Origin of the sequence: Streptomyces sp. NPDC002825 (genome assembly GCF_040295385.1) — a bacterium.
Lineage (GTDB): Bacteria > Actinomycetota > Actinomycetes > Streptomycetales > Streptomycetaceae > Streptomyces.
The window spans coordinates 1-110,958 of the sequence record NZ_JBEOVH010000014.1; the positions used below are offsets into that span (position 1 = coordinate 1).

Annotated in this window: 106 protein-coding genes, 1 other RNA gene, 1 pseudogene and 1 riboswitch (1 of these 109 only partly in view); of the genes and pseudogenes, 52 read left to right on the forward strand and 56 right to left on the reverse strand. The window is 73.3% G+C overall.

The window, feature by feature from the left end:
* Positions 1-90: 90 nt before the first annotated feature.
* The 3 genes from ABT041_RS19250 to ABT041_RS19260 all read right to left on the reverse strand — a co-directional run bounded on the left by ABT041_RS19250 (position 91) and on the right by ABT041_RS19260 (position 3,331).
* Positions 91-759: an O-methyltransferase gene (locus ABT041_RS19250; protein WP_351185889.1), complete on the reverse strand. Its 669-nt coding sequence runs from the start codon at positions 757-759 to the stop codon at positions 91-93.
* Positions 756-1,847 (reverse strand): DUF2330 domain-containing protein, encoded by a 1,092-nt coding sequence (locus ABT041_RS19255; RefSeq protein ID WP_351185892.1) that lies wholly within the window; start codon positions 1,845-1,847, stop codon positions 756-758. The genes ABT041_RS19250 and ABT041_RS19255 overlap by 4 nt, the downstream gene beginning before the upstream one ends.
* A gap of 200 nt (positions 1,848-2,047) precedes the next feature.
* Complete coding sequence (locus ABT041_RS19260; RefSeq protein ID WP_351185895.1) at positions 2,048-3,331, reverse strand: cytochrome P450; 1,284 nt, start codon at positions 3,329-3,331, stop codon at positions 2,048-2,050.
* 229 nt (positions 3,332-3,560) lie between these two features.
* On the opposite strand from ABT041_RS19260, the gene ABT041_RS19265 reads away from it, so the two are divergent.
* Complete coding sequence (locus ABT041_RS19265; RefSeq protein ID WP_351185898.1) at positions 3,561-4,730, forward strand: steroid 3-ketoacyl-CoA thiolase; 1,170 nt, start codon at positions 3,561-3,563, stop codon at positions 4,728-4,730.
* 79 nt (positions 4,731-4,809) lie between these two features.
* On the opposite strand, the gene ABT041_RS19270 is transcribed toward ABT041_RS19265, so the two are convergent.
* From ABT041_RS19270 to ABT041_RS19300, 7 genes are all read right to left on the reverse strand, one after another.
* Entirely contained in the window at positions 4,810-5,904 is a 1,095-nt protein-coding gene (locus tag ABT041_RS19270; RefSeq protein ID WP_351185901.1) for an NAD(P)H-dependent flavin oxidoreductase, read from the reverse strand.
* Positions 5,905-6,084: 180 nt separating this feature from the next.
* The gene (locus tag ABT041_RS19275; protein WP_351185904.1) at positions 6,085-6,486 is read right to left on the reverse strand and encodes an aggregation-promoting factor C-terminal-like domain-containing protein; all 402 of its coding nucleotides are present in this window, start codon (positions 6,484-6,486) and stop codon (positions 6,085-6,087) included.
* Positions 6,487-6,772: 286 nt separating this feature from the next.
* On the reverse strand, positions 6,773-7,672 hold the full coding sequence (locus ABT041_RS19280; protein ID WP_351185907.1) for an ECF transporter S component: 900 nt from the start codon (positions 7,670-7,672) through the stop codon (positions 6,773-6,775).
* Positions 7,636-9,366, reverse strand: a complete 1,731-nt coding sequence (locus ABT041_RS19285; RefSeq protein ID WP_351185909.1) for an ABC transporter ATP-binding protein — start codon at positions 9,364-9,366, stop codon at positions 7,636-7,638. Before ABT041_RS19285 ends, ABT041_RS19280 begins: the two co-directional genes overlap by 37 nt.
* The gene (locus ABT041_RS19290) at positions 9,363-10,496 is read right to left on the reverse strand and encodes an energy-coupling factor transporter transmembrane component T (RefSeq protein WP_351185912.1); all 1,134 of its coding nucleotides are present in this window, start codon (positions 10,494-10,496) and stop codon (positions 9,363-9,365) included. The genes ABT041_RS19285 and ABT041_RS19290 overlap by 4 nt, the downstream gene beginning before the upstream one ends.
* On the reverse strand, positions 10,493-11,209 hold the full coding sequence (locus ABT041_RS19295; RefSeq protein ID WP_351185915.1) for an SCO2322 family protein: 717 nt from the start codon (positions 11,207-11,209) through the stop codon (positions 10,493-10,495). The genes ABT041_RS19290 and ABT041_RS19295 overlap by 4 nt, the downstream gene beginning before the upstream one ends.
* A 5-nt stretch (positions 11,210-11,214) precedes the next feature.
* Positions 11,215-12,462, reverse strand: coding sequence for an SCO2321 family membrane protein (locus ABT041_RS19300; protein ID WP_351185918.1), 1,248 nt, complete (start codon positions 12,460-12,462; stop codon positions 11,215-11,217).
* A gap of 95 nt (positions 12,463-12,557) precedes the next feature.
* Positions 12,558-12,631, reverse strand: a riboswitch (cobalamin riboswitch).
* 171 nt (positions 12,632-12,802) lie between these two features.
* On the opposite strand from ABT041_RS19300, the pseudogene ABT041_RS19305 reads away from it, so the two are divergent.
* Positions 12,803-13,570: pseudogene (locus tag ABT041_RS19305) on the forward strand (serine/threonine-protein kinase); the annotation flags it as partial.
* Between the two features lie 530 nt (positions 13,571-14,100).
* Here the strand turns inward: ABT041_RS19305 and ABT041_RS19310 are convergent.
* On the reverse strand, positions 14,101-15,153 hold the full coding sequence (locus ABT041_RS19310) for a Strvi_7410 family MBL fold metallo-hydrolase (protein ID WP_351185921.1): 1,053 nt from the start codon (positions 15,151-15,153) through the stop codon (positions 14,101-14,103).
* 134 nt (positions 15,154-15,287) lie between these two features.
* Between ABT041_RS19310 and ABT041_RS19315 the strand changes: the two genes are divergently transcribed.
* The 4 genes from ABT041_RS19315 (at position 15,288) to ABT041_RS19330 (ending at position 18,311) form a co-directional block, all read left to right on the forward strand.
* Complete coding sequence (locus tag ABT041_RS19315; RefSeq protein WP_351185923.1) at positions 15,288-16,751, forward strand: aldehyde dehydrogenase; 1,464 nt, start codon at positions 15,288-15,290, stop codon at positions 16,749-16,751.
* Positions 16,751-16,984 carry a ferredoxin gene (locus tag ABT041_RS19320; RefSeq protein ID WP_351185925.1) on the forward strand — a complete coding sequence of 78 codons (234 nt, stop codon included), beginning with the start codon at positions 16,751-16,753 and terminating at the stop codon, positions 16,982-16,984. The genes ABT041_RS19315 and ABT041_RS19320 overlap by 1 nt, the downstream gene beginning before the upstream one ends.
* A gap of 114 nt (positions 16,985-17,098) precedes the next feature.
* On the forward strand, positions 17,099-17,674 hold the full coding sequence (locus ABT041_RS19325; RefSeq protein WP_351185927.1) for a hypothetical protein: 576 nt from the start codon (positions 17,099-17,101) through the stop codon (positions 17,672-17,674).
* Positions 17,675-17,774: 100 nt separating this feature from the next.
* Positions 17,775-18,311, forward strand: coding sequence for a hypothetical protein (locus ABT041_RS19330; RefSeq protein WP_351185929.1), 537 nt, complete (start codon positions 17,775-17,777; stop codon positions 18,309-18,311).
* A gap of 56 nt (positions 18,312-18,367) precedes the next feature.
* Here ABT041_RS19330 and ABT041_RS19335 read toward each other — a convergent pair whose 3' ends face one another.
* Positions 18,368-18,991 carry a TetR family transcriptional regulator gene (locus ABT041_RS19335; protein WP_351185931.1) on the reverse strand — a complete coding sequence of 208 codons (624 nt, stop codon included), beginning with the start codon at positions 18,989-18,991 and terminating at the stop codon, positions 18,368-18,370.
* Positions 18,992-19,208: 217 nt separating this feature from the next.
* Between ABT041_RS19335 and ABT041_RS19340 the strand changes: the two genes are divergently transcribed.
* The 4 genes from ABT041_RS19340 (at position 19,209) to ABT041_RS19355 (ending at position 23,411) form a co-directional block, all read left to right on the forward strand.
* Positions 19,209-20,543, forward strand: a complete 1,335-nt coding sequence (locus tag ABT041_RS19340; protein WP_351185933.1) for a glycosyltransferase family 4 protein — start codon at positions 19,209-19,211, stop codon at positions 20,541-20,543.
* A gap of 148 nt (positions 20,544-20,691) precedes the next feature.
* Positions 20,692-21,426 carry a class I SAM-dependent methyltransferase gene (locus ABT041_RS19345; protein WP_351185935.1) on the forward strand — a complete coding sequence of 245 codons (735 nt, stop codon included), beginning with the start codon at positions 20,692-20,694 and terminating at the stop codon, positions 21,424-21,426.
* Entirely contained in the window at positions 21,423-22,508 is a 1,086-nt protein-coding gene (locus ABT041_RS19350; protein WP_351185937.1) for a prenyltransferase/squalene oxidase repeat-containing protein, read from the forward strand. Before ABT041_RS19345 ends, ABT041_RS19350 begins: the two co-directional genes overlap by 4 nt.
* Before the next feature lie 78 nt (positions 22,509-22,586).
* The gene (locus tag ABT041_RS19355; protein ID WP_351185939.1) at positions 22,587-23,411 is read left to right on the forward strand and encodes a DUF2690 domain-containing protein; all 825 of its coding nucleotides are present in this window, start codon (positions 22,587-22,589) and stop codon (positions 23,409-23,411) included.
* Here the strand turns inward: ABT041_RS19355 and ABT041_RS19360 are convergent.
* The 3 genes from ABT041_RS19360 to ABT041_RS19370 all read right to left on the reverse strand — a co-directional run bounded on the left by ABT041_RS19360 (position 23,389) and on the right by ABT041_RS19370 (position 25,842).
* Positions 23,389-24,297, reverse strand: coding sequence for a hypothetical protein (locus ABT041_RS19360; protein ID WP_351185941.1), 909 nt, complete (start codon positions 24,295-24,297; stop codon positions 23,389-23,391). The genes ABT041_RS19355 and ABT041_RS19360 overlap by 23 nt on opposite strands.
* 118 nt (positions 24,298-24,415) lie before the next feature.
* Positions 24,416-24,877, reverse strand: a complete 462-nt coding sequence (locus ABT041_RS19365) for a hypothetical protein (RefSeq protein ID WP_351185943.1) — start codon at positions 24,875-24,877, stop codon at positions 24,416-24,418.
* Positions 24,878-24,990: 113 nt separating this feature from the next.
* Positions 24,991-25,842, reverse strand: a complete 852-nt coding sequence (locus ABT041_RS19370; protein WP_351185945.1) for a helix-turn-helix domain-containing protein — start codon at positions 25,840-25,842, stop codon at positions 24,991-24,993.
* A 250-nt stretch (positions 25,843-26,092) separates the two neighbouring features.
* Here ABT041_RS19370 and ABT041_RS19375 point away from each other — a divergent pair, with 250 nt between their 5' ends.
* Positions 26,093-26,635, forward strand: a complete 543-nt coding sequence (locus ABT041_RS19375) for a hypothetical protein (protein WP_351185947.1) — start codon at positions 26,093-26,095, stop codon at positions 26,633-26,635.
* A gap of 3 nt (positions 26,636-26,638) precedes the next feature.
* Here the strand turns inward: ABT041_RS19375 and ABT041_RS19380 are convergent, their stop codons facing one another.
* From ABT041_RS19380 to ABT041_RS19390, 3 genes are all read right to left on the reverse strand, one after another.
* Entirely contained in the window at positions 26,639-27,649 is a 1,011-nt protein-coding gene (locus ABT041_RS19380; RefSeq protein ID WP_351185949.1) for an LLM class F420-dependent oxidoreductase, read from the reverse strand.
* A gap of 113 nt (positions 27,650-27,762) precedes the next feature.
* The gene (locus ABT041_RS19385) at positions 27,763-28,620 is read right to left on the reverse strand and encodes a DUF5336 domain-containing protein (RefSeq protein ID WP_351185951.1); all 858 of its coding nucleotides are present in this window, start codon (positions 28,618-28,620) and stop codon (positions 27,763-27,765) included.
* Between the two features lie 147 nt (positions 28,621-28,767).
* Positions 28,768-29,673 carry an N-acetylmuramoyl-L-alanine amidase gene (locus tag ABT041_RS19390; RefSeq protein WP_351185953.1) on the reverse strand — a complete coding sequence of 302 codons (906 nt, stop codon included), beginning with the start codon at positions 29,671-29,673 and terminating at the stop codon, positions 28,768-28,770.
* Positions 29,674-30,158: 485 nt separating this feature from the next.
* Between ABT041_RS19390 and ABT041_RS19395 the strand changes: the two genes are divergently transcribed.
* The gene (locus tag ABT041_RS19395) at positions 30,159-31,814 is read left to right on the forward strand and encodes a hypothetical protein (protein WP_351185955.1); all 1,656 of its coding nucleotides are present in this window, start codon (positions 30,159-30,161) and stop codon (positions 31,812-31,814) included.
* Positions 31,815-31,816: 2 nt separating this feature from the next.
* Here the strand turns inward: ABT041_RS19395 and ABT041_RS19400 are convergent, their stop codons facing one another.
* On the reverse strand, positions 31,817-32,446 hold the full coding sequence (locus ABT041_RS19400) for a class I SAM-dependent methyltransferase (RefSeq protein ID WP_351185957.1): 630 nt from the start codon (positions 32,444-32,446) through the stop codon (positions 31,817-31,819).
* A gap of 195 nt (positions 32,447-32,641) precedes the next feature.
* On the opposite strand from ABT041_RS19400, the gene ABT041_RS19405 reads away from it, so the two are divergent.
* The gene (locus tag ABT041_RS19405) at positions 32,642-33,088 is read left to right on the forward strand and encodes a hypothetical protein (RefSeq protein ID WP_351185959.1); all 447 of its coding nucleotides are present in this window, start codon (positions 32,642-32,644) and stop codon (positions 33,086-33,088) included.
* A gap of 48 nt (positions 33,089-33,136) precedes the next feature.
* On the opposite strand, the gene ABT041_RS19410 is transcribed toward ABT041_RS19405, so the two are convergent.
* From ABT041_RS19410 to ABT041_RS19425, 4 genes are all read right to left on the reverse strand, one after another.
* Positions 33,137-33,541, reverse strand: a complete 405-nt coding sequence (locus ABT041_RS19410; protein ID WP_351185961.1) for a DUF4259 domain-containing protein — start codon at positions 33,539-33,541, stop codon at positions 33,137-33,139.
* Between the two features lie 61 nt (positions 33,542-33,602).
* Complete coding sequence (locus ABT041_RS19415; protein WP_351185963.1) at positions 33,603-34,187, reverse strand: hypothetical protein; 585 nt, start codon at positions 34,185-34,187, stop codon at positions 33,603-33,605.
* A 55-nt stretch (positions 34,188-34,242) separates the two neighbouring features.
* On the reverse strand, positions 34,243-34,665 hold the full coding sequence (locus ABT041_RS19420) for a MarR family winged helix-turn-helix transcriptional regulator (RefSeq protein WP_351185965.1): 423 nt from the start codon (positions 34,663-34,665) through the stop codon (positions 34,243-34,245).
* Between the two features lie 30 nt (positions 34,666-34,695).
* Positions 34,696-35,580, reverse strand: coding sequence for an NmrA/HSCARG family protein (locus tag ABT041_RS19425; protein WP_351185967.1), 885 nt, complete (start codon positions 35,578-35,580; stop codon positions 34,696-34,698).
* A 144-nt stretch (positions 35,581-35,724) separates the two neighbouring features.
* Between ABT041_RS19425 and ABT041_RS19430 the strand changes: the two genes are divergently transcribed.
* From ABT041_RS19430 to ABT041_RS19440, 3 genes are all read left to right on the forward strand, one after another.
* Positions 35,725-37,896 (forward strand): acyl-CoA dehydrogenase family protein, encoded by a 2,172-nt coding sequence (locus ABT041_RS19430; protein WP_351185969.1) that lies wholly within the window; start codon positions 35,725-35,727, stop codon positions 37,894-37,896.
* A 20-nt stretch (positions 37,897-37,916) separates the two neighbouring features.
* A complete protein-coding gene (locus ABT041_RS19435) occupies positions 37,917-39,113 on the forward strand; it encodes a lipid-transfer protein (RefSeq protein ID WP_351185971.1) in 1,197 nt (398 codons plus the stop codon).
* Positions 39,114-39,196: 83 nt separating this feature from the next.
* Positions 39,197-40,639 carry an MFS transporter gene (locus ABT041_RS19440; protein WP_351185973.1) on the forward strand — a complete coding sequence of 481 codons (1,443 nt, stop codon included), beginning with the start codon at positions 39,197-39,199 and terminating at the stop codon, positions 40,637-40,639.
* 85 nt (positions 40,640-40,724) lie between these two features.
* Here the strand turns inward: ABT041_RS19440 and ABT041_RS19445 are convergent, their stop codons facing one another.
* Genes ABT041_RS19445 through ABT041_RS19460 form a run of 4 tightly spaced genes read right to left on the reverse strand, consistent with a single transcriptional unit; the run spans position 40,725 to position 44,185 of the window.
* Positions 40,725-41,330, reverse strand: coding sequence for a response regulator (locus ABT041_RS19445; protein WP_351185975.1), 606 nt, complete (start codon positions 41,328-41,330; stop codon positions 40,725-40,727).
* On the reverse strand, positions 41,327-42,523 hold the full coding sequence (locus tag ABT041_RS19450) for a sensor histidine kinase (protein WP_351185977.1): 1,197 nt from the start codon (positions 42,521-42,523) through the stop codon (positions 41,327-41,329). The genes ABT041_RS19445 and ABT041_RS19450 overlap by 4 nt, the downstream gene beginning before the upstream one ends.
* Positions 42,524-42,542: 19 nt before the next feature.
* Positions 42,543-43,265, reverse strand: coding sequence for an ABC transporter permease (locus tag ABT041_RS19455; protein ID WP_502976531.1), 723 nt, complete (start codon positions 43,263-43,265; stop codon positions 42,543-42,545).
* A complete protein-coding gene (locus tag ABT041_RS19460; protein WP_351185979.1) occupies positions 43,262-44,185 on the reverse strand; it encodes an ABC transporter ATP-binding protein in 924 nt (307 codons plus the stop codon). Before ABT041_RS19460 ends, ABT041_RS19455 begins: the two co-directional genes overlap by 4 nt.
* A gap of 271 nt (positions 44,186-44,456) precedes the next feature.
* On the opposite strand from ABT041_RS19460, the gene chsH3 reads away from it, so the two are divergent.
* The 3 genes from chsH3 to ABT041_RS19475 are packed head-to-tail and all read left to right on the forward strand — an operon-like array spanning position 44,457 to position 47,368.
* On the forward strand, positions 44,457-45,311 hold the full coding sequence (gene chsH3, locus ABT041_RS19465; protein WP_351185981.1) for an enoyl-CoA hydratase ChsH3: 855 nt from the start codon (positions 44,457-44,459) through the stop codon (positions 45,309-45,311).
* Between the two features lie 24 nt (positions 45,312-45,335).
* Positions 45,336-46,412, forward strand: a complete 1,077-nt coding sequence (locus tag ABT041_RS19470) for a Zn-dependent alcohol dehydrogenase (RefSeq protein ID WP_351185983.1) — start codon at positions 45,336-45,338, stop codon at positions 46,410-46,412.
* Between the two features lie 14 nt (positions 46,413-46,426).
* Complete coding sequence (locus ABT041_RS19475) at positions 46,427-47,368, forward strand: 3-oxoacyl-ACP reductase (protein ID WP_351185985.1); 942 nt, start codon at positions 46,427-46,429, stop codon at positions 47,366-47,368.
* Positions 47,369-47,453: 85 nt separating this feature from the next.
* Here the strand turns inward: ABT041_RS19475 and ABT041_RS19480 are convergent, their stop codons facing one another.
* Positions 47,454-47,588 carry a hypothetical protein gene (locus ABT041_RS19480; protein WP_351185987.1) on the reverse strand — a complete coding sequence of 45 codons (135 nt, stop codon included), beginning with the start codon at positions 47,586-47,588 and terminating at the stop codon, positions 47,454-47,456.
* Between the two features lie 47 nt (positions 47,589-47,635).
* The gene (locus tag ABT041_RS19485) at positions 47,636-48,772 is read right to left on the reverse strand and encodes a hypothetical protein (RefSeq protein ID WP_351185989.1); all 1,137 of its coding nucleotides are present in this window, start codon (positions 48,770-48,772) and stop codon (positions 47,636-47,638) included.
* A gap of 230 nt (positions 48,773-49,002) precedes the next feature.
* Here ABT041_RS19485 and ABT041_RS19490 point away from each other — a divergent pair, with 230 nt between their 5' ends.
* The 5 genes from ABT041_RS19490 to ABT041_RS19510 all read left to right on the forward strand — a co-directional run bounded on the left by ABT041_RS19490 (position 49,003) and on the right by ABT041_RS19510 (position 54,273).
* A complete protein-coding gene (locus tag ABT041_RS19490; RefSeq protein WP_351185991.1) occupies positions 49,003-50,040 on the forward strand; it encodes an ABC transporter substrate-binding protein in 1,038 nt (345 codons plus the stop codon).
* Between the two features lie 148 nt (positions 50,041-50,188).
* Positions 50,189-51,007, forward strand: coding sequence for a Nif3-like dinuclear metal center hexameric protein (locus tag ABT041_RS19495; protein WP_351185993.1), 819 nt, complete (start codon positions 50,189-50,191; stop codon positions 51,005-51,007).
* The gene (locus ABT041_RS19500) at positions 51,004-51,747 is read left to right on the forward strand and encodes a zinc ribbon domain-containing protein (RefSeq protein ID WP_351186235.1); all 744 of its coding nucleotides are present in this window, start codon (positions 51,004-51,006) and stop codon (positions 51,745-51,747) included. The genes ABT041_RS19495 and ABT041_RS19500 overlap by 4 nt, the downstream gene beginning before the upstream one ends.
* Complete coding sequence (locus ABT041_RS19505) at positions 51,747-53,306, forward strand: bifunctional RNase H/acid phosphatase (protein WP_351185995.1); 1,560 nt, start codon at positions 51,747-51,749, stop codon at positions 53,304-53,306. The genes ABT041_RS19500 and ABT041_RS19505 overlap by 1 nt, the downstream gene beginning before the upstream one ends.
* A gap of 49 nt (positions 53,307-53,355) precedes the next feature.
* A complete protein-coding gene (locus ABT041_RS19510; RefSeq protein ID WP_351185997.1) occupies positions 53,356-54,273 on the forward strand; it encodes a GNAT family N-acetyltransferase in 918 nt (305 codons plus the stop codon).
* Here ABT041_RS19510 and eda read toward each other — a convergent pair.
* Together eda and yaaA are read right to left on the reverse strand one after the other, a co-directional pair.
* Positions 54,263-54,907, reverse strand: a complete 645-nt coding sequence (gene eda, locus ABT041_RS19515) for a bifunctional 4-hydroxy-2-oxoglutarate aldolase/2-dehydro-3-deoxy-phosphogluconate aldolase (protein ID WP_351185999.1) — start codon at positions 54,905-54,907, stop codon at positions 54,263-54,265. The two genes, ABT041_RS19510 and eda, sit on opposite strands and share 11 nt — an antisense overlap.
* A 63-nt stretch (positions 54,908-54,970) precedes the next feature.
* Positions 54,971-55,738 (reverse strand): peroxide stress protein YaaA, encoded by a 768-nt coding sequence (yaaA, locus tag ABT041_RS19520; RefSeq protein WP_351186001.1) that lies wholly within the window; start codon positions 55,736-55,738, stop codon positions 54,971-54,973.
* 96 nt (positions 55,739-55,834) lie between these two features.
* On the opposite strand from yaaA, the gene ABT041_RS19525 reads away from it, so the two are divergent.
* Positions 55,835-57,277 (forward strand): RNB domain-containing ribonuclease, encoded by a 1,443-nt coding sequence (locus tag ABT041_RS19525; protein WP_351186003.1) that lies wholly within the window; start codon positions 55,835-55,837, stop codon positions 57,275-57,277.
* A 171-nt stretch (positions 57,278-57,448) separates the two neighbouring features.
* Positions 57,449-57,847: RNase P RNA component class A (gene rnpB, locus ABT041_RS19530), an RNA gene on the forward strand.
* Positions 57,848-57,889: 42 nt separating this feature from the next.
* Here rnpB and ABT041_RS19535 read toward each other — a convergent pair.
* Entirely contained in the window at positions 57,890-58,567 is a 678-nt protein-coding gene (locus ABT041_RS19535) for a response regulator (protein ID WP_351186005.1), read from the reverse strand.
* On the reverse strand, positions 58,558-59,715 hold the full coding sequence (locus ABT041_RS19540; RefSeq protein WP_351186007.1) for a sensor histidine kinase: 1,158 nt from the start codon (positions 59,713-59,715) through the stop codon (positions 58,558-58,560). The genes ABT041_RS19535 and ABT041_RS19540 overlap by 10 nt, the downstream gene beginning before the upstream one ends.
* A 158-nt stretch (positions 59,716-59,873) precedes the next feature.
* Between ABT041_RS19540 and ABT041_RS19545 the strand changes: the two genes are divergently transcribed.
* Positions 59,874-61,094 carry a serine hydrolase domain-containing protein gene (locus ABT041_RS19545; protein ID WP_351186009.1) on the forward strand — a complete coding sequence of 407 codons (1,221 nt, stop codon included), beginning with the start codon at positions 59,874-59,876 and terminating at the stop codon, positions 61,092-61,094.
* A 3-nt stretch (positions 61,095-61,097) separates the two neighbouring features.
* Here the strand turns inward: ABT041_RS19545 and ABT041_RS19550 are convergent, their stop codons facing one another.
* Positions 61,098-61,595 (reverse strand): DUF1203 domain-containing protein, encoded by a 498-nt coding sequence (locus tag ABT041_RS19550; RefSeq protein ID WP_351186011.1) that lies wholly within the window; start codon positions 61,593-61,595, stop codon positions 61,098-61,100.
* Positions 61,596-61,735: 140 nt separating this feature from the next.
* Here ABT041_RS19550 and ABT041_RS19555 point away from each other — a divergent pair, with 140 nt between their 5' ends.
* The 3 genes from ABT041_RS19555 (at position 61,736) to ABT041_RS19565 (ending at position 63,716) form a co-directional block, all read left to right on the forward strand.
* Entirely contained in the window at positions 61,736-62,197 is a 462-nt protein-coding gene (locus ABT041_RS19555) for a VOC family protein (protein WP_351186013.1), read from the forward strand.
* An 85-nt stretch (positions 62,198-62,282) separates the two neighbouring features.
* On the forward strand, positions 62,283-63,314 hold the full coding sequence (locus ABT041_RS19560) for an excalibur calcium-binding domain-containing protein (RefSeq protein ID WP_351186015.1): 1,032 nt from the start codon (positions 62,283-62,285) through the stop codon (positions 63,312-63,314).
* Between the two features lie 78 nt (positions 63,315-63,392).
* A complete protein-coding gene (locus tag ABT041_RS19565; RefSeq protein ID WP_351186017.1) occupies positions 63,393-63,716 on the forward strand; it encodes a nuclear transport factor 2-like protein in 324 nt (107 codons plus the stop codon).
* Positions 63,717-63,743: 27 nt separating this feature from the next.
* Here the strand turns inward: ABT041_RS19565 and ABT041_RS19570 are convergent, their stop codons facing one another.
* Positions 63,744-64,520: an SDR family oxidoreductase gene (locus tag ABT041_RS19570; protein WP_351186019.1), complete on the reverse strand. Its 777-nt coding sequence runs from the start codon at positions 64,518-64,520 to the stop codon at positions 63,744-63,746.
* 102 nt (positions 64,521-64,622) lie between these two features.
* Here ABT041_RS19570 and ABT041_RS19575 point away from each other — a divergent pair, with 102 nt between their 5' ends.
* Positions 64,623-66,254, forward strand: coding sequence for an alkaline phosphatase D family protein (locus ABT041_RS19575; protein WP_351186021.1), 1,632 nt, complete (start codon positions 64,623-64,625; stop codon positions 66,252-66,254).
* Here ABT041_RS19575 and ABT041_RS19580 read toward each other — a convergent pair.
* Positions 66,241-67,248, reverse strand: a complete 1,008-nt coding sequence (locus ABT041_RS19580) for a Gfo/Idh/MocA family protein (protein ID WP_351186023.1) — start codon at positions 67,246-67,248, stop codon at positions 66,241-66,243. The genes ABT041_RS19575 and ABT041_RS19580 overlap by 14 nt on opposite strands.
* 74 nt (positions 67,249-67,322) lie before the next feature.
* Here ABT041_RS19580 and ABT041_RS19585 point away from each other — a divergent pair, with 74 nt between their 5' ends.
* Positions 67,323-68,609 carry a Bcr/CflA family multidrug efflux MFS transporter gene (locus tag ABT041_RS19585; RefSeq protein WP_351186237.1) on the forward strand — a complete coding sequence of 429 codons (1,287 nt, stop codon included), beginning with the start codon at positions 67,323-67,325 and terminating at the stop codon, positions 68,607-68,609.
* A gap of 63 nt (positions 68,610-68,672) precedes the next feature.
* A complete protein-coding gene (locus ABT041_RS19590) occupies positions 68,673-69,656 on the forward strand; it encodes a small ribosomal subunit Rsm22 family protein (RefSeq protein WP_351186025.1) in 984 nt (327 codons plus the stop codon).
* Here ABT041_RS19590 and ddaH read toward each other — a convergent pair.
* Positions 69,653-70,483 (reverse strand): dimethylargininase, encoded by an 831-nt coding sequence (gene ddaH, locus ABT041_RS19595; RefSeq protein ID WP_351186026.1) that lies wholly within the window; start codon positions 70,481-70,483, stop codon positions 69,653-69,655. The genes ABT041_RS19590 and ddaH overlap by 4 nt on opposite strands.
* A gap of 262 nt (positions 70,484-70,745) precedes the next feature.
* Between ddaH and ABT041_RS19600 the strand changes: the two genes are divergently transcribed.
* Both ABT041_RS19600 and ABT041_RS19605 read left to right on the forward strand, forming a co-directional pair.
* Positions 70,746-71,390, forward strand: a complete 645-nt coding sequence (locus ABT041_RS19600) for a TetR/AcrR family transcriptional regulator (protein ID WP_351186027.1) — start codon at positions 70,746-70,748, stop codon at positions 71,388-71,390.
* Positions 71,391-71,517: 127 nt separating this feature from the next.
* Positions 71,518-72,297 (forward strand): bifunctional DNA primase/polymerase, encoded by a 780-nt coding sequence (locus tag ABT041_RS19605; protein ID WP_351186028.1) that lies wholly within the window; start codon positions 71,518-71,520, stop codon positions 72,295-72,297.
* A gap of 65 nt (positions 72,298-72,362) precedes the next feature.
* Here ABT041_RS19605 and ABT041_RS19610 read toward each other — a convergent pair whose 3' ends face one another.
* The 4 genes from ABT041_RS19610 to efeO are packed head-to-tail and all read right to left on the reverse strand — an operon-like array spanning position 72,363 to position 76,682.
* Entirely contained in the window at positions 72,363-73,388 is a 1,026-nt protein-coding gene (locus tag ABT041_RS19610; protein WP_351186029.1) for an SCO2278 family lipoprotein, read from the reverse strand.
* On the reverse strand, positions 73,357-74,226 hold the full coding sequence (gene efeU / locus ABT041_RS19615) for an iron uptake transporter permease EfeU (RefSeq protein WP_351186030.1): 870 nt from the start codon (positions 74,224-74,226) through the stop codon (positions 73,357-73,359). The genes ABT041_RS19610 and efeU overlap by 32 nt, the downstream gene beginning before the upstream one ends.
* Before the next feature lie 18 nt (positions 74,227-74,244).
* A complete protein-coding gene (gene efeB / locus ABT041_RS19620) occupies positions 74,245-75,504 on the reverse strand; it encodes an iron uptake transporter deferrochelatase/peroxidase subunit (protein ID WP_351186031.1) in 1,260 nt (419 codons plus the stop codon).
* 20 nt (positions 75,505-75,524) lie between these two features.
* Positions 75,525-76,682 (reverse strand): iron uptake system protein EfeO, encoded by a 1,158-nt coding sequence (efeO, locus tag ABT041_RS19625; RefSeq protein WP_351186032.1) that lies wholly within the window; start codon positions 76,680-76,682, stop codon positions 75,525-75,527.
* Between the two features lie 267 nt (positions 76,683-76,949).
* Between efeO and ABT041_RS19630 the strand changes: the two genes are divergently transcribed.
* Positions 76,950-77,618 carry a PhzF family phenazine biosynthesis protein gene (locus ABT041_RS19630; protein WP_351186033.1) on the forward strand — a complete coding sequence of 223 codons (669 nt, stop codon included), beginning with the start codon at positions 76,950-76,952 and terminating at the stop codon, positions 77,616-77,618.
* 11 nt (positions 77,619-77,629) lie between these two features.
* On the opposite strand, the gene ABT041_RS19635 is transcribed toward ABT041_RS19630, so the two are convergent.
* A complete protein-coding gene (locus ABT041_RS19635) occupies positions 77,630-78,280 on the reverse strand; it encodes a biliverdin-producing heme oxygenase (protein WP_351186035.1) in 651 nt (216 codons plus the stop codon).
* A gap of 114 nt (positions 78,281-78,394) precedes the next feature.
* On the reverse strand, positions 78,395-79,252 hold the full coding sequence (gene map / locus ABT041_RS19640; protein ID WP_033209659.1) for a type I methionyl aminopeptidase: 858 nt from the start codon (positions 79,250-79,252) through the stop codon (positions 78,395-78,397).
* Between the two features lie 61 nt (positions 79,253-79,313).
* Between map and ABT041_RS19645 the strand changes: the two genes are divergently transcribed.
* A complete protein-coding gene (locus ABT041_RS19645) occupies positions 79,314-79,550 on the forward strand; it encodes a hypothetical protein (RefSeq protein ID WP_351186037.1) in 237 nt (78 codons plus the stop codon).
* A 280-nt stretch (positions 79,551-79,830) separates the two neighbouring features.
* On the opposite strand, the gene ABT041_RS19650 is transcribed toward ABT041_RS19645, so the two are convergent.
* A complete protein-coding gene (locus ABT041_RS19650; RefSeq protein ID WP_351186039.1) occupies positions 79,831-81,126 on the reverse strand; it encodes an MFS transporter in 1,296 nt (431 codons plus the stop codon).
* 127 nt (positions 81,127-81,253) lie between these two features.
* Between ABT041_RS19650 and ABT041_RS19655 the strand changes: the two genes are divergently transcribed.
* The 3 genes from ABT041_RS19655 to ABT041_RS19665 all read left to right on the forward strand — a co-directional run bounded on the left by ABT041_RS19655 (position 81,254) and on the right by ABT041_RS19665 (position 82,856).
* Positions 81,254-81,856: a hypothetical protein gene (locus ABT041_RS19655; protein ID WP_351186041.1), complete on the forward strand. Its 603-nt coding sequence runs from the start codon at positions 81,254-81,256 to the stop codon at positions 81,854-81,856.
* A gap of 39 nt (positions 81,857-81,895) precedes the next feature.
* Complete coding sequence (gene npdG / locus ABT041_RS19660) at positions 81,896-82,594, forward strand: NADPH-dependent F420 reductase (RefSeq protein WP_351186043.1); 699 nt, start codon at positions 81,896-81,898, stop codon at positions 82,592-82,594.
* Positions 82,595-82,676: 82 nt separating this feature from the next.
* Positions 82,677-82,856, forward strand: coding sequence for a hypothetical protein (locus tag ABT041_RS19665; protein WP_351186045.1), 180 nt, complete (start codon positions 82,677-82,679; stop codon positions 82,854-82,856).
* On the opposite strand, the gene ABT041_RS19670 is transcribed toward ABT041_RS19665, so the two are convergent.
* Entirely contained in the window at positions 82,853-83,647 is a 795-nt protein-coding gene (locus ABT041_RS19670; protein WP_351186047.1) for a site-2 protease family protein, read from the reverse strand. The two genes, ABT041_RS19665 and ABT041_RS19670, sit on opposite strands and share 4 nt — an antisense overlap.
* A gap of 391 nt (positions 83,648-84,038) precedes the next feature.
* On the opposite strand from ABT041_RS19670, the gene ABT041_RS19675 reads away from it, so the two are divergent.
* Positions 84,039-87,302, forward strand: a complete 3,264-nt coding sequence (locus ABT041_RS19675) for an AfsR/SARP family transcriptional regulator (protein WP_351186049.1) — start codon at positions 84,039-84,041, stop codon at positions 87,300-87,302.
* Positions 87,303-87,317: 15 nt separating this feature from the next.
* Here the strand turns inward: ABT041_RS19675 and ABT041_RS19680 are convergent, their stop codons facing one another.
* From ABT041_RS19680 to panB, 3 genes are all read right to left on the reverse strand, one after another.
* On the reverse strand, positions 87,318-88,178 hold the full coding sequence (locus ABT041_RS19680) for an ABC transporter permease (RefSeq protein WP_351186051.1): 861 nt from the start codon (positions 88,176-88,178) through the stop codon (positions 87,318-87,320).
* Positions 88,175-89,185, reverse strand: a complete 1,011-nt coding sequence (locus tag ABT041_RS19685; RefSeq protein WP_351186053.1) for an ATP-binding cassette domain-containing protein — start codon at positions 89,183-89,185, stop codon at positions 88,175-88,177. Before ABT041_RS19685 ends, ABT041_RS19680 begins: the two co-directional genes overlap by 4 nt.
* A 109-nt stretch (positions 89,186-89,294) precedes the next feature.
* Entirely contained in the window at positions 89,295-90,158 is an 864-nt protein-coding gene (gene panB / locus ABT041_RS19690; RefSeq protein ID WP_351186055.1) for a 3-methyl-2-oxobutanoate hydroxymethyltransferase, read from the reverse strand.
* 190 nt (positions 90,159-90,348) lie between these two features.
* Between panB and ABT041_RS19695 the strand changes: the two genes are divergently transcribed.
* From ABT041_RS19695 to ABT041_RS19710, 4 genes are all read left to right on the forward strand, one after another.
* Positions 90,349-91,980: an MFS transporter gene (locus ABT041_RS19695; RefSeq protein ID WP_351186057.1), complete on the forward strand. Its 1,632-nt coding sequence runs from the start codon at positions 90,349-90,351 to the stop codon at positions 91,978-91,980.
* A 542-nt stretch (positions 91,981-92,522) separates the two neighbouring features.
* Entirely contained in the window at positions 92,523-93,167 is a 645-nt protein-coding gene (locus ABT041_RS19700; RefSeq protein WP_351186059.1) for a TetR/AcrR family transcriptional regulator, read from the forward strand.
* 178 nt (positions 93,168-93,345) lie between these two features.
* Entirely contained in the window at positions 93,346-94,368 is a 1,023-nt protein-coding gene (locus ABT041_RS19705; RefSeq protein WP_351186061.1) for an endonuclease/exonuclease/phosphatase family protein, read from the forward strand.
* Between the two features lie 106 nt (positions 94,369-94,474).
* Positions 94,475-95,707, forward strand: coding sequence for an MFS transporter (locus ABT041_RS19710; protein ID WP_351186063.1), 1,233 nt, complete (start codon positions 94,475-94,477; stop codon positions 95,705-95,707).
* Here ABT041_RS19710 and ABT041_RS19715 read toward each other — a convergent pair.
* Together ABT041_RS19715 and ABT041_RS19720 are read right to left on the reverse strand one after the other, a co-directional pair.
* Complete coding sequence (locus ABT041_RS19715) at positions 95,673-97,433, reverse strand: NAD+ synthase (RefSeq protein WP_351186065.1); 1,761 nt, start codon at positions 97,431-97,433, stop codon at positions 95,673-95,675. The genes ABT041_RS19710 and ABT041_RS19715 overlap by 35 nt on opposite strands.
* Before the next feature lie 59 nt (positions 97,434-97,492).
* Positions 97,493-98,029, reverse strand: a complete 537-nt coding sequence (locus ABT041_RS19720) for a DUF4190 domain-containing protein (protein ID WP_351186067.1) — start codon at positions 98,027-98,029, stop codon at positions 97,493-97,495.
* Positions 98,030-98,189: 160 nt separating this feature from the next.
* Here ABT041_RS19720 and gadC point away from each other — a divergent pair, with 160 nt between their 5' ends.
* From gadC to ABT041_RS19735, 3 genes are read left to right on the forward strand one after another with little or no spacing between them, the layout of a single operon-like run.
* The gene (gadC, locus tag ABT041_RS19725) at positions 98,190-99,698 is read left to right on the forward strand and encodes a glutamate/gamma-aminobutyrate antiporter GadC (RefSeq protein WP_351186069.1); all 1,509 of its coding nucleotides are present in this window, start codon (positions 98,190-98,192) and stop codon (positions 99,696-99,698) included.
* Positions 99,699-99,711: 13 nt separating this feature from the next.
* The gene (locus tag ABT041_RS19730; protein WP_351186071.1) at positions 99,712-100,437 is read left to right on the forward strand and encodes a DUF998 domain-containing protein; all 726 of its coding nucleotides are present in this window, start codon (positions 99,712-99,714) and stop codon (positions 100,435-100,437) included.
* Positions 100,434-101,228, forward strand: coding sequence for an alpha/beta fold hydrolase (locus tag ABT041_RS19735; RefSeq protein ID WP_351186073.1), 795 nt, complete (start codon positions 100,434-100,436; stop codon positions 101,226-101,228). The genes ABT041_RS19730 and ABT041_RS19735 overlap by 4 nt, the downstream gene beginning before the upstream one ends.
* Before the next feature lie 23 nt (positions 101,229-101,251).
* Here ABT041_RS19735 and ABT041_RS19740 read toward each other — a convergent pair whose 3' ends face one another.
* The 4 genes from ABT041_RS19740 to ABT041_RS19755 form a co-directional block, all read right to left on the reverse strand.
* Positions 101,252-101,671, reverse strand: coding sequence for a CBS domain-containing protein (locus ABT041_RS19740; protein WP_351186075.1), 420 nt, complete (start codon positions 101,669-101,671; stop codon positions 101,252-101,254).
* Between the two features lie 123 nt (positions 101,672-101,794).
* A complete protein-coding gene (locus ABT041_RS19745) occupies positions 101,795-102,418 on the reverse strand; it encodes a DUF305 domain-containing protein (RefSeq protein ID WP_502976538.1) in 624 nt (207 codons plus the stop codon).
* 2 nt (positions 102,419-102,420) lie between these two features.
* A complete protein-coding gene (locus tag ABT041_RS19750) occupies positions 102,421-103,104 on the reverse strand; it encodes a thioredoxin-like domain-containing protein (RefSeq protein ID WP_351186079.1) in 684 nt (227 codons plus the stop codon).
* Positions 103,105-103,194: 90 nt separating this feature from the next.
* Positions 103,195-103,530: a hypothetical protein gene (locus tag ABT041_RS19755; RefSeq protein ID WP_351186081.1), complete on the reverse strand. Its 336-nt coding sequence runs from the start codon at positions 103,528-103,530 to the stop codon at positions 103,195-103,197.
* Positions 103,531-103,823: 293 nt separating this feature from the next.
* Here ABT041_RS19755 and glnA2 point away from each other — a divergent pair, with 293 nt between their 5' ends.
* From glnA2 to ABT041_RS19770, 3 genes are read left to right on the forward strand one after another with little or no spacing between them, the layout of a single operon-like run.
* A complete protein-coding gene (glnA2, locus tag ABT041_RS19760; protein WP_041128921.1) occupies positions 103,824-105,185 on the forward strand; it encodes a gamma-glutamylpolyamine synthetase GlnA2 in 1,362 nt (453 codons plus the stop codon).
* 38 nt (positions 105,186-105,223) lie between these two features.
* On the forward strand, positions 105,224-105,637 hold the full coding sequence (locus ABT041_RS19765; protein ID WP_351186083.1) for a hypothetical protein: 414 nt from the start codon (positions 105,224-105,226) through the stop codon (positions 105,635-105,637).
* A gap of 50 nt (positions 105,638-105,687) precedes the next feature.
* Entirely contained in the window at positions 105,688-106,182 is a 495-nt protein-coding gene (locus ABT041_RS19770; RefSeq protein ID WP_351186085.1) for a GNAT family N-acetyltransferase, read from the forward strand.
* A 351-nt stretch (positions 106,183-106,533) separates the two neighbouring features.
* Here ABT041_RS19770 and ABT041_RS19775 read toward each other — a convergent pair whose 3' ends face one another.
* Together ABT041_RS19775 and ABT041_RS19780 are read right to left on the reverse strand one after the other, a co-directional pair.
* Entirely contained in the window at positions 106,534-106,965 is a 432-nt protein-coding gene (locus ABT041_RS19775) for a VOC family protein (protein WP_351186087.1), read from the reverse strand.
* Between the two features lie 48 nt (positions 106,966-107,013).
* Positions 107,014-109,083: a PIG-L family deacetylase gene (locus tag ABT041_RS19780; protein ID WP_351186089.1), complete on the reverse strand. Its 2,070-nt coding sequence runs from the start codon at positions 109,081-109,083 to the stop codon at positions 107,014-107,016.
* A 274-nt stretch (positions 109,084-109,357) separates the two neighbouring features.
* Here ABT041_RS19780 and ABT041_RS19785 point away from each other — a divergent pair, with 274 nt between their 5' ends.
* On the forward strand, positions 109,358-110,958 hold the 5' portion of the coding sequence (locus ABT041_RS19785) for a bifunctional [glutamine synthetase] adenylyltransferase/[glutamine synthetase]-adenylyl-L-tyrosine phosphorylase (protein ID WP_351186091.1). It continues 1,387 nt past the right edge of the window; 1,601 of the gene's 2,988 nt are visible here — the first part of the coding sequence; it begins with the start codon at positions 109,358-109,360; the stop codon falls past the right edge of the window.

Sequence of the window (110,958 nt, forward strand, 5' to 3'; positions counted from 1 at the left end):
CATGCTCGCAGACACACGATGCGGCTGCATCCGACTTCTCCGCAACGCTCGAACCAGAACGGAACCCGGTGAACCTATGCGGTCAGAGCACTAGCCGGTGACGCGGGCGAGCAGCAGGCCGTCGTAGCCCTTCGTGCCGACGGTCTGGATCGCCGTCGCGTCCAGCCGGGGTTCGGCCGCGACCAGGTCGAACATCTCGCGCGTGCCCGTGATCGCCTCGTCGTCCGGGTGCGGCGTCGCGACCCTGCCGTTGCGCACCACGTTGTCGACGACGATCACCGTGCCCGGACGCGAGAGCTTCAGCGCCCACTCCACATAGCGCGGGTTGTTGACCTTGTCGGCGTCGATGAAGACCAGGTCGAAGGGGCCCGCGCCCTCCGTCTCCAGCTGCGGCAGGGTGTCCAGCGCCGCGCCCGTGCGGACCTCGACGAGCTTGTCGAGGCCGGCGCGGGCGATGTTGGCGCGGGCGACGTCCGCGTGGGCCGGCTCGTACTCCAGGGTGATCAGCCGGCCGTCGGCGGGCAGCGCGCGGGCCAGCCAGATCGTGCTGTAGCCGCCGAGGGTGCCGATCTCCAGGATGTTCCGCGCGCCCTGCACCTGCGCGAGCAGATGGAGCAGCTTGCCCTGGTTGGGGGCGACGGCGATCTCCGGCAGGCCGGCCGCCCTGGAGTCGGCGAGCGCGGCCGTGAGCGCCTCGTCCGCCGGGGCGATCGTCTCGGCGAAGTAGGTGTCGACCGCGGTCCACTGAGGGTTCGTCATGCGGTCGAACGTACACCTGTGACGCTGCTCGGGCGGCGCCTCGCCACCCGTACGACCACCAGTGCCGCGACCAGCAGTCCGCCGCCCACCGTCAGCAGCCACGCCGGGATGCCGCCGACCGTCAGCAGCCGGTCCGTGTACTGGACCTCGCGGTACGGGGTGTCGGCGACGGTCCGCAGATGGTGGTCGTCGTCGATGCGCTCGGGGTGGGGGAAGTGCTGTTCCAGGACGGTCAGATGGACGGGCGCGTCGCCGGTCAGGCCGGCCACCGCGTGCTCGGGGCGCTCGATCCGGCCCGCGAACGTCACCTCGGGGCGGTCGCCGCCGATCGGGGAGCGCGGCTCCATCCGGTGGTCGGCGAGGACGTACAGGCCGAGCGTCTGCGGGGTCCGCGCCAGGCGGGAGAGGCGCATGGGGTAGACGAGTTCGGGGGAGGCGAAGCGGATCCGCAGCGGGGTCAGCTCCCCGTAGAGCGTCGCGCCCTGCTCCTGCGGCGCGAGGCGCACCGCGACGTACTCCCACTTCCGCTCGACGTACGGCTGGAGCGCGTCCGTGAGCCGTTCGGGCAGCTCGAAGCCGTTGGTGCGCAGCCAGTCGCCGAGGGCCTCGGGGTCGGTGGCGGTCAGCCGGGCCACGTCGAAGGGGCCGAGCCGCTCGCGGCCGACGACGCCCACGCCGGAGCCCGCGCCGGGCGGGGCGGCGGCGGCTCCGTCGCCGTTGGTGGCGTCGAAGGGCCAGTCGCCCCCGCGCGGCCAGAAGTAGGAGCGGTCGCGCTGCTCGGGCTCGGTGAGCCGGTCGAGCTCGTCGAAGAGCGCCGGGTCGCCGAGGGTGACGTCGGCGCGGCCCGGGACCGGCATGATCCAGGCCGCCCGCCGGGCGTTCCCGTGGACGTTGAAGCGCATGACGACGGTCTCGGTGCGGCCGTCCCAGCGGACGGCCGACTCCTCGCGGTCGACGCCGATGCGCTCGGACTTGTCCGGGATCATCGCGCCGCAGCCGCAGGCGTAGGCCGGTGCGACGAGCGAGCCGAGCTGGAGCGCCAGCAGCGCGATGACGATGGTCAGGATGTTTCTCTGTGTCCCCCGCATGTCGGGTCGGACGCGGCAGACCGCATTCCGGTTCCGCGCGTACGGCGCAGGCCGAGCCCCGGAGCCGGAGCCGGAGCCGGAGCCGGAGCCGGGTGCGGGCCGTGCCGTACGGGCCGAGGCCCGGAGCCGGAGCCGGGTGCGGGCCGTGCCGTACGGGCCGGGGGCTCAGACCGAGGTCGGGAGCCCGGGCCCGGTGCGGGCTACGCCGTCCGGACCCGGAGTTCCTTCACCCCGTTCAGCCAGGCCGCCCGCAGCCGGCGTGGTTCGCCGGCGAGGGTGAGGTCGGGCAGGGTGTCGGCGATCGCGTTGAAGATCAGCTCGATCTCCTTGATCGCGAGGGACTTGCCGAGGCAGAAGTGCGGTCCGCCGCCGCCGAAGCCGAGGTGCGGGTTGGGGTCGCGGCTGATGTCGAAGCGTTCGGGGTCGGTGAAGACCTCGGGGTCGTTGTTGGCGGAGGAGTAGAAGAGGCCGACCCGGTCGCCCTTGCGGATCTTCTGTCCGCCGAGCTCGGTGTCCTGGGTCGCGGTCCGCTGGAAGGAGACCACCGGGGTCGCCCAGCGCACGATCTCCTCGGCGGCGGTCGCGGGCCGCTCGCGCTTGAAGAGCTCCCACTGGTCGGGGTGGGTGAGGAAGGCGTGCATGCCGTGGCTGATGGCGTTGCGGGTGGTCTCGTTCCCGGCGACGGCGAGCAGCAGCACGAAGAAGCCGAACTCGTCGGAGGAGAGGTTGCCCTGGCCCTCGGCCGCGACGAGCTGCGACACGATGTCCTTGGCGGGGCACTCCTTGCGCGCGGCGGCCATGTTCATCGAGTAGCCGATGAGTTCCATGGCGGCCTCGGCGCCGATCTCCTCGGTGATGGCGTACTCGGGGTCGTCGTACGCGACCATCTTGTTCGACCAGTCGAAGATCCGGGAGCGGTCCTCCTGGGGGACGCCGATGAGCTCGGCGATGGCCTGCAGGGGGAGTTCGACGGCGACCCGGGTGACGAAGTCGAAGGTGCCGTCGGCGTCGGTGCCGCGCCTCGCCTCCTCGACGATGGCCTGCGCGCGCTCGCGCAGGGCGGTCTCCAGGTTCCGGATCGCCCGCGGGGTGAAGCCGCGCTGGACGATCTGGCGGACCCGGGTGTGCTCGGGCGGGTCCATGTTGAGCATGATCAGCTTCTGGACCTCGATCTGGTCCCGGGTGATGTGCTCGTTGAAGCGGATGACGGCGGTGTTCTCGTTCGAGGAGAACAGCTCGGGGTGGGTGGAGACGTACTTGACGTCCGCGTGGCGCGTGACCGCCCAGTACCCGCCGTCCGCGAAGCCGGTGACGCCGGCCGGCTGGGGGCACCACCACACGGGCGCGGTCTGCCGCAGCCGGGCGAACTCCGGGAAGGGGACGCGGTCGCGGAGCAGATCGGGGTCGGTGGCGTCGAACCCTTCGGGGAGCCCTTCCGGGAGCCCTTCGGGGAGCTGTCCTCCGGGGAGATGCGGGCAGGCCATCGGCAACACTCTCCATATCTGATGGACCATCAGAAGTTGCCGGGAAAGTTAGTAACGAGTTCTACAAGTAGCAAGGGGCGGAGCGGGAACTGTTGCCTCCCGGACCCTTGCGTACCCGCGGTAGCAGTCATAAGACTGCACTCAGAACTAGAACGCGTACTAGTTCCCCCGTGACGCCGACCGACCGGGGTGCCGGGACACCCCGTCCGGTCGAGGAGAGGACGAGCTCATGGCCGCGGAACCCGTCATCGTCGAAGCCGTACGCACCCCCATCGGCAAGCGCGGAGGCGCGCTCGCCAACCTCCACCCCGCCTACCTCCTGGGCGAGACCTACCGCGAACTCCTCGGTCGCACCGGCATCCACGCCGACTGCGTGGAGCAGATCGTCGGCGGTACGGTCACCCACGCCGGCGAGCAGTCCATGAACCCGGCGCGCACCGCCTGGCTCACCATGGGTCTGCCCTACGAGACGGCCGCCACCACCGTCGACTGTCAGTGCGGTTCCTCGCAGCAGGCCAGCCACATGGTCGCCAACATGGTCGCGGCCGGCGTCATCGACATCGGGATCTCCTGCGGCGTCGAGGCCATGTCCCGCGTCCCGCTCGGCTCCGGCTCCAAACACGGCCCGGGCAAGCCCTTCCCCGACGAGTGGAACGTCGACCTGCCCAACCAGTTCGAGGCCGCCGAGCGCATCGCCCGCCGCCGCGGCCTCACCCGCGAGCGCGTCGACTCCCTCGGCCTGCTCTCCCAGGAACGGGCCGCGATCGCCTGGTCGGAGGAGCGCTTCAAGCGCGAGACCTTCGCCGTCCAGGTCCCCACCACCGAGGCCGAACAGGCCGCCGGGCAGGGCATGTGGCGGCTCGTCGACCGCGACGAGGGCCTGCGCGACACCACCATGGAGGGCCTGGCCGGCCTCAAGCCCGTCATGCCCACCGCGATCCACACGGCCGGGAACTCCTCGCAGATCTCCGACGGCGCCTCCGCCATTATGTGGGCGTCCAAGCGCATGGCCCGCGCGCTGAAGCTGAAACCGCGCGCCCGGATCGTCGCCCAGGCCCTCGTCGGTGCCGACCCCCACTTCCACCTCGACGGTCCGATCGACGCGACGCGGGCGGTGCTCGGGAAGGCCGGGATGTCCCTCAAGGACATCGACCTCGTCGAGATCAACGAGGCCTTCGCGTCGGTGGTGCTGAGCTGGGCGCAGGTCTTCGACCAGGATCTGGAGAAGGTCAACGTCAACGGGGGCGCCATCGCCCTCGGCCACCCCGTCGGCGCCACCGGCGCCCGGCTCATCGCCACCGCCCTGCACGAACTGGAACGCACCGACAAGGAGTTCGCGCTCATCACGATGTGCGCGGGCGGGGCACTCGCGACCGGGACGATCATCCAGCGGCTCTGACGGCTCCAGCGGTTACGGCGATCATCCGGCGGCTCCGACCGCTCTGGCGATCACTCGGCGGCTTTGACGGTTCCGGCGATCACCCGGCGGCTCCGGCCGCCTGCTCCACGAGGGCGGAGAGGTACGCGGCGGCCGACGGCTCCTGCGCCAGGGCCGCCGCCTGGCCGGCCCAGAGGTTCACGTACTCGGGCCGGCCCTGCTCCGCCGCCGCCCGCCGCACCGGCTGCATCAGCGCGTTCTGTACGGGATACGGCGGTACGTGCTCCTCGTGGGCCGCCATGTCCCGGACGAAGCCGTTCGGGATGCCCCGCGCCGTGCGCCCCGAGAACAGGCGGGTGAGGACGGTCGTCCGGGCCTCCGGCGTGCCCAGGATCCGCCGGTGCGCCTCGCTCGCCCCCGACTCGCGCGCGGCCAGGAACCCGGTCCCGACCTGCACGGCGTCCGCGCCGAGCGCGAGCGCGGCGGCGACCCCGCGCCCGTCGGCGATCCCGCCCGCCGCGACCACCGGGACCGACACCGCGTCCGCCACCTGCGGGATCAGCGAGAAGGTGCCGACCAGGGACTCCCGTACGGGACGGAGGAAGGCGCCGCGGTGGCCGCCCGCGTCGCTGCCGGAGGCCACGACCGCGTCCACCCCGGCCGCCTCCAGGGCCACCGCCTCCTCGACCGTCGTCGCCGTGCCGACCACGACGATCCCGCGCCGCCGGGCCTCCGTGACCAGGCGGCGCGGCGGCAGGCCCATGACCAGGCTGATCACCGGCGGCGCGGCCGCGATCAGGGCGTCCAGCTGCGCGTCGAAGTCGGGCCAGGACCGGACGTCCTCGGCGCTCGGAGCGCGTACCCCCAGCTCCTCGTAGTACGGGCGGAGGCGCTCGACGTGCCCGGCCAGGACGGACTCCGGGGCGCGCCGGGCCTCGGCCTCGCCCTCCTGCGGCACCCAGAGGTTCACGGCGAAGGGGCGGCCGGTCGCGGCGCGGAGCCCGGCCACGAGCGCGGTGATCTCCTCCGGGGTGTGGACGTGCGCTCCGTACGAGCCGAGGCCGCCGCCCTCGGAGACGGCCGCGGCCAGCTCGACGGAGGAGAGACCGCCGCCGAAGGGGCCCTGGACGACGGGGAGCGGGATCCCGACGAGGTCGCCGAAGCGGCCGGGCGGGAGGGTGGGGTGCGCGGACACGGGCAGCCTCCGGGGTCGGTCGCGGCGGGACCGTTCGGTGGGGTCCGCCGCCGGTACCGGGAACCCTAGACGAAGCTAGACGACCGGTCTACTAAAACGCGCGACGCGGAAAACGCCGCAGGCCCCGCCCCTCCGTGAGGAGGGCGGGGCCTTGCGGATGCGCGGTGCGGCAGGTGCTTCTTAGTACCAGCCGTTGGCCTGCCAGAACGCCCACGCGGCGTTCGGGGAGCCGTAGCGCTCGTTCATGTAGTTGAGGCCCCACTTGATCTGGGTGGCGGCGTTGGTCTTCCAGTCGGCACCGGCCGAGGACATCTTCGAACCCGGCAGGGCCTGGACCAGGCCGTAGGCGCCGCTGGACGAGTTGGTGGCGCTCGGGTTCCAGCCGGACTCGTGCTCGACGATCTTGCTGAACGAGGCGTACTGCGAGGCGGGGACGATCTGACGAGCGAGCTCCTGCGGGCTGGCGGCCGAAGCCGAGCCCGTCGTGCCCAGCACCGCACCGGACGCGCCCAGCAGCACGGCTGCGGAAACGGCGATCTTCTTGTTGCGGGCAGAGACACGAGTGGTGAGCGAGCGGATCAAGGTATCGACCTAACGTCGGGAACATGGGCTGCGCCAGGCGTTTCAGGCAAGCCGGAACCAGAGCCCGGGAGACCCGGGAACTGGGGGGAACCGGCCGTCCGTGGCGCTGCGATGAGCACCGGCTGCCTGGCGACGTCCACCAGAGAAGCAGGGCCGGAACGCCGATGCAATGACCCCCTGTACGAGGGAGGTTCGGACCCGACGGGCTTCCGGGGGTGGGTGGCTGTGCGGTGTTTCCGCAGGTCATGCGGGGGTGTGGGGGGATTTGGGGTGGTGTGCCGGTCTACTATTTCGTTTCGTACGTGACGTAGGTCCTATGGGGCGCCTCACTCGGAGAGGGCCCTTCCGGGCCCTCGAATGTGACCTGGGCCTCGAAGTTCGCCCGCCTCGTGGCCCGCCGCAGCGCCCGCAGAAGCGTGCCGCCGACGGTGAGGGTGAGGACGACGGTGAGGACGGCGCGCCCGAGGTCCCAGCCGAGGGAGGTGGCGAGGACGTAGGCGAGGAAACGGACCAGGTTCTCGGGAAGCGGGGCGCCCGGCACGAAGGAGACTCCGCTGCTCAGGCCCTGGAGCAGGACCCAGCCCTGGAGGTTCATGACCGTTCCGTACGCGAACGCCGCCAGGAATCCGTACACGGACAGCATCAGCAGCTCGGCCCGGCCCCTGAGCCGGTCCGGGGCAGGCAGCAGCCCGGCGCCCATCGTGAACCAGCCCATCGACAGCATCTGGAACGGCATCCAGGGACCCACCCCGCCCGTGAGCAGGGCCGAGGCGAACATCGTCACCGACCCCAGGACGAAGCCGAAGCCCGGGCCGAGGACCCGGCCGCTCAGCACCATCAGGAAGAACATCGGCTCCAGACCGGCCGTCCCCGCCCCCAGCGGGCGCAGCGCCGCGCCCACCGCGGCGAGCACGCCCAGCATCGCCACCGCCTTCGCGTCCATGCCGCAGTCCGCGATCGTCGCCACCACCACCGCGACGAGGAGCGGGAGCAGCGCCGCGAACAGCCACGGCGCGTCTCCGGCGTGCGAGGTCACGGCGGAGCCGGCGTCCGCGAAGAGGGGCCAGCAGAAGGCGAGGATCCCCACGAGGGAGACCAGGACGAGTGCGGCGACCGAGCGGGGCCCGAGGCGTACGGGACGGGCGGCCTTCACAGCGCGGCCTCCACCTGTTCGACCGTGAGCCATGGCTGCGGGGCCAGGATCTTCGCCACCTGCGGCGAGAACGCGGGCGAGGACACGACGACCTCGGCCGTCGGGCCGTCCGCGACGATCTCGCCGTCCGCGATGATCACCACCCGGTGCGCCAGCTCGGCCGCGAGCTCCACGTCGTGCGTGGCCAGCACGATCGCGTGGCCGTCCGCCGCGAGGGTCCGCAGATGGGCGACCAGACGGGCCTTCGCCGCGTAGTCCAGGCCGCGGGTCGGCTCGTCCAGCAGGAGCAGCGGGGGGCGGCCGGTCAGGACCACGGCCAGCGCGAGGGCGAGCCGCTGGCCCTCGGACAGGTCGCGGGGGTGGGTGTCGTCCGCGACGCCCGGCAGCAGGGCCTCCACCAGAGCCCGGCAGGTCCCTTCCGTCGCGCCCGCGTCCGCGTCGGCCGCCGTGCACTCGGCGGCGACGGTGTCCGCGTACAGGAGGTCCCTCGGCTCCTGCGGGACCAGGCCGACCTGGCGGATCAGCTCGCGGGGCGCGGTGCTGTGCGGGGCGCGGCCGGCGACGCTGACGGTGCCGGTCGTCGGCTCGATCAGGCCCACGAGCGTGGAGAGCAGGGTGGACTTCCCGGCACCGTTGCGGCCCATGAGCGCGACGGTCTCGCCGGGGGCGACGTGGAGGTCGATGTGGCGGAGGGCTTCTACGCGGGCGCGTCGTACTCCGAGGGCGGTGACGGTGAGGAGGGCGTGGGTGGGGGCGGTGGGGTGGGTGCGGCGCCGTAGGAACGGGAGGATGCCCCCACTCCTCCCCTTCCCGACACCCGGGGCTCCGCCCCCGGACCCCCGCGCCTCCAACGCCGGCGGGGCCGGATCTGCCCCCCGGTCCTCGGACGCCGCGGGGTGGGGAACGAGCCCCGCCGGGACCCGGCCCTCCAGCCGGGTCTTCAACTCCGCCGACCTCCGCCGCGCGTCCCGCACCGTCAGCGCCAGCGGGTCCCAGCCCGCGAGCCGTCCCAGTGCCACCACCGGCGGGTGCACCGGCGAGACGGACATGATCTCCGCAGGCGGGCCCATCACCGCGTCCGGCAGGAGCAGGACCTGGTCCGCGTACTGGACCACTCGTTCCAGGCGGTGTTCCGCCAGGAGGACCGTCGTGCCCAGGTCGTGGACCAGGCGCTGCAGGACCGCCAGGACCTCCTCCGCCGCCGACGGGTCCAGCGCGGACGTCGGTTCGTCGAGGACGAGGACCTTGGGGTGCGGGGTCAGGACCGAGCCGATCGCGACCCGCTGGCGCTGTCCGCCGGAAAGCGTCGCGATCGGGCGGTCGCGGAGTTCCGCCAGGCCCAGGAGGTCCAGCGTCTCCTCCACCCGCCGGCGCATGACGCCCGGCGCCAGGCCCAGGGACTCCATGCCGTACGCGAGCTCGTCCTCCACCGTGTCCGTGACGAAGTGCGCCGACGGATCCTGCCCCACCGTCCCCACCAGGTCCGCCAGCTCCCGCGGCGGATGCGTGCGGGTGTCGCGGCCGTCGACCGTCACCCGCCCGGTCAGGGTGCCGCCCGTGAAGTGGGGGACGAGGCCCGACACCGCGCCCAGGAGGGTCGATTTGCCCACGCCCGACGGGCCCACGAGCAGCACGAGCTCGCCCTCGGGGACCGTGAGGTTCACGTTCCGCAGGGTCGGCTCCGCGTCCTCCTCGTAGCGCACCGAGACGTCGTCGAAGCGGATCACACGAACTCCTTGGGTTTCGGCGCCACGAACGCCGGGATCAGACCCACCAGGACCGACACCGCCGGCCACACCGGCAGCTCCGGCGCCTCCAGGGGGACCACCCCCGGGTGCAGCGCCTCCGGGGCGTACGCGTTCGCCCGGATCATCAGGACCGCGACCGCCACCCCGGAGCCCGCGACCAGCCAGGCCCGCGCTCCCCAGCGGTCGGGGCGGTAGCGCGTGCGGACCGTCCTGCGGCCGCCGAGCCGGAGCCCGGCCGTCGCGGCGAGCAGCCCCGCGGCGAGGAGCGGAAGCCCGTAGCCCGCGCCCTCCGCCGCAAGCAGTCCGTAGGAGCCCGCGCAGATGCCCAGGAGGCCGCCCAGGGTCAGGACGTTCGTGGTGCGCCGTACCGCCGCCGGGACCTGGGCCGTCCGGCCGTAGCCCCGCGCGTCCATCGACGCCGCCACCGCGATCGAACGCTCCAGCGCCCCCTCCAGGACCGGCAGGCCGATCTGGAGCACCGCCCGCACCCCGCCCGTGGGCCGGCCCCGCAGCCGGCGGGCGGTCCGCAGCCGGACCACGTCCGCGACCATGTTCGGCGCGAAGGTCATCGCCACGACGACGGCGACCCCGGCCTCGTACAGCGCCCCCGGCAGCGACTTCAGCAGCCGCGCCGGGTTCGCCAGCGCGTTCGCCGCGCCGACGCAGATCAGCAGGGTCGCCAGCTTCGCGCCGTCGTACAGCGCGAACACCAGCTGCTCGGCCGTCACCCGGCCCCCGATCCGTACCCCCTGCGCCCAGTCCGGCAGCGGCACCTCGGGGAGGGTGAACAGCTCGTGCTCACCCGGGATCGGGGAGCCGAGGACCAGGGAGAAGACGACTCTCAGCGCCACGACGAACAGGCCCAGCTTCACGAACGCGCCGTACGAGCGGGCCCAGGGCGCGTCCGTGCGCCGCGCCGCCACCACGTATCCCGCCACCGCGACCAGGAGTCCGAGCAGCAGCGGGTTCGTCGTCCGGGACGCGGCGACGGCCAGGCCGAGCGCCCACAGCCACCACGCCCCCGCGTGCAGGGCGTTGGCCCGGCTCGCCTCGGGGGCCGTGATGACGCTGCGGGCCGACGCCGTGAACACGCTCCGGGCCGTACTCATCCGCGCCGGCGGGCCTTCCAGATCGCCGCCCCGCCCAGGGCCAGGACCGCCGCCCCGCCCGCGAGCACGCCGAAGGACGGACCGCCGCCGTCGGAATCCCGAGCGGTCGGCGCCGGAGCGGCCGAGGCCGTCGGCTTCTCCTCGACCTGCTCGCCGCAGCCCTTCGCCGGGTACCCCGCGATCCCGCACAGCATCGCCGCGCTGTCGTACCGCAGCGGCTTCGCCACCGCGGCCAGCGCCTCCGCGCCCGTCGCGTCCTCGCGGACCTCCGCGCAGCCGACCTCGACGGGCTTCCGCGGCGGGGTCTCCCCGGGGGGTGCGTCCGCCGGGCCGCCGAAGTCCACGACGACCGCGATCCGCTTCGTACCGTCCTTCTTCTCCACGCCCTCGCAGATCCCCGCGAAGTCGGGGGCGACGGAGGGCCGGGAGGTGTCGTCGGTGCCGTTGCTGACCGCGAAGCGGAAGCCGAGCGCGTCGCCGTCGGCGGGCCGGGCGGTCGCCGGGCCCTGCGTGGCGTACGCCCACGGCTTGCCGTCGGCGCTCTCCCAGAACGACCAGTAGCGGTAGCCGGCCGCCTGCGCCGGAGCCGCCGCGACGGCGGTCAGGGTGAGCAGCGCCCCGGCCGTCGCGGCCACGGCCTTCGCCCGCGCACGCGCCCCGGCCGTCGCGGCCACGGCCTTCGCCCGCGCACGCGCCCCGGCCGTCGTCCGCATGCGCCTCACTTCTTGCGGCCGCTCACGAGGAAGCCGATGCCGACGCCGACGACCGTGCCGATGCCGATGATCCACCAGACGTCGAAGCCGGACTCGTCGTTGCTCGTGGAGGCGGCGGAGGTGTCCGGGGTCTTGGGCGCCGGGCCGGTGGCGTTGAGCTGCTCGACCAGGTCCACCGTGCCGAACTCGCGCGGGTCGGTGTCCGTCGCGCGGGCCGCCAGGATCAGCTGCGCGTACGCGGCCGGGCCGCCCTCCTTCGCCCACGCGGCCGAGTTCTTCTCCAGCCACGCCAGGGCCGGCTCGGCCTCCTTCGCGGCACCGGCGGCGGCGAGCGCGACGACCGCGTCGGCGGTGTTGCCGACGTCGGGCTGCTCGGTGGTGTCGGTGGCGCCCGGCATCGGCGGCAGGGTCAGGTGGCCGGTCTTCGCGAGGGACTTCGCCAGGTAGGAGGCGCCGTTCAGGGCGGCCCGCTCGACGGTCGGCTTCGACAGGTCGTTGCACACCGGCGGCTGCTCGGGGGAGGCCTTCGTGGCGACGATGCTCTTGCCGAGCCCGGCGAGGGTGGCCGCCGCGGTGGCGTCGGCGTTGGCGAGGAGCTTGCCGGTCTTGTCCGGCTGGTACGCGAACGCCCCGGCGCCGTCCTTGGACGAGCAGGGCAGGGCGAAGGTGAGCAGCGCGTCGTACGGGGTGTGGCCCTCGGCGGAGGTGAACGAGACGGGCTTCACGCCGGTCGCGGCGAGCGCGCCGATCACGACCGAGGTGGAGTTGGCGTCGCTCGGGCCGCCCACGCCGTAGCCCCAGCCGCCGTCCTTGTTCTGCACGGTCCGCAGCCAGTCGGTGCCGGCCTTCACGGCCTTGTCGATCGCCGCGGGGGCCGCGGACTGGCGGCGCACGGCGCGGAGCGCCTGCAGGGCGACGGCGGTGGCGTTGGTGTCCCGCATCGTCTTCGCGTCGCACGGCTCCGACACGTCCGCGCGGTACGAGGCGAAGGAACCGTCGTCGCACTGCTGGCCGAGCAGCCAGCTCACCGACTGGTCGGCGGGCTGGTAGCCGGCGCCGCGCTGGGCGAGGAAGGCGAGCGACTGACGCCACACACCGTCGTACGTCGGGTCCTTCGTGCCGTACAGGCCGGGCGGGAGGGTGCCGGTCGAGGGGGTCGGGGACGGCGCGGCGGCGGCCGGGACGGCTGCTGCGGTGCCGAGCACGACTGCGGCGGCGGCGAGCGCGGCGGCGCCGCGGCGGACGGTGTTCATGGGGCCCTCTCCTGCGGCCGGGCACCGGCACGCCTCGGGGGCACCAGGCTCCGGCTCCGTATTCCTCGACGGTGCCGGCGGTCACGTCCCGGGCGGGGCATTCCGACTCACCGCCCCGAGGGGCGGCTCACGGCTGCGCGGTCAGTGCCGGATTTTCACCGGCTTCCCCCCGTACGGGCATGATGACGACCCGCTCACTCTACCGGCCCGTACGTCCGCCGCCCCGGGGGTGCGAGGCGCCTCACACCGGCTGTGGGAGCGGCCTGCCGGGGAGCCGATCGCTGTGCCATGCCGGCGCCGCCACGAGAGCATGACGACGGCGTCTTCACGGGGGTGCGGAATGCGGGCGTTGACCGAGGGCGACCCGCGGGCGGTCGGTCCCTACCGGCTCCTCTGCCGGCTGGGGGAGGGCGGCATGGGCCGCGTCTACCTGGGCCGTTCGCGGGGCGGCCGGACGGTCGCGCTCAAGGTGGTGCACGGCGCGCTCGCCGGCGATCCGGGGTTCCGCACGCGCTTCGCCCGCGAGGTGCGGGCCGCCCAGTCGTTACGCGGCGCCGGCACCGTCCCGGTCCTCGACGCCGAACCGGACGCGGAGGTGCCCTGGCTGGCCACCGCCTACGTGCCGGGTCCCGCGCTCTCCGACGCGGTCCTCGCCCACGGGCCGCTCCCCGAACCGGCCCTCTGGCGGCTGCTCTCCGGCCTCGCGCACGCCCTCGACGGCGTGCACCGCGCGGGGCTGGTGCACCGGGACGTCAAACCGTCGAACGTGCTGCTCTCCCCGTCCGGACCCCTGCTCATCGACTTCGGCATCGCCCGCTCCGCCGACGAGACGGCCCCGACGGGGACGGGACTGGTCGTCGGTTCGCCCGGCTTCATGTCGCCGGAGCAGGCGGAGGGGCGGACGGTCGGGCCCGCGGCGGACCTCTTCTCGCTCGGCGCGGTCCTGGCGTTCGCGGCGACCGGGCGCGGGCCCTTCGGCGGCGGCTCGGTGGCGGAGCTGCTCTACCGGCTCGTCCACCACGAGCCGGACCTCGCCGGGGTCGAGGGACCGTTCGCGGAGCTCGCACGGCGCTGCCTCGCCAAGCGGCCGGAGGACCGGCCGCCGGTGGCCGAGCTCGCGGCGACGGCGGACGCCCACTGTGAGGAGTCGGGGAGCTGGCTGCCCGCGCCGGTGGTCGCGGCCATCGCGCAGAAGGCGGAGGAGCTGCTCAACGCGGAGGCGGAGTTCGAGCCCGAGCCAGCCCCGACAAGCGTCAGTACGGGTACGGGTAGGAGCACTGGCCCGACGCCCGCCACCACCGTCCTCCCTCCGCCGCGCCCCACCGCCGTTCTGCCCCCGCCCCGTGCCGCCGGTCGCGGACCGGCCGCCTCCGGAGCACGGGCACGCGCCGCCTCGACCGGCGTCCCGTCCGCGCGGGAGCGTGCCGTGCGGGTGCTGACCTCGGGCCTGGGCAGGCCGCTCTTCGGGCTGTTCTACCTGGCGCCGATGGTGGCCTTCCTCGTCGGCGGGGTCGACCTCCTGAGCCGGGCCGCGGCGTACCCCTCGCTCTCCGACCAGGCGCAGGGCCCCTACCAGTGGGCGATGAACGACTGGTGGCATCTCCCCGCTGGTCCTGATCATGTCGCTCGCCCGCCTGTTCAGGGCCTGACGTCTCGGACCGCGATGTACGTGACCGGGTCCGTGCCCGCCACGGGCTCCGCGCGGCCGAGCTTCACCAGGCGGCGGAGGTGGGCCTCGGCCTCGCTGACGGCGATGTTGCGGGAGCCGTAGGGGATCTGCTCCCAGGGGCGGTTCCACTCCATGCGCTCGGCGAGCTGCCAGGGGGTGAGGGGGTCGGCGAGGAGGGAGAGGAGGCCGGTGAGGCGTTCCTCGTGGTGGTCGAGGAGTTCGCGGACCCGGCCCGCGGCGTCGGTGAAGGCGTACTGGTGGGCGGGGAGGACCTCGGCGACGCCGAGGCGGCCGATGCGTTCGAGGGAGTCCAGGTAGTCGCCGAGGGGGTCGGTCGCCGTGGAGTCGTCCGGGTCCTCGTACAGCCCGATGTGCGGGGAGATCCCGGGCAGCAGGTGGTCACCGGAGAAGAGCCGGCCGTGGCCGGGGAGCCGGGAGGGGTGCTCCTCCTCCAGGTGGAGGCAGACGTGCCCGGGGGTGTGGCCGGGCGTCCAGATCGCGCGGAGGCGGCGGCCGGCCAGGTCGAGGAGTTCGCCGGGGACGATCTCGCGGTCGGGGAGGGCCGAGCGGAGGCCGGGGAGCGTCCGCATCCGGCCGGCGGCGCGCGCGGCGCGCAGCGGGGCGATGTGGTCCTCGGGGGCGCCGACGGTGGCGAGCTTGCGGGCGAGGTAGTCGAACCAGGTGCCGGGTTCGGACTCCCGGGTGCGGCGGACGACGGCCGTGTCGGCGGCGTGCATGGCGATCCAGGCCCCGGACTCCTCCCGGACCCGGCCGGAGAGGCCGTGGTGGTCGGGGTGGTGGTGGGTGATGACGACCCCGTGGATCTCCCGGACGGAGAGTCCCAACGCGTCGAGCCCGCCGACGAGTTCGTCCCAGGAGTCCGGGTCGTCCCAGCCGGTGTCGACGAGGACCGGCCCGCGGCCGGTGTCGAGGACGTGGACCAGGGTGTGGCCCAGCGGGTTGTCCGGGATGGGCACCCGCAGGGACCAGACGCCACCGCCGTGCTCGGTCACCTGGGTCATGAGCGTCCTCGTCTCTGCGTACCGGTACGACCATTGCCCACCATAACTAGAACTGGTATCAGTTCTGAAGCATCGTCAGAAAACATCGTCGGCGACGTCGGCAGGTAATCGCATCTCCTCGGGAGGCAGCGCTCATGACCGAGCTTGTGGAGCACGGAAAGCTGTTCATCGGCGGGGAGTTGACCGATCCCCTCGGCGACGGGGTCATCGAGGTGATCTCCCCGCACACCGAGCAGGTCATCGGCCGGGTCCCGCACGCCTCCGAGGCCGATGTCGACCGGGCAGTCGCCGCCGCCCGCGCCGCCTTCGACCACGGTCCCTGGCCCCGGATGACCGTCGAGGAGCGGATCGCCGTCGTCACCCGCATCAAGGACGCGATCGCCGTCCGGTACGAGGAGATCGGCCGCTCCATCAGCGCGCAGAACGGCTCCCCGTACTCCTGGTCCGTCCTCGCCCAGGCGCTCGGCGCGATGATGGTCTGGGACGCGGCGATCACCGTCGCCCGGGACTTCCCGTACGAGGAGCGGCGCGGCGGAGTCCTCGGGCCGCTGCTCGTACGGCGCGAGCCCGTCGGGGTCGTCGCGGCCGTCGTCCCCTGGAACGTGCCGCAGTTCACCGCCGCCGCCAAGCTCGGCCCCGCGCTGCTCGCCGGCTGCACGGCGATCCTCAAGCCCTCGCCGGAGTCGCCCCTCGACTCGTACATCCTCGGTGAGATCGCCGCCGAGGCCGGCCTCCCCGAGGGAGTCCTGTCGATCCTGCCCGCCGACCGCGAGGTCAGCGAGTACCTCGTCGGCCACCCCGGCGTCGACAAGGTCTCCTTCACCGGCTCGGTCGCCGCCGGCAAGCGGGTCATGGAGGTCGCCTCCCGCAACCTCACCCGCGTCACCCTCGAACTGGGCGGCAAGTCCGCCGCCGTGATCCTGCCGGACGCGGACCTGGAGACCGCCGTCGCCGGGATCGTCCCGGCCGCCTGGATGAACAACGGGCAGGCGTGCGTGGCCCAGACCCGCATCCTCGCGCCCCGCGCGCGGTACGAGGAGATCGCCGAGGCCTTCGCGGCCGCGGCCGGCGCGCTCGTCGTCGGCGATCCGCTCGACCCGGCCACCCAGGTCGGCCCGCTCGTCGCCCGGCGCCAGCAGCAGCGCTCCCTCGACTACATCGGGATCGGCCAGGCGGAGGGCGCGAAGCTGCTCACCGGCGGCGGCCGCCCGGACGGGCTGGAACGCGGCTGGTACGTCGAGCCGACGCTCTTCGGCGACGTCGACAACTCCATGCGGATCGCCCGCGAGGAGATCTTCGGCCCGGTCATCTGTCTCCTGCCGTACGGGGACGAGGACGAGGCGCGGCGGATCGCGAACGACTCCGACTTCGGGCTCAGCGGCAGCGTGTGGACCGGGGACGTGGAGCACGGCATCGACTTCGCCCGCCAGGTCCGCACCGGCACCTTCAACGTCAACACCTTCAGCCTCGACATGCTCGGCCCGTTCGGCGGCTACAAGAGCTCGGGCCTGGGGCGGGAGTTCGGCCCCGAGGGCTTCGGCGAGTACCTGGAGCACAAGATGATCCACCTCCCCGGCGGCTACGAGGGCGGGGCGTGATGGGCGACCGCTGGCACGTCGAGGTCGACCGGAGCGTCTGCATCGGCTCCGGGATGTGCGTCAACCACGCGCCCGGCGGCTTCCGGCTCGACACGGCCCGCCAGTCCCACCCGGTGGAGCCGGAGACGGACGCGGGTGAACGCGTCCTCGCGGCGGCGGAGGGCTGCCCGGTCGAGGCGATCCTGATCACCCTGGCGGACGGGGGAGAGCCGGTGTTCCCGCCGGAGGAGTGACCGGCCCGCCCCGGAGCCCTTGCTCGCCGTGCCCGCCCCGACCCTCTGTGACCTGCCCGTGCGCCGTGTGTGACACTCCTCCGGCACAGCGGTCACAAGGGGAGCGGGGCAGGCATGCGGGGTCGGGGAACACGGTGGGCGGCGGTCGCGGGCGCGACGGTGGTGGCGCTCCTCGGGGCGGGATGCGGGCCCGGCGGGAAGGCCGAGGCCTTCGGCCGTACGGCGGTCGACGCCGAGATCGCCACCGCCGTCGAGGGGGCGGGGCTGCCGAAGTCCGAGCTCCCCCCGTTCGGCGGGCCAACCCCCACGGGTTCCACCCCCCGGCCCACGCCGTCGACGGAACTGGAGCGGGCGATGGAACGCGCCGCCGCCTGCTCCGCGGGCTGGCAGTACGCCGGCCCGGTCGTCGACGGATCGCGCGGCCGCGTCGAGAAGGCCGTCACCGCCCTTGTCGGCGAGGAGTGGACCCAGGAGCAGCGCCAGGTCGAGAAGCTCGACGACAAGGGCGGCACCTCGCTCCTGATCACGCTCAAGAAGCATGGCTGGACGCTCTTCGCGCGCCACCACAGCGCGCGGCAGACGCTGGCCATGGACGTGATCTCCTTCCAGGCGTCGGAGGACTCGTGCATGGCGCAGCTCACCGAGGGGGAGCGGGACCTCCTGTCGGGTGAGGATGCCGAACGGCCTTGACGACACGCGCCTTTGCGCACGGCATCCGTTCCCACGTGCAAAACTAGCCCCCTTGATCACGGGGGCAAGGGGCCTTCGTGCGCGCGGATTCGGGAGTGTTGTGCGCAAGGCGAAGTGGGTGGCCGCGGCCGCCGGTGTTGTTCTGCTCGTGGCCGGCTGCGGCAGCGAGGGCGGCGGTACGGACAAGGGCGGTTCGTCCTCGGCCGGTTCGGCGGCGACGGGCGGTTCCGGCGCGGGCGGTTCGAGCGACGAGAAGCTGGACGCGGCCGCCGTCACCAAGGAGTTGACGGACGCGGCGACCGAGGCGGGCTTCACGCAGGACTCCTCGGGCGAGGCGGTCCCCGCCGAGGCCAAGGAGTGCATGGTCAGCTGGACGGCCGACGCCGAGAAGGCCGCGGACCCGGCGAAGTCGTACGCCGGCACCGTCTCGACCCTGACCGGCACCGGCTGGACCGAGGAGCGGAGCTCCGGCGCGGGCGGCTCGACGATCAAGTCGCTGAAGAAGAGCACCTGGAAGCTCCAGGCCAGCAACCACTCGGCGGGCCCGCTGAAGCTGGTCATGTTCGTGGCCGTCGACAGCAGCCCGGAGTGCGCGGCCGCCCTCGCGGCGAGCAACGCCAAGCCGCAGGGCTCCTGATCCCGTTCCGCCCGTGCCCCCGGCAGTTCGTCCGCCGGGGGCACGGGCGGGGGACCTCAGACCGCCGGCTCCGGTGCCGTCAGGTCGATCAGGCGGCAGACCGTCTCGATGTCGATCTTCACCTGTGCGATCGAGGCGCGCCCGGACAGCCAGGTGATCAGCGCCGAGTGCCAGGTGTGCTCGATCACCCGGACGGCCGAGAGCTGGCTCGGCGTCGGATGCTCCGCCCCCATCGCGTCCAGGATGATCGCGGTCGTCAGCCGGGACACCGTGTCGACCTCCGGGCTCACGCTGCGGTCCGCGAAGGTCAGCGCCCGCACCATCGCGTCGGCCAGCTGCGGCTCCCGCTGGAGCGCCCGGAAGGCGCGCATCAGCGTCTCGGCGACCCGCTCCGCCGGGTCCGCGCCCGCCGGCGGCCGCTTCCGCAGCGTCGTGTGCATGTGCTGGAGCTGGTCCTGCATGGTCGCCACGAGCAGGTGGATCTTGGACGGGAAGTACCGGTACAGGGTCCCGAGCGCGACCCCGGCCGCCTCGGCGACCTCCCGCATCTGCACGGCGTCGAAGCCGCCCCTGGCCGCGAGCTGGGCGCTGGCGTTCAGGATGCGGCGGCGCCGCGCCTCCTGGCGCTCCGTGAGGGGCGGCGACGCGGGTCTGTGGTCCGCTCTGTTCTCTGCGGTCATGAGGTCCCGTTCCGTGCGGCTTCCGTTCGGTGGGGAGCGACAGTATGGCCGTGCCGCCGCCGTGGCGCGAATCACCTGTTCCGGCTCTCACCACGGAGCTACCTGCCGGTAGATTCTGTGCTCCTTGAAGGATCAAGAACGTTCAAGTCTGTAACTTGTTCTAGATTAGCGCGAGCGGTTACGCTCCCGCGAAACGCACGCTCGAAGGGGGTCGCGCATGACCGCTGAGGCCATAGAGGCAAGCCCCCGCCAGGGCGTCACCGCGGCCGGTGACAGTCCGTTGCGGATCGCTCTCCTCACGTACAAGGGGAACCCGTTCTGCGGCGGCCAGGGCGTCTACGTCCGGCACCTCTCCCGCGAGCTCGTCCGCCTCGGCCACAGCGTCGAGGTCATCGGCTCCCAGCCGTACCCCGTCCTGGACGAGGGCGAGGACCTCGCGGGGCTCAGGCTCACCGAGATAGCCAGCCTCGACCTCTACCGCTCGCCGGACCCCTTCCGGACCCCGAAGCGCGAGGAGTACCGGGACTGGATCGACGCGCTCGAAGTCGCCACCATGTGGACCGGCGGTTTCCCCGAGCCGCTCACCTTCTCCCTGCGGGCCCGGCGCATGCTCGCCGCCCGCCGCGGCGACTTCGACGTCGTCCACGACAACCAGACCCTCGGCTACGGACTCCTCGGCGGCCCGCGCGCGATCGGCGCGCCGCTCGTCACCACGATCCACCACCCCATCACCGTCGACCGGCAGCTCGAACTCGACGCCGCCGCCGACTGGAAGCGCCGCGCGTCCGTCCGCCGCTGGTACGCCTTCACCGGCATGCAGAAGAAGGTCGCCCGCCGGCTGCCGTCCGTCCTCACCGTCTCCGGCACCTCCCGCCAGGAGATCGTCGAGCACCTCGGCGTCCGCGAGGACCGCATCCGCGTGGTCCACATCGGCGCCGACACGGACCTGTGGTCGCCGGACCCCTCCGTCGCCGAGGTCCCCGGGCGGATCGTCACCACGTCCAGCGCGGACGTCCCGCTCAAGGGCCTGGTCTTCCTCATCGAGGCGCTCGCCAAGCTCCGTACGGAGAACCCCGAGGCGCACCTCGTCGTCGTCGGCAAGCGGGCCGAGGACGGGCCGGTGGCCGCCGCGATCGAGCGGTACGGGCTCGACGGCGCCGTCTCGTTCGTGAAGGGCATCAGCGACGAGGAGCTGGTCGACCTCTACCGGTCGGCGCAGGTCGCGTGCGTGCCGTCGCTGTACGAGGGGTTCTCGCTGCCGGCCGCCGAGGGCATGGCGACGGGGACGCCGCTCGTCGCCACGACCGGTGGCGCGATTCCGGAGGTCGCCGGGGCCGACGGCGAGACGTGTCTGGCGGTGCCGACGGGGGACGCGGGGGCGTTGGCCGTGGCGCTGGGACGGGTGCTCGGGGATGCCGAGCTGCGGGCGCGTCTCGGTGCGGCGGGGCGTGCGCGTGTCCTGGCCAACTTCACCTGGGCGCGGGCCGCGCAGGGGACGGCCGAGCTGTACCGCGAGGCCGTGGCCCGGCAGCGCGCCGGAGTGCGCCGGTGACACCGAGGCCTGTTCGCCGGGTGCGGCCCGGTGGCCGGGTTGTGCCCACCCTCCCCCGAGCTCTCGGCTTCGCTCGAGCAGAGGGGACTCCCATCGCCCTGCGGAACGCCTGCCCACAACAAGTCTCCAACCCCGAAAGGCAGACCTCGTGCTGACCGTCGACTTCACTCGTTTTCCGCTTGCGCCCGGTGATCGTGTGCTCGATCTGGGGTGTGGGGCGGGGCGGCACGCCTTCGAGTGCTACCGGCGTGGTGCTCAGGTCGTGGCCCTCGACCAGAACGGCGAGGAGATCCGCGAGGTCGCCAAGTGGTTCGCGGCCATGAAGGAGGCCGGGGAGGCCCCCGCCGGGGCGACCGCCACCGCGATGGAGGGCGACGCGCTCAACCTGCCGTTCCCCGACGAGTCCTTCGACGTCGTCATCATCTCCGAGGTCATGGAGCACATCCCCGACGACAAGGGCGTGCTCGCCGAGATGGTCCGCGTCCTCAAGCCGGGCGGCCGCATCGCGATCACCGTGCCCCGGTACGGCCCCGAGAAGGTCTGCTGGGCGCTCTCCGACGCGTACCACGAGGTCGAGGGCGGCCACATCCGCATCTACAAGGCCGACGAGCTGCTCGCCAAGGTCCGGCAGGCCGGTCTCAAGCCGTACGGCACGCACCACGCGCACGCGCTGCACTCGCCGTACTGGTGGCTCAAGTGCGCCTTCGGCGTCGACAACGACAAGGCGCTGCCGGTCCGCGCGTACCACAAGCTCCTGGTCTGGGACATCATGAAGAAGCCCGCCCTGACCCGGGTCGCCGAGCAGCTGCTCAACCCGGTCGTCGGCAAGAGCTTCGTCGCCTACGCCACCAAGCCCCACCTCCCCAAGGCCGACGCGCAGTGACCTTCCCCGAGCGGATCGCCGAGCACCTCGTGCTGCCCGGCGTCCTGACCGCCGAGCAGGCCGCCGAGACCGTCGCCGGGATCCTCGGCACCCAGCGCGAGGACGGCGCCATCCCCTGGTTCCGCGGGCACCACCTGGACCCGTGGGACCACACGGAGGCCGCCATGGCCCTCGACGCGGCCGGCGAGCACGAGGCCGCGGCCCGGGCCTACGAGTGGCTGGCGCGCCACCAGAACGGCGACGGCTCCTGGTACGCGGCGTACCACGACGGCGACCCGGAGCAGGTCACCGACTCCAGCCGGGAGTCCAACTTCGTCGCGTACATCGCGGTCGGCGTCTGGCACCACTACCTGTCCACCGGCGACGAGGCCTTCCTCGACCGGATGTGGCCCGTCGTCTACGCGGCGGTCGAGTTCGTCCTCGGGCTCCAGCAGCCCGGCGGCCAGATCGGCTGGAAGCGCGAGGCCGACGGCACGCCGGTGAACGACGCCCTCCTGACGGGCAGTTCGTCGATCCACCAGGCGCTGCGCTGCGCCCTCGCGATCGCCGAGGTCCGTGAGGAGGCGCAGCCCGACTGGGAGCTGGCCGCGGGGGCCCTGGGCCATGCGATCCGCCGGCACCCCGAGCGCTTCCTCGACAAGTCCCGCTACTCGATGGACTGGTACTACCCGGTCCTCGGCGGCGCGGTCACGGGGGCCGACGCGAAGGCCCGGATCGAGGCCGACTGGGAGCGCTTCGTCGTCCCCGGCCTCGGCGTGCGCTGTGTCGTCCCCAACCCGTGGGTCACCGGCGGCGAGAGCTGCGAGCTGGCCCTCGCGCTCTGGGCGATCGGAGAGTCCGACCGGGCGCTCACGATCCTCCAGGACATCCAGCACCTGCGCGCCGGGAACGGCATGTACTGGACGGGGTACGTCTTCGAGGGCGCCACGGAGGCCGACAAGGCCGTCTGGCCCGAGGAACAGACCAGCTGGACCGCCGGCTCCCTCCTCCTCGCGGTCGCGGCCCTGGGCGGCGAGGAGGCGACCGTCGCCGTCTTCGGCGGCACCCGCCTCCCCGCGGGCCTCGAACCGGACTGCTGCTGAGCACGTTTTCCCGCGCTCTAGGATGTGCGCGTTCATGAGTGGCATGGACATGCGCATGGTGCAGGAGAGCAGAGTCAAGTGGACCGTCAAGGGTCTGTCAGGTCTGTCAGGGATGGCTCCACGGCTTCGGCCGAGGAGCTGGCGAGTGAGCTGCTCGCGCTGAAGAAGGCTTCCGGGCTGAGCTTCGCCCAGCTCGGAGAGAAGACCCACTACGCGAAGTCGTCGTGGGAACGGTGGGTCAACGGGAAGCAGTTCCCGCCGCGGGCCGCCGTGGAGAGCATCGCCCGGCTCGACGGGAAGGACCCGGCGGTCCTGCTCGCCCTCTGGGACCGCGCGGACGAGGAACGGGCGTCGGCGGACGAGGCCTCCGACGAGGCGCCCGTGCCCGAGCCCGCTCAGGACGCCGTGCCCGGGCGCCCCGGGCGCAGGCGCGCGCTGTGGATCTCGGCCGTGGCCGGACTCCTCGTCGCCGCGGCGGTCGCCGTGGCCGCCGTGATGTTCTTCGGCGACAAGCCCGACCCCCGCCCCGTGCAGGTCGCGGGCCCGGCGACGGGCTGCACCGGCACCGGGTGCGAGGGCCGGGACCCGAAGAAGATGAACTGCGGCGCCGACGCGGTCACGGTACGCACCGGCTCCATCCCCAAGGACCTGGTGATCGAGCTCCGGTACAGCAAGGCCTGCCAGGCGGCGTGGGGCCGGATCTCCTTCGCCCAGATCGGCGCCACGGTGGTCGTCAACAACTCCGACGGCGCCGCGCAGGCCGACGTCGTGCACTACGACAGGGACGTCTACACGCCCCTGATCGCGGCCCCGGACGACGGCTCGGTGTGGGTGTGCGCGGCCCTGCCCAAGGACGGGGCGCGCAGCTGCACCGGCCGCTTCATCCCGAGCGAGGAGAAGTAGCGGAAGCGGACAGGACCTCGCGCGACTCCCGCTCCTGGCGGTCCGCCAGGGTCTTCCAGTCCTTGGCGACGGCCGGATTCCGGTCCAGCCACCGCTGCTGGACGGCGGCGAGCCGGGTGTACGCGGTGTCGAGGTAGCCCGTCTCGTCCTTGCAGCGCAGATCCGCCGCCAGGGCGGTGCTGGACGCCCGGGCCTCGGGGGTGCGCAGGGAGGCGAGGAGCCGTGCGGGATCGGGCCCGGTGAACCCGGCCCGGTCCATGCACGCCCGCCACCGCGCCGTCACGGCCTTGAAGGCGGGATCCTTCTCCACGTCCGTACGCGCCTGCTCCTGTGCCTCGAAGAGCATGATCCGCACCTGGAGCCACCGCATCCGGCCGTCACCGAGGACGCGCGTCTCGGCCTCGGCGAGGCAGCCGTTGCCCGGCCGGGACACGCTCATACGGATGCCCTTGGCCGTGACCCGCTTGCTCTGGTCCCCGAAGAGCGCCTGCCCGTACGCCTCGGTGCTCTCCGGGCTGCCGGGCTTCGGGGGCGCCTCCGCCACCGGCGGGGCGGACTCCCGGGCCGGCGTGGCCGGCACGGCCGACTCCAGACCGAACGGCTGCGGCAGTTCGTCGTCGCCCTCCGCCGCCCCCTCCCCGGGGGCGGGGGCGTACCGGAACCCCCGCTTCGCCATGCAGGCGATGGCGAACTGCCGCTGCGCCTCGTGGCTGCGGTCGTTCGGGGTGAACAGGAGAACGGTGACCGGAGGCCGCCGGTGCAGCTCGACCGTGTCGATCCGGGTGGCGGAGGCGGTCCGGTGGTCCGGTTCCGGCGCCGTGCCGCACCCGGAGAGGACCGCCGCGCCGACGGTCAGACCGAGCGCGAGGACGAGCGGCTTCCGCATCAGCGAGCTGCCTTTCGGATGCTTGAGGGGGCATGAGGGGTCGTAGCGGGGCAAGACGGGGCATGACGGGGCCCGGCGCACCCCCGTGTCGCCGGGCCCCGGTCACGCCGGGCAGGGGTCAGAAGCAGGGGATGGTGGTCGTCGAGCGGACCCGCAGGGAGGTGGCCTCGCCCGCCTTGCTGTCGCTGTCGCTGTTGCCGTCGATGCCGTCGTCCGGCAGCTGCCAGGAGTCGACCGAGCTGCCGGGGTTCACGCAGAACAGCAGACCGCCGCCGTAGTTGAGGTCCCGGTAGTAGTGGCTCTCGTAGCCGCTGTTGCTGGAGTTGCTGGCGGCGTGGACGTCGTCGTTCACGACGTTGCCGTAGACGTCGAAGTAGTCGTTCCTGAAGTCGATGTCGCTGCTGAAGAACGCGTGCTTGTTGTTGTTCGCGATGGAGGCCGAGAAGACGCAGTGGTAGCCGGACGGGCAGTTGGGGCCGGCCGACGCGGGGAGGGCCGTGGCCACGCCGCCGGCGACAATCAGCGCCGTCGCGCCGAGGACGGCCGCGGTCCGCTTGCGGAACCCGGTGATGTTGCTCATTCTCTGATCCACTTCTCGTCGTGAGCGACCCGGAAGGTCGCGCGCGCAGACAGGCTGACACCCGCCGTACGACGCCGTATTGGACAAAAACGCACTGCGCGGAATGGCCGGTTTCAGCCGGCCAGCCATGCGCTGGCCCCGCTCCTGGCCGCCAGGAAGCGGCCCGGTGGCATGCCCGTCATCGCGGAGAACTCGCGGCTGAGATGGGACTGGTCGTAGAACCCGCAGTCGGCCGCGACGCCGGCGGCCCCGCCGCCCGTGGCGAGGAGCCGGATCGCCCGGTTCAGCCGCAGGACGCGGGCCAGGCGCTTCGGGGTGAGGCCGAGCTGCTCGCGGAAGCGGTTCTCCAGGTGCCGCAGGCTCCAGCCGGTCCTGGCGGCGAGCTCCCCGATCGGCAGGCGGCCCCCCGTACGGTCGAGGAGCCGCCAGGCTTCCAGGACGGCGGGGGACGGCTCGTGGGACGGCGCGGCATCGGCCGTCCAGCGCAGCAGGGCGTCGTCGAGCAGGGCGAACCGTTCCGGCCACCCCGGGGCCGCCTCCAGGGCCGCGCCGAGGTCGCGGACCCGGCCGCCCAGGACGTCCGCCGGGTCCATGACCGTGTCCGCGAGCTCCCCGAGGGCGCCGCCGAAGAGGCGGTACGCCGCCCAGGGGGCGAGGGTGAGCTCCACCCCGTGGACGTCGCCCTGGTGGCCGAGGACCCTGGCCCGGGTGTGCAGACCGGAGACCACCGAGGTGTGCGCCGGCCCCGCGGCCCCCGCCGCCCCGCGCCCCGTCCGGCCGAGCCGCAGCTCGCTGCCGAACCCGATGAGCAGCGACACCCTCCCGGTCGGCACCACGAGCCGCTCCTGCGGCAGGCCCGCCGTCGACCGGAATCCGCGGTACGCGCCGATGCCCGGCCGCAGCCGGGCATCGGGCCTCGCGTAGAACCACTGGCAGTTTCCCGCTGCGCAGACGCGGCGTCTCACCGTCACACCCTTCCGGGCCCGGAACCGTCCCGGACCGACCTTCCCGATCACTCTCCGATCGGGCCCGGCGGGGGGCCAGAGGCCTCGGCGTCCCAGGGACGTGGAGGGACGTCCCACGCCTCTGACCTGCGAGGACGTCAACAGGGAGGGATGTGTGGAGGGGCCGCGGCCACCCGTTCGGGGTCGCCCGGGTGGCCGCACGCAGGTCCCCGGGCCAGGGTGGCACCACCGTCACCAGGGAGGTCCCGTCTTGCCCAGAAGTGTTTCGCGCGGAGTCGTGGCGCTGCTCTTGTCCTGCGCGCTGCTCCTCACCGCCACCGCCTGCAGCGACGACGCCCAGAGTGCGAGCGGTGCGGCGACACCGACGGCTTCAGCGAGCTTCGAGCAGCAGAAGCTGGCCAAGACGCGGTTCGTGGCCAACGCCGGTCTGGCCGCGGGTGCCACGTACCAGTGGATCGTGAAGCCGTACCGCGCGGGCAAGTTCCAGAAGGGCGCGGACGGCAGGACCTTCGCCCTGGTGAAGGCGGGGCTCGCGGGCGCGTTCACGTACAACCGGCTCAAGGCGGCCGTGAACAACGCCAAGGGCGACCCGCTGCTCTCGAAGGCCGTCGCGCCGCTCTCCGCCGGGATCGAGTCGCTCAAGGACCTGGGGACGAAGCTCCGCAAGGGGGAGGCGGGCGACGCGGACGTCGGCGCCTTCGAGAACATCATCAACAGCGTGAAGGACGCCGGCAGCAGCGCCGGTGCCGAGGTGGTCGACAAGGTTCCCAGCACCTCGCAGCTGGGCGGGTAGCGCTCAGGCGCCCAGCTCCGCCAGGAGGCGGAGCGTGGCCGGGTCCGGTGCCGTGACCAGCAGGTCCGTCACCGGGCCCTGCCGCCATCTCTCCAGGCGCTCGGCGATCCGCTCCCGGGGGCCGACCAGCGCGATCTCGTCCGCGAAGGCGTCCGGGACGGCCAGGACCGCCTCCTCGCGCCGTCCCGCCGCGAACAGCTCCTGGATGCGGCGGGCCTCCTTCTCGTACCCCATGCGTCCCATCAGGTCGGCGTGGAAGTTGCGGGCGGTGTGCCCCATGCCGCCGATGTAGAAGCCGAGCATCGCCTTGACCGGCAGCAGCCCCGCCGCCACGTCCTCGCAGAGCTGCGCCCGGACCATCGGCGCGACGAGGAAGCCTTCGGGGAGCGTGTCCGGGAGGGCGTAGACCTCGGCCCAGCGGTCGGGCGTCCAGTAGAGGGGCAGCCAGCCGTCGGCGATGGCGAGGGTCTGCGCGATGTTCTTGGGCCCCTCGGCGCCGAGCAGGACGGGGAGGCCGGCGCGCAGCGGGTGCGTGATCGGCTTCAGGGCCTTGCCGAGGCCGGTGCCGTCCGGGCCGTTGTACGGGTGGGAGTGGTGGCGTCCGTCGAGCCGTACGGGGGCCTCGCGGCGCAGCACCTGGCGGACCACGTCCACGTACTCGCGGGTCGCGGTCAGCGGGGAGCGGGGGAAGGGGCGCCCGTACCAGCCCTCGACGACCTGCGGCCCGGAGAGGCCGAGCCCGAGCAGCACGCGCCCGCCGGAGAGGTGGTCGAGCGTGAGCGCGTGCATCGCGGTGGTGGTGGGCGCGCGGGCGGCCATCTGCGCCACGGCGGTGCCGAGCCTGATGCGGCTGGTGTGCGCGGCGATCCAGGTCAGCGCGGTGAAGGCGTCGGAGCCCCAGGCCTCGGCGGTCCACACGGAGTCGTAGCCGAGTCGTTCGGCCTCGCGGGCGAGGTCGAGGTGGGCGGGGGAGGGGCCGCGGCCCCAGTAGCCGAGGGCGAGCCCGAGTCGCATGCCCCACATCCTTCCTGACGCTCCGTCAGATACGTGCTGCGGGGACTGTACGGCAACGGCCCCCCGCCCGGAAGGGATTCCGGGCGGGGGGCCGTGTGCGAGGCGGAGGGCGATCAGCCGCGCTGGATGCCCGTCGTGTCCTGGAGGACGCCGCGGCGGCCGTCCTGCGTCTGGGCCACCAGGCCCGGGCCGCGCTGCTCGACCGCCAGGTACCAGGTGCCCGGCGCCAGCTCGGCGATCGGCGCCTGCGAGCCGTCCTCCGCGTACAGCGGACGCGCGACCGGCACGGCGAACCAGAACGGCGTGAAGTCCGAGGCCGGCTGCGGGGCCGGGGCGGCCGCCTGCGGCTCGGGCTGCTGCACGGCCTGCGGCTGCGGGGCGGCGGCCTGCGCGCCGAACGGCTGGCCCGCACCCTGCGAGGGGTCGTGCGGAGCGCCGTACGGCTGCTGCTGCGCACCCGGGTAGCCGTAGCCGCCGGGGACGCCCGGGTGACCCTGCTGGCCGGGCTGCATGCCGTACGGCTGCGGGGTCTGCGGCTTGGGCGCGCCGACGAGCGGGGCCTTCAGGGCGGGGACCAGCGGACCGGCGACGGCGGCACCGGTCACCACCAGAGCGGCGATGAGGCCGAGGACCAGGCCCGGGCCGGCGTTCTCCGCCTCGAAGATCCACATGAGCAGGTTCCAGGCGGACGCGATGGTGAACGCGGCACCCACCTGGCCGAGCTCCAGACCGGCCACCTTGCGCTGCTGCGGCAGGGCGCGGGAGGCGACGACGAGGGCGGCGCCCGCGATCCCGACGAAGAAGGAGCCCCAGCCGAGGTAGGAGAGCTCCCACGAGTTCACCGTGGGGACCTTGTCACAGATGTCGTCGGCGAGATCGCAGCCGGCGATGTCCAGGAACGAGGCGATGAACAGCACCACCGCTGCGCCGATCAGCACGCCATCGCCTCGGGTGAGGGAGCGGATATTCACGTAAGAGTCCTTCGTCGGGTCGTCGGTCGTCGCGTCGGGTGGCGCTCAGGTCATGGCGCTCAGGTCATGGCGCTCGGCCATGGCGCTCGGGTTCATGGCACGGGGGGCGGCCCCCATCGTACGGAGCGAATCTATCGCCCGCGGGTTCTACCCCTTGAGGTAGGTCGCGATGCCGTCCGCCAGTCCCTGTGCCGCCTTCTGTCGCCACGTGGGTGACGTGAGCAGCTGAGCGTCCTTCGGGTCACGCATATTGCCGCATTCGACGAAGACCTTGGGAACGGTCGAGAGGTTGAGGCCGCCGAGGTCGTCCCGTACGTCCAACCCCGTACCGGAACCGATGTAGTTGGCGGGCGAGGTACCGGTGGCGCGGGCGAACGTGTTCACGATCCGCTCGCCGAGGGTGCGGGAGGGGGCGACGATCTCCGAGGTGTCGGCGGCGCCCGCCCGGACCTTCGCGGGCAGGATCACATGGAAGCCGCGGTGGCCGACGGCCGAGCCGTCCGCGTGGACGGACACCACGGCGTCGGCGTGGGCGGCGTTGCCGATCCGGGCCCGCTCGTCGATGCAGGGGCCCCAGGGGCGCTCGCCGTCGTGGGTCAGGACCACCTTCGCGCCGCGCGCGGTGAGGAGGTCGCGCAGCCGGTGCGAGACGTCGAAGGTGAACGACGCCTCCGTGTAGCCGGCGTTGGTGGAGGTGCCGGTGGTGTCGCACTCCTTGCGGTTCGTCCCGATGTTGACCGTCTGGTTGATTTCAGAGGTGTGGCTGAAATTGCCGGAGTTGTGGCCGGGGTCGATGACGATGGTCCTCCCGGCGAGGGAGCGGCTGCCCCGGGGTGCTGGGGTGGAGGCGGGGGCCGGCGCTGAGGCCGAGCCCGAGGCGAACGGCGGCCGGGACTGCGTCCCGCTCTCGCCCTGGGTCGTCCCGGCCTTGTCCGTCGCCGGCGGTGCGGCCTCGGAGGAGGCCCCGCACCCGGCGAGCACGGCGCAGCAGCCCGTGGCGGCGAGAGCGAGGGCGAGGGTACGGCGGGCGGTGTTCCGGTGGTCGTACGGCACCCAGCGACTTTAGGCCCTGCGCGGGGCGAAATGCCGTAGGGGTGCGTCGCAGGTTGGTCACCGGCCTGACGGATCGGTGGACGCGTGTGAGCGAACCGTGAAGGGTAGGTGACAAGGGCGACGGTGGGGTGTCACCGCGCATGGACCCACGAGGGGGAACCGTGGTGGGGGAAGAACCGAACGACGCACGTCCCGAGCCGGCCGACAGACCGCCGGGCGGGGACGGCTTAGACGACCGGAACGACCAGACGGCCCCGGGGACGCGCCCCGGAACACCTCCGGGCGCGCCGGAGCCCCCGTGGGCGGCTCCGACACCGCCACCGACAGCGCCTTCGGCTCCGGCGGCGACGTCTGGCGATCCCGCTGTGTCCGGCGCGCCCGGCGCGGGAACGCCCACGCTTGCGTTCGGCCCGCCGCCCGGCGCGGGAACGCCCACGCTTGCGTTCGGCCCGCCGCCCGGCGCGGGCCCCGAGGGCACGTCACCCGTGCTCGCGTCGTCCGGCGCCGGTCCTGTGCCCGGCGCCGGCCCCGTCCCCGCCGCCGGGCCCGCCACCGCGCCCGGCTGGGCCGGGGCCGGGGTCCTGCCGCCGCCACCCGCCGCCCCGCCCGGGTTCGGGCCTCCGCCCGGGTCCGGGGCCCAGCCTCCGGGTGACGCGAACCCGGCCCAGGCCGCATCGCTCGCCCTGCTCAACCTCTCCGGCCTCGGCCTCGGCTACGTCCTGCTGCGGAACTGGGTCGGCGCCGCGCTCTGCTGGCTCGCCACCGCCGTCCTGCTCGTCGCCGCGCTCCCCGCCGACGTCGACGGCGTGCCCTTCGGCCTCCTCGTCGGCTACGGCGTCTTCCTGCTCGCCGTCGCCGCCGACGGCGCCCGGCGCGGACTGCGCGCCACCCTCCGCATCGGCGCCTCCTTCCGGCGCCTCGCGCTCCCGCTCGCCCTGGTGCTGCTCGCCGTCCCCGCCGGAGGCTCCCTGGCCTACGGCGCCGCCCGCGACGAGGCCAAGGAGCAGGCCCTCCTCGAACGACTCGCGGCGGCGGACGCGCTCGTGAAGTCCGCCGACGGCCTCGCCTTCGACAAGGCCGAGCCGATCTACCGCAAGGCGCTCGGCACCTATCAGGACCTCGGCACGAAGCACGCCGGCTCGCGGGCCGGGAAGCTCGTCCCCGACCGCCTCGACGCGTACTACAAGGCGGTCTCCGCCCCGTACGACAAGAAGGAGTACTGCGCGGCCGTCCCGCCGCTCAAGCACCTGCGGGCCCTCCCCGCCACCGTCGACAAGGAGCTGCTCGGCTCCCGGCCCGCCAAGACCGACGGGCCCCTCGCCGAGTCCCTCTACGCGTGCGGCACGGCGGCGCTCGGTGTCCAGACCGCCGACCCGCCGGCCAGCGAGAGTCTCAACGAGCTTCTCTCCACCTTCCCGAAGTCCACCCAGGCGGCCCGCGTCGAACCGGCCGTCCGGGAAGCCGTCAAGACCCGCACCACCGCCCTCCGCGGCGCCGAGCCCTGCGACGCCACCGACGAGCTCCGCGCGCTGCGCTCCTCCCTCGACAACATGCCGGACCCCTCCCTCGAAACCGCGGCCGAGGAGGCGGCCGACGCGGTCCAGAAGGGCGACTTCGCCTGTGGCACCGACCAGTTCAGGGACAAGGAGTTCGGCACCGCGGCCACGACCATGACCGACTACGCCAAGACGTACCCGAACAGCCCGCAGGCCGCGCACGCCCGCTCGATCGCCATCGCCGCCGAGATCGCCGAGGAGGAGCCCGAGGCCGGCAAGCGCCTGCCCCCGGCCGACGTCCCCGGCGGCGCCCGGATGGTCATGGTGGTCAGCAACGACGGCCCCGGCGAGGTCGAGCTGCTCTACACGGGCCCGATGACCGGCAAGGTCACCCTCAAGGCGTGCGGGACCTGCAAGAAGTACCAGACCCCGCTCCTCGTGAACTCCCCGAAGATCAAGGCCTGCTCGGGGCCGTCCTCGAAGTACCCGAAGGCGACCCTGCTCCTGCCCGCCGGCGACTACCACTTCCTCCAGAAGCGCGCGGCCACCGGCACCTCGACCGCCGGGGACACCAAGTCGAGCAAGACCAAGATCGAACCGGGCTACAGCTACACGAACTGCCTGTACGTGACGTCCCTGTTCTGACGTCAGCGGCGGCGCAGGACCCGCAGCGAGTCGGTGACCGAGACCTCCTCGAAGTCACCCGACTCCAGCGCCCGCAGATAGATGCGGTACGGGGCCTGGCCGCCGTCCTCCGGGTTCGGGAAGACGTCGTGGATGACCAGCAGGCCCCCGGGGGCGACCTTGGGGGCCCAGCCCTCGTAGTCGTTCGTGGCGTGCTCGTCCGTGTGCCCACCGTCGATGAACACGAGCCCGAGCTGCCCGCCCCAGGTCCTCGCGACCAGCGGCGAACGGCCGACCACCGCGACGACGTGCTCCTCCAGGCCCGCCTTGTGGAGCGTCCGGCGGAACGTCGGCAGCGTGTCCATCAGCCCCACCTCCGGGTCCACCACGCTCGCGTCGTGGTACTCCCAGCCCGGCTGCTGCTCCTCGCTGCCCCGGTGGTGGTCCACGGTCACCGCGACCGTCCCGGCCTGCCGGGCCGCGTCCGCGAGCAGGATCGTCGACCGCCCGCAGTACGTCCCGACCTCGAGCAGCGGAAGCCCCAGCTTCGCGGCCTCCACGGCCGCCCCGTACAGCGCGAGCCCCTCCCCGACGGGCATGAACCCCTTCGCGGCCTCGAAGGCGGCAAGGATCTCGGGCGAGGGCTCGGACATGGTCACTCCTACTGGCGGGTACGCGTCTACGGCCGCCCATGGTGCCCTACTCGCCGCACTCGAACCACACCGTCCTCCGTCCGCTTCCAGGGAGGACCCGCTCCGTTACGATCACCCGCAGGCAACTGCCCTCTCGTGATCGAGGAGCACCATGGGGAACCGCATCGAGCTCGCCGGGCGCACCGGGCGCTGACCGTGGCGACCCTCATGGGCCTGGTGATCCTCGCCCTCGTCCTGCCGACCTGGACGGGGATCACCTACGTGGGCCTGGTACGCGCCCGGCGCGAGACCGAAGGGCTCCCCCCGCCGCCCCGGCCCCGCCGCTCGCCGGCCAGGAAGGCCGCCTGGCTCGCCGGGCTCGCCTACCTCGCCGGCGGCACGCTCCACCTGTACGGCCTGTCGTACCTGCCGTTCCTCTTCCCCGAGGACGCGTGCTGGTTCAACGCGGGGGCGATGGTCTCCCCGGACTCCAGCAGCGCGCTGCCCGTCAGCCTGGTGTGTCACGGCGCGGAGGTCGTCCCCTGGTGGGTCAACCCCGGCCTCCTCGTGCTCGCGCTCACCGCCGTCACCGCGACGGTCACGAGCATCGTCCTCGCAGTCCGCGCCCGACGGCCGGCCCGGCGGGGAACGAGAAGCACATGAACAATCCGAGGGTCGGGGCGGGTCTGCGTCGTCCTCGGCCCGGGCCGGTCATGCCCCCGCGAGGACCGCCCTCAGTCTCCGTACCCCCGCCTTCCACTCCTCCCCGTCCGACTCCTCCCAGAGCTCCAGGAGTTCGGACGGCTCGGTGAGGATCCGGTCCAGGGCCTCCACGGCCGCCGGACGCAACTCCGCCGGGAGTGCGGGCAGGGGCTTCTCCGGGCCGTACGAGGTGGTGACCGGCTCCCCGCCCGGGCACTGCGCCGCGACCAGGGCCGCCGACGCGATCGCCTCCACCGCCAGGTCCGAGTCCAGGTACTCCTCGCCCGTCGTGGTCACCTCGCGGAAGGCCGCGAGCAGTACCCCGGCCCGCTTGTCCTCCGGCGCCTCGTCCACCCGGTACGAGAAGTCGGCGGCGGTGTCGTTGTCGAAGGGGCCGATGTCCCAGGTACCCATGGCGTACTCGCTCTCTGCTGTCCTCCAGGTCTCCGGGGATCGTGGCAGCCACCACTGACAATCAGTCGTCGTCGATGCCGAGGTCGATGCGCATCGCCACCTTCATCGCCGCCACGTGGCGCCAGACCTCCTCGTGGAGTTCCGGTCCCATGGCCGCCAGTTCGGCCGCGTACCGGGAGGGGTCCGCCGCGTACTTCCTGAGCTCTCCGTATGCCTCGTTCAGGTGGTCCTTCGCGTCACTGGACGCACGCGCCACCGCGTTCGGGACGATCATCTGTGCTTCCGCGTGTGAGTCCCGGTAGGCAGCTCTGCACTCCTCCAGGCGCTCCAAGGACGTGGCGGCGTCCTCGCCGCGGCGCAGCGCGTGGACGTGGTTGGTCATCGCTGTGACGTACTGCCGCGCGGCGGTGTTCAGTGCGATGTAGCAGGCCCGCCGGCGCTCCAGGCTCTCGCTCTGTCGCTGCCTTTCCAGCTCCGCCCTGCGCAGCTCCTCGGCGTGGACGCGCTCCTCGCGCCGCTCCTCGGCGGCGGCACGGAGCTCCATGCGCTTCGTGCGGTCCGCGCGGTTCTGTGTGAGGAGCGCTGCTCCCAGCGTTCCCGCCACGCCGACCACGGCGATCAGCAATGCCGTCAAACTCGCGCCCACGGCGCCCCCTCTGTGTGCGGCCGAATCTCCCCGACGATGCTCCCCGGGGCCACTGTCAGAGCCGGGGCCCTTCGAGGTTCTCGATCATGCGCTCCAGGACGCGGACGGCGGTTCCGTATTCCTCCGGCGAGATGCCCTCGACGGACCTGGTGCGGAAGGCGGCCACCCGCGTGGCGACCTCGGTCAGCCGGCCGGCGCCGTCGGGGGTCAGGGCGAGTCGTCCCGGGGCCGGGCGGGACACCCAGCCGCCGGTGACGGTGGTGTCGATGGCGGCGGTCAGGGCGGGGGCGTCGGCGTTGGCCGAGAGGATCGACAGGACCTCGGTGTCGGTCGTTCCGTCGCCGTCCTCGACCACGTTGAGCACCTGCCAGGCGAGGCGGGTGAGGCCGAACTCCCCGAGCGTGCCGTCCATGACACGCGTGAGGGCTTCGTCGGTGCGGTTGAGCAGGAAGCCGATGGGCTTGGGCTTGCGCTCCATGCGGGACTCTCCAGACGGTGATGAAGCGTGTCAGCGGTGGGACGGCGTGCGCTCAGGCGCCAGTATCGACGTCCAGTCCTGCGTCCGCGCCCAGTCGTCGAAACCGAGCCAGCCGACCTCGGGGAACTCGCGGCGCAGCCCGGCGACGTCCACGTCGAGACCGGTGGTCGTGAAGTAGGAGAACATCGCGGCCAGGTCCGTGGACCGGGTGCGCACATGGGCGAGCGGGACCTCCTCGTAGGAGACGGGGCGGCTCATGGCGGCGGCGAGCATGCCGGTCATCTCGCCGGGGGTGCGCTCGTCGGAGGCGATGTCGATGCGGCGGCCCGTGAAGTCCTCGCGGCGCCCGAGGGCGAGCGCGGCGAACGCGCCGATGTCCCGCGAGGAGATGAGCGCGAGCGGGCGGTCGGCCGGCATCGGCCAGGCGAAGGTGCCGTCGCGCAGTCCGTCGGCGGTCCAGCCGCCGGCGTAGTTGTCCATGAACGCGGCGGGGCCGATCACCGTCCAGGGCGTGCCGGAGGCGCGGAGGTGGTGCTCGACGGCCCGCTTGCTCTCGTAGTGCGGGACGCCGGTGGCGCGGTCGGCGTGGGCGACGGAGGTGAGGACGACATGTCCGAGGCGGGCGGTCGCCGCCGCGTCGACGAGGGCCCTGCCCTGTCGGACCTCGACCTCGGCACCGGCCTCGAAGGCGGTGACGGCGAAGAGGGAGTCGGCGCCGGCGAGGGCGGCGTCGAGCGAGGCGCGGTCGTCGAAGTCCGCGCGCCGCACGTCGGCGCCGAGGGCGCGCAGGGCGTCGGCGGCCGGTGAGTCGGGGCGGCGGGTGAGGGCGCGGACGTGGTGGCCCGCGGCGAGCAGGCTGCGGGCGGTGGCTCCGCCCTGGGCTCCGGTGGCTCCGGTGACGGCGACGGTGAGCATGGGTCCCCCTGTGGGTAATTGCTGTGCAGTGCATTCTCTGTGTTACGCAGATGACTCTACCCCACGTTCTCTGCGTCATGCAGGTTTTCCTGAATCGAGTTTCTGACCTTCCGTCAGAATGGAACGTGTTCTAGTCTGCGGCCCATGGGCATCGCCATCACGCACGAACAGCGGGAGCTCGCCCGATCCGTCCGGGGCTGGCTCGCCCGCGCCGTACCCCCCGAGGAAGTCCGCAAGCACCTGGACGTCCCCGACACCGCCACCGGCCGCCCCGCCTACTGGGACGCCGCCGCCGAACAGGGACTCCTCGGGCTCCACCTCCCCGAGGAGTACGGCGGCGGGGGCGGCGACCTCGAAGACCTCGCCCTCGTCGTGGAGGAAGCGGCCCGGGCCCTGCTCCCCGGGCCCTACCTGCCCTCCGTCCTCGCCGCCGAGCTCCTCCAGCGGTGCGGGCGGCACGAGACGGCCGGCACGCTCGCGCGTGGGGAGCGGACCGGGGCCGTCGCCCTCGGCGGCACCGGCACCCTCACCGCCGTCCGCACCGCGAGCGGCTACCTCCTCGACGGCGCCGCGCCCCCCGTCCTCGGCGGCGCCCAGGCCGACCTCGTGCTCCTCCGGGCCGCCACCGCCGACGGCTCCGTCTGGCTCGCCGCCGACACCGAGGGCCTCGCCGTCCGGCCCCACGAGAGCGCCGACCCCACCCGGCCCACCGCCGAGATCACCGCCCGCGGCGCCCACGTGCCCGCCGCGGGCGCCCTCGGCCTCGACACCGCCCTCGTCCACGACCTCGCCGCCGTCCTCTTCGCCGCCGACGCCTGCGGCACCGCCGCCCGCGCCGTCGAGACCGCCGCCGAACACGCCCGCACCCGGGAACAGTTCGGCCGGCCCATCGGACGGTTCCAGGGCGTCAAACACCTCTGCGCCGACATGCTCGTCCGGCTCGAACAGGCCCGCGCCCTCACCTGGGACGCCGCCCGCGCCGGCCAGGACAGCCAGGAGGGAGCCCGCTCCCTCACCGCCGCGCTCGCCGCCGCCACCGCCCTCGACACCGCCTACACCTGCGCCAAGGACTGCATCCAGATCCTCGGCGGCACCGGCTTCACCTGGGAGCACGACGCCCATCTCCTGCTCCGCCGCGCCCTCGTCGCCCGCCAGCTCCTCGGGACCGGCGACCACCACCGGCTCGCCGCCGTCCGGCACGCCGCCGCGGGCGTCCGGCGCGGCCTCCGCCTCGACCTGCCGCCCGAGGCCGACACGTACCGCCGCGCGGCCCGCGAAGCCGTCGCCCCCGCCGTCGGGCTCGACCCGGCCGCCGCCCGGCGCGTCCTCGCCCCCACCGGCTACGCGGCACCGCACCTGCCGGAGCCGTACGGACTCGGCGCGGGCCCCCTCCAGCAGCTCGCCGTCCAGCGGGAGCTCGACGAGGCCGGGATCACCGTCGCCGGACTCGGCATCGCCACCTGGGTCGTCCCCTCGCTCCTCGCCCACGGCACCCCCGAGCAGCAGGCCGAGCACCTCGGCCCCATCCTGCGCGGCGAGCGGCTCTGGTGCCAGCTGTTCTCCGAGCCCGGCGCCGGCTCCGACCTCGCCTCCCTCCGCACCCGCGCCGAACGCACCGAGGACGGGCGCTGGCGGATCAACGGGCAGAAGGTGTGGACGAGCGCCGCCCAGTGGGCCCACCACGGCATCCTGCTCGCCCGCACCGACCCCACCGCCCCCAAGCACCAGGGGCTCACGTACTTCCTCGTCGACATGCGGAACACCCCCGGGATCGACATCCGGCCGCTCAAGGAGATCACCGGGGAGTCCCTCTTCAACGAGGTCTGGTTCGACGACGCCCTCCTCCCCGCCGACGCCGTGGTCGGCGAGGTGAACGACGGCTGGCGCGTCGCCCGCAACACCCTGGGCAACGAGCGCGTCCACATGGCCGACCAGGTCGCCTTCGACTCCGGCCTCGAAGCCGTCATCGCCCGGGCGGACCGGGTCGACAGCTCCGTGCGCGTACGGATCGGGGCGCTGCTCGCGGAGGCCCACGCGCTCGCGTGCATCGGGTTGCGCACCACCCTGCTCCAGGTGTCCGGTCTCGAACCCGGCGCGGGCGCCAGCGTCCGCAAGCTCGTCCAGACCCTCCACCAGCAGAAGCTCGCCGAACTCACCCTCGAACTCCACGGCCCCGAGGGCGCCGTGCGCGAGGGCCCCGGCGAACGGGCCGTCCACGGCCTGCTCATGTCCCGCTGCCTCACCATCGCGGGCGGCACCACGCAAGTACAGCTCAATGTGGTCGCCGAGCGCCTGCTCGGCCTTCCCAAGGACTAAGGACTGAGGGGGAATCCCAGATGGGCAAGGCGTACGTCGTCGGCGTCGGCATGACGAAGTTCGAGAAGCCGGAGACCCGGGACTGGCAGTACTGGAACATGGCCGAGGAGGCCGGCACGGCCGCCCTCGCCGACGCCGGCGTCCCCTACGCGCGCGTGGAGCAGGCCGCCGTCGGCTACTGCTTCCAGGCCTCCACCGCCGGCCAGCGCGCCGTGTACGAGCTCGGACTCACCGGCGTCCCCGTCTACAACCTCAACAACAACTGCGCGACCGGCTCCACCGCCCTCATGACCGCCCGGCAGTTCGTCGAGGGCGGCATCGCCGACTGCGTCCTCGCCCTCGGCTTCGAGAAGATGGCACGCGGCTCGCTCGGCGGCGGGGCGGGTGGTGCCGGGGACTTCAAGACCTCGCCCGTCGCCCGGCACTACGGCATCATGGCCGCCGCCCACGGCTTCGAGATGTCCCCGCCCACCGCCCAGATCTTCGGCAACGCGGCCCGGGAGCACATGGAGCGGTACGGGACGACCGAGGTGCAGCTCGCGGCCGTCGGTGCCAAGAACCACCAGCACTCGGTGAACAACCCGAACGCCCAGTTCCAGGACGTCTACACCGTCGACGAGATCCTCGCCGCCAAGACCGTCCACCGGCCGCTCACCAAGCTCCAGTGCTCGCCCACCTCCGACGGCGCGGCCGCCGCCGTCGTCGTCTCCGAACGATTCGTCGACGAACACGGGCTGCGGGACCGGGCCGTGGAGATCGCCGGCCAGGCGATGACCACCGACACCGAGGAGTCCTTTGCCTCCGGCTCCTGCATCGACGCCGTCGGCCGCCCGATGTCCCGGGCCGCCGCCCGCCTCGCGTACGAGCGCTCCGGCCTCGGCATCGAGGACGTCGACGTCGTCGAACTCCACGACTGCTTCTCCATCAACGAGCTGCTGACGTACGAGGCGCTCGGCATGTGCGAGGAGGGCGCCTCCGGCAAACTCGTCGAGTCCGGCGCCACCACCTACGGCGGGCGCTGGGTCGTGAACCCCTCCGGCGGCCTCATCTCCAAGGGCCACCCGCTCGGCGCGACCGGCCTCGCCCAGGCCGCCGAACTCGTCTGGCAGCTCCGGGGCGAGGCGGGCCCCCGGCAGGTCGCCGGCGCCCGGGTCGGCCTGGCGCACAACATCGGCCTGGGCGGCGCGGCCGTGGTGACACTGCTCCGCAAGGCGTAGGACCCGAACCCGAACCGCCGGGCGCGGGGCGTGGGGCTTTATCCCCATGTACGGGGCGGACCCGGTCTGCGACCATCACACTCATGCCGCAGACCGACTCCGCCACCACGACCACGCCCTCCGTCCCCCGACCCTCGCCCCGCGCCTGGACGGTCGTCCTGACCGCCTGCGCGGGGCAGTTCCTCGTCGTCCTCGACGTCTCCGTCGTGAACGTGGCGCTGCCGTCGATGCGGGCCGACCTCGGGCTCTCGGCGGCCGGCCTGCAGTGGGTGATCAGCGCGTACGCGATCGCCTTCGCCGGGTTCATGCTGCTCGGCGGGCGGGCCGCCGACCTCTACGGGCGCAAGGCGATGTTCCTGCTCGGCCTCGGGCTCTTCACCGCCGCCTCGGTCGCGGGCGGCCTCGCCCAGGAGGGCTGGCAGCTCGTCGCGGGCCGCGCGGTCCAGGGCCTCGGCGCGGCCGTCCTCTCGCCTGCCACCCTGACCCTGGTCACCGGCGCCGTCGCGGCCGGACCCGCCAGGACCCGGGCCATCGCCACCTGGACGGCGGTCGGCGCGGCCGGCGGCGCGGCGGGCGGCTTCGTCGGCGGGCTCCTCGTCGACCTGCTGTCCTGGCGCTGGGTCCTCCTCGTGAACGTCCCCATCGGCGCCCTCGTCCTGGCGGGCGGCGTGCTCTGGCTGCGCGAGGGCCGCACCGGCACCGCCCGCCGCCTCGACCTGCCGGGCGCCGTCCTCGTCACCGCGGGCCTCGCCACCCTCGCGTACGGCATCGTCCAGACGGAGGAGGCGGGCTGGACCGCCCCGGCGACCCTCCTGACGCTCCTCGGCGGCCTGGTGCTGCTCGCCGTCTTCGTGACCGTGGAGGCCCGCACGGCGGCCCCGCTGATGCCGCTGAAACTGTTCCGTACGCGCGCGGTGTCGGCGGCCAACGTGGCGATCCTGCTGAGCGGTTCGAGCTCCTTCGGCATGTGGTTCTTCATGACCACGTACGCGCAGAGCGTCCTCGGCTACAGCCCGCTGCAGGCCGGTCTCGCGCTCGTCCCCAGCTCCCTCAGCGTCATCCTGGGCTCGAAGCTGGCCCCGCGCCTCATGCCCTCCGTCGGCGCCCGCAACCTCGCCGCGACCGGCGCGCTCATCGGGGCCACCGGCTTCGCCTGGCAGTCCACGATGACCGCCGACGGCAGCTTCCTGGCGACGATCCTCGGCCCGGGCATCATGATGATGGCCGGCATCGGCCTGGCCACCACCCCGCTGGCCACCCTCGCCACCTCCAGCGCCGCGCCCGGCGACGCGGGTCTCGTCTCCGGCCTCGTCAACACCTCCCGCACCATGGGCGGCGCCCTCGGCCTCGCGGCCCTGACCACGGTCGCGACGGCCGTCAGCGGGGCCTCCCCGAGCCCCGCCGCCCTCACCTCGGGCTACGCGGCGTCCTTCCGCGTCTCGGCGGCCATCCTCGTCGGCGCGGCCCTGCTGATGCTGGTGTGGCTCCCGAAGGGCCCACCGGCAAGGACCGCGGAGAGGGCCTAGAACTCCCCGAGCCGGACCGCCGAGACCGAGGGGCCCCGAGCCTGACCGCCGAGGCCCAGGCCTCCCCGAGCCGGACCGCCGGAACCTAGAGCCATCCCTGCCGGCGCGCCGCACGCACCGCCTCCATGCGGTTGCGGGTGCCCGTCTTGCCGATCGCGGACGAGAGGTAGTTCCGTACGGTCGACTCCGACAGGTGCAGGGAAGCGGCGATGTCCGCGATCGTCGCGCCGTCCACCGAGGCCGCCAGGGCGTCCCGCTCACGCCCCGTCAGGGGGTTCGGGCCCGCGCTCAGCGCCGCCGCCGCGAGCGCCGGGTCGATGACCGTCTCGCCCCGCAGCACCTGCCGGACCGCCTCGGCCAGATCCTCCACGGGACCGTCCTTCACGAGGAATCCCGCCGCCCCCGCCTCCATCGCCCGCCGCAGATACCCCGGCCGGCCGAAGGTCGTCAGGATCAGCACCCGGCACTCCGGCACCTCGTCCCGCAGGTCCGCCGCCGCGTCGAGGCCCGAACGCCCCGGCAGTTCGATGTCGAGGAGGGCCACGTCCGGGCGCGCGACGAGCGCCGCGTCGACGATCTCGTCACCCCGCCCGACCTGCGCCACCACCTCGATGTCGTGCTCCATCCCGAGCAGCAGGGCCAGCGCCCCGCGCATCATGCCCTGGTCCTCGGCGAGCAGCAGTCTGATCATCCCGTGGGCTCCCCCTGGTGCTGTACGGAGGTCTCCACGGGGAGTTCCGCGGTGACCCGGAACCCGCCCCGCGGAGCCGGCCCCGAGTCAAGAGTGCCGCCTGCCGCGGCGAGCCGCTCGCGCAGACCCCGCAGGCCGCTTCCCGCACCGCCCGGCTCCGCGGGCCCGCGGCCGTCGTCGGTGACGGTGAGCCGGACCCGTTCGGCGGTGCCGGAGAGGGTGATCTCGCAGTGCGCGGCGCCGCTGTGGCGGATCGCGTTGGTCGCGGACTCGCGGACCACCCAGCTCAGCAGGGCCTCCGTGGCGGGTTCGAGGAGGGGGCCCGAGCGGCGTACGACGGGTTCGATGCCGGCGGTGGAGAGCGCGTCGCGCGCCCGGTCGAGCTCGGTGGCGAGGCTGCCCTCGCGGTAGCCGGTGACCGCCTCGCGGATCTCGGTCAGCGCCTGGCGGCCCACGGACTCGATGTCCGCGACCTGCGCGAGGGCCGCGTCCAGGTCGCGCGGGGCGAGCCGCCGTACGACCTCGGACTTCACCACGATCACCGACAGCGTGTGGCCGAGCAGATCGTGCAGGTCCCGGGAGAACCGCAGCCGTTCCTTCTCCACCGCTGCACGGGCCAGTTCCTCGCGGGTCGCGCGCAGCTCCCGGACCGTCTCGTCCAGGGCGAGGATCGCCGCCGTCACCATGACCGAGATGAACGTGCCGTACACGACGCCGAAGGAGTCCCAGCCGTCGCGCCAGAACGTCACCACGCCGACCGCGGCGACCAGCGGGAAGACGATGAACCGCAGCCGCTCCTTGCCCCGCACCACCGCCCCGACCGCGAGGCCCAGGAGCGGGAAGAGGAGGAGCCATTCGCGGCCGTAGCCGATGGCGAGGGCGAAGGTCAGCGCCCCGAGCGTGACGAGGAGGGCCCAGGTGACCCACGACTCGCGGGCGCACCGGTCGAAGGCGCGGAAGACGATCGCGATGTAGAGGGAGTTGAAGGCGAGCAGGCCGAGGCCGCCGAGCCAGGGGTTGGGGGCCTCGCCCCCGATGAGGTGGGAGAGCGCGCCCAGGCCCATGAGCAGCCAGGGGAGGAGGCTCAGTCCGCTCGGCCCGCGTTCCTTGCGGGCGCCGGCCCGGGCGCGCCTCCGCTCCTTCGCGGCTCCGGTCCACACTTCCCAGACGTCCTTCATCCCCGTGTCCCTCATGTCACCTGATCCTGCTCGCTCATGCGGTCCGTGCCGACCGACGGTACGAGGCCGCCGCGTAGCCGCCGAACAGGGCCGCCCAGACCACGATGACCGCGAGGGCCGCCGCGCCGGGCGCGTGGCCCTCGGTGACCGAGACGCCGAGTTCGGCGAAGCGGTTGGTCGGGGTGTAGGCGGAGAGGGAGCGCAGCCAGTCGGGGAAGAGGCTCACCGGGAACCACAGCCCGCCGAGGACCGCGAGGCCCAGGTTGCAGGCGATGTTCGCGACGCCCGTCGTCTGCGCGGTGAGGCGGTAGCCGTTGCCGATGCCGAGGAAGGTGAAGGGGAGCGAGCCGAGCCAGAGGGTGAGCGTGACCACGGCCCACTGCCAGGCCGCCAGGTGGACGCCGTTGAACAGTCCGCCGGCGAGGAGGACGCCGAGGATCGCCGGGAGCACCACCACGGAGCCGGTCAGCGCGCGGCCGGTGACGACCTGGCGCGGGGACATGGGGGTGATCCGCAGCTGCCGCAGCCAGCCGGACCCCTTGTCCTCGGCGACGCCGGTGCCGATCGACAGGGCGGCGCCCAGCGCGCCGTAGGCCGCCATGCCGACCATGGAGGCGGCCTTCCACTCCGGTTCGTTCTGGCCGCCGAGGTTGGTGAAGAGCAGGTACATCATCACCGGGACGGCGATGGTGCCGATGGCGAAGCCGGTGTCGCGCAGGGTGCGGCGGACTTCGAGGCGTACGTACTCGGTGATCATCGGGTCGTCTCCAGTGCGGGGGCCTGCGCGGCCGGGGCGTGCGCGGTGAGGGTGAGGAAGGCGTCGTTGAGGGACACGGGGGCGACTTCGAGGCCGCGGATCGCGTTCCGGTCGGCGAGCGCGCGGACGGTCGCGTCGGAGTCGTCGCTGTGGAGCCGGGCGCGGTCGCCGCGGATCTCGACGGCGGTCACGCCGGGGAGCAGGGTCAGGCCCTCGCTGGGGGCGCCGGCCAGGTCGAAGGAGACGAGGCTGCCGCCGGCCGCGCGCTTGAGCTGCTCGCTCGTGCCGTCGGCGAGGACGCGGCCGGAGTCGATGACGACGATCCGGTCGGCGCTGGCGTCGGCCTCCTCCAGGTAGTGGGTGGAGAAGAGGACGGTGTTGCCGCGCCGGGCGTAGCCCCGCATCGACTCCCAGAAGACCTCGCGGGCCTCGACGTCGAGGGCGGCGGTGGGCTCGTCGAGGACGATCAGCTCGGGGTTGCCGGCGAGGGCGACGGCGAAGCGGACGCGCTGCACCTGGCCGCCGGAGAGGCGGTCGACGCGGCGGTCGGCGAGCTCGGTGAGGCCGGCGAGCGCGAGGGCCTCGGCGACCGGCATGGGCGCGGGGTAGGTGCGGGCGACGAAGGCGACGAGCTCGCGGACGGTGACCCGGGGGACCGGGCGGCCGTCCTGGAGCATCGCGCCGACCCGGCCGGCGGCGACGGCCCGGGCGGGGGTGCCGTCGAAGAGCCGCACCTCGCCGCCGTCGGGCTCGTCGAGGCCGAGGAGCAGGCCGATGGTGGTGGACTTGCCGGCGCCGTTGCGGCCGAGCAGGGCGACGGTCTCGCCGCGCCGGATGGTGAGGTCGATGCCGTCCACGGCGCGGACCGGTCCGAAGGACCGGGTGACTCCGGTGAAGGCGACCGCTGTCTCGTTCTTCATGTCCCCGACGCTACGGAGCGGGGCCGGGGGTCCGGCAGGCGTGAATGTACGGACCCGGCCGTGACAAATGTCCTGGGCCACGCATCTGACGTACCGTCAGGAGGGGTTCCCAACCCCCCTCCCCTCCGCTATACATGGGTCACCGAACTGGAACGCGTTCTAGATCTCGACGGATCCGGCGCGTACGGGACGGTCCCGCACGGCCTCGGTGCGGTCGACGGTGCGGACGGCCGCGCCGAGGTCTCCACCCGCCACAAGGAGCAGCAGCCCGATGCCCATCGACCCCGCAAAGGCCGTCGCCGCGGAACCCCGCAGCGCCGAGATCTCCTGGGACCACAAGGACGTCCAGCTCTACCACCTGGGCCTCGGGGCGGGCGTCCCCGCGACCGACCCCGACGAGCTCCGCTACACCCTGGAGTCCAGACTCCACGTCCTGCCCAGCTTCGCCACCGTCGCGGGCGCCGGCATGGGGGTCGTCGGCGGGCTCTCCGCCCCCGGCATCGACATCGACCTCGCCGCCGTCCTGCACGGCGGCCAGTCGATCACCCTCCACCGCCCGCTGCCCACCGGCGGCCGCGCCGTCTCCACCTCACGCGTCGCCGCCGTCTACGACAAGGGCAAGGCCGCGGTCCTCGTGCTGCGCTCCGAGGCCGCCGACGAGGACGGCCCGCTGTGGACGAGCGACGCCTCGATCTTCGTACGCGGCGAGGGCGGCTGGGGCGGCGACCGCGGGCCCTCCGAGCGCCTCGCGCTGCCGGACCGCGAGCCCGACGCCACCGTCGAGCGGCCCATCCGCGAGGAGCAGGCCCTGCTCTACCGGCTCTCCGGCGACTGGAACCCGCTGCACGCCGACCCCGAGTTCGCCAAGCTCGCGGGCTTCGACCGGCCGATCCTGCACGGCCTCTGCTCGTACGGCATGACCCTCAAGGCGGTCGTGGACACGGTGCTCGGCGGGGACGTGACCCGCGTCCGCTCGTACCGCACCCGCTTCGCCGGGGTCGTCTTCCCGGGCGAGACCCTGCGCATCCGGATGTGGGCCGGGGACGGCCGCGTCCAGGTGGCGGTGACGGCCGTGGAGCGCGACGACGCCCCGGTCCTCGCCGACACCCTCGTCGAACACTCGTAGATCCATTCCGGAGGGAGCCGCACCATGCGCGCAGCCGTACTGCACGAGATCGGCCAGGACAAACTCGAAGTCCTCGACGACGTCGAGGCGGTGGGCTTCGGCCCGGGCAAGGTGCGGATCCGGGTGAGGGCCACCGGCCTGTGCCACTCCGACGTCTCCGCGATGAGCGGCGTCCTCCCGCAGCCCGCCCCCTTCATCCCCGGCCACGAGGGCGCCGGCGAGATCCTCGACGTCGGCGACGGCGTCACCGGGCTCAGCCAGGGCCAGCGGGTCCTGCTCTGCTGGCTGCCCGCCTGCGGCAGCTGTCCCGCCTGCAGGCGCGGCCAGACCCAGCTGTGCCTGGCCGGCTTCATGAACGCCGGCATCCCCAACTTCAAGCGCCCCGGCGGTGACGTCTTCGGCTTCGCCGGCACCGGCACCTTCACCGAGGAGGTCGTCGTCGACGCGGGCTGCGCCGTCCCCATCCCGGACGACGTGCCCTTCGACATCGCCGCCCTCATCGGCTGCGGCGTCACCACCGGACTCGGCGCCGCCATCAACACGGCGAAGGTGGAAGCCGGTTCGTCGGTCGCCGTCATCGGCTGCGGCGGCGTCGGCATCTCCGCCATCCAGGGCGCCAAGCTCCAGGGCGCCGCCCAGATCGTCGCGGTCGACCCCGTCGAGTCCCGCCGCGAGGCCGCCCTCAGGTTCGGCGCCACGGAGGCCGTCGCCCCGGACGCGCTCGCCGACGCCAAGCAGCGGATCACCGGCGGCGAGGGCTTCGACTACGTCTTCGAGGTCGTCGGCAAGTCCGCCACCGCGCGCACCGCGTACGAGACGACCCGCCGCGGCGGCACCCTCTGCGTCGTCGGCGCGGGCGCCCTCGACGACTTCCTCCAGCTCAACATGTTCGAGCTGTTCTTCGACGAGAAGCGCATCCTGCCCTCGATGTACGGCGGCGGGGACGTGCTCCGTTCGTACGAGCGGGCCATCGCGCTCTGGCGGGCCGGCCGCATCGACCTGGAGTCGCTCATCACCCACCGGGTCCCGCTGGCGGGCATCAACGAGGCCCTGGAGCAGATGCGGACCGGCGCCGCCCTCCGTACCTGCATCGAGATCTGAGAGGAACCCGACCGATGTCACTCCCTCTTGAGGGGCTGAGCGCGATCGTCACCGGCGCCGGACGCGGTCTCGGCCGCGCCGAGGCCCTGGAACTGGCCCGGCTCGGCGCCGCCGTCGTCGTCAACGACTACGGGCAGCCCGGCCGCGACGGCTCGGGCGAGGCCTCCGCCGCCCCCGCCGAGGAGGTCGCGGCGGAGATCCGCGCGGCGGGCGGCCGGGCGGTCGCGCACCTCGGCGACGTCTCCGACTTCGAGACGGCGCGGGGCCTGGTCGACCTGGCGGTGACCGAGTTCGGGAAGCTGGACGTCCTGGTCAACAACGCGGGGATCCTGCGCGACCGGATGGTCTTCTCGATGAGCGAGGACGAGTGGGACTCGGTGATACGGGTCCACCTCAAGGGCCACTTCAACACCACCCACTTCGCGGCGGTGCACTGGCGGGGCCGCGCCAAGGCGGGCGAGACCGGGGTCTACGGCCGCATCGTCAACACCTCGTCCGAGGCCTTCCTCGCGGGTTCGGCCGGACAGCCCAACTACGCGGCCGCCAAGGGCGGCATCGTGGGCCTGACGACCTCGTCGGCGCTCGCGCTCGCCCGGTACGGCGTGACGGTCAACGCGATCTGCCCGCGCGCCAGGACCCGGATGACGGAGGACGTCTTCGCCGGCTTCGGCGAACCGGGGGAGGGGGAGCTCGACCCGCTGTCCCCGGACCACGTGGCGCCGCTCGTCGGCTACCTGGCGTCCCCGGCGGCGGCCGGGGTCAACGGGCAGCTGCTCGTCGTGCACGGCGGGATGGTGGCGGTCGTGGACCGGCCGAAGGTGTCGGCCACGTTCGACACGGCCAAGGAGGCGTTCACGTACGAGGAGCTGGACTCCCTCCTGACCCCGCACTACGCGTCCCGCCCGGCGGGCGAGACCTTCGCGGCGACGGAGGTGCTGGGTCTGAAGAAGGGCTGAGCCACGGGGGTGGTGGGGAAGGAGCAGGGCCCCGGGGGAGACCCCGGGGCCCTGCTCGTGTTGCTTCCACGGCTCGTGCCGCTGTCTACCGCGCGTGGGCGTCGGCCTCGCGGCGGTGCCGGCCGTGCGGCGAGGACGTGGAGTCCTCCGCCGGCGAGGCCTGACCGCGGTGCTTCCCGGAGCCGGCCGGCTCCGTACCCTGCGTGCTTGCTTCGGACATGCTGGAACTCACCCCGTGTGTCTTGCTCTTGATGTGCGGCCGTGAGTCTAGCCAGCGGGTTTGCGGTCCGTCAGGGGAGCCTGCTGCAGAGGCACCGGACGGCACACCCGGGGCTCCTCGACGACCACCACGGGCTCGGGATCCGGCTCCGGCGGCAGCTCCAGGGCGGCGAGACCGCACGGCACCTCGGCCGTCGCGTACGGCAGCCGCAGCACGCCCCCGGCCGTCCACAGGCCCGCCCCGGCCAGCCAGCCCTGGGGTACGGCCAGTTGGGCCATTCGGCGGGACGAGGGCTGCCAGGTGCCCACCCAGCTGCCGCCGGCCGCGTCGATCCGAAGCGCCACCGCGCAGCTCTCCGGCACCAGGACCTGCCCCGGCTGCACCGCGAACGGCGTCACCGCCGCGTCGTCGAGCCGCAGGCACTCGGGGAACCGCACCGGCAGCAGGGACCCGAGCACGCCCCAGCCGAGCCGGTCGTGCCCCGGGGACGGCGCGTCGGAGCGGATCAGGAGCAGCCCGCTGTCCGGGTCCGCGAGCAGCAGCCGGTCGTCGCTCTCCTCGGTGATCTGGAGCAGCGGCGTCACCTCCCCGCCCCGCTCCAGGTCGACGGCGACCGCCTTCACCGGACCGCCGTCGAGCCGCCGGTCGAGGGCGAGCATCCGGCCCGTGCGGTCGAGCCACACCCCGCCCGTGCAGCGGCCCTTGACCTCCGCCACCTGCTCCGGGCCGAAGGCCCCGCCCGCCACCAGCCACAGCGTGGTCGTGTCGGGGCCGACGCACATGGCGTACGCGCAGATGCCGTCCGGCGAGGGCGGCAGCAGCACGAGGTGCTCGGAGCCGGGCGCCTCCACCGCGCCGAGCCGTAGCTCGCCGGTGGCCGGGCCGGTCGGGTAGAGCAGCGAGAAGGTGTTCCGCCGCCCGTCCACGCGACGGGCGACGAGGACCCGGCCGTCGGCGAGCGGCAGCAGCTGGGTGCCCGCCTCCTCCGGCTGGTCGAGGGGGAGCGGGACGGCGTACGGCTCGGGGCCGTCGAGCGTCCACCTCTCCACGTACAGGGCGTCACCGGCGCCCGCGAGCCTGGCCGCGTACGCGCCGTTGGCCGTGATCGTGAACCCCGCCGGCCAGGCCGCGCCGCGGTCGCGGTCGTCGTCCTCGGCCGGGGTCTCGATGGCACACGCTGTCATCGACTCGTCACCTCCGGCCACGAAGCTAGTTTTCGCACTTCCAGCCGAACAACACGAGCAGGGTCACTTCACACATAAGGGTGGCCCTGCGGCGGTTCGGCTGAGGGTGCGGGGGCGGTTGTGCTGGAGTGGCCCGTGGTGAGTAAGGTAAGGCGAACCTAAGCGGAGCTTGTGCCTCCGTCAGGACGTGCCCGTGTCCCCGCCAGGACGACCCGTACAGGAGCCTTCTCATGTCCCTCCGCCGCCGCGGCACAGCCGCCGTCGTCGCCCTCGCCGCCGCGCTCTCGCTCGCGGCCTGCGGAGGGGGCGACGGGTCCTCCGCCGACCCCGCCAAGAAGGAGGACACGGCCAAGAAGAAGGACGTCGCCACCGGCGGCAAGGACTTCGGTGACGCCGCCGCCAAGACCGCGGCCATGGGCACCGACGCGAAGCCCGGCCAGTTCCCGCGGACCCTCACCCACGCCCTCGGCACGACCGAACTCAAGGCCGCGCCCAAGCGGGTCGTCGTCCTCGACGTCGGCGAGCTCGACAACGTCGTCTCCCTCGGCGTCAAGCCCGTCGGCTACGCCCCCTCCGAGGGCGACGACGGCATCCCCGGCTACCTCGCGAAGGACGCCGGCACCCCGAAGTCCGTCGGCACCATCAACAACCTCAACCTGGAGGCCATCGCCAACCTCCAGCCGGACCTCATCCTCGGCAGCCAGCTCCGCGCCGCCGACAAGTACGACGAGCTGTCGAAGATCGCGCCGACCGTCTTCTCCATCCGCCCGGGCTTCACCTGGAAGGAGAACTACCTCCTCAACGCCGCCGCGCTCGACAGGACCGCCGAGGCGAAGGCGAAGCTCGCCGCGTACGAGACCAAGGCGAAGCAGCTCGGTACGGACATCGGCCCGAACAAGCCGACCATCTCCATGGTCCGCTACCTCCCGGGCAAGATCCGCCTCTACGCCAAGGCCTCCTTCATCGGCACGATCCTGGAGGACGCCGGCCTGCCCCGGCCCAAGAACCAGCAGATCGACGAGCTGGCGGCCGAGATCAGCCCCGAGAAGATCGACGAGGCCGACGCCGACTGGATCTTCACCGGCGTCTACGGCGACGCCAAGGCCGCCAAGAAGGACACCGCCCAGGCCAACCCGCTCTGGAAGAACCTCAAGGCCGTCAAGGCCGGCCAGGCCAAGGACGTCCCGGACGAGACCTGGTACCTCGGCCTCGGCGTCACGGCGGCGAACAGCGTCCTCGACGACCTGCGCGCCGACCTCGTGAAGTAGCCGGCGGAACCCCTGGCGTCGACCGGCGCCAGGGGTCTTTCGGCGGAGAGGCCGCAACCATCGATCGAGGAACCCCGACGGCGGCCCGCCACATCCGCGAGAGCGGCGCCGGTTTAGGCGCAAAGAGGAGACAGGTAGCCTTTCCTCCGTGCCCCGTCTGTCTGAAGTCATCGCCGAGCTCGACGCCCTCTGGCCGCCAGAGCGAGCCGAGTCGTGGGACGCCGTCGGCACCGTCTGCGGCGACCCCGACGCCGAGGTCACCCGTGTGCTCTTCGCCGTCGACCCCGTCCAGGAGATCGCCGACGAGGCGATCGCCCTCGGAGCCGACCTGATCGTCACCCACCACCCGCTCTATCTGCGCGGTACGACGACGGTCGCGGCCGGCCACTTCAAGGGCCGCGTCGTCCACACCCTCATCAAGAACGACATCGCCCTCCACGTCGCGCACACCAACGCCGACACCGCCGACCCCGGCGTCTCCGACGCCCTCGCCGGCGCGCTCGACCTCCGCGTCACCGGGCCCCTCGTCCCCGAGAACAACCTCGGCCGGATCTGCGAGCTCGACCACCCCGAGACCCTCGCCGAGTTCGCCGCCCGCGCCGCCAAGCGGCTGCCCGCCACCGCGCAGGGCATCCGCGTCGCCGGCGACCCCGGCATGACCGTGCGCCGCGTCGCCGTCAGCGGCGGTTCGGGCGACAGCCTGTTCGGCGCCGTCCGCGCCGCAGGCGTCGACGCCTTCCTCACCGCCGACCTGCGCCACCACCCGGTCTCCGAGGCCACCCAGCAGTCGCCCCTGGGCCTGGTCGACGCCGCCCACTGGGCCACCGAATGGCCCTGGTGCGAGCAGGCCGCCGCCCAGCTCGACGAGATCTCCGACCGCCACGGCTGGGACCTCCGCGTCCACGTCTCGAAGACGGTCACCGACCCCTGGTCCTCCCACCACACCTCCCCTGGAGCCCCCAACTGAACGCCGCGCCCGCCGACCAGATCCGCCTCCTCGACGTCCAGGCCCTGGACGTCCGCCTCCAGCAGCTCGCGCACAAGCGCAGGTCGCTGCCCGAGCACGCCGAGATCGAGGCGCTGACCAAGGACCTCACCCAGCTGCGCGACCTGCTCGTCGCCGCGCAGACCGAGGAGAGCGACTGCGGCCGCGAGCAGACCAAGGCCGAGCAGGACGTCGACCAGGTCCGCCAGCGCGCCGCGCGCGACCAGCAGCGGCTCGACTCCGGCGCCGTCTCCTCCCCGAAGGACCTGGAGAACCTCCAGCGTGAGATCGTCTCCCTCGCCAAGCGCCAGGGCGACCTCGAGGAGATCGTCCTGGAGGTCATGGAGCGCCGCGAGTCGGTCCAGGAGCGCCTCGCCGAGCTGACCGAGCGGGTCGCCGCCGTCCAGACCAAGGTCGACGACGCCACCGCCCGCCGCGACGCCGCCCAGGCCGAGCTGGACGCCGAGGCCGCGACCGTCGGCAAGGAGCGCGAGCTCGTCGCCGGCGCCATCCCGGAGGACCTGCTCAAGCTGTACGACCGCCTGCGCGAGAAGCAGGGCGGCGTCGGCGCGGCCCGGCTCCACCAGCGCCGGTGCGAGGGCTGCCGCCTGGAGCTCGACATCACCGAGGTGAACGAGATCCGCGCTGCCGCGCCCGACAAGGTCGTCCGCTGCGAGAACTGCAGCCGCATCCTGGTCCGCACCGCGGAGTCCGGCCTGTAATGCGCGAACTCGTGGTCGAGGCGGACGGCGGCTCCCGGGGCAACCCGGGGCCCGCCGGGTACGGCGCGGTCGTCCTCGACCCGGCGACGGGGGAGACCCTCGCGGAGGCCGCCGAGTACATCGGCGTGGCCACGAACAACGTCGCCGAGTACAAGGGCCTGGTGGCGGGCCTGAAGGCGGCCCGGGAGCTGTTCCCGGACGCCACCGTCCACGTCCGGATGGACTCCAAGCTGGTCGTCGAGCAGATGTCCGGCCGCTGGAAGATCAAGCACCCGGACATGAAGCCGCTCGCGGCCGAGGCCGCCCGGGTCTTCCCGCCCGGCCAGGTCCGCTACGAGTGGATCCCGCGCGAGCGGAACAAGCACGCGGACCGGCTCGCGAACGAGGCGATGGACGCGGGCAAGCGGGGCCGCCAGTGGGAGCCGTCCGCCTCCACGGCGGGCCTGGACGCCGCGGCCGCCCGCAACGCCGCGACCCCGCCCCCGTCGGGCCCTCCCGGCGACGCGACGGCGGGCGCGGCGAGAGCCCGAGCTGCCCTGGCCGCTTCCGCGCCGACGACTGCCGCGGGGCCCGAGACCCCTGTCGGTGGCGCCGGTACGGGCTCGGGCGCCTGGCCGGGTGCCGTGGCGCGCCCGGCGGCCCCGGACGACGGCCTGTTCGCCGCTGAAGAGGCCGTCGCGGCCTCGGTGGCCTCCGGCGACTTCGAGGCCGAGGCGGGCGCCCTGGCCCCGGTCGGCCACGTGGCGCGCACCCAGGCGCCGACGGCGCCGGCTGGTGCGCCCGCTCCGGCAGCGGTGGGCACCGGGCTCGCGCCCGCCACCGCCGCGCAGGCCGGTGCGCCCGCTCCGGCAGATGTCCGCACCGGGGCCGCGCCCGCCACCGCCGCGCCCGCGGCGGCCGCGCCGCCCCGCCAGGGCTGGGCCGGCCCCGACATGGGGGCGCCGGCCACCTTCGTACTGCTGCGGCACGGCGAGACCGCGCTCACCCCCGAGAAGCGGTTCTCCGGGAGCGGCGGGAGCGACCCCGAGCTGTCGGCGGCCGGCCTGCGGCAGGCAGAGGCCGTCGCCGAGGCGCTCGCCGCACGCGGCACCATCCAGGAGATCGTCAGCTCGCCCCTCACCCGCTGCCGGCAGACCGCCGGCGCCGTCGCCGCCCGCCTCGGCCTCGACGTACGGATCGAGCAGGGCCTGCGCGAGACCGACTTCGGCGCCTGGGAGGGGCTGACGTTCGGCGAGGTCCGCGAGCGGTATCCGTCGGACCTCGACGCCTGGCTCGCCTCCCCGAAGGCCGCGCCGACCGGCGGAGGCGAGAGCTTCGCGACCGTCTCCCGGCGCGTCGCCGCGACCCGGGACCGGCTGGCCGCCGCGTACGCGGGCCGTACGGTCCTCCTCGTCACGCACGTCACGCCGATCAAGACCCTCGTCCGGCTCGCCCTCGGCGCTCCTCCGGAGTCGCTGTTCCGGATGGAGCTGTCGGCCGCCTCGATCTCGGCCGTCGCCTACTACGCCGACGGCAACGCCTCCGTACGGCTCCTCAACGACACCTCGCACCTCAGATAGCGCGCAAACCGGTGGCGGCGGGGCCCGCGCCCGTACCACCATCACCCGCATGACGTGGTCCTTCACCGACAGCGCCGCCGCCTTCCGGGCGGCCGCGGCGGCGCACCTCGCCGCCGAACCGGCCCGCAACACCGCCGTGCTCACGCTCATGGACACGGCCGGGCGGCTCGGCTGGTGGGAGGAGGCGGACGGCCGGGTCACCGGCGTCGTCGTGGTCGCGCCCGGCGGGCCCTCCTTCGGAACCATGACCGAGGAGGCGGCCCGCGCGCTCGCGCTCCCCATGCCCCAGGAGGCGGCCCGTGCGCTCGCGTCCCCCGGGTCCCAGGAGCCGGCCGGTGCGCTCGCGTCCCCGGGGACCAAGTTCCCCGAGCCCAAGGAGCCGGCCGGCGCGCTCGCGTTCCCGGGCGCCGAGGAGCCGACCGTGGTGCGCGGCGAGACCACCGCCGTCGAGGCGTACGCGGAGGCCACCGGCCGCCCCTGGACGCCCACCGGCCGCATGCGGCTCTTCCGTCTCGGTGAGCCGGCCCCGCCGGACCCGGCCCCGGCGGGCCGCGCCCGGCTCGCGACCGAGGCCGACGTCCCGCTCGTCGCCGCCTGGACGCGGGACTTCGCGGTGGCCATCGGGGACGAGCCCGCCGAGGACTACACCGGCTTCGTCTCCGAGCGGATCTCCGAGGGTCGGCTGTGGCTCTGGGAAGCGCCCGAAGGGCACCCCGTCTCGATGGCCGCCGTCTCCCGCACGATCGAAGGCCAGGCCCGCGTCCACCTCGTCTACACCCCGCCCGCCGAGCGCGGCCGGGGGTACGCCGCCGGTGCCACCGACGCCGTCAGCCGCGCCGCGCTCGCCGCCGGCGTCGAGCAGGTCCTGCTCTTCACGGACCTGGCCAACCCCACCAGCAACGCCCTGTACCAGCGCCTCGGCTACCGCCCGGTCACCGACCACCTCAGCGTGAGGTTCACCGGCTGACGGGCGCGCACAGCTCCGCCGCCCCGCGGGCGAGGGACTCCACGCGGGCCCAGTCGCGGGCCGCGAGGGCGTCGGGCGGCAGCATCCACGTACCGCCGACGCAGCCGACGTTCGGGAGGGCGAGGTAGGCGGGGGCGGAGGCCGGGGAGATGCCGCCCGTGGGGCAGAAGCGGGCCCGGGGGAGCGGGCCCGCGAGGGACTGCAGATACGGGACGCCGCCCGCCGCCTCGGCCGGGAAGAACTTCATGTCCTGCACCCCGCGTTCGAGGAGTGCCACGACCTCCGAGGCCGTCGACACGCCGGGCAGGGACGGCAGGCCCGAGTCCCGCATCGCGTCGAGCAGCCCGGCGGTCCACCCCGGACTCACCAGGAACCGCGCCCCCGCGCCGACCGCGTCCGCGACCCCGGCGGGCGAGACCACGGTGCCCGCCCCGACGACCGCCTCGGGCACCTCGGCCGCGATCGCGCGGACGGCGTCGAGCGCGGCCGGGGTGCGCAGGGTGACCTCGACGAGCGGCAGCCCGCCTGCCACCAGGGCTCGCGCCAGCGGCACGGCGTCGGCCGCGTCCTCGATCACGACGACGGGGACCACGCGGCATCCCGGGGCAAGGCCGAACACGCTCGTCGAGGACATGGGCGTCATCCTGCCCACGGCGAGCGTCACCCGCAACGAGCGTTGCGGAGGGTGCAATGCGTACTAGTGGATCTCGTCCACGAGCACGTCGAGGGCGCCCGCCCTCCCGCCCTCCTCCACCACGTACCGCAGGTCCCGCAGCGCCTCCGCCAGCTCCGCGGGCGAAGCCGGCTCCGCGCCCGCCTCCAGGAGGCTCCGCACGATCCGGCCCTTGGTCGCCTTGTTGAAGTGGCTGACCACCTTCCGGGTCGGCGCGTGCAGCACCCGCACCGTCGCCGTCCGGGCCGCGAGCTCCCCCTTCGGCTTCCACGCCGACGCGTAGGCCGAGGAGCGCAGGTCCAGGACGAGTCCGTCCCCGGCCGCCTCCGGCATCACCGGGGCCATTGCGCCCCGCCAGTGCGCGCCCAGCGCACCGAGCCCCGGCAGCTTCACGCCCATCGAGCAGCGGTAGGACGGAATCCGGTCCGTCACCTTCACCGCGCCCCACAGGCCCGAGAACACCAGCAGCGAGTCCCCCGCCCGCTTCCGGGCCGCCGCGTCCAGGGTCGCCAGACCCAGCGCGTCGTACAGCACGCCCGTGTAGATCTCCCCGGCCGGACGCGCGCCCGCCGTCCGCAGCTCCGTGTTCTTCGCGACCTCGCCGCGCAGACCCTCGCTCAGGCCCAGCACCTCGCGCGCCTTCTCCTCGTCGGCGGCGCACAGCTCGACCAGCTCGTCCAGGACCGCCGCCCGCGCCTCCGCGAGCCCCGGCAGGGACAGCGACTCCGGCTTCAGCGGCGCCCCGCGCCCCGAGGAGGCCTTGCCTTCGGAGGGCGGCAACAGCACGAGCACGGTGGTTCTCCTTCGTCCGTACGGGGGGTGGGGGTGCGGCCCCGGTCGTCCAGCCTACGAGGTGCCGCGCCCTGCCCCAGCTCATACGCTCGGTCCATGCCCCGCCGCCACATCCACGTGACCGGCGCAGCCGAGGCTCCGCTGCGGGCCGCCCTGCGCGCACTCCGTACCGAGCTCGCGATCCCCGAGGACTTCCCGCCCGCCGTCCTCGCCGAGGCGGAAGCCGCCGCGAAGGCCCCCCGGCTCCCCACGTACGACGCCACGGACCTCCCCCTCTTCACGATCGACCCGCCCACCTCCACCGACCTCGACCAGGCCATGCACCTGGCACGCCGGGCCGACGGCGGCTACCGCGTCCACTACGCCATCGCCGACGTCGCCGCCTTCGTCACCCCCGGCGGCGCGCTCGACGCGGAGGCCCACCGGCGGGTCCTCACCCTCTACTTCCCCGACGGCAGGATCCCCCTCCACCCGCCCGTCCTCTCCGAGGGTGCCGCCAGCCTCCTCCCCGGCGAAGCCCGCCCCGCCCTGCTCTGGCGCATCGACCTCGACGCCGAGGGACGGCGGGTCGCCACCGACGTCCGCCGCGCCCTCGTCCGCAGCCGCGCCAAGCTCGACTACGCGGGCGTGCAGCGACGGATCGACGACGGAACCGCCGAAGAGCCCCTCGCCCTCCTCCGGGACATCGGCCGCCTCCGCGAAGCCCTCGAAGCCGAGCGCGGCGGAATCTCCCTCAACGTCCCCGAGCAGGAGATCGTCGAACGGGACCACACCTACAGCCTCGAATACCGGGCACCGCTCCCCGCCGACGCCTGGAACGCCCAGATCTCCCTCCTCACCGGCATGGCCGCCGCCGACCTCATGACCGCGGCCGGCACCGGCATCCTGCGCACCCTGCCGACCGCGCCCGACGGGGCCGTCGCCCGGCTGCGCCGCTCCGCCCAGGCCCTCGGCGTCGACTGGCCGCACCACGTCTCGTACGCCGACGTCGTCCGCTCCGCCGACCCCACGAATCCGCGCCACGCCGCCTTCCTCCAGGAGTGCACCACCCTTCTGCGCGGCGCCGGCTACACCGTCTTCACCGACGGCCACGTCCCCAGCCCCGCCGTCCACGCCGCCGTCGCCGACGAGTACACCCACTGCACCGCGCCGCTGCGCCGGCTCGTCGACCGGTACGCGGGCGAGCTGTGCGTGGCGGCGGTCGCCGGGGACGAACCGCCCGAGTGGGTACGGTCCGCCCTGCCCGCCCTCCCCGACGCGATGGCCACCGGCGCCCGCCGCGCCAACACCGTCGAACGCGAGAGCGTCGACATCGTCGAGGCGGCGCTCCTGAGGGAGCGGATCGGCGAGGTCTTCGACGCCTACGTCATCGACGTGAAGGAACGCGAACCGGCCGTCGGCACCGTCCACCTGGAGGACCCGGCGGTCGTCGCCCGCATCGAGGGCGGCGAGGCGAAGCTGCCGCTGGGGGAGTGGCTGCGGGTCAGGCTGTCGGAAGCGGACCCGGGGAGGGCGAAGGTCCTGTTCGCGCCCGCGTGAGCGTCCGCCCGACCGGCACCCGCACGTCCACGCCGCACGCCCTGCCGGACCCGCAGGACGCACCACGGTGTGCCCTTCGGCAAGCCCCTCCCCGTTCCCGCTCCCTTCGCCTTCGACCTGGCGACGGCCGGCCTCCTCCGAATCGGCAGGTAGCATGGTCGGCACGGCAGACGAGCCGGGCGGACGGCCGCGTGGAGATCCTCGGATCTTCCCGAGGAACGTCCGGGCTCCACAGAGCAGGGTGGTGGCTAACGGCCACCCGGGGTGACCCGCGGGACAGTGCCACAGAAAACAGACCGCCGGGGACCTCGGTCCTCGGTAAGGGTGAAACGGTGGTGTAAGAGACCACCAGCGCCTGAGGTGACTCAGGCGGCTAGGTAAACCCCACTCGGAGCAAGGTCAAGAGGGGACACCCCGGTGTCCCTGCGCGGATGTTCGAGGGCTGCTCGCCCGAGTCCGCGGGTAGACCGCAGGAGGCCGGCGGCAACGCCGGTCCTAGATGGATGGCCGTCGCCCCGACGACCGCGAGGTCCCGGGGCACAGAACCCGGCGTACAGCCCGACTCGTCTGTCGGCCCACGTGGGGAGGGCCCCTGAACAGGTTTCCGCCTGGTCAGGGGCCCTTCTTCGTTCGAGCGGGCTCCGGGCCGCCGTGTCGGCGGAGCCAGGTCAGGACGGCGCGGACGCGGCGGTGGCCGCTGTCGCCGGGGGAGAGGCCGAGTTTGAGGAAGACTCCGCCGACGTGTTTGTGCACGGCGTTCTCGGTGACGAACAGCCGTTCGGCGATGCCCGCGTTGTCGTGACCCTCGGCCATCAGCGCCAGCACCTCGCGCTCCCGGGGCGTGAGCGACTCGACGGGGTCGCCGCGGACGGCGAGGAGCTGGGTGATGACCTCCGGGTCCAGGGCCGTACCCCCGGCCGCCACCCGGCGCAGCGCCTCGGTGAACTCCGCGATGCGGCTCACCCGGTCCTTGAGGAGATAGCCGATCCCGCCGCCGGTGTCGGAGAGGAGACGGCCCGCGTACTCCTGCTCGACGTACTGGGACAGCACCAGGACGGGAAGTCCGGGGCGCTCGCGGCGGGCCTGGAGGGCGGCGCGGATCCCCTCGTCGCGGAAGGTCGGCGGCAGCCGTACGTCGACGATGGTGACGTCCGGCCGGTGGGCCTCGACGGCGGCCAGGAAGCCGGGGGCGTCGTCCGCGATCGCGGCGACCTCGAAGCCCCGGGAGCCGAGGAGGAGTTCGAGCCCCGAGGCCAGCAGGACGTTGTCCTCGGCGATGACTACACGCACGGCAGCTCCACGGTGATGACGGTCGGCCCGCCCGGCGGGCTGCTGATCCTCATGGTGCCGTCCAGGGCGGCGGCCCGGCGCCGGATCCCGTCCAGGCCGCTGCCCCGGGACGCGTCCGCCCCGCCGCGCCCGTCGTCGCTGACCTCCGCGCACAGCAGCGCGCCGTGCCGGACGACCCGGACCGAGGCCTCGCCGGCGCCGCTGTGCCGGGCGATGTTCGCCAGCGCCTCGGTGACCGCGAAGTACGCGACGGCCTCGACCGCGGCCGGGACCTCGCCGAGCTCGCCGACGCCGATGCGGGTCGGCACACCGGCCCTCGTGCCCAGGGTGCCCAGCGCGCCCACGAGACCCTGGTCGGCCAGGACCGGGGGGTAGATCGCGCGGATGACGGAACGCAGCTCGGTCATCGCCTCCTCGGTCTCCGCCCGCGCCTGCCCTACGAGCGCGGCGGCCGCGTCCGGCTCCCGGCGGAGGGTCTCCTCGGCCACCGCGAGCCGCATGGCGATGGCCACGAGCCGGGCCTGGGTGCCGTCGTGCAGGTCCCGTTCGATCCGGCGGAGTTCCGCCCCGTGCGCCCGCAGCACGTCCGCCCGCGTCCGGGTGAGCTCGCTGACGCGCGCGGCCAGCCGCTCCGCCGGAGACGGCGCCAGGACCGCCAGACAACACCGCGCGTGCACCCGGGCCAGCCGCGGCAGGACGAGGACCGCGAGCGCCGCGAGGAGGACGAGCTGCGCCAGGTCGGCCGTCAGCGCGGGGACCCAGCCGTCGACCGGGACGTCGAGCAGCAGCAGCCGTGGCGGATCCGACGCGGGGAACGCCCACCACCCCACGGCGACCAGGACGGTGAGGAGCAGATTGCCCAGGCACAGCAGGGCGACCACGCCGGCGGGCAGCCCGGTCGCCACCTGCACCACGAGCCACGCCAGATCGCGGCGGCGAGCCCGCGGACCCGGCTGCACCGGCCGGCCGAGCAGCGCCCCGGCACGCCGGCGGTGGCGCTCCGCCCAGGCGGCCGACAGGGACGGCACGCACAGGAGCGGCGCCGCCACGAGCGTCACCGTCGCGGTCGCCAGGGTGCCGAGCAGATAGCGTCCGGCGCGCCAGGTCTCGACCGACCGTGCGCGGGCCTCGCCGGTGACGCGGTGCACAGGGCTCGCCTTCGTTCGGTGGGTACGGGACCGGAGCCGGCCCTCCGCAAGGGACCGTACGTCCCCGGCACCCCGGACGGCACTACAGCCTGCTGTAGGTCTCAACCGGTCGTCCGCCGCAGCGACTTGGGAGGCGACGCCTCCCTAGCGTGCCGGGCATGACATCCACCACCCCGCCCTCAGCTCCGCGGCGCCACCGCCGGATCGGCCGTACCTGGCCGGCCCTCGCGGCGGCGGCCGTACTCGCCACCGCGGGGGCCGCCATGACCGCCCCGTCCTCCGACGGCGCGTCCGCGGCCTCTCCGCCCGGCTACCGGCAGGACGACCTGCGCCGGGACACCGAGGCCCTCCTGGCCCTCGGCATCACCGGCGTCCAGGCGCGGGTGACCACGGCCTCCGGCCGGGACCTGGTCGCCACCGCCGGAGTCGCCGCGGCCGGTACGAAACGCCCGGTGCCCCGCGACGGCCACTTCCGGATCGCCAGCACCGGCAAAGCACTCATGGCCACGGTGATCCTGCAGCTGGTCGACGAGGGCAGGCTGTCCCTCGACGACACGGTGGGCCGCCGACTGCCCGGTCTGATCGACGGAAACGGCAACGACGGACGGAAGATGACCATCCGTCAGTTGCTGCAGAACACCAGCGGCCTCCACGACGACCTGCCCGGCTTCGACACCCCGCAGCAGTACTACCGGCACCGCTACGACACGTACACCGCCGAACAGCTCGTCGCCCGGGCCGTGCGGCACCGTCCGGACTTCGAGCCCGGGACCGGCTGGGGCTACTCCAACACCGGCTACGTCGTCCTCGGCCTGATCGTCGACGAGGTCACCGGCCGCCCCTGGCGGGAGGAGGTCGAGAGCCGGATCCTGCGACCGCTCGGCATGCACCACACGTACCTCCCGGGCGCCACGCCCACCCTGCGCCGCCCGCACGCCCGCGGCTACCAGGTCTTCGCAGGCGGCGAACGGACCGACGTCACCGAGCAGATCGTCCCCGACCTCGGCGGCTACGTCTCCACCACCGCCGACGTCAACCGCTTCTTCCGAGGGCTCCTCGGCGGCGAGCTGCTCTCCGAGGCGCGCCTGGCCGAGATGCGCCACACCGTCCCGGTCCCCGAGGAGTTCGAGGTGTTCTGGCCCGGCGGACGCTACGGCCTCGGACTGGTCGAGCTCCCCCTGAGCTGCGGCGGCAGCTACTGGAGCCACGAAGGGGGCGAGGCCGGCTACATCACCCTCGACGGCGCCACCGACGACGGCCGCCGCACCGTCACGGTGTCCCTGACCACCAGCTTCAACGACCTCGGCAGGACGGTCCGGCAGCAGAGGGCGGCCGGTGCCCTCGTCGACCGGGCCCTGTGCGACACCCCCGGAAGGTAGCGCTCAGGGACGCCGGACCTCGAAGTGGAAGCAGCCGTACTCGACGGCCCGGACGTGCACGAGGGCGACGGCCGGGTCGGCGAAGGCCTCGGCGAGGGCCTTGTCGAAGCCCTCGGCGGGGATCTCGGGGAGTTCCAGGAGCCGGCCGCCGACGATCCTGCCGTCCGCGTCGTAGCGGCGGAGGGTGCGGAGCGCGCCGGCACGGGAGAAGGGGTACGCCTCCGAGGGCGCGGGGCCGCCGCAGTCCTCGGCGTGGACGAAGACGGGACCCTGCTCGTCGTACGCGCCGGGCTCGGCACCCGTCTCGGCGGCCCAGCGGCGGAGCGGCGCGTACGAGACGAGGGCGATCCGCTCGCCGGGCTCGGAGAGGCGCAGGCAGCAGCGGAGGGGATGGCCGCCGTCGGTGGCGGTGTACGGCACGCAGGCGCGGCCGGCGTCGTCGGTGACCCGCAGCCGGGCCAGGGCGGAGGGAGGGACGGGGCGGGCGGAGTAGGTGCTCATGCCCACAGGTTCGCCCGGCGCGGCACCGTACCGCTGGCGCAATTCGGACGCCGCGCTCGGTGGCCGGGTGTTCCGCCGGGCCGGTGTCAGTGGGCTTCGGTACGGTCGCTTCGCGAGCCGCTACGAACGGAGCCGAACGAATGAGCCGTCATTTCCAGGTCACCTTCGACGCCCACGACCCGCGGGCCCTGTCCTCCTTCTGGCGGGACGCGCTGGGCTACGTCCACCCCGGCCCGCCCGGAGTGGAGCTGCCCGAGGGCGCCGACCCGCTGGCCGCCTGGGACGAGTTCCTGGCGCGGGTCGGCGTGCCGGAGGACCAGCGCAACTCGCGGTCGGCCATCGAGGACCCGGACGGCACGGGCCCGCGCGTGTTCTTCCAGCAGGTGCCCGAGGACAAGGTCGCCAAGAACCGCGTCCACCTCGACGTCCGTGCCGCCCCCGGACTCCGGGGGGAGGAGCGGATGGCCGCCCTCGAAGCCGAGTGCGACCGGCTCGTCGGCCTCGGCGCGAAGCGGGTGCGCCGTTTCGAGCCCGCCCCGCCGATGAGCGCCGGGCACATCGTGATGACCGACCCCGAGGGCAACGAGTTCTGCCTCGACTGACCGGGCCCACCCTGGGCGCGGACGGTGAACACGCAGGTCATACCCTGTGTGCCGCCGAGATGTCGTCAGGGAGGGGCAGGGTCGCGTGGGCGTGTCGCTGGACAAGGGGGACGCGGGGGGCAAGGGGCCGGTTCGGGAGGAGTCGCGGTGGCGGCGGCCCGGGGTCGTCGTCCTCTGTCTCGTCCTCCTGCCGCCCCTGGGCATCGTCCTCGCCTGGCGGAGCCGTTGGTCGCCGGGACGGAAGGTGCTCGCGACCGTGCTGTCCGCCGTCTGGTTCGTGGCCGTGGGCACGAGCGATCCGCCGGCGGACAAGCCCGCGGTGGCCGACGCCAAGCCGCAGGTCAGCAGGTTCCCGGCCTACACCCCGTACACCCCCACGCCGACTCCCACCGTGCGCCGGGTCGTCGCCGACTACACCGGCCAGAACCTGGAGACCGCGTCGCAGGCGGCGTACGAGGCCGGGTTCCGGGCGCGTTCGCACGACGCCACCGAGGACGACAAGATGCAGCTCGTCGACGGCAACTGGAAGGTCTGCTTCCAGGAGCCGGCCGCCGGGGAGACCGCCACGACCGAGGAAGGACGGCGGATCGGGATCGAGTTCGCCGTCGTCCAGAAGAGCAGCCCCTGCCCGGCCCGGGACGGTGACGCCGTCGTCTTCCCCAAGGTGCCGAACGTCGTCGGCAAGACCTTCGCGGCCGGCTCCGCGGCGCTCCGGAAGGCGGGCCTCAGCGAGATCCAGGGCGCCAGTGTGTACACGGACGTCGACCTGGCGGCCCGTCACGACGACTGGCGGATCTGCTTCCAGGACCCGGAGGCGGGCGAGGACATCGAGCGGCCGGAGTACATGACCGTACGGCTCTCCCTGGCCCGGCCCGGCCTGTCCTGCCCCTCCGAGGACTACGCCCGGCTGAACCCGGAGCCGGACCCGAACCGCCACGGAAGCGGAGACGGAAGCGGAAGCGGTTCGGGAGGGTCTTCCGACGGCGACGGCGCCGCCTACTACAAGAACTGCGACGCCGTCCGCGCCGCCGGCAAGGCCCCGATCTACGCCGGCCAGCCCGGCTACCGCTCGGGTCTCGACCGCGACGGCGACGGCAAGGCCTGCGACTGGTCCTGACCGTCCGGGACCGCTGTCGGAGGGACCTCACGGCCGGGGCGTCCGGAGACGGGCGCCCCGCGGGTGTACGGGTGGGGCATGACCATTCCCGTGAACCAGCTCAGCGACCCCACCGTGCGTGACTTCGTCACGGCCCTCAACGCCAACGACGAGCAGGCCCTCTTCGCGGTCCTGACCCCCGGCGCGACCATGTCCGACGACGGCTCCGACCGCGATGTGCGGGAGTGGCTCGACCGCGAGGTGTTCACCTCGCGCGGGCACATGGACGTCGAGTCCGAGGCGGACGAGGGGCTCGCCCTCGTCGCCGACTACCGCAACGACACCTGGGGCTCGATGCGGACCAAGTGGGTCTTCACCGTCGACGGCGGCAAGATCTCGCGCTTCGAGACCGGGCAGGCCTGACCCCGGCCGCGTCGGCCGGGGGGCGCGTCACCCCCGGCCGATGTACGGCATCGTCGTCGCCATCACCGTCGCGAACTGCACGTTCGCCTCCAGCGGCAGCGCCGCCATGTGCACCACCGTCGCCGCCACGTCCGCCGCGTCCATCACCGGCTCCACCGCCAGCTCGCCGTTGGCCTGGAGGATGCCGGTCTGCATGCGGGCCGTCATCTCCGTCGCCGCGTTGCCGATGTCGATCTGGCCGCAGGCGATCCGGTACGGGCGCCCGTCCAGCGACAGGGACTTCGTCAGGCCCGTCATCGCGTGCTTCGTCGCCGTGTACGCGATCGAGTGCGGGCGCGGCACATGCGCCGAGATCGAGCCGTTGTTGATGATCCGGCCGCCCTGCGGGTCCTGCTCCTTCATGGCCCGGAAGGCCGCCTGGGCGCAGAGGAACGCGCCCGTCAGGTTCACGTCGACGACCGCGCGCCAGGTCGCCGGGTCCAGGTCCTCGACGGGGACCCCGCCGCCCGCGAACGTACCGGCGTTGTTGAAGAGCAGGTCCACCCGGCCGTAGCGGGCCCGTACCGCTGAGAAGAGGGCCGCGACCTCCTCCTCCGAGGTCACGTCCGCCGGGACGCTCAGGAAGTCGCCCGAGGGCAGGGCCGCGGCCGTCTCCTCCAGGGCCTGCGCCCTGCGGCCCGCCAGCGCCACCGACCAGCCGGCCGCCGCGAGGGCCAGCGCCACGCTCCGGCCGATGCCCGAACCGGCTCCCGTCACCACTGCGATGCTCATGGGCGCGCAGCGTACGCGAGACGCGTGCCCCATGAACTCATCCGTCCGACACGTGGATGTTCTGTACTCGACAATGAGAGGTCGTTCCCTCCCCTTCGAATGACGGACGGACAGCATCCGTCTGGGGAGGGGCACATGCGTCACACGCTTCAGCACTCCGAGGAACTCCGCGCCGCCGCACGCCACTTCGGTCGTCGGCGCTTCCTGACCGTCACAGGCGCGGCCGCCGCGCTCGCCTTCGCCACCCAGCTGCCCGCGGCCGGTGCCGCGGCCGCCGCCGAGCTCGACGCCCGGCGTGTCACCGAGGACCCGTTCACCCTGGGCGTCGCCTCGGGCGACCCGCTCCCGGGCTCCGTACTCCTGTGGACGCGGCTCGCGCCCCGTCCCTTCGAGCCCGAGGGCGGGCTGCCCGCCGAGAGAGTCTCCGTGCACTGGGAGCTCGCCCACGACGAGCGGTTCACCCGGATCGCCCGGCGGGGCCGCGCCACCGCGCACCCCGAGTTCCGGCACACCGTCCACGTCGAGGTCGACCACCTCGACTCCGACAGCGTCTTCTTCTACCGCTTCCGGGTCGGCGACTGGCTCAGCCCGGTGGGCCGGACCCGTACGGCTCCGGCACCCGGCGCCCGGAACAGCGCGCTGAAGCTCGCCGCCGTCTCCTGCCAGGCCTACCAGGACGGGTACTTCACGGCCTACGGCCACCTCGCGCGGGAGGACGTCGACGTCGTCTTCCACCTCGGCGACTACCTGTACGAGTACGCCGTCAACGCCACCGGCGGCGCCCGCGCCTACACCGACCGCCGGCTGCCCGACGTGTTCAACCGGGAGACGCTCACCCTGGAGGACTACCGGCTCCGCTACGCGCTCTACAAGTCGGACCCCGACCTGCGCGCCGCGCACGCCGCCCACCCCTTCGTCGTCACCTGGGACGACCACGAGACCGAGAACAACTACGCGGGCGACACCCCCGAGAACAACGTCCCGCCGGAGGAGTTCCTGCTCCGCCGAGCCGCCGCCTACCGCGCCTACTGGGAACACCAGCCCCTGCGCCGCCCCCAGCTGCCCGAGGGCCCCGACATGAAGCTGTACCGGCGGCTGCGCTTCGGGCGGCTCGCCCAGTTCGACGTCCTCGACACCCGTCAGTACCGCTCCGACCAGGCGTACGGGGACGGCTGGCAGGTCCCGGGGCCCGAGTCCGAGGACCCGGCGCGCACCCTGACCGGGGCCACGCAGGAGCGCTGGCTGCTCGACGGTTGGAGCGCCTCCGACGCCCGCTGGAACGTGCTGCCCCAGCAGGTCGTGCTCGCCGAGCGCCGCGACCGGTCCACCGCCGACTTCAAGCTCTCCATGGACTCCTGGGACGGCTACCCGGCCTCCCGGGACCGGGTACTGGCGGGGGCCGAGGCCGCCGGCGTCGAGAACCTGATGGTGCTCACCGGCGACGTCCACGTCGGCTACGCCATCGACATCAAGGCCGACTTCCGCGACCCGGCCTCCCGGACCGTCGGCACCGAGATCGCCACCACCTCGATCGCCAGCGGGAAGGACGGCGCCGAGCGGCCGCCCGCGCACGACAGGATCATGCAGGCCAGCCCGCATGTGCGGTACATCAACGGGCGGCGCGGCTATGTGACGGTCACCCTGGGCGAGGAGAGCGCCCGTGCCGACTTCCGTACGGTGCCGTACGTGACCCGGCCGGGCGCCCCCGTCACCACCGCCGCCTCCTATGTCACCGAGGCGGGCGACCCGGGCCTCAAGCCCGCGTAGCCACGAGCTCGGAGGGATAGCGGACGCCGATGCGGTCCCGTACCGCGTCGAGCGTCCGCATCACCGCGAGCGAACCGTCCAGGGGGACGAGCGGGGACTCCGTCTCGCCCGCCCGCAGACAGCGCATCACCTCGGCGGCCTCGTGCCGGAAGGAGAGCGGGTCGCCCGCCGACGCGAACTCCTCCGGCTCGTGGCCGTTGCGGTGCAGGGTGAACCGCTCGGGGAAGAAGAAGCCGCGCGGGACGTCGATCCGGCCCTCCGTGCCCGTCACCGAGGCCGTCAGCGGCGTGTCCGCCTCCAGCGAGCAGGACAGCAGCGCCGAGGCGCCCGAGTCCCAGCCCAGCAGCATGCCCGTGTTCAGGTCGACGCCCTCCGGCGAGATCCGCGCGTGCGCGTGCACCGCGGACGGCTCGCCGAGCAGCAGGTGCGCGAACGACACCGGGTACACGCCCAGGTCGAGCAGCGCCCCGCCGCCCACCGCCGGGTCCCGCAGCCGGTGACCGGCGTCGGAGGGGCCGAGGAGCCCGAAGTCCGCCTGGACCGTGCGGACCTCGCCGATCGCCCCGCCGCGGACCAGTTCCGCGATCCGCCGGATCAGCGGGTTGCAGTACATCCACATGGCCTCCATGAGGAAGAGGCCGCGGTCCCGGGCGAGAGCGGTCAGTTCCTCCGCCTCGCGGGCGTTGAGTGTGAGAGCCTTCTCGCACAGCACCGCCTTGCCCGCCTCCAGGGCGAGGCCCGCGGCCGTGCGGTGCGCGTGATGCGGAGTCGCCACGTACACCACGTCGACGGACTCGTCGGCGAAGAGCCCGGCCCACTCCCCGTACGCCCGCGGAATCCCGAACCGGTCCGCGAAGGCCTTCGCCGACGCCTCCGTACGGGACGCCACCGCGACCACCTCGGCGCCGTCGAGCGCCAGCAGGTCCCTGGTGAACCGCTCCGCTATCCCACCCGTCGCCAGGATTCCCCAGCGCACCGTCCTGTTCGCGTCCATCTCCACCCCACAGGTCTCGACCATCCCGGTCGAACTGAGAGCATAGGTAAGGATTCAACGAAATGGAGCAGTCGATGCCGGAGAGCGGCCAGAAAACAACACAGGGACACATAACCGAAACCGCCCCGGTCGTCACCGCCGCCCGGCGGACGGGGCTCCTCGTCACCCTCGTCCTGGGCGGACTCACCGCCCTCCCCCCGCTCTCGATGGACATGTACCTCCCGGCCCTCCCGGAGGTCACCGGCGCGCTGCGGGCCCCCGCCGCCACCGTCCAGCTCACCCTCACCGCCTGCCTCGCCGGCATGGCCCTCGGCCAGCTCGTCGTCGGCCCCATGAGCGACAAATGGGGACGCCGCCGGCCGCTGCTCATCGGCATGGCCGTCTACGTCCTCGCCACCGCCGTCTGCGCCCTCGCGCCCACCGCCGAACTCCTCATCGGCTTCCGGCTGCTCCAGGGCCTCGCCGGCGCCGCCGGCATCGTCATCGCCCGCGCCGTCGTCCGCGACCTCTACGACGGCGTCGAGATGGCCCGCTTCTTCTCCACCCTGATGCTGATCTCCGGCGTCGCCCCGATCATCGCCCCCCTCATCGGCGGCCAGATCCTCCGGCTCACCGACTGGCGGGGCGTCTTCCACGTCCTCACCGCGATCGGCGTCGCGCTCACCGTCGTCGTCTGGCGCTTCCTCCACGAGACGCTGCCCCCGGAGCGGCGGCACGAGGGCGGCGTCGGGCAGGCCCTGCGCACCATGCGGGGGCTCCTCGCCGACCGGGTCTTCACCGGCTACATGCTGACCGGCGGACTCGCCTTCGCCGCTCTCTTCGCGTACATCTCGGCCTCGCCGTTCGTCGTCCAGGAGATCTACGGCGCCTCCCCGCAGACCTTCAGCCTGCTCTTCGGCCTCAACTCGGTCGGGCTCGTCGCCGTCGGCCAGATCAACGGCAAGCTCCTCGTCGGCCGCGTCAGCCTCGACAAGGCGCTCGGCTGGGGCCTCGGCATCATCCTGCTCGCCGGCCTCGCGCTCACCCTCATGACCACCGGCGTCCTCGGCGAGGTCGGGCTCGCCCCGATCGCCGCCGGACTCTTCGTCCTGATGTCCGCGATGGGCCTGGCCATGCCCAACACCAACGCCCAGGCCCTCATGCGCACCCCGCACGCCGCCGGCTCCGCCTCCGCGCTCCTCGGCACCTCCTCCTTCCTCATCGGCGCCGTCGCCTCCCCGCTCGTCGGCATCGCCGGCGAGCACACCGCCGTCCCCATGGCGGTCGTCCAGCTCGGCTGCGCCCTCCTCGCCCTCGCCTGCTTCCTGGGCCTGTGCCGCCCCTGGCGCACGACGGAGGCCCGGGGCGCCACGGACGCGTAGCGGACCACGGACGGCCCGCCCACGACGGAACCCCATCCCGGCGGGCCCGCCTAAACTGTCTCGGTGAACGCCGTCTCCTCCCCCTCCGCCGACACCCTGCGCGCCGCCCTCGCCGCGCTCCTCGACGGGCTGCCGCCCAACCGGGCGGCCCAGGCCGTCGAGCGGCTGATCGCCAACTACCGGGGCACCACCCCGACGGACGCCCCCGTGCTGCGCGACCGCTCCGACGTCGCCGCGTACGCCGCGTACCGGATGCCGGCGACCTTCGAGGCGGTACGGGGCGCCCTCGACGCGCTCCGGGCGGCCGCGCCCGACTGGGAGCCGCGCACCCACACCGACGTCGGCGGCGGCACGGGCGCGGCGAGCTGGGCCGTCGCCGGGGCCTGGGCGGAGGAGCCGCCCCGCACCACCGTCCTCGACTGGGCGGAGCCCGCCCTCGCGCTCGGCCGCGAGCTGGCGGCGGGGGTCTTCGACGCCGAGTGGCGGCGCGAGCGGATCGGCAGCGCGCTGAACCTGCCCGCGTCCGACCTGGTCACCGTCTCGTACGTCCTCAAGGAACTGACCGAGGCGGACAGGGCTGCGCTCGTCACCGAGGCGGCCCGCGCCGCGCAGGCCGTCGTGATCGTCGAGCCCGGCACCCCCGACGGCTACGAGCGGATCATCGCCGCCCGCACCCTCCTGATCGACGCCGGCTTCACCGTCGCCGCGCCCTGCCCGCACAGCGGGGCCTGCCCGATCGTGCCCGGCACGGACTGGTGCCACTTCTCCGCCCGGGTCAGCCGCTCGTCCCTGCACCGGAAGGTGAAGGGCGGTTCGCTGCCGTACGAGGACGAGAAGTACGCGTACGTGGCCGCCGTCAGGTTCCCGGTGAGTCCGGCGCCCGCCCGCATCACCCGCAGGCCGCAGATCCGCAAGGGCCAGGTCCTCCTGGAGCTCTGCGGCCCCGAGGGCCTGGGCCGCGACACGGTCACCAAGCGGCACGGGCCCCTGTACAAGCAGGCCCGTGACGCGGAGTGGGGCGACTCCTGGCCGCCGGAGGAGGACTAGGGCCTGAGCTCCTGGGTGCAGCACTTCACGCTGCCACCGCCCTTGAGGAGCTCGCCCAGGTCCATGCCGAGCGGCTCGAAGCCGCGGGCGCGGAGCGGGTCGAAGAGGCCCACCGCGGCCTGCGGCAGCAGGACGTTCCGGCCGTCGCTGACCGCGTTGAGCCCGAGGGCCGCCGCGTCCTCACCGGTCGCGATCAGGGCGTCCGGGAAGAGCCGGGCGAGAACCTTGCGGCTGCCGGGGGAGAAGGCGTCCGGGTAGTACATGACCTCGTCCCGGGCGTCGTCCAGGACGCACAGCGCGGTGTCCAGGTGGTAGTAGCGCGGGTCCACCAGCTCCAGGCCGATCACCGGGCGGCCGAAGAACTCCTGTGCCTCGTCGTGGGAGAGCGGGCTGGAGCGGAAGCCGCGGCCGGCGAGGATCCAGGAGGCGGTGACGGCGAAGTCGCCCTCGCCCTCGTTCACGTGCTCCGGGGCCCGCACGGCGTCGTCCGCCCAACCGTTCCTGCGGAACCAGGACAGATGGGCGTCGGCCTCGGCCGCGCGCTCCTGGTGGGCGAACTTCGCGCCCAGCACCCGGCCGTCGACGACCGTCGCGCCGTTCGCCGCGAAGACCATGTCCGGCAGCGCCGGGTCGGGCTGCAGGAGCTCCACGGTGTGGCCGAGCGAGCGGTAGCGGTCGCGCAGGTCCTCCCACTGGGCGAGGGCGAGCGGCAGGTCGACCGGTTTCGTGGGGTCCATCCACGGGTTGATGGAGTACGTCACCGTGAAGTGCGTGGGTGGGCACATCAGATAACGGCGGGGCGAGGACGTGCGCGGAGTGGTGCGCAATGAAGCCTCCTCACGGAGAACGGTCGGTGATCGGCTGACGATCGGAGGACCCCATGGTCCGCTCTCGACGGCCTTCGCGCTGTGGACCGTTCGGGTGGTTCGGGACCGTTCGAGTGGCGAGACGTCTCGTCTCGCCCCCTGCTAGATTGAGGCCATGCCCGATCCCGTGTCTCGTCCCGCGTCCGGTTCTGTTTCCGGTCCCGCCTCCGGTCCCGCCTCCGGTCCCGCCTCCGGCCCTGCGTCCGGCCCTGCGTCCGGTTCTGTGTCCGGTCCCGCGTCCGCGTCCGGCCCCGCCAAAGCCGCCCCCGACGCCTCCCGCCGCAGCGAGCGCTCCCGTCGCGCGATCTTCGACGCCGCCCTCGCCCTCGTCTCCGAGGCCGGCTACGCGAAGACCACGATCGAGGGCATCGCCGCCCGCGCCGGCGTCGGCAAGCAGACCATCTACCGCTGGTGGCCCTCCAAGGCGGCCGTCCTCCTCGACGCCTTCCTCGACCTCGCCGCCCGCGCCAACGAGGCCCTCGGCGGCGCCGCCGACAGTGAGATCCCCGACACCGGAGACCTCGCCGCCGACCTCAAGCACGTCCTGCGCGCCACCGTCGACGAGCTGACCGACCCCGCCTTCGACGGCCCCACCCGCGCCCTCGCCGCCGAGGGCATCGTCGATCCCGCGCTCGGCGCCCGCTTCACCGAGGCCCTCCTCGAACCCCAGCTCCAGTACTACGTCCGCCGCATCGAGGCCGCCCAGCACAAGGGCGACATCGACCCCGGCGTCGACCCGCGCGTCGCCGTCGAACTCCTCGTCGGCCCCCTCCACCACCGCTGGATCCACCGCACCCTGCCGCTCACCCACGCCTACGCCGACACCCTCGTCGAGCTCGCCCTGCGCGGCCTCGCCCCCCGCGCCTGACGCCGCGCCCGCCGCCGCTCCCGCCCGGTGTGACGGCCCCGGTTCCGCACTCCGGTCACCCGGGGCGCAGGATGGTGGGACCATGGGGGCAGAGCCGAACGGGCGAGCATGAGCTGTGAGGGGATAGATGGGCGACGGTATCGGCCGCTACCGCGGCACGGAGAGCAGACTCGCACAGTGGCTGCGCAGGCGCCCCAAACGCACCGCGGCCGACGACGAGAACGACCGCGAGAAGCTGCTCCTGGCCGCCGCCGCCGCCGGGCTGCCCCTGGCCCCCGCCGCGTACCCCGTCGGCTACAGCTGTTCCTGTGAGCGGATCGGCTGTCCCACCCCCGCCCGGCACCCCGTCTCCTTCGCCTGGCAGACCCAGTCGACCACCGACCGCGGCCAGATCCAGCGCTGGGCGCTGGGCGAGCCCGAGGCGAACTTCATCACCGCCACCGGCATGGTCCACGACGTCCTCGACGTCCCCCTCGCCGCCGGCCGCGCCGCCCTGGAGCGGCTCCTCGCCGAGGGCGTCGAGGTCGGACCCGTCGCCGAGTCCGCCGACGTCGACACGGTCGGCGGGCGGATGCTCTTCTTCACCGCCACCCGCGGCACCCCCGAGGACGAGGACGAGTGGTGGCCGTGCGAGCTGGACTGCCACCCGGAGACCATGGACGAGCACCCGGGGCTGCGCTGGCACTGCCGCGGCAGCTACGTCCTCGTCCCGCCGGCCCGGCTCCCCGGTGACGAGGACGCCCACCCGGTCGTCGCCTGGGTCCGCGGCCCCGAGCACCCGCTGCCCGACCCGCTGAACCTCCTGGAGGCCCTCCAGGACGCCTGCGCCCGCCACGCGGCCGAGCGCGAGGCGGACGGGGACGGCGAGCACCAGGCCCACGAGATCGCCTGGCCGCTGACGCGCTGACGGGGGCGCGGAACGAGGCCCAGGGCCTCGTCCGGCGGATCATGGCCGGGTCTGCCGGACAGGCCCTAGGAGCCCTCCGCGCCCACCACGCCCTGGAGCCGGCCCGCGATCCTGACCCCGTCGCGGTCCGTGCCCGCCGGCTTCACCAGGACCGCCTGGCTGGACACCCACTCCCGGGTGACCGTGTTCTTGATCTCACCGGTCAGCAGCGCCTTCGTGTCCGCGCCGACCTTCGGCCGGTAGCCCTTCGCGGTCGTCTGCCGCTCGAAGTACCGGGTCGCGAAGAAGACCAGCGCGCCGCCGTCCCGGGTCCGCAGCGCGAGCGGCGCGAAGTCCCCCCGGTCCGTGACCTGGTCGATGTACTGGGTGGCGATGCCCGGCCGCTTGGCGGCCTTCTGCCGCTGTGCCCGCCACCCGGTGGTGTGCGCGCCCGGCGCGAACGGTCCCGGCTGCCCGTCCTTCAGATACGCCACGTACTTCTCGCCGAGCTTCCCGGGCGCGACCGCGAGCGCGTCGCTGTCCGCGGCGACCGGCACCGCGTACCCCTCCTCCTCGGCGAAGGCGGGAACGTCGCCCGTGGGGAGGATCGCGAGGTAGGCGGCCTCCCACAGCTGCTCGGGCCCGTTGCGCACGAAGACCAGGAGCCAGCGCTCGTCGCCGGTGCTCCGGTTGGACGCGGTGTCCGCGACGAACCAGCGCGGCCAGCCCGCCTTGCGGGGCAGCACGAATTGCGCGTCCGTCAGGGCGAGGGGCTTGTGGTCCGGGTTGCCGCCGGGCGTGTTGATCGACCGCGCGCGCAGGCCCGCCTGGTTGATCGCCCCGAGCGGACCGGTGACCCGGCCCGCGTCCAGGGCCGGGTCATAGGCCTTGTCGGCCTTGTTGTAGGCGGTGGTGAAGTCCGCGAGGGCCTGCGCCGCCTCGGCCTTCGTCGCCGGCGGCAGCAGTGCCAGCTCGCCGTGCACGGTCACGCAGCCGCTCGCCGTCAGCGACAGGACGGTCGCCGCCGCCGTCGCCGCGAGGAACCTCGCCGGCCTGTGGTCCCCGGAGGGCGACCACCGCTCAAGCGCTCGCCTCAGCCTCAGCCTTCTCATCGGTCGCCTTCTGCTTCTTCACCCGCACGGACGGACCCGACCCTATCGGGGCGAGGAACAGCGCGAGCGTCGGGATCAGATACAGCGCCCACACCGTGACCTGAAGGACCGTCGGATCCGGCTGGAAGTTGAAGACGCCCTTGAGGAGCGTGCCGTACCAGCTGTCCGGCGGGACGGTCGCGGAGATGTCGAAGGCCTTGTCCGCGAGGCCGCCGAGGAAGCGGGCCTCCTGGAGGTCGTGCACGCCGTACGCGAGCACGCCCGCCGCCACCACGACCAGCATTCCGCCGGTCCAGGTGAAGAACTTCGCCAGGTTGATCTTCAGCGCGCCCCGGTAGAACAGCCAGCCCAGCAGGACGGCCGTGAGCAGGCCGAGGACGACGCCGATCAGCGGCGCGTACGAACCGTCGGAGGAGGCCCGTACCGACGCCCACACGAAGAGCGCCGTCTCCAGGCCCTCGCGGCCCACCGCCAGGAACGCGGTCGCGACCAGCGCGCCCGTGCCCATCTGGAGGGCCGCGTCCAGCTTGCCGTGCAGCTCCGCCTTCAGATGACGGGCCGTCCGACGCATCCAGAAGACCATCCAGGTCACCAGACCCACGGCGAGGATCGACAGCGAGCCGCCGAGCGCCTCCTGCGCCTCGAAGGTCAGCTCCTGGGAGCCGAACTCCAGGCCCGCGCCGAAGCCGAGGGCCACGCCGACGGCGACGCCGATGCCGATCCAGATCGGCTTCAGCGCGTCACGGCGCCCGGTCTTCACCAGGTACGCGATGAGGATGCAGACGACCAGACTGGCTTCCAGGCCCTCGCGCAGGCCGATCAGATAGTTTCCGAACACGTCGGTTCTCCTCCTCGGTTACGAGAACAGCGCCCGGCCCCACCAGTCGTCCTTGTCGCGGACGCCCGGCGGGACGGCGAACAGCGCCGAACCCACGTGCTGGATGTACTCGTTGAGGGCGTCTTTCGCCAGCGAGGTCTGCACCGGGATGAATCCGGTACGGACGTCCTTCTGGTACGCCAGGAAGAACAGGCCCGTCTCCAGCCGGCCGAGGCCGTCCGTGCCGTCCGTGAAGGAGTAGCCGCGGCGCAGCAGCGTCGCCCCGTTGTTGCTGTCCGGGTGGGCGAGGCGGACGTGCGAGTCCGGCTTCATCGCCTTCAGGAACGGCTCGTCGTGCTCCTTGGCCTTGCCGACCGGGGCGCCTTCCTTCTTGTCCCGGCCGAAGATGTCCTCCTGCTCGGCGAGCGGAGTCCGGTCCCAGATCTCGACGTTCATGCGGATGCGGCGGGCGACGAGGTACGAGCCGCCGTCCATCCAGGCCGCGCCGCCCTCGGCGTCCTTGCCGGACACCCACACGTGCTTGGCGAGCCGGTCGGTCTCGGTGCCCGCGATGTTGCGGGTGCCGTCCTTGAAGCCGAAGAGGTTGCGCGGGGTCTGGGCGTCCGGGGTCGTCGAGGACGTCTTGCCGAAGCCGAGCTGCGACCAGCGCACCGCGACCTTGCCGAAGCCGATCCGGGCGAGGTTGCGGATGGCGTGCACGGCGACCTGCGGGTCGTCCGCGCAGGCCTGCACGCAGATGTCGCCGCCGCTGCGCGCGGGGTCCAGGTTGTCGCCCGCGAACTTGGGCAGGTCCACCAGGGCCCCGGGCCGCTTGTCCTGCAGCCCGAAACGCCCGTCGAAGAGCGAGGGGCCGAAGCCGATCGTGAGGGTGAGGCGGGAGGGCTTGAGGCCGAGGGCCTCGCCCGTGTCGTCCGGCGGGGCCTCCGGCAGGCCGCCGTAGGCGCCCTCGCCGACCTCGGCGCCGGCCGTCATGCGCTCGGCGGCCCGCGTCCAGTCCTTGAGGAGCTGGATCAGCTCGTCGCGGTCCTTCGTCTTCACGTCGAAGGACGCGAAGTGCAGCCGGTCCTGCACGGGGGTCGCGATGCCGGCCTGGTGCGGGCCGTGGAAGGGCACCGCGCCGCCGGTCTCGGCGACCGGGACGGCGGTGTCGCCGCCCTGGGTCAGCGCGACGGCGCCGCCGGCCGCGGCGGCACCGAGCGCGAGCCCGGCACCGCCCCAGCCGATGACCTTGCGGCGGGAGGGCGCGGAGCCCTGCTCCTCAGTGGTGTTCTCGGACATCCGACGGAACTCCCTTCCGGTTACTTGACGACCGCGGCGGCGAGCTTCGACAGCGGCTCACCCAGCGCGTTGACGCCGTCGGAGAGCTCCTTGCGCTCGGTCTTGCCGACCTTCTCGTAGGACGTGAAGACGTAGGTGTTCTTGTCCGTGCGGTACTTGTCGAGCAGCGTGTTCAGCGCGGCGAACTGCTTGTCGAGTTCGGCGACGAGCTTCGGGTCGTTCTTCGCGGCGACCGGCTTGAGCAGCTCGAAGGACTTCTGCGCGCCCTCGACGTTCGCCTTGAAGTCGACGAGGTCGGTGTGGGAGTAGCGCTCCTCCTCGCCGGTGACCTTGCCGCTGGCGACCTCGTCCAGGAGCTCCTTGGCGCCGTTGGCCATGGAGGTCGGGGTGATCTCGGCCTTGCCGACCCGCTTCACCCAGTCCGCGAGGTCCTTGTCGAGGAGGTCGGCGAGCTGCTTCTCGCGGTCGCCGATCTTCTTGTCCTGCCAGAGCGCCTTCTCCAGGCGGTGCCAGCCGGTCCAGTCCTTGGCCGGGTCCTGGCCGTCCTCCAGGCCGTCCTCGCGGACGTCGACCTTGGGGTCGATGTCGCCGAAGGACTCGGCGACCGGCTCGGTGCGCTCCCAGCCGATGCGGGAGTCGGCGTAGGCCTTCTTCGCGGCCTCGATGTCACCGGCGCGGACGGCGTCGGTGAAGACCTTCACCTTGGGGAGGGTCTCGTCGGCCTGCGCCTGGACGTACTGGCGGTAGGCGGCGACGGCCGCGTCCATCTCGGGGGAGCGCTTGGCGGCCGTGGCGCCCTTGCCGGTCGCCTTGACCTGCTGGCGGATGCCGTCGCCCTTCATGCCGGGCTTGCAGGCGATGGCGTAGTCGCCGGCCTTGATCTCGGCGGTGACGGTCGCCTTGGTGCCGGGGCCGATGTTCTCGCGCTCGGTGACGATGCGGTCGTCGGGGAAGAGGACGTAGACCTCGGTGACCTTGGAGCCGCGGTTCTCGACGGCCAGCTTCACGTGCCCGGCCGGGAACTCCTTCTTCGAGACCTCGCAGGAGTCGTCCTTGGCGACGACGGTGATCGCACCGTCGTCCGCCTTGGAGTCGCTTTTCTCGGCGCAGCCCGTGACGGCGGTCAGAGCGGCCGCTGTCGCGGCGGCGGTGACGACGGAGAAGCGGACGGCTCGCATGGGGACTCCAGGAACGAGGGGGACGGTGCTGAGGCGGACCTAACTTAACCGAGGCTTACCTCAGCAATACCCACCCGTCCAGTGATTCAGCTCTCAGGCCGGGCGTACCGGACACAGCCGGATCACAGAGTCTTCATGGGGCTCTCATGACTTGGTCAAGGGAAGGTCAAGCGGGGCGAATTGCCCCGTTTCCGGTTACGCGTCAGTACGGGGGTGGCGGAAGGCGGTACGGCCCTGCCGCGACGCGACGGGTGGTTGAATTCCGACATGAACACGACCGCCACTGACATCGACGTCCTCCGGGTCTTCTGTGCGGGCGACGGCCGGCACGGCAACCGCCTCGGGGTCGTACGGGACGCCCGTACCCACCCGGACGAGTCCTCCCGGCAGGCGCTCGCCAAGGAACTCGGCTTCAGCGAGACGGTCTTCGTCGACGACCCCGAGCGCGGGATCGTCGACATCTACACCCCCGGCCTGCGGCTGCCGTTCGCCGGGCACCCGCTCGTCGGCGCCGCCTGGCTGCTCGACCTGGAGGTCGTCCACCCGCCGGCCGGCGAGGTGTGGGTGCGCGGGGACGGCGAATTCACCTGGATCGAGGCGCGCGCCGAGTGGGCACCGCCGCGCACCCTGCGTCAGTACGGCTCCGTCGCCGAGGTGGACGCCCTCGACGTGCCCGAGCCGGGAGAGTGGATCTACGCCTGGGCCTGGGAGGAGGAGGCCGCGGGCCGCATCAGGGCGCGGGCCTTCCCGGGCCGCGGCGACGGCATCGACGAGGACGAGGCGACCGGCGCGGCCGCGCTGCTGCTCACGGCGGAGCTCGGACGGGCCCTCAACATCACCCAGGGCCGGGGCTCGCAGCTGCTCACCGCCCCCGGCCCCGACGGCATCGTGGAACTGGGCGGACGCGTCCGCCTGGAGGGGACGCTCACGCGCTGACCCCCGGGGGCTTACGCGCTGAGGGGGTACTCCCCGCCCAGCTCGCGGAAGACCGCGCTGTTGAAGTCGAAGGCGCGCTTGCACTCGTCGACGATCCGCTGCTTCTCCAGGTCGTCGGCGTTCACCCCGTCCAGCAGCTCCCGGTAGGCCCGCTTGAACGCCGCCGGGTTGGCGATCTCCTCGAAGACGTAGAAGCGGACGCCGTCGCCCTTGCGGTCGAAGCCCCAGGTCCGCTCCGCGCGGTCGCGGATGATCTGACCGCCCGACAGGTCGCCCAGGTAGCGCGTGTAGTGGTGGGCCACATAGCCGGCCGGCCAGTCGCGGGCGCACTCGGCGACCCGCTCGGCGTAGGCGACGGTGGCGGGCAGCGGCGAGGCCGCCTCCCGCCAGGCGGGGCCGCGCAGATGGGCGAGGTCCTGCTCCAGGGCGGCCGTGCGGAACAGCTCGGGCTGTATGAAGGGCCCGGCGACCGGGTCCTCGCGCAGCGCGTCCGCGCCCTCCTCCAGCGCGCGGTACACGAACCAGAGCTGCTCGGTGTACCGCGCGTACGCGTCGACGCCCAGGCGTCCGCCCAGCAGGTCGCCCATGAAGGACGAGGTCTCCGCCTCCGTGTGCTGCGCGTGCGAGGCCGTACGGATGAGCGTCGAGAAGGGCGTGTCCAAGGCGTGCCTCCGAGACCGATGGGACGGGAACCAGTGACGATCCTGCCGAGTTAGGCTTACCTAAGTCAACTGGTTCCCGACGTCCTGTCGGTAAAACGCTACCCACTCACGGGGTCAGGGCAACGTAAGGATTTCGGCCCCGTTCTCGGTCACGACGAGCGTGTGCTCGAACTGCGCCGTCCGCTTCCGGTCCTTGGTCACCACGGTCCAGCCGTCGTCCCACATGTCGTAGTCGTGCGTGCCGAGCGTCAGCATCGGCTCGATCGTGAACGTCATGCCGGTCTTGATCTCGGTGGTGTGGTGGGGCGAGTCGTAGTGCGGGACGATCAGGCCGGAGTGGAACGACGAGTTGATGCCGTGCCCCGTGAAGTCGCGCACGACGCCGTAGCCGAAGCGCTTGGCGTACGACTCGATGACCCGGCCGATGATGTTGATCTGGCGGCCGGGCTTCACCGCCTTGATGGCCCGGTTCAGGGACTCCCGGGTGCGCTCCACGAGCAGCCGCGACTCCTCGTCGACGTCGCCGCAGAGGTAGGTGGCGTTGTTGTCGCCGTGGACGCCGTTGATGTACGCGGTGACGTCCAGGTTCACGATGTCACCGTCCCGCAGGACGGTGGAGTCCGGGATGCCGTGACAGATGACCTCGTTGATGGAGGCGCACAGCGACTTCGGGAAGCCGCGGTAGCCCAGCGTGGACGGGTAGGCGCCGTGGTCGCACATGTACTCGTGCGCGACCCGGTCGAGCTCGTCGGTGGTGACGCCCGGGGCGATGTGCTTGGCGGCCTCCTCCATCGCCTGTGCGGCGATGCGGCCGGCGATGCGCATCCGTTCGATGGTGTCGGAATCCTGCACCTCGGGCCCGGTGTACGGGGCCGGTGCGGGCTTCCCGACGTACTCGGGGCGGCGGATGGAGCCCGGGACGGAACGGTGGGGGGAGAGCTCCCCCGGTACGAGAAGCGACTGGCCAGACATGCCAGCGAGTCTAACGACCGGGTCTGGGGCAGCATGGTCCCGAAGGAAGGAGCCGACGACGATGGCCCTGTTCAAGAAGCGCACGGTGGGCAAACCGGGCGAGTGGTACTACTGCCTGGAGCACAAGAAGGTCGAGGAGGGCCCCGAGTGCCCGGCGAAGGACCGCTTCGGCCCGTACGCCAGCCGTGAGGAGGCCAACCACGCGATGGAGACGGCCCGCGAGCGGAACCTGGAGTGGGAGACGGACCCGCGCTGGCACGACGCGACGGGGAGGGGCGGCGAGAAGCCGGAGGAGTAGGCCCGGCGGGGGCCCGCGGGGCCTGGAGCCCCGCGGTCACTTCCGCGGGGCTCACGCCCGTGGAGTCCACGCCCGTGGGGTTCATGCCCGCGGGGCTCACGCCCGTGGAGTCCACGCCAGTGGGGTTCATGCCCGCGGGGCTCACGCCAGTGGGGTTCATGCCCGTGGGGTTCATGCCCGCGGGGCTCACGCCCGCGGGGCTTAACCGCGAGGCTTACGCCCGCGGGGCCGCAGGTCCGGCGGGGCCGGGACACCGGGCGGTGTCCCGGCCCCGTCGGGTTCAGGGGGCCTCGGCGGGCTCTCGGCGGGTCGCCTCCTGCTGGGCCCTGCGCCGCAGGGAGTCCTCGTCCGTCGCCGAGTCGTAGGTGAGGAGCTTCGGCAGGGCCAGGCACAGCAGGCCCACCGAGGCCACGCACGCCACGCCACCCGTCCAGACGGCCGCCCGGGTGCCGGTCCAGCCGGCCATCGCCCCCGCCCGGACCTGGCCCAGCTGCGGACCCACGCTGTAGGAGAGCACCTCGATGCCGGCGAGCCGGCCGCGCAGCTCCTCCGGGATCGTCTGGTTCCAGATCGTGGCCCGCCCGAGCCCGCTCAGCATGTCGCCCGCGCCCGCGAAGGCCAGGCACAGCAGCACCAGCCACACGTTCCCGAACCAGCCCGCGGCCGCGATCGCCAGACCCCAGCCGGCCGCGCCCCCGGCCACGAGCAGCCCGTGCCGCCGCACCTTCGAGGTCCAGCCGCTGGTCAGGCCGAGGACGAGGGAGCCGACCGAGCCCGCGGCGTACATCAGACCGAGCGACCAGTCCGCGTCCAGCTCGTCCGCGAGGAACGGGAAGATCGTGTTCGGGAAGGCGAAGAACATCGCCGCCAGGTCGATCACGTACGTGCCGAGCAGCACCGGCCGCGACCAGGCGTACCGCGCGCCTTCCGCGATGCCCCGCAACGAGGGCTTCTCCGCGTCGTGCGCGGCCGGCGCGGGGGAGAGCCGGCGGCACATCAGGACCGAGACCGCGAAACAGGCGACCGTCACCCCGTACGCGGACGCGTGACCCGTGTACGCCACCACCAGGCCGCCGAGCGCCGGGCCCGCGATCGAGCCGACCTGCCAGCGCAGCGAGTTCAGCGCGGCCGCCGCCGTCTGCTGCTCGTGCGGCACGATCCGGGCGAGCAGCGAGTCGAGCGCGGGACGCTGGAGCCCCGCGAGCGCCGACACCCCGGCCGCCACCACGTACAGCGGCCAGAGCATCGGGTCCGGGAGCAGCGAGTTCAGCAGCAGGAGCAGGGCGAGCAGCCCGAGCCCCGCCTCGGTCCAGACGATCACCTTCCGCCGGTCGACCGCGTCGGCGAGCGCCCCGCCGTACAGGCCGAACACCAGCAGCGGCACCAGCTCGACCGCGCCCATCGCGCCGACCGCGAACGGCGAACCCGTCAGCTCCTTGATCTGCAGCGGCAGGGCGATCATGGCCATCGCGCTGCCGAAGTACGTGACGAGCCCCTGCACCCACAGGAGCCGGAAATCGGCGGAGGAACGCCACGGCGCGAGATCGGGCAGCAGGGCGGAGAGCTTGGCGGACACAAAGGGTCATGCTCCGACCGCCGGACACCGGGAGCAACCGAATTAGGGGCGGCCCGGCCGCTCCCGTACGGGTGGAAGCTGCCCGATCGCCCGCGCGCGGGCCCCGGCTCGGGCAGGATGCGGGCGCATGGATGCCGTACGGGTCGCGTTGCTGCGGGAAGTGCTCGCCGGGACGGAGTGGCCGGGCGCCGCCCGCCGGTTCGCGGGTGCACTCCGGTCCTCCGTCGTGCCGCACCGCGGCGGACTGCTCCTCGTGGGCACGGAGGAGTACGAGCCCTGGCACCTGGCCGCCCACCTGGTCGACGAGTCCGCCTGGTCGGGCCTCCCGGAGCTGGCCCCGACCCTCGTACGGCACCGGGTGCGACCCGGCGACCCCGCGCACCTGGCCGTCGGCCTCGGCCGCCTGGAGGCCGCGGGGCGCGGCGCGACCCTCCTCATGGTGGCGCCGGAGCGGCCGGACGGCGGGCTGCTCCAGCGGGTGCACGACGCCCGGCGCGCGGGGGCGACGGTGCTCACGCTCGACGGCGGCGACGAGGAGGTGCGGGGCCTCGCGCACGAGACGCTCACCGTCGCCGAGGACGCCGGGGTCGACCTGGACACGGTCCAGCACCTGGTGAGCGCGGCGGCCGGCGAGAACAGCCTGCCCTCACCCCGCGGCACCCGCCGCTTCCGGGACCGGCTCTCGGGCCTCGCGGACCGGCTGACGGCCCCGCCACCGGCGCGCTGGTAGGGGCGGCGACGGACCCGACCGATCGGTAATGTCGGGGCCATGACTACGACTGAGAGCAAGCCCGCCCCCAAGGACCCCTGGGACCTCCCCGACGTCTCCGGTCTCGTCGTCGGCGTCCTCGGCGGCACCGGCGACCAGGGCCGCGGCCTCGCCTACCGGCTCGCCAAGGCCGGCCAGAAGGTGATCATCGGCTCCCGCGCGGCCGAGCGTGCCCAGGACGTCGCCGCCGAGATCGGCCACGGCGTCGAGGGCGCCGACAACGCCGAGACCGCCCGCCGCAGCGACGTCGTGATCGTCGCCGTCCCGTGGGACGGCCACGCCAAGACCCTGGAGTCCCTGCGCGAGGAGCTCCGCGGCAAGCTCGTCGTGGACTGCGTCAACCCGCTCGGCTTCGACAAGAAGGGCGCCTACGCCCTCAAGCCCGAGGAGGGCTCCGCCGCCGAACAGGCCGCCGCGCTCCTCCCGGACTCCCGGGTCGCCGCCGCCTTCCACCACCTCTCCGCGGTACTCCTCAAGGACACCTCCATCGAGGAGATCGACACGGACGTCATGGTCCTCGGCGAGGAGCGCGCCGACGTCGAGATCGTCCAGGCCCTCGCCGGCCGCATCGCCGGCATGCGCGGCGTCTTCGCCGGGCGGCTGCGCAACGCCCACCAGGTCGAGTCGCTCGTCGCCAACCTGATCTCGGTCAACCGCCGCTACAAGGCCCACGCGGGCCTGCGCGTCACCGACATCTGAGCCGGTCCCGTCGCGGATCGGGGCATGGGGGACACTGGACGGGCACGAAACGCCGTACCCGGACCCTCAGGAGTCGACCCCCATGCCCCGCCTCGCCCTCTACGCCCTCGTGGTCTGCGTCCTGGCCGTCGCCGCGGCCGTCGTCTCCTTCGTCGAGGGCAGCTTCCTCGGCGTCGTCTGGGTCCTCCTGGCGGGCCTCTCGTCCAACATGGCCTGGTACTACATCCGCCGCGCGAAGCTGCAGGCGCGGGCCGACGGCTAGACCTGGCAGAACTCCGGGGTCTCCTGCCAGAACCGGAACAGCTGCGAGCCGCAGTACCGGCTCAGCTCCGGCACCCCGAGAGTGCGCATCAGGGCGTCGATCGCGTCGAAGAAGGCGTTGTTGACCGCCGGTACGAACAGCAGCGCGATCACGATGAAGAAGCCGTACGGCGCGTACGGCGCGATCTGCTGCTTCACCTTGTACGACAGCCAGGGCTCCACCACCCCGTAGCCGTCGAGCCCCGGCACCGGCAGGAAGTTCAGCAGCGCGGCCGTCACCTGGAGGAACGCCAGGAACGCCAGCGCGTACTGGAACGCGCGCGGCACGCCGTCCAGGGCGCCCAGCCAGAACGGCGCCGTGCAGACGAGCGCGAACAGCACGTTGGCCAGCGGGCCCGCCGCCGAGATCAGGCTGTGCTTCCAGCGGCCCCTGATCCGGCCGTGCTCGATGAAGACCGCGCCGCCCGGCAGACCGATCCCGCCCATGATCACGAACAGCACCGGCAGGATGATGCTCAGCCACGCGTGCGTGTACGCGAGCGGGTTCAGCGTCAGATAGCCCTTGGCGCCCACGGTGATGTCCCCGCCGTGCAGGGCGGTGCGGGCGTGCGCGTACTCGTGCAGACAGAGCGACACCACCCAGGCCGAGGTCACGAAGAGGAACACCGCGAGGCCGGGGGAGGCGGCGAAGTCCGTCCACACCGCCCAGCCGGTGACGGCCATGACGGCGAGGATCGCCAGGAAGACGGGGCTGATCCGTCGTTCGTGGCGACGGGTGGTGGCCGTGGTCATCTTGGGGGCTCCCGTGTGGACGAGTGTCAACTGCCGGAGCAACGTACCGCCCCGGACCCGGGTTCCGTGGGCCCTCGCCTGTGGTGGGCGCTTCCCCGCCGCCCGTGTGGGCAATCGTCCCGCTGGGGCGGGACGGGTGGGCACACGGGACGGCGCCCTCCAGCGGCGCCTCCGCGTTCCGAGCCTGGACCCGCACCGACCGTGTGCCGTCACCAGGGTGCGGGTTCACGCGCTGGAGCCTCTGGCGCCGGCAAGGGCGCCGTTCCGTTGTGCCCACCCGTTCCGCCCTGGGGGCACCTCCCGGACGAAGTCTGGGGGAGGAACGATTGCCCACAACGGCGGGGGCGCGGCCCACGACGGGCGCGGCGGAGCGCTCGCGGAGAATGGGGGCGTGCGTTACTTCGTGCTTGGTTCGACCCGCGTCCGCGACGCCGACGGCCCCGACCTCACCGTCGGCGGCCCCCGCGTCCGCGCCCTCCTCACCGTTCTCGCCCTGCGGGCCGGCCGGACCGTCCCCGTGGCCGATCTCGTCGACGAGGTGTGGCACGGCGACGAGCCGCCCGCCGACGCCCCCGCCGCGCTCCAGGCGCTCGTCGGCCGGCTCCGCAGGGCCCTCGGACGGGACCGGGTGGTGTCGGCCCAGGGCGGCTACCGGCTGGACGCGAGGCCCGAGGACGTCGACGCCCGCCGTTTCGAGCGCCTCGCCGCGGAAGGCATGGCCGCGACGGACCCCGCCCGCGCCGCCGCCCTCCTGGACGAGGCCCTCGGGCTCTGGCGCGGCCCGGCGCTCGCCGATCTGCCGGACCGGGACGCGGAGGCCGCCCGCTGGGAGGCCCGGAGGCTCGACGCCCGCCGGGCGCGCATCGACGCCGCCCTCGCCCTCGGCGGGGCCGCCGCCGCCCTGCCCGAGCTCACCGCCCTCTGCGAGGCCCACCCCCTCGACGAACCGCTCCAGGCCCTCCGGATCCGCGCCCTGCGGGACACCGGCCGGTCGGCCGAGGCGCTCGCCGCGTACGAGTCGGTCCGCCGCGGCCTCGCCAGCCGCCTCGGCACCGATCCGTCACCCGCCCTGCGCGCCCTCCACGCGGAGCTCCTGAACCCGGCGCCCGCCCCCGCCGCCCCGGCACGGGGCAACCTGCGCGCGCGGCTCACCAGCTTCGTCGGGCGCGACGAGGAGATCGCCCTCGTCCGGGGCGATCTGCGCGGGGCGCGGCTCGTGACGCTGCTCGGGCCCGGCGGCGCCGGGAAGACCCGGCTGTCGCAGGAGGCGGCCGACCGCGGCACCGCGGACTGGCCGGACGGCGTGTGGGTGGCGGAACTCGCGCCCGTACGGGATCCGGAGGCCGTCCCCGAGGCGGTCCTCGCGGCCGTCGGCGCCCGCGAGACCGTGCTGCGCGGCGCCGGAGCCGAGGAGCTGCGCGGCGGCGGCGACCCCGTCGCCCGGCTCGTCGAGCACTGCGCAGGACGGCGGATGCTGCTCCTCCTCGACAATTGCGAGCACCTCGTCGCCGCGGCCGCCGAACTCGCCGAGACCCTCCTCGCGCGCTGCCCGGAGCTCCGGGTGCTCGCCACGAGCCGGGAGCCGCTCGGCGTCCCGGGGGAGGCGATCCGGCCCCTGGGCCCACTGCCGACCGGGATGGCGCTGCGGCTGCTCGGCGAGCGGGGCGCGGCGGTCCGCCCGGGCTTCCGCGTCGAGGACGACCCGGTCGCCGCGGGCGAGGTCGTGCGGCGCCTCGACGGTCTGCCGCTGGCGATCGAACTGGCGGCGGCCCGGCTGCGGATGCTGACCCTGCGCCAGATCGCGGACCGGCTCGACGACCGCTTCCGGCTCCTGACCTCCGGAGCCCGGACCGTACTGCCCCGGCAGCAGACCCTGCGCGCGGTCGTCGACTGGTCCTGGGACCTCCTGGACGAGGCCGAGCGGGCCGTCCTGCGCCGGCTCGCGGTCTTCACGGGCGGCTGCGACCTGGAGGCGGCCGAGGCGGTGTGCGAAGGGGAGGAGACCGCCGTCCTGGACGTGCTCGGGGCGCTCGTCGACAAGTCCCTCGTCGTCGCCGCGCCCGGCGAGACCGGCATGCGCTACAGGCTCCTTGAGACCGTCGCCGAGTACGCCGGCGAGCGGCTCGACGAGGCGGGGGAGCGGGCGGGCACCGAGCGCCGGCACCTCACGTACTACCGCGAACTCGCCCGCCGTACCGACCCCGAGCTGCGCGGCGCCGGGCAGGCCGGGGCCATCGCCCGGCTCGGCGCCGAGTACGGGAACATCCGCGCCGCCCTGCGCCGGGCCGTCGACGCCCGGGAGGAGGACGAGGCCCTGGTCCTCGTCCACTCGCTGCTCTGGTACTGGCAGATGCGCGACCTGCGCGCCGACGCCCTGCACTGGGCGGAGGCCGTCGTCGCGCTCGGGCCCGATCCGTTCGGGACGCCCGCCGCCCCCGTCGTACCGCTGCACGAGCCGTGCACGGCCGCGCCCCCGCCGCTCTCCGACGAGCAGCGCTGGGAGGCCCGGCGCGGGGTGCGGCTGATCGAACTGCTCAACATGGACCACGAGACCGGCCGCTGGACGACCCCCGAGGGCGTCGCGCGGCTGCGGCGGATCAACGAGGTGTATCCGCCGGGGCTTCCGCAGACCTGCCGGCTGCCCGGCTCCTTCGCGGTCTTCGCCGTCCTCCTCATCGGCGAACCGGGCCGCATGGGCGAGGCCCTGGAGGCGCACGTCGCCGCCTGCCGCCGCCACGACTACGACTGGGAGCTCGCCAATGCCCTCCAGCTCCGGGCCAACATGCTCGCCAACCGGGCCGACCTGGCCGAGCGGGCGAGCGCCGACGCCGAGGAGAGCCTGAAGATCTTCGTACGCCTCGGGGACGCCTGGGGCGCGGCCGAGGCGCTGTCCTCGCGGGCCGAGGCCCGGGAGCGGCGCCTCGAGTTCGAGGGCGCCGCCCAGGACTTCGCCGACGCCATCGCGTACGCGGAGCGGATCGGCGCCCAGTCCCAGATGGCCCTGCTGCGCGCCCGGTACGCCGACATGCTGATCGAGACCGGCCGCCGCGACGAGGCGGAGCGGATCCTGCGCGAGGTGGTGGAGGGCGAGCACGGCCGCGGTCACGAGCCGATGCTCGCGGCCCGGATCTTCCTGGCGCTGCTGCTCGGCAGGACCGGCCGGACGGCGGAGGCCCGGGTGCATCTGGAGCGGCTGCTCGACGAGTTCAGCTCCGAGACCTTCTCCATCTTCGAGGGCTTCACGCTCGGCAGCCTGGCCTGGGTGTTCAACCTCGAAGAGCGGTACGACGCGGCCCTGGGGCTGTCCCGGAGGGCGTACGAGCGCTCCCTGGGCGCCCTGTCGCTGATGGTCGCCCCGCAGATGCCGGCGATCCACCTGATCACCGCCGCGTGGGCGCTCGCCGGGCTCGGCGGCGCCCCGTCCCGTACGGCCGCGGTGCTGCTCGGCGCGTACGAGGGGCTGCTGCCGCCCGGTCATCTGCCGCCGCCGATGGAGCGGGAGAACCGGGCGCGGGCGACGGAACTGACCCGGTCCGCGCTCGCGGACGGGGAGTTCGAGGCCGCGTACGCGGAGGGCGGCGGCCTCTCCCTGGAGGAGGCCGCCGCCCTGCTCGGTCGCGCCGCCGACGCGATCAGTGAGCGCGCCGAGTCATGATCCCCCGGTCGGGACTCAGGTCTTCTTGCGGAACTTGGCGACCGCGAGCGGCGCCGTCACGACGGTGATCAGTGCCGCCCAGCCGAGGGTCATCCACACCGAGTGGGCGACCGGGCCGCCGTTGATGAGGTGGCGGGCGGCGTCGGCGAGGTTGGACAGCGGGTTGTAGTCGGTGAAGGTCTGCAGCCAGCCGGGCATCGTCGTCGGCGGGGCGAAGATCGAGGAGCCGAACTGCAGCGGCATCAGGACGAGCATGGCCATGCCCTGGACGGCCTGGGCCGTCTTCATGGTGAGACCGAGCAGGATGAAGATCCACATCAGGGCGGAGCCGAAGACCATCGACAGACCGACGGCGGCGAGCAGGTGCAGGACCGAGGTGTGGATCGTCAGGCCGAGCAGGAAGCCCATGCCGAGCAGGATCGCGGTGGCGATGAGCATGCGGCCCACCTCGACGACGATCTTCGCGATGAGGACCGAGGACCGGGCGATCGGCATCGTCCGGAAGCGGTCCATCACCCCCTTCTTGAAGTCGTCGTTGATGCCGGTGCCGACGCCCATCGCGATGTTCATGCCCATCATGGCCATCAGGCCGGGCGTCACGTAGTTGACGTAGACGTCGTTGTGGCCCTTGCCCGCGATCGCGCCGCCGAAGACGTACACGAACAGCAGGATGAAGATGATCGGCATGAGGACGGCGTCGAACATCGACTCCGGGTCCTGCTTGATCTGCAGGGCGTTGCGCCGGGCCAGGGCGCCGATGTGGCGCAGGTTGGCCCGCAGGCCGATCCGGCCCTCCGCGGCGGGGGCGGTGCGCGCGGCGGCCGGGCGGGAACCGCCGGTCTGCGCGGGGGACTTGGTGACAGTGGTCGTGCTCACGCGGCGACCTCCTCGTTGATCGCGTCGGAAAGCTCGGCGTCGGCGGTCTTCTGGCCGGTGATCGCGAGGAACACCTCGTCCAGGCTGGGCAGATGGGTGCCGATGTGGGCGATGCCGAAGCCGCGGGCGCCCAGCAGGCCCACGACGGCCGTCAGCTGCTCGTCGGCGAGGATCGGCACGTACAGCGCGCCCTCGTCGGGGACGACGGTCGAGCCGGCGACCCCGTCCAGGCCGGTCTCGCGGAGCGCGGCGGCCATGGCGGACAGGTCGGCCGGGTCCGTGGGGCGGATCTTCAGGGTCCGGCCGCCGACCTTGGCCTTGAGCTCGTCGACCCCGCCCTTGGCGATGACCCTGCCCTTGTCGATGACGGTCAGCTCGTTGGCGAGCTGCTCCGCCTCCTCCATGTACTGGGTGGTGAGGAGGACGGTCGCGCCCTCGGAGACCATCCGCTGCACCTCGTCCCACACCTCGTTGCGGGTGCGGGGGTCGAGGCCGGTGGTCGGCTCGTCCAGGTAGAGGACGGCGGGCTGCCCGATCATCGAGGCGGCGAGGTCGAGGCGGCGCCGCATGCCGCCGGAGTAGTTCATGGCCGGGCGCTTGGCGGCGTCGGTGAGGGAGAAGCGCTCCAGCATCTCCTCGGCGCGGCGGCGGGCGTCGGCGCGGGAGAGGTCGAGCAGCCGCCCGATCATGTAGAGGTTCTCCCAGCCGGACAGCTTCTCGTCGACCGAGGCGTACTGACCGGTCAGGCCGATGGTGCGGCGCAGCGCGCGGGGGTGCTTCACCACGTCGTAGCCGGCGACGGTGGCGGTCCCGGCGTCCGGGACGAGGAGGGTGGACAGGCAGCGGACGAGGGTGGTCTTCCCGGCGCCGTTGGGCCCGAGGACCCCGAGGACGGTGCCCTCCGGGACGTCCAGGTCGACCCCGTCGAGGGCCTTGGTGGCGCCGAAGTGCTTCACGAGGCCCCGGACCTCGACGGCGTTGGTGTGTGATCGCGTCATGTCCACCATGGAACAGGGCGCCACCGACAAGCCCCCGACAGACGACCGACAGCCCGCCGATGGGGGATGTCGGCGGGCTGTCGGAGGTGCCGCAGTGGCTCTGCGCGTCCTACCGGACTCAGTGGAAGGTGTGCTCCTCGGCGGGGAACGCCCCGCCGCTGACGTCCTCGGCGAAGGCGCGGGCGGCGTCGCCGAGCGTCTCGCGGAGGTTGGCGTACTGCTTGGTGAAGCGCGGCACCTTGCCGCCGGTCAGGCCGGCCATGTCGGTCCAGACGAGGACCTGCGCGTCGGTGCCGGCGCCGGCACCGATGCCGATGGTCGGGATGTGCAGCGAGCGGGTGACCTCGGCGGCCAGCTCGGCCGGGACGAGCTCCAGGACGACGGCGAAGGCGCCCGCGTCCTGCGCCGCCTTGGCGTCGCTGAGCAGCCGGTGGGCGGACTCGTCGGTACGGCCCTGCACCCGGTAGCCCATGGTGTTGACGGACTGCGGGGTCAGGCCCAGGTGGGACATGACGGGGATGCCGGCCTGGACGAGCAGCTCGGTCTGCGGCAGCGAGCGCTCGCCGCCCTCCAGCTTGATCGCGCCGACGCCCGCGTCCTTGACGAGCCGGGTGGCGTTGCGCAGGGCCTGGACGGGCCCTTCCTGGTACGAGCCGAACGGCAGGTCGCCGACGACGAGGGCGCGCTTGGTGCCCCGGACGACGGCGGCGGAGAGCAGGGTCATCTCGTCCATCGTGACGGGCACGGTGGTGTCGTAGCCGAGGTGACAGTTGCCCATCGAGTCGCCGACGAGGATCACCGGGATGCCGGCCTCGTCGAAGACGGAGGCGGTCATCGCGTCGTAGGCGGTGAGCATGGGCCACTTCTCGCCGCGGGCCTTGGCGGCGGCGATGTCGTGGACGGTGATGCGGCGGGTGCCCTTCCCTCCGTACAGCGCCTTGCTGCTGTCGGCGGGCGGTTTCTGGGCAGCCTGAAGCGTCATGGTGAACGGCTCCTCTGTGTCATCTCGAGGCGCCCTGTGGCGTCCCCGGACCACATCCATGGTGGCACTTCGCCGGGCGGGCGGGGAAGTGGGCCGGAGTGGCGCTGTTCACACCGCCGCAACGTAAAGACTTCCTCAGTGTTTTCGATACGAGACGGTCTCGTATCGAAATGGCTCTAGGGTGGTGCTCATGTCACAGCCGTCCACCGCACCCGCCGTACCCGCCGGGCCCCGCGTCCCCGAGGCCGTCCACCGACGCCGCTGGGTCGTCCTCGGCGTCCTCATGCTCAGCCTGCTGATCGTCGTCCTCGACAACTCGATCCTGAACGTCGCCGTCAAGACGATCGCGGCCCCCGCGCCCACCGGCATCGGCGCCACCCAGAGCGAGCTGGAGTGGTCCATCAACTCCTACACGCTCGTCTTCGCCGGACTCCTCTTCACCTCCGGCCTCCTCGGCGACCGCCTCGGCCGCAAGAAGGTCCTCCTCTTCGGCATCACCGTCTTCGGCATCGGCTCCGCGCTCGCCGCCATGTCCGGCTCCCCGGGCGAGCTCATCGCCTACCGGGCCGTCATGGGCCTCGGCGCCGCGTTCGTCATGCCCGCCACGCTCGCCGTCCTCATGAACGTCTTCGAACGCGACGAGCAGCCCAAGGCCATCGGCATCTGGGCCGGCAGCGTCGGCCTCGCCATCGCCGTCGGCCCCATCACCGGCGGCATCCTCCTCGAGCACTTCTGGTGGGGCTCGATCTTCCTCGTCAACGTGCCCGTGGTGCTCCTCGCCCTCGCCCTGATGCTGTGGCTCGTCCCCGACTCCCGGGACCCGAACCCCGGCCGCGTCGACATACCCGGCGTGCTGCTCTCCGTCGTCGGACTCGTCCTCCTCGTGTACGGGATCATCCGCGGCGGCGAGCTGGCGAGCTTCACCGACGTCACCGTCCTCGCGCCCGTCCTCGGCGGCCTCGCGGTCCTCGCCGTCTTCGTCCTCCACGAGCGGCGCAGCGACCACCCGGCCATCGACATGTCGTACTTCAGGAAGCCGGCGTTCTCGGCGGCCGTCGCCGCGATCGCGCTCGTCTTCTTCGCCCTCATGGGCGTCACCTTCTTCTCCGCCTTCTACCTGCAGAGCGTCCGCGGCTACAGCGCGCTGGATTCCGGGCTGCTCATCCTGCCGCTCGCCGTCGCGCAGATGGTCTTCGCGCCGCGGGCCCGGCTGGTCGTGGACCGCTTCGGTGCGCGGGCCGTCTGCACGGCGGGCATGCTGCTCGTCGCCGCGGGCCTCGCGGCCTTCGCCGCCTTCGACGCGTCGACGCCCGTCTGGGTCCTGGAGGTCGTCTTCTTCCTCCAGGGCGCGGGCATGGCGCACATCATGCCGCCCGTCACGGTCGCGATCATGCAGGCGCTGCCCCGCGAGAAGGCGGGCTCCGGCTCCGCCATCAACAACACCTTCCGGCAGGTCGGCGGCGCGCTGGGCGTGGCCGTCCTCGGCTCGGTGCTCTCCTCCACGTACCGGGGCGAGATCGAGGGCCACCTGGGCGGCGTCCCGGCGGCCCTGCGGGACACGGCGGGCGAGTCGGTCGAGGCGACGCTCGCGGTCGCGTCGCGGCTGGGCCCGGAGGGCAAGTCGCTGATCGCCCCGGCGTACGAGGCGTTCCTGGACGCGATGCACGTCACGGCGCTCGCCTCGGCGGCGATCGCCCTGGCGGGCGCGGCGGTCGTGGCGATCTTCCTCCCGGGCCGCGTGCCGACGGAGCCGGCCGACACGTCCCCGGGCCGCCCCCCGACGGAGACCCCATCCCCCCAAACCCCCTCCCGAGCGGCCTGACGGCGCCCCCACACCGCGCGGTCCCGCACCCGGGCGGGCGGTGCCCACGCGCCCCGTGTGGGCACCCGTCCCGCATGGGGGTCCCCCCAGGACGAAGTCCTAGGGGGAGGGACGGGTGGGCACACGGGACGGCGCCCCCAGCCGGGCCTAGGCGTTCCGTGCCTGAGCCTGTACCCCGTGTGCGGCGCCGTCGTGGGTTGTGCCCACCCTCCCCCAAGCTCTCGGCTTCGCTTGAGCAGGGGGGACCCCCATCGCCCCTTGCGGAACGCCTGCCCACAACCGGCGCGGCGAAGGGTTCGGCTTCATCGGGCCCGGGCCCGCAACCCGGTGCGGCGAGGGGTTCGGTCTCATCGGGCCAGGCCCACAACCAGGTGCGGCGAGGGCGCGGCTCCCTCCCGGGGGAGGTCCGCGATCCAGGGCCGGCGGGGGCGCCGCTCGGCGCCCGTGCCGGGCCCGTCGTGGGGGTGTCGTGCCCCCCTTCGACGCGCGCGGGAGAATCAGGGAACGTCAGACCCAGTAACCGGACGAGAGACGGAGCGCACGTGTCCCTGCAGGACAGCGGGAACCCCGACCCCCAGGACCCGGGCGCGGCACCCCCCGGGTCCGCCCGCCGCGGCCGCCCCCGCTCCGAGGCCGTCGAGCAGGCGATCTTCGACGCCGTCGGCGGACTCCTCGAGGACGGCGTCGCGCTCACCGAGCTGTCCATCGAGCGGATCGCCCGTACCGCCGGCGTCGGCAAGGCCACCATCTACCGCCGCTGGCCCGGCAAGGAGGAGCTCTTCGTGGAGCTGCTCCGCTCCGTGGAGCCCCAGGACCCGGTCCTCACCGGCACCTCCGTGAGGGACGACCTCGTGATGCTCCTGGAGATGCTGCGCCAACGGGGCCTCGCCAAGCGCTCCTCCGCCCTCCTGCACAACGTGTTCTCGCAGATGCAGGCCTATCCCAAGTTGTGGGAGGCCTACCAGAACACCGTCATCGAACCCCGCCGCCGCATGGGCCTCGACACCGTGCGGCGCGGCATGGAGCTGGGGGAGATCCGCGACGACCTGGACGTCGAGTTCGTGAACGACCTCTTCACCGGCCCGCTGCTCCTGCGTACCGTCATCCGCCCCGGCGCCACCCTGGAGCCCGACCTCGCCGAGCAGGTCGTCGACGCCGTCATGGAGGGCCTGCGCCCCCGCCCCTGAACCGCACGAATGTGCGCGTTCTGTCACAGCCTCCCCGCCCGCGCCACCTGCAGGAACCCGCCACGCGCCCAGGTCGTCCCTGGGTGAGTACGACTGACCCGTCATCGCCTAGTGTCGACGTCGGGTCACGCAGCGGGACAGCAGTGCGGCAAGGCAGCAAGGCAGTGAGGACAGTGCGATGGCGCGGGTGGACATGACGGAGACCGACCACGGCGGCGCGGGGAGCGGGCGCCCCCGGTCCCGGTTCCGGACCGCGCTCGACGGGCTCCGCCGCGACCGGGGCATCTGGCGCCGGGGCATCCTGCTCGCCGCGACGGCGGTGGCGCTCACGCTGCTCATGGTGTTCCACTCGGACATCCCGAACCGGATCGGGAACCTGGGCAGCCTCACCGAGACCTTCCTGCCCTGGCTCGGCCTGTTCGTGCCGCTCCTCCTGGTGCTCGCCCTCGTGCGCCGCTCCGCCACCGCGCTGATCGCCCTGCTGCTCCCGGCGGCGGTGTGGCTCAACCTCTTCGGCGGTCTCGTCGCCGACAAGTCGGCCCCGGGCGGCGACCTGACCGTCGCCACCCACAACGTGAACGCCGACAACCCCGACCCCGAGGGCACCGCCCGCCTGCTCGCCGCCTCCGGCGCCGACGTGCTCGCCCTGGAGGAGCTGAAGGGCGACATGGTCCCGGTGTACGAGAAGGGCCTCGCGAAGACCTACCCGTACCACTCGGTCCAGGGCACGGTCGGGCTCTGGAGCAAGCTGCCGCTGCGGGCCGCGCAGCCCGTCGACATCCACATGGGCTGGACCCGGGCCATGCGCGCCTCCGTCGTCACGCCCAAGGGCGAGGTGGCCGTGTACGTCGCCCACCTGCCCTCGGTACGGGTCAAGATGAACGCCGGCTTCACCGCCACCCAGCGCGACACCAGTGCCAACGCGCTCGGCGAGGCCATCGCCGACGACCGGCACGAGCGGATCGTCCTCCTGGGCGACCTCAACGGCACCATGAACGACCGCGCGCTCAACGCCGTCACCTCCCAGCTGCGCTCCACCCAGGGCGCGGCGGGCGACGGCTTCGGCTTCAGCTGGCCGGCCTCGTTCCCGATGGCCCGCATCGACCAGATCATGGTCAAGGGCGTGGAGCCGATGTCCTCCTGGGCGCTGCCGGAGACGAACAGCGACCACCTGCCGATCGCCGCCCGCGTGAAGCTCTGACCCGGAGTCCCGAAACCTCCCCTTCATCCTGCGGAAGCCGCCGGGAAGAAAACGTCTGAGACGATTTGTTTCGTCGAAGAACTAATTCCCGGGAAAGGCTCCACCCATGCCCCTGGCGCTGCTCGCGCTCGCCGTCTCCGCCTTCGGCATCGGCACCACCGAATTCGTGATGATGGGCCTGCTCCCGCAGGTCGCCGACGACCTCGGCACCTCCGTCCCCACCGCCGGGTACCTCGTCTCGGCGTACGCGATCGGAGTGGTCGTCGGCGCCCCGCTCCTCACCGCGCTCGGCTCGCGCGTCCCGCGCAAGCGGATGCTGCTCCTGCTGATGGCGCTCTTCACGGTCGGCAACCTCGCCTCCGCGCTCGCGCCCGGCTTCGGCTGGCTCGTCGCGGGCCGGGTCCTCGCCGGGCTCCCGCACGGCGCGTTCTTCGGCCTCGGCGCGGTGGTCGCCGCCCGGCTGGTGCGGGAGGGCCGGCAGGCGCGGGCGGTCGCCACGATGTTCCTCGGCCTCACCGTCGCCAACATCCTCGGCGTACCGGCCGCGACCCTGCTGGGCCAGCACCTCGGCTGGCGGGCCACCTTCCTCGTGGTCTCCGCGATCGGCCTGCTCGCCATGGCCGCGCTCGCCCGCCTCGTGCCGTACGTCCCCGTCGACGAGCGACAGGGCCTCGCCGGGGAGCTGCGCGCGCTGCGCCGCCCGCAGGTGCTGCTCGGCCTGCTGACGGCCGTCTTCGGCTTCGCGGGCGTCTTCGCCGTCTACTCGTACCTCGCCTCGATGACCACCGAGGTGATGGGCTTCGGCGACTCCACCGTGACGATCGTCCTCGCCCTCTTCGGCCTGGGCATGACCGGCGGGGCGCTCGCCGCGGGCCCGCTGACCGACCGGGCGCTGCGCCCCACGCTGTACGGCTCGCTCGCGGCCCTCGTCCTCGCGCTGGTCGCGTTCCGCTTCACCGTCCACGTGCCCTGGCTCGCCCTGGTCACGGTGGTGGTCCTCGGCGCGGTCGGCTTCATGACGACCACCCCGCTCCAGATGCTGGTCATGAACAAGGCGAAGGACGCCCCGACGCTCGCCTCCGCCTCCAACCACTCGGCCTTCAACCTCGCCAACGCGGGCGGCGCCTGGGCCGGCGGGGCCGCCGTCTCCGCCGGCTGGGGCTGGACCTCCCCGGCGCTCGTCGGCGCGGTCCTCACCGCCGCCGGCCTGGCGATCGCGGCCGTCGCGGGCCTGCTCGACCGTTCCGGTACGGCCGAGGGGGCCTCCCGCGTCGTCGCGGGAAGCCCCCTCGGGGACGAGCGGGTCACGGAAGGGGCGTCTCCCGCCAGCCGTTCGTGATCGGCAGCCGCCGGTCCTTGCCGAAGCCCTTCGCCGAGATCTTGGTGCCCGGCGGGTACTGGCGCCGCTTGTACTCCGCCGTGTCCACCATCCGCAGCGTCCGCGCCACGAGCGCCTCGTCGAAGCCGGCCGCCACGATGGCGTCCCGGCCCTGGTCCCGGTCCACGTACAGGGCGAGGACCGCGTCCAGGACCTCGTAGTCCGGCAGCGAGTCCGTGTCGACCTGGCCGGGGCGCAGCTCGGCACTGGGCGGCTTGGTGATCGAGCTCTCCGGGATCGGCGGGGTCTGCCCGCGGTCCTCGGCCGCCCGGTTCCGCCAGCGCGCGAGCCGGAAGACGTCCGACTTGTAGACGTCCTTGATGGGCCCGAACGCGCCGACGGAGTCGCCGTACAGCGTCGAGTAGCCCACCGCGAGCTCCGACTTGTTGCCGGGCGCGAGGACGATGTGGCCCTCCTGATTGGAGAGCGCCATCAGCATCGTGCCGCGCAGCCGCGACTGGAGGTTCTCCTCGGCGAGACCGGTGAGTCCGAGCGCGCCCATGTACGCGTCGAACATCGGCTCGATCGACACCGTGCGGAAGTGCAGCCCGGTGCGGCGGGCCAGTTCGGCGGCGTCGCCGCGCGAGTGGTCGGAGGAGTACTTCGAGGGCATCGACACGCCGTACACGTTGTCCGCGCCGAGCGCGTCGCAGGCGATCGAGGCGACGAGCGCCGAGTCGATGCCGCCGGACAGGCCGATCAGGACCGAGCGGAAACCGTTCTTCGCGACGTACGCCCGCAGTCCGATGACCAGCGCCGAGTACACCTCCTCGTCGTCGTCGAGCCGGTGCGCGTAACCGCCCGTCAGCTCCGGCTCGTACGCGGGCAGCGGCTCCTCGGAGAGCACCACCCGGTCGATCCGCAGCCCGTCGTCCACCAGGCCCTCGGGCGCGTCCTTCTCGGCCGCCGGCAGCTCCAGATCGAGGATCACGCTGCCCTCCACGAACTGCGGGGCGCGCGCGATCACTTCGCCGGCCGCGTCCACGACGATCGAGTCGCCGTCGAAGACCAGCTCGTCCTGACCGCCCGTCATCGCCAGATAGGCGGTGACGCAGCCGGCCTCCTGGGCCCGCTTGCGGACCAGTTCGAGCCGGGTGTCGTCCTTGTTCCGCTCGTACGGCGAGGCGTTGACCGACAGCAGCAGTCCCGCGCGGGCGCTGCGCGTCGCCGGCACCCTGCCGCCCTCCTGCCAGAGGTCCTCGCAGATCGCCAGGGCCACGTCGACGCCGTGGACGCGGACCACCGGCAGGGTGTCGCCCTGCACGAAGTAGCGGTACTCGTCGAAGACGCCGTAGTTCGGCAGGTGGTGCTTGGCGAAGCGCAGCACGACCTCGCCGCCGTACAGGACAGCGGCGGCGTTCTCCGGGGACCCGGCGGGACGGCCGAGCCGCGGCTGGGCCCGCTCGGAGCGGTCGAGGTAGCCGACGACGACCGGCAGCTCCCCGAACCCCTCGTCGGCGAGGCGCCGGGCGAGCCCGCGCAGGGCCGTCCGGGAGGCCTCGACGAAGGAGGAGCGCAGGGCGAGGTCCTCGACGGGATATCCGGTCAGCGCCATCTCGGGGAACGCGACGAGATGCGCGCCCTGCCCGGCGGCGTGCCGGGTCCAGTGCACGATCGCCTCGGCGTTCCCGGCGATGTCTCCGACGGTCGAGTCGATCTGATTCAGGGCGAGGCGTAGTTGAGGCACCCGCCCAGTGTAATCGTCAGACCGACGCTATGTCCTGGGATCCGGGAGCGGTTCCCGGGTCACTTCACCGGGACGCTCCGGATCGCCGGCCCGTACGCGTGGGTCTCGCCGAACGCCAGGACCGCCGGGCCGGTCCCGGCCGGCTCCACCGGGGTCGCGGGCAGGGCCCCGGCGCCCGGTGTCCCCGGCGCGGCGGAGGCCTGCTCGGACTCGGGGACGGTCTCGTCCGTGTCGTCGCCGGCGTGCGCGACGAAGAGGAGGAGGACCAGCCAGCCCGCCGACACGAAGAGCGTCACGGTACCGAGCGCGATGCCGACGGCCGCCACCCCCCTGCCTGCCCCCGGTTCCGCCTGGGCGAGACCGACGATGCCGATGACGAGCGCCACGACGCCCAGCATCGCGCCGAGCCAGAAGAGGAACGGGACGGTCGCGAGGGCCAGACCGACGATGCCGAGGACGAGCGCGGAAACGGCGAGACCGCCGAGGGCGGCCGGCGCGGCGTACGGAGACGGCCCGGGCACCCCCGGTGTCCCGGGCGCGCCCGGCTGCGGCGGAGTCGAACTGTCCGCGTCGGGCTGGTCCATGGGCGTGGTCATGCGGGTCCTCCGAGTCGATCCGAAACGCCGACGCCAGACCGGACGAACAGGCCCCGGCCGGCGGTTTCATGACCGGCCGGAGGATGCGGCACCCGACCCGGACCCGGCCCCGCCGGAGGCCCGACATGCGGGGCGGCCGCACCCCGCTGATCATGGGCCCATGACGACCACTGACGAACCGGCAGAGTCGGCACGTCCCTCCGCGACCGACACCGCGGGCCCCCAGGGCGACGGCAGCAAGAAGCAGGGGGTCCGGGGGCGTCCCCCGGGAATGAACAGCATCTCCTGGCTGACGCTCGCCTTCATGACGACCGCGTCCGTCGCCAGCCTGCGGCCCTCGCCGTCCATGGCCATCTACGGACTCGCCGCGATCTTCCTCTACCTGCTCCCCGCCCTCGTCTTCCTGCTCCCCACCGCCCTCGTCGGCGCCGAGCTCGCCTCCGGCTGGTCCGGCGGCATCTACCGCTGGGTCAGCGAGGCCCTCGGCAAGCCCCTCGGATTCCTCGCCGTCTGGTGCCAGTTCGCCATGACCATCGCGTACTACCCGAGCCTGCTCGCGTACGTCGCCTCGACCTTCGCGTACGTCATCGACCCCTCCCTCGCGGAGAACGGGCTCTACGTCGCCATCGTCATCATCGTCATCTACTGGTCCGGGGTCTGGATCTCCTCGCGCGGTACGAAGACGATCGCCGGCCTCTCCTCCTTCGGCCTGATCGTCGGCACCCTCATCCCCGGCGTCCTCCTGGTCGCCCTCGGCATCGTCTTCCTCGGCCAGGGCAACCCCTCCGCCCAGCCCATGAGCGCCGACCACTGGCTCCCGCCGTGGACCGGACTCGCGAGCCTGGTCCTCATCGTCAACAACTTCCTGTCCTACGCGGGCATGGAGATGAACGGCGTCCACGTCTCCTCGCTGCGCGAGCCCAAGCGCGAGTACCCGAAGTCGATGTTCCTGGCGACCGGCCTCGTCCTGCTGATCTTCATCCTTCCGGCCCTCGCCATCGCCTGGGTCATGCCGGCGGAGCAGCTCAGCCTCACCGCCGGTCTGATGCAGGCCTTCCAGGCCTTCTTCGACCACTTCTCCATCGGCTGGATGACCAAGGTCGTCGGCATCATGCTGGTCTGCGCCGCCCTCGGCGGCATGCTCACCTGGCTCGCCGGACCCGCCAAGGGCCTCGTCCTGCTCTCCCGGCAGGAGGGCTATCTGCCGCCCTCGCTGCAGAAGTTCAACAAGGACGGCGCCCCGCAGAACATCATGATCGCGCAGGGCGTCGTCACCACCCTGATCGGCGTCCTCTACGCCTTCAGCGACGACGTCTCCAGCGCCTACTGGATGTTCTCCGTCATCACCGTGCAGATCTACCTCATCGCCTACCTGCTGATGTTCGTCGCCGTCGTCAAACTCCGCAGGACCCAGCCCGACGTCGAGCGCGGCTTCCGCGTCCCCGCCGTCGGATGGGTCGCCGGCATCGGCTTCGTCGCCTCCGTCGCCGCCCTCGTCATCGGCTTCGTCCCGCCCGACCAGTTCGGCGACCAGCCGCTCTGGCGCTACCTCCTCATCGTCGGCGGCGGACTGCTGATCCTCGGCCTCGCCATCCCGGCCGCGCTCCTCAGGTACCGCAAGCCCGGCTGGGTCCACCCCGAGCACCGGGAACCATCGGTAGCGCCCTGACGTTCGAGCCGGTATGTCCAGGAGTGTCACGCGTACGGCCGGAGTCCTCCTCGCCCTCGGCGCGCTCGCGTACACCGCCTGGCTCCTCGAAGTCCTCGTCCGGACCGGCCTCGACCCGGTCCGGACGTACGTCTCCGAACTCGCCGCCGCCGACCAGCCCCTCGGCGGTCTCTTCCGCGCCACCGACCTCGCCGCCGGCCTCCTCGTCCTGACCGGCGCCCTCACGGGCCTCGCGTCCGGCCGGCCCCGGCGACCACCGGACGCCGGGGTGCCGACCCGGGCCCGCCGCCCCGGGCGGGCCCGCCGCCCCTGGCTGCTCACCGGCTGGATCGCCCTCGCCGTCTTCGGCGCCGCCACCGCCGCCGACTCGCGGCTGCCGCTCAGCTGCGCCCCGACCGCCGACCCCGAGTGCGCCGCCCGCGAGACCGCCGGACTCGTCCCCGCCACCCATACGGCCCACGCCGTCAGCTCAAGCCTCGCGATGACCGGCGCGCTCGCCGCCCTCGTCGCCCTGACCACCGCCGCCCGGCGGTACGGGCGGTGGCCGCTCCTGGCCCGTACCGGCCCCGTCCTCGTCGCGCTGGAGCTCGCCGCCACCGCCTGGACCCTCGCCGCCGTCGCCGCCTTCGAGGCCGGGAAGGGCGTCTGGTCCCTCGGCGCGGGCCAGCGGCTCCAGGTCCTCCTGGTGGCGGTGTGGCTCGCCGTCCTGGCCGCCTCCCTCCTGCGGGAGGAACGGTGACGACCTCGTTCGTACGGATCGGGGGCGTCGCCCACCACCTGGCCGTCGACGGCTCCGGGCCCGTCTGCGTCCTCAGCGCGGGCCTCGGCCTGAGCTGGTTCGACTGGGACCCGGTCGTCCCGTACCTCGCGCCGCACCGCACGGTCGTCCGCTTCGACCGCCCCGGCCACGGGCTCTCCGCGCCGGCGGCCGCGCCGCCCACGGCGGCGGGCGAGGCCGACCGGATCGCGGCCGTCCTCGACGCCCTCGGCCACGACGGGCCCGCCACCGTCGTCGGGCACTCGATCGCCGGGTTCCACGCGGAGGCCTTCGCCCGGCTCCACCCGGACCGGACCGCCGCCCTCGTCCTCGTCGACTCCTCGGTGGAGGAGCACCCCCGCCCCTCCCGTACGACCGCCGGCGCCCGGGCCCTCGGCGCCGTCCTCGGCGCCGCCGGAGTGCCCGCCGCGCTCGGCCCCGCGCTCCGCAGGCTCACCGTCCGCCCCGACCCGGCGCCCGCCGCCCTGATCCGCCGCGTCTACGGCACCTCACGCGTGCTGCGCGGCACCCTCCTGGAGAACGCCCACTACGGGGCCGTCGCCGCCGAGCTCCTCGCCCTGCGCGAGCGGCACCCGCTGCCGCCGGACCTCCCCGTCACCGTGCTCGCCGCGCCCGACGGCTCCGCCCGCTGGGAACGGCGCCAGCGCGCACTGGCCCGGCGGCTCGGCGCCCGCTACGAGGCGGCCGAACCGTCGGGCCATCTGGTCATGCGCGACCGCCCGGACGCGGTGGCCCGGGCGATCCTGTCGTAGGGGTCAGGAGGGGTCAGGAGAGGTCAGGACGGGGAGTAGACGCTCGCGCAGAACGCCTTGAGCTGCTCGTCCGACAGATGCCTGGCCAGGTCCGCCTCGCTGATCATGCCGACGAGCCGCTTGTCCTCGATGACGGGCAGCCGCCGGATCTGGTGGCCCTGCATCTCCTCAAGGACGGCGCCCACGTCCGCGTCCGACTCGACCCAGCGCGGGGTGCCCTTCGCCATCTCGCCGCAGGTGACCTTCGACGGGTCGTGGCCCATCGCCACACAGCCGACCACGATGTCGCGGTCCGTGAGGATGCCGCAGAGTCGTTCGTCCTCGTCGGCGATGGGCAGCGCGCCCACGTTCAGGTTGCGCATCAGCTGGGCTGCGCGGTCGAGCGTCTCGTGTGCCGGGATCCACTGGGCCCCGGGGTGCATGATGTCCTTCGCCGTGGTCATGGGGTACGTACCTTTCGTCGAACGTGTCGTACGAATCCCCGAGCCCACCCATTGTCGGCGGACGACCCGGCCCCCGCGACCGCAGCGGGTCACGGGGGCCGCAGGCCCTGCGAAGAGGGAGCCTCAGGCCCCGCGCTTCTTCAGCATGTCCGCCATCAGCGCCATCTCGGAGGTCTGCGCGTCGACCATGCCCTGGGCGAGGTTCCGCTCGATCTCCACGCCGCACTTCTGGACGCAGCCCTCGGCCATGTGGACCCCGCCCTTGTGGTGCGCGGTCATGAGCTTCAGGTACAGGACCTCCGCCTCCCGGCCGCTGGCCTTCCTCAGCTCGTCCAGCTGCGCGTCGGTCGCCATGCCCGGCATCAGGGCCCCGTCCAGGTCGCCCGCGTCACCCGAAGCGCCCATGCCCATCCAGGCCATCGGCTCGACGCCGGACACGTTCTTGGGCAGCCCCCACAGGTCGAGCCAGCCGAGCATCATGCCCCGCTGGTTGGCCTGGGTGTTGGCGATGTCGTACGCGAGCCGGCGGACCTCCTCGTCCTGCGTCCGGTCCCGGACGATGAACGACATCTCGACGGCCTGCTGGTGATGGACGGCCATGTCCCGGGCGAAGCCGGCGTCCGCGGAGGAGGAGACCGGGGTGGCCGGGGCCTCGTCGCGGTCGGCGGAGGCGACGGTGACCGCGCCCCCGGCGAACAGCACCGCGAGGGCGACCGCGGTCACCGCCGCCCCCTGCGTACGGTTCAGCTTCACTGACCCATCCCCGTACCGCCCTGGCCGCTGGCGTCGAGGCCGCCCGTGCAGGCCGCGCCCGGCTCCGGGGTCTGCGGACCCTGCACGTACTTCGTGAAGAAGGCGTCGACGCGCGGGTCGTCAGCGCCGTCCACGGTCACCTGCTTGCCCCAGGCGGACAGCATGATCGCCCCGGCCTGGTCGTCCACGGGGCTCATCAGCGAGTACTTGGTCTTGCCGACCTTGTCGGCCAGCTTCTTCACGTCGGCCTGGGAGGCCTGCTTGTTGTACGTCACCCAGACGGCCCCGTGCTCCAGCGAGTGCACGGCGTTCACGTCGGCGATCTTCTTGTCGTAGACCACACCGTCGCAGTTCATCCAGACCGGGCTGTGGTCACCGCCCACCGGCGGCTTCATGTCGTACTTCACGGCCGTGGTGACGTGGTTGCGGCCGAGCTTCTTCGGGTCCCAGGACTTCTCGGCCGCTATGGGGGCCTTGGCGGCCTTCTCCTCCGCCTCCTTCTTGTCGGAGACCTTCATCAGCATGAACGTGCCGAAGCCGACGAGGCTCAGCACGACGACGGAAGAGATGCCGATGGTCAGGAGGCGGTTGCGGCGCTCACGGGCCTGCTCGGCGCGCCGCGCGGCCTCTATTCGGGCGCGGCGGTCGTTGGTGGCGGTGGCGGAGCGGTTGGCGGCCATGGTGATGTCGTCCTTCTTCAGGAGTGGGGTGGAGTTCGGGGGTGGACATGCGGGGGCGGGGCCCGCCTGTGGGCGGGGCGCCCGCCGCCGCTATGTCCGGAGAACTTGAAGGACGTGCAGGTCCGGCGCGCGCGGCCGGGCGTCCGAACGGCGCGCCGTGCCGTCGACGGAGGGCGGCGCGAGACGCGGCGTCCCGCCCTCCGCGTGCAGCGGGGCGTCGAGCGGGGGCGCGCTGAGCACCGCGGGGGAGAGCGAGGGGAAGAGGGAGCAGCCGCCGCGGTCGTACGGGCAGATGTACTCGCCGGTGCCGGCGAGGGCCGTCACCCGGGGCTCCCCCTCGTGGTGGGCGTCCTGTCGCTCCGGGCCCGTCCCCAGACAGAGGAAGAGCGCGGCGAGGAGCGTCGCCACGGCACTCGCCAGTGCCATGGGACGCGCGTGTCGGGACAGGCGTACGAGCCGTGGGGCCCCCATGGGCGCAGATGGTAGTGGGCGAGAGGCGTCCGTGGGCCGAACGGGGTACCACTCGGTACGGGCGGGCGGCCGCCGGACGGACCGGCAACCCTCCCGTTTCGGCCGTTCCCCCGTTACCTGAGTCACACCCGAGCAGGCAGTATGGGTGTGCAACGTGCGCGAAACCATGTGGTGGGATGCTCAGGTGCCCCCCGATGTACCGGAGGCGGTGGGAGCAGGCGGCCTGACCAGCGAGGATGGGTGTGGAAATGGACAAGCAGCAGGAATTCGTGCTCCGTACGCTCGAGGAGCGCGACATCCGCTTCGTGCGCCTGTGGTTCACCGATGTGCTCGGCTTCCTGAAGTCGGTGGCCGTGGCGCCCGCCGAGCTGGAGCAGGCCTTCGACGAGGGCATCGGCTTCGACGGCTCGGCGATCGAGGGCTTCGCCCGTGTCTACGAATCGGACATGATCGCCAAGCCGGACCCGGGCACCTTCCAGATCCTGCCGTGGCGCGCCGAGGCCCCGGGCACGGCCCGGATGTTCTGCGACATCCTCATGCCCGACGGCTCGCCGTCCTTCGCGGACCCGCGCTACGTCCTGAAGCGCGCTCTTGCCAAGACCTCCGACCTCGGCTTCACCTTCTACACCCACCCCGAGATCGAGTTCTTCCTCCTGAAGGACAAGCCGCTCGACGGCACCCGGCCCACCCCGGCCGACAACTCGGGCTACTTCGACCACACCCCGCAGAACGTCGGCATGGACTTCCGCCGCCAGGCCATCACCATGCTCGAGTCGATGGGCATCTCGGTGGAGTTCTCCCACCACGAGGGCGCGCCGGGCCAGCAGGAGATCGACCTGCGCTACGCCGACGCGCTGTCCACGGCGGACAACATCATGACCTTCCGCCTGGTCATGAAGCAGGTGGCGCTCGAACAGGGCGTGCAGGCCACGTTCATGCCGAAGCCGTTCTCGGACTACCCGGGCTCGGGCATGCACACCCACCTGTCGCTCTTCGAGGGCGACCGGAACGCCTTCTACGAGTCGGGCGCCGAGTACCAGCTGTCGAAGGTCGGCCGCTCCTTCATCGCGGGCCTCCTGCGCCACGCGGGCGAGACCTCCGCGGTCACCAACCAGTGGGTCAACTCGTACAAGCGGATCTGGGGCGGCTCCTCGCGCACGGCCGGCTCGGGCGGCGAGGCCCCCTCGTACATCTGCTGGGGCCACAACAACCGCTCCGCCCTCATCCGCGTCCCCATGTACAAGCCGGGCAAGACGGGCTCGTCGCGCGTCGAGGTCCGCTCCATCGACTCGGGCGCCAACCCCTACCTGACCTACGCGGTGCTCCTCGCCGCGGGCCTCAAGGGCATCGAGGAGGGCTACGAACTCCCGGCCGGCGCCGACGACGACGTGTGGGCCCTCTCCGACGCGGAGCGCCGCGCGATGGGCATCGAGCCGCTCCCGCAGAACCTGGGAGAGGCGATCGCCCTGATGGAGAAGAGCGAACTGGTCGCGGAGACGCTGGGCGAGCACGTCTTCGACTTCTTCCTGCGCAACAAGAAGCAGGAGTGGGAGGAGTACCGCTCCGAGGTCACCGCCTTCGAGCTCCGGAAGAACCTGCCGGTGCTGTGACGGGGGACGCTCCCCGGCGGGCCCCGGTCACGGAGCTCATGCCCACCCCCGTCAACAGGGCGGCCAACGCGCTGCCCGGGCTCGTGCCGGGTGTCGGCTCCCTCGTGTACGGGGCGGGGGCCGGGACCGCCGGGGAGTGGGCGGTGGCGCTCGCCGCCGTCCTGGCGTGCGCGACCCTCGCCGTGCGGGGGTACCGCGCGGGGGTCCGGTGCGAGACCGAGCGGCTCGTGGTCCGCGGGTTCCTGTGGACGCGGGTGATACCGCGGACGGCCGTCACCGGCGTCAGCGGCCTCCCGGCCGTCCGGTGGACCACGGCCGGAGGCCGGCGCCGGTGGACGCCGGTCTGGGCATTCGCGGTGGTCTCGGAGGAGACCGGGGGGACGCGGTCGCGAAAGCGGAGCAACACGGCGAGGCTGCGGCGCTGGGCGGCGCGAGGGCAGCGCCCGGCGTAGGGCCGGAAACTCGTTTGCCCGGGTCCGGGCCCGCCGTTCAGACTGCCGCGGTGAAGATCGAATCAGTCGCCACCGCGCGGCTCGTGCTGTATCCGATGGGCGTGGGCGAGGCCGAGCGCATCGTCGCCCGGGAGCCCGGGGACGGGGACCTCTGGGGGGAGGAGTACCCGCTGGACGGGGACGTCCGGGCCTGCACCGGCTTTCTGCGCGGGGTCGCCGAGCGAGGCGACCCGGGGGTGTTCCGGCCGTACGAGATACGGCTCGCGGACAGCGGCGTCGCCGTGGGCGGGATCGGGTTCCACGGGCCGCCGGACGAGATCGGCGTCGCGACCGTCGGCTACGGGCTCGTCCCCGGAGTGCGGGGCAGGGGGTACGCCTCCGAGGCCCTGCGGGCGCTCCTCGAACTGGCCCGGGTGGCCGGCGTCACCGGGGTGAAGGGCGACGCCGACCTGGACAACCCGGCCTCGCACCGGGTGATGGAGGCGGCCGGGATGCGCTGCGTCGCGGAGGACGAGCAGCTCCGACACTTCTACCTCGGGTTCTAGGCCGTCTCTTCCGGATCTTGCCTGACCCGCGACGCCTGGCACCGCACCTCGCAGCGTTGTCGGGCTCGCCCGAGTACGTCCAGTAATCGGGCGACCCTCCGCCTTGCGATGTGTCCCCTCGGCCCTGGCGTGCCCGGGGAGACCCCAGGCACCAGACGCCGCGGGCTCAACCGGCAAGATCCGAAAGAGACGACCTAGGCCGGAAGAGACCGCCTGGGCCGCGCGTCTCCGGCGCCCGCCCGCCCGGGGCGGGCGGGAGTGCCCGGGTGCCTTCCACGCCCCGGCGGTGGACGGCGACACGTGGGGCGTCGCGCATCTGCCGACGGTCGGATGCCGAGGCCGTGGCGGGGCTCAGCGCTCCGACAGCTCCGACGGGGCCTCCTGCACCACCCAGCCGTTGCCGTCCGGATCCTCGAAGGTCATGAACGAGTTCCAGGTGCCGCCCTTGCCGTCCTCCCAGCCCGCCGCGCCGACGTGCATCACCGGCGAGACGTCGACCCCCCGGCCGACGAGCTCCGTCCGTGCCGCCTCGATGTCGGTGACGCAGAGCTGAAGGCCGTGCAGGCTGCCCGGGGGCATCTCCTTCGTGCCCGGCATCTGCGGCATGCCGCTCTGCAGCGCGATCGAGCAGCGCGAGCCCGGCGGCGTCACCTGGATGATCCGGATGCCGGGCGCGACCTCGGTGTCCAGGTCGATGGTGAACCCGCACTTGTCGCCGTAGAACTCCTTCGCCCGGTCCAGATCGCTGACGGGGACCGTGACGACTTCCAGGGTCATGTTCATGGAGACCACGGTCCCGTACGCGACCGGCCCCCGCACCCCGGATCGCCGTCAGCGTCCCGCCGGTGTCCAGTGCAGCCGGCCGTCCAGGCCGATCGCCGCCACCCCGTCCGTGCCGGCGTCCGGCGCGCCGGAGAACAGGAACCTCTCCAGCGTCCAGACCGGCCGCGCCCCGGCCCGGCCGTGCGGCGCCGTCGCCAGGAAGCCGGTGCGGGAGCGGACCGCGAGCAGGCCGTCGCCGCCGCTCACCGGGCCGAAGCCGGCGACGCCGGTGCCGGACAGTTCGGTGACGGGGGAGACCGGGCCGGTACCGGAGAAGTCGGCGCTCCGCAGGTCGCCGGAGGCCGGCTTGCGGAACCAGAGCCGTACACCCGCTCCGTCCGGCGCCGCGCTCGCGCTCAGCGCGAGGGTCGTCGTCGGCAGCCCGGTGGGCGCCGGTCCGGTCAGCGGCCCGCCGGGGCTCCGCTGGGCCCAGGCGAGGACGGTGTCCGGGGTGCTGGCGAAGACGTACCCGCGGCCGCTCGCGTCCGTCGCCGCCACCGGGTCGCCGTACACCTCCGCGCCGCCCAGGGACCGCCACGGACCCCAGCCGCCGTCGGCCCGCTGCTCGCGGGCCGTCAGCCGGTGGCGGCTGTCGCGCAGGATCAGGGTGAACCGGCCGTCGGGGGCCACGGTGACGGCGGGTGCGCTGATGTCGGAGGTCCCGGCGGCGTCGTCGCGCTCGGGCGTGCCGAGCGAGCGCCAGGAGCCGAAACCTCCGCCCGGCGCCGACTGGACGGTGGTCACGACCTCGCGCCCGTAGGCGGACGCCGCGCCGCCGAAGGTCGTACGGGTGCCGAAGACGGCTATCCGGCCGTCGGGCAGGGTCACGGAGGTGACCCCGCTGTCGAGGCCGTCGCCGGGCAGCAGCACCGGGCCCTGCCAGGCCACGGCGTCCGCGGGCTTCCGCCAGGCAGCGAGGCGCCCGTCGAGGACGGAGAAGGCGTGGAGGCCGCCGGCCGGATCGCGCTGGACCCAGGAGGTGGACGTGCCCCGGGCGTAGCGGACGGTCTGGGTCCAGCCGCGCCCGGCGGGCCGCGCGGCCACCTTCAGGTCGCCGCAGCCCGCGTCCGTCCCGCAGTCGTGGACGCCGTCCAGCCAGGCGTAGGTCTTCAGGGTCCTCAGCTTCGCGTCGGCCGCCGCCGGGTCGAGGGTGTGCGGCAGGGCGCTGGTCGGGTAGCCGAGGTAGTTCTGCACGCCGACGTGCGGGTGCCCGGGGAGTTCCGCGTACCGGGCGAGCGCGGCCTGCGCGAACCGCGCCCCGAACAGGTGGTCCTGGTGGTCCCGGTAGGCCCCGCTCTTGGGGTACGTGCCGGGGCTGGGGTCCTGCATCCGGACGAAGGTCGGCCGGAACCGCTCCAGGAGCCCGGTCACCGTGGCGACGACCTGCTCCTTCGTGTACGTGAAGTCGGCGGCGACCGGGGTGCCGGCGGAGCGCTGCGAGCCGAGCGCGGTGATCCGGCCGTCCCAGAGGCCGTGGAGGCTGTCGGGGCGGTCGCCGTTGATGGAGCCCGCCTCGCGCAGCTGGAGCCACACCAGCTTGATCTGTGGCCGGGCGCGCAGGATGTCCAGTTCGGCCCACCCGCCGCCGGCCGTGGGTATCGCCTCCCGGTCCCAGGCGCTGGCGCGGCTGCCCGTCGCCATCTCGGCGTACGCGGCGCGTATGCCGTTCTGCCGGGCCTCGGCGTAGCCCGCCTTGTCGGGCGCGAGGCCCTGGGCGTCGCTCGGGCGCGCGTTGACGCCGTCGGACTCGCCGGCGGTGAGGTAGACGGCGGCCAGGGGGCTGCCGGAGCGCAGGGACTGGGAGACGTCCGGGTTCATGAAGAACAGGTCGTCGTCCGGGTGGGCCACGATCTGCACGACGGAGACGGGGGAGTGCGGCGCCGGGTTCTTCGCGTGCGGCTCGTTGGAGGCCTTCGCGTGCGGCCTGGAGCCGGTCTTCGCCGGTGCCTTCGCCTCGGGTGCCTCGGGCTTCGCCGTCGTCACCGAGAGGAGTCCGGCGAAGGTGCCGCCGACGAGAACGGTCGCGACAGCCGCCGAAACGATTCTGCGGCGGGAGGGGCGGCGAGGGCGGACAGGCATGATCGGCGGTGCGCTTTCACTGACGGGCGGGGCGGGGCGGGGCGGGGCAGGGTAGGGCGAGCGGGCAGACAGGACAGGGCAGGGCGCGGCGGCGCGACACCCTGCGGAGGCGTCGCGTACATCTAGACGGATCTTCCAGATTTACGGTTCATTCGTCCGTAAAGCGATCTTTGTGTGCGATCTCACGTGTGATGCGGCGCGATCGGCAGGCGGGGAAGCCCCCGGCCGCCGCTCCCGATAGGCTCGGTCTCCAGTGCCTGGAGGGAGCGGCGGAATGACGGTGCCGGGACGCAGGAGCAGTACGTTCTCACGTCTGCTGCGGCACGGGTTCACCGACCCCTCGGGTGCCGAACGGCTCCTCGACGTGCCCGAGCTCTCCGCGCTCCAGGGCGACCCCGTCCTCCTCGACGCCCTCGGCGCCACCGCCGACCCCGACCTCGCCCTGCGCGGCCTGGTCCGGCTCGTCGAGGCACAGCCCGAGACCGAGCGGCAGACCCTCACCACCACGCTGCTCTCCGCGAAGCCCTTCCGCGACCGGCTCCTCGGCGTGCTCGGCGCCTCCGAGGCGCTCGCCGACCACCTGGCCCGGCACCCCCGCGACTGGGAGTCCCTCGTCACCTACGAGGCGGCCGACCTGCACCCGGGGGTCGCCGAGTTCGAGCAGGGGCTCGCCGAGGCCACCGACGCGGTGTCGCTGCGGGTCGCCTACCGCCGCTGCCTCCTCGCCATCGCCGCCCGTGACGTGTGCGGCACCACCGACGTCGCCCAGGCCGCCGCCGAGCTCGCCGACCTGGCGACGGCGACCCTGCGCGCCGCCCTCGCCATCGCCCGCACGGCCGCGCCCGCGGACGCCGCCATGTGCCGGCTCGCGGTGATCGCGATGGGCAAGACGGGCGGCCACGAGCTGAACTACGTCTCGGACGTGGACGTGATCTTCGTGGGGGAGCCCGCGGAAGGCGCCGACGAGGCCAAGGCGATCCAGGCCGCGACCCGGCTCGCCTCCCATCTGATGAGGATCTGCTCCGAGACCACCGTCGAGGGCACCATCTGGCCGGTCGACGCCAATCTGCGACCCGAGGGCCGCAACGGCCCCCTCGTCCGCACCCTCTCCTCCCACCTCGCCTACTACCAGCGCTGGGCGAAGACCTGGGAGTTCCAGGCCCTGCTCAAGGCGCGGGCGGTCGCCGGCGACCTGGAGCTCGGCGCCCAGTACATCGACGCCGTCTCCCCGCTCGTCTGGCAGGCCGCCGAGCGCGAGAACTTCGTCGCCGACGTGCAGAAGATGCGCCGCCGCGTCGTCGACAACATCCCGGCCGCCCAGGTCGAGCGCGAGCTCAAGCTCGGCCCCGGCGGCCTCAGGGACGTCGAGTTCGCCGTCCAGCTCCTCCAGCTCGTGCACGGCCGCAGCGACGCCGGCCTGCACAGCGGCACCACCCTCGACGCGCTCGCCGCCCTCGCCGCCGGAGGCTACGTCGGCCGCGCCGACGCCTCCCAGCTCGACGAGGCGTACCGCTTCCTGCGGGCCATGGAGCACCGCATCCAGCTGTACAGGCTGCGCCGCACCCACCTCGTCCCCGAGGACGAGGCCGATCTGCGCCGCCTCGGCCGCTCCCTCGGACTGCGCACCGACCCGGTCGCCGACCTCAACAAGGAGTGGAAGCGGCACGCGGCCGTCGTCCGCCGGCTGCACGAGAAGCTCTTCTACCGGCCGCTGCTCGACGCCGTCGCCCAGCTCGCCCCCGGCGAGATCCGGCTCAGCCCCAAGGCCGCCGGGCAGCGCCTCGAAGCCCTCGGATACGCGGACCCCGCCGCCGCCCTGCGCCACCTGGAGGCCCTGGCCTCCGGGGTCACCCGCAAGGCCGCGATCCAGCGGAC

Excerpts from the sequence above, each read along its gene's own strand:
- ABT041_RS19250 (WP_351185889.1), bottom strand. The coding sequence starts at position 759 with ATGACGAACCCTCAGTGGACCGCGGTCGACACCTACTTCGCCGAGACG.
- ABT041_RS19380 (WP_351185949.1), bottom strand. The coding sequence starts at position 27,649 with ATGCGACTCGGGCTCGCCCTCGGCTACTGGGGCCGCGGCCCCTCCCCC.
- ABT041_RS19765 (WP_351186083.1), top strand. The coding sequence starts at position 105,224 with ATGCCCACCCCCGTCAACAGGGCGGCCAACGCGCTGCCCGGGCTCGTG.
- ABT041_RS19445 (WP_351185975.1), bottom strand. The coding sequence starts at position 41,330 with ATGATCAGACTGCTGCTCGCCGAGGACCAGGGCATGATGCGCGGGGCG.
- efeB (WP_351186031.1), bottom strand. The coding sequence starts at position 75,504 with ATGTCCGAGAACACCACTGAGGAGCAGGGCTCCGCGCCCTCCCGCCGC.
- ABT041_RS19655 (WP_351186041.1), top strand. The coding sequence starts at position 81,254 with ATGGATGCCGTACGGGTCGCGTTGCTGCGGGAAGTGCTCGCCGGGACG.
- ABT041_RS19325 (WP_351185927.1), top strand. The coding sequence starts at position 17,099 with ATGCGGGGTCGGGGAACACGGTGGGCGGCGGTCGCGGGCGCGACGGTG.
- ABT041_RS19420 (WP_351185965.1), bottom strand. The coding sequence starts at position 34,665 with ATGGAGCGCAAGCCCAAGCCCATCGGCTTCCTGCTCAACCGCACCGAC.
- ABT041_RS19400 (WP_351185957.1), bottom strand. The coding sequence starts at position 32,446 with ATGTCCGAGCCCTCGCCCGAGATCCTTGCCGCCTTCGAGGCCGCGAAG.
- ABT041_RS19320 (WP_351185925.1), top strand. The coding sequence starts at position 16,751 with ATGGGCGACCGCTGGCACGTCGAGGTCGACCGGAGCGTCTGCATCGGC.
- ABT041_RS19265 (WP_351185898.1), top strand. The coding sequence starts at position 3,561 with ATGGCCGCGGAACCCGTCATCGTCGAAGCCGTACGCACCCCCATCGGC.
- ABT041_RS19740 (WP_351186075.1), bottom strand. The coding sequence starts at position 101,671 with ATGACCACGGCGAAGGACATCATGCACCCCGGGGCCCAGTGGATCCCG.
- ABT041_RS19630 (WP_351186033.1), top strand. The coding sequence starts at position 76,950 with ATGAACACGACCGCCACTGACATCGACGTCCTCCGGGTCTTCTGTGCG.
- ABT041_RS19585 (WP_351186237.1), top strand. The coding sequence starts at position 67,323 with ATGCCGGAGAGCGGCCAGAAAACAACACAGGGACACATAACCGAAACC.
- ABT041_RS19255 (WP_351185892.1), bottom strand. The coding sequence starts at position 1,847 with ATGCGGGGGACACAGAGAAACATCCTGACCATCGTCATCGCGCTGCTG.
- ABT041_RS19480 (WP_351185987.1), bottom strand. The coding sequence starts at position 47,588 with ATGTCCGAAGCAAGCACGCAGGGTACGGAGCCGGCCGGCTCCGGGAAG.
- ABT041_RS19335 (WP_351185931.1), bottom strand. The coding sequence starts at position 18,991 with ATGACCGCAGAGAACAGAGCGGACCACAGACCCGCGTCGCCGCCCCTC.
- ABT041_RS19435 (WP_351185971.1), top strand. The coding sequence starts at position 37,917 with ATGGGCAAGGCGTACGTCGTCGGCGTCGGCATGACGAAGTTCGAGAAG.
- ABT041_RS19665 (WP_351186045.1), top strand. The coding sequence starts at position 82,677 with ATGCCCCGCCTCGCCCTCTACGCCCTCGTGGTCTGCGTCCTGGCCGTC.
- ABT041_RS19510 (WP_351185997.1), top strand. The coding sequence starts at position 53,356 with ATGACGTGGTCCTTCACCGACAGCGCCGCCGCCTTCCGGGCGGCCGCG.
- ABT041_RS19280 (WP_351185907.1), bottom strand. The coding sequence starts at position 7,672 with ATGGCTCACGGTCGAACAGGTGGAGGCCGCGCTGTGAAGGCCGCCCGT.
- ABT041_RS19360 (WP_351185941.1), bottom strand. The coding sequence starts at position 24,297 with ATGCGGAAGCCGCTCGTCCTCGCGCTCGGTCTGACCGTCGGCGCGGCG.
- ABT041_RS19575 (WP_351186021.1), top strand. The coding sequence starts at position 64,623 with ATGCGTCACACGCTTCAGCACTCCGAGGAACTCCGCGCCGCCGCACGC.
- ABT041_RS19710 (WP_351186063.1), top strand. The coding sequence starts at position 94,475 with ATGCCCCTGGCGCTGCTCGCGCTCGCCGTCTCCGCCTTCGGCATCGGC.
- eda (WP_351185999.1), bottom strand. The coding sequence starts at position 54,907 with ATGTCCTCGACGAGCGTGTTCGGCCTTGCCCCGGGATGCCGCGTGGTC.
- panB (WP_351186055.1), bottom strand. The coding sequence starts at position 90,158 with ATGACGCTTCAGGCTGCCCAGAAACCGCCCGCCGACAGCAGCAAGGCG.
- ABT041_RS19300 (WP_351185918.1), bottom strand. The coding sequence starts at position 12,462 with ATGAACACCGTCCGCCGCGGCGCCGCCGCGCTCGCCGCCGCCGCAGTC.
- ABT041_RS19470 (WP_351185983.1), top strand. The coding sequence starts at position 45,336 with ATGCGCGCAGCCGTACTGCACGAGATCGGCCAGGACAAACTCGAAGTC.
- ABT041_RS19410 (WP_351185961.1), bottom strand. The coding sequence starts at position 33,541 with ATGGGTACCTGGGACATCGGCCCCTTCGACAACGACACCGCCGCCGAC.
- ABT041_RS19695 (WP_351186057.1), top strand. The coding sequence starts at position 90,349 with ATGTCACAGCCGTCCACCGCACCCGCCGTACCCGCCGGGCCCCGCGTC.
- ABT041_RS19310 (WP_351185921.1), bottom strand. The coding sequence starts at position 15,153 with ATGACCCAGGTGACCGAGCACGGCGGTGGCGTCTGGTCCCTGCGGGTG.
- ABT041_RS19775 (WP_351186087.1), bottom strand. The coding sequence starts at position 106,965 with ATGAACATGACCCTGGAAGTCGTCACGGTCCCCGTCAGCGATCTGGAC.
- ABT041_RS19430 (WP_351185969.1), top strand. The coding sequence starts at position 35,725 with ATGGGCATCGCCATCACGCACGAACAGCGGGAGCTCGCCCGATCCGTC.
- ABT041_RS19555 (WP_351186013.1), top strand. The coding sequence starts at position 61,736 with ATGAGCCGTCATTTCCAGGTCACCTTCGACGCCCACGACCCGCGGGCC.
- ABT041_RS19365 (WP_351185943.1), bottom strand. The coding sequence starts at position 24,877 with ATGAGCAACATCACCGGGTTCCGCAAGCGGACCGCGGCCGTCCTCGGC.
- ABT041_RS19340 (WP_351185933.1), top strand. The coding sequence starts at position 19,209 with ATGACCGCTGAGGCCATAGAGGCAAGCCCCCGCCAGGGCGTCACCGCG.
- ABT041_RS19645 (WP_351186037.1), top strand. The coding sequence starts at position 79,314 with ATGGCCCTGTTCAAGAAGCGCACGGTGGGCAAACCGGGCGAGTGGTAC.
- ABT041_RS19780 (WP_351186089.1), bottom strand. The coding sequence starts at position 109,083 with ATGCCTGTCCGCCCTCGCCGCCCCTCCCGCCGCAGAATCGTTTCGGCG.
- ABT041_RS19505 (WP_351185995.1), top strand. The coding sequence starts at position 51,747 with ATGCGCGAACTCGTGGTCGAGGCGGACGGCGGCTCCCGGGGCAACCCG.
- ABT041_RS19475 (WP_351185985.1), top strand. The coding sequence starts at position 46,427 with ATGTCACTCCCTCTTGAGGGGCTGAGCGCGATCGTCACCGGCGCCGGA.
- glnA2 (WP_041128921.1), top strand. The coding sequence starts at position 103,824 with ATGGACAAGCAGCAGGAATTCGTGCTCCGTACGCTCGAGGAGCGCGAC.
- ABT041_RS19750 (WP_351186079.1), bottom strand. The coding sequence starts at position 103,104 with ATGGCCGCCAACCGCTCCGCCACCGCCACCAACGACCGCCGCGCCCGA.
- ABT041_RS19580 (WP_351186023.1), bottom strand. The coding sequence starts at position 67,248 with ATGGACGCGAACAGGACGGTGCGCTGGGGAATCCTGGCGACGGGTGGG.
- npdG (WP_351186043.1), top strand. The coding sequence starts at position 81,896 with ATGACTACGACTGAGAGCAAGCCCGCCCCCAAGGACCCCTGGGACCTC.
- ABT041_RS19550 (WP_351186011.1), bottom strand. The coding sequence starts at position 61,595 with ATGAGCACCTACTCCGCCCGCCCCGTCCCTCCCTCCGCCCTGGCCCGG.
- ABT041_RS19720 (WP_351186067.1), bottom strand. The coding sequence starts at position 98,029 with ATGACCACGCCCATGGACCAGCCCGACGCGGACAGTTCGACTCCGCCG.
- ABT041_RS19290 (WP_351185912.1), bottom strand. The coding sequence starts at position 10,496 with ATGAGTACGGCCCGGAGCGTGTTCACGGCGTCGGCCCGCAGCGTCATC.
- ABT041_RS19295 (WP_351185915.1), bottom strand. The coding sequence starts at position 11,209 with ATGCGGACGACGGCCGGGGCGCGTGCGCGGGCGAAGGCCGTGGCCGCG.
- ABT041_RS19755 (WP_351186081.1), bottom strand. The coding sequence starts at position 103,530 with ATGGCACTGGCGAGTGCCGTGGCGACGCTCCTCGCCGCGCTCTTCCTC.
- ABT041_RS19455 (WP_502976531.1), bottom strand. The coding sequence starts at position 43,265 with ATGATCACCGAGTACGTACGCCTCGAAGTCCGCCGCACCCTGCGCGAC.
- ABT041_RS19685 (WP_351186053.1), bottom strand. The coding sequence starts at position 89,185 with ATGGTGGACATGACGCGATCACACACCAACGCCGTCGAGGTCCGGGGC.
- efeO (WP_351186032.1), bottom strand. The coding sequence starts at position 76,682 with ATGCGAGCCGTCCGCTTCTCCGTCGTCACCGCCGCCGCGACAGCGGCC.
- ABT041_RS19525 (WP_351186003.1), top strand. The coding sequence starts at position 55,835 with ATGCCCCGCCGCCACATCCACGTGACCGGCGCAGCCGAGGCTCCGCTG.
- ABT041_RS19605 (WP_351186028.1), top strand. The coding sequence starts at position 71,518 with ATGGGCGACGGTATCGGCCGCTACCGCGGCACGGAGAGCAGACTCGCA.
- ABT041_RS19545 (WP_351186009.1), top strand. The coding sequence starts at position 59,874 with ATGACATCCACCACCCCGCCCTCAGCTCCGCGGCGCCACCGCCGGATC.
- map (WP_033209659.1), bottom strand. The coding sequence starts at position 79,252 with ATGTCTGGCCAGTCGCTTCTCGTACCGGGGGAGCTCTCCCCCCACCGT.
- ABT041_RS19565 (WP_351186017.1), top strand. The coding sequence starts at position 63,393 with ATGACCATTCCCGTGAACCAGCTCAGCGACCCCACCGTGCGTGACTTC.
- ABT041_RS19440 (WP_351185973.1), top strand. The coding sequence starts at position 39,197 with ATGCCGCAGACCGACTCCGCCACCACGACCACGCCCTCCGTCCCCCGA.
- ABT041_RS19490 (WP_351185991.1), top strand. The coding sequence starts at position 49,003 with ATGTCCCTCCGCCGCCGCGGCACAGCCGCCGTCGTCGCCCTCGCCGCC.
- ABT041_RS19610 (WP_351186029.1), bottom strand. The coding sequence starts at position 73,388 with ATGAGAAGGCTGAGGCTGAGGCGAGCGCTTGAGCGGTGGTCGCCCTCC.
- ABT041_RS19570 (WP_351186019.1), bottom strand. The coding sequence starts at position 64,520 with ATGGGGCACGCGTCTCGCGTACGCTGCGCGCCCATGAGCATCGCAGTG.
- ABT041_RS19460 (WP_351185979.1), bottom strand. The coding sequence starts at position 44,185 with ATGAAGAACGAGACAGCGGTCGCCTTCACCGGAGTCACCCGGTCCTTC.
- ABT041_RS19705 (WP_351186061.1), top strand. The coding sequence starts at position 93,346 with ATGGCGCGGGTGGACATGACGGAGACCGACCACGGCGGCGCGGGGAGC.
- ABT041_RS19315 (WP_351185923.1), top strand. The coding sequence starts at position 15,288 with ATGACCGAGCTTGTGGAGCACGGAAAGCTGTTCATCGGCGGGGAGTTG.
- ABT041_RS19260 (WP_351185895.1), bottom strand. The coding sequence starts at position 3,331 with ATGGCCTGCCCGCATCTCCCCGGAGGACAGCTCCCCGAAGGGCTCCCG.
- ABT041_RS19450 (WP_351185977.1), bottom strand. The coding sequence starts at position 42,523 with ATGAGGGACACGGGGATGAAGGACGTCTGGGAAGTGTGGACCGGAGCC.
- ABT041_RS19425 (WP_351185967.1), bottom strand. The coding sequence starts at position 35,580 with ATGCTCACCGTCGCCGTCACCGGAGCCACCGGAGCCCAGGGCGGAGCC.
- ABT041_RS19670 (WP_351186047.1), bottom strand. The coding sequence starts at position 83,647 with ATGACCACGGCCACCACCCGTCGCCACGAACGACGGATCAGCCCCGTC.
- gadC (WP_351186069.1), top strand. The coding sequence starts at position 98,190 with ATGACGACCACTGACGAACCGGCAGAGTCGGCACGTCCCTCCGCGACC.
- chsH3 (WP_351185981.1), top strand. The coding sequence starts at position 44,457 with ATGCCCATCGACCCCGCAAAGGCCGTCGCCGCGGAACCCCGCAGCGCC.
- ABT041_RS19485 (WP_351185989.1), bottom strand. The coding sequence starts at position 48,772 with ATGACAGCGTGTGCCATCGAGACCCCGGCCGAGGACGACGACCGCGAC.
- ABT041_RS19730 (WP_351186071.1), top strand. The coding sequence starts at position 99,712 with ATGTCCAGGAGTGTCACGCGTACGGCCGGAGTCCTCCTCGCCCTCGGC.